Annotated in this window: 104 protein-coding genes, 3 tRNA genes, 3 pseudogenes and 1 riboswitch (2 of these 111 only partly in view); of the genes and pseudogenes, 42 read left to right on the top strand and 68 right to left on the bottom strand. The window is 70.9% G+C overall.

The window, feature by feature from the left end; translation table 11 throughout:
- From CP976_RS25870 to CP976_RS25845, 6 genes are all read right to left on the bottom strand, one after another.
- Nucleotides 1–881, bottom strand: partial view of a UDP-N-acetylmuramate dehydrogenase gene (locus tag CP976_RS25870; RefSeq protein WP_150482508.1) — the 5' portion only. The gene continues 175 nt to the left of window position 1, outside the view; 881 of the gene's 1,056 nt are visible here — the first part of the coding sequence; the start codon lies at nt 879–881; the stop codon falls past the left edge of the window.
- A gap of 120 nt (nt 882–1,001) precedes the next feature.
- Nucleotides 1,002–1,430, bottom strand: a complete 429-nt coding sequence (locus tag CP976_RS25865; RefSeq protein ID WP_150485508.1) for a MaoC family dehydratase — start codon at nt 1,428–1,430, stop codon at nt 1,002–1,004.
- An 8-nt stretch (nt 1,431–1,438) separates the two neighbouring features.
- Nucleotides 1,439–1,891, bottom strand: a complete 453-nt coding sequence (locus tag CP976_RS25860; protein ID WP_150482507.1) for a MaoC family dehydratase N-terminal domain-containing protein — start codon at nt 1,889–1,891, stop codon at nt 1,439–1,441.
- Nucleotides 1,892–1,991: 100 nt separating this feature from the next.
- Nucleotides 1,992–2,156 (bottom strand): 50S ribosomal protein L33, encoded by a 165-nt coding sequence (gene rpmG, locus CP976_RS25855; RefSeq protein ID WP_003948671.1) that lies wholly within the window; start codon nt 2,154–2,156, stop codon nt 1,992–1,994.
- An 88-nt stretch (nt 2,157–2,244) separates the two neighbouring features.
- Nucleotides 2,245–2,317 (bottom strand) — tRNA-Met (locus CP976_RS25850).
- A 46-nt stretch (nt 2,318–2,363) separates the two neighbouring features.
- Nucleotides 2,364–2,436 (bottom strand) — tRNA-Thr (locus CP976_RS25845).
- A gap of 236 nt (nt 2,437–2,672) precedes the next feature.
- Between CP976_RS25845 and CP976_RS25840 the strand changes: the two genes are divergently transcribed.
- Together CP976_RS25840 and CP976_RS25835 are read left to right on the top strand one after the other, a co-directional pair.
- Nucleotides 2,673–3,932, top strand: a complete 1,260-nt coding sequence (locus CP976_RS25840; protein ID WP_150482506.1) for an amidohydrolase family protein — start codon at nt 2,673–2,675, stop codon at nt 3,930–3,932.
- A gap of 78 nt (nt 3,933–4,010) precedes the next feature.
- A complete protein-coding gene (locus CP976_RS25835; RefSeq protein WP_150482505.1) occupies nt 4,011–4,667 on the top strand; it encodes an NAD(P)H-binding protein in 657 nt (218 codons plus the stop codon).
- 19 nt (nt 4,668–4,686) lie between these two features.
- Here CP976_RS25835 and CP976_RS25830 read toward each other — a convergent pair whose 3' ends face one another.
- Nucleotides 4,687–4,899 (bottom strand): hypothetical protein, encoded by a 213-nt coding sequence (locus CP976_RS25830; protein WP_086842698.1) that lies wholly within the window; start codon nt 4,897–4,899, stop codon nt 4,687–4,689.
- 254 nt (nt 4,900–5,153) lie between these two features.
- Here CP976_RS25830 and CP976_RS43860 point away from each other — a divergent pair.
- A pseudogene (locus tag CP976_RS43860) lies at nt 5,154–5,427 on the top strand (MFS transporter); the annotation flags it as partial.
- Nucleotides 5,428–5,585: 158 nt separating this feature from the next.
- On the opposite strand, the gene CP976_RS25820 reads toward CP976_RS43860, so the two are convergent.
- A tRNA-Tyr gene (locus CP976_RS25820) sits at nt 5,586–5,667 on the bottom strand.
- Nucleotides 5,668–5,890: 223 nt separating this feature from the next.
- On the opposite strand from CP976_RS25820, the gene CP976_RS25815 reads away from it, so the two are divergent.
- The gene (locus tag CP976_RS25815) at nt 5,891–6,379 is read left to right on the top strand and encodes a YajQ family cyclic di-GMP-binding protein (protein WP_086842684.1); all 489 of its coding nucleotides are present in this window, start codon (nt 5,891–5,893) and stop codon (nt 6,377–6,379) included.
- A 251-nt stretch (nt 6,380–6,630) separates the two neighbouring features.
- On the opposite strand, the gene CP976_RS25810 is transcribed toward CP976_RS25815, so the two are convergent.
- Complete coding sequence (locus tag CP976_RS25810) at nt 6,631–6,897, bottom strand: GlsB/YeaQ/YmgE family stress response membrane protein (protein WP_150482504.1); 267 nt, start codon at nt 6,895–6,897, stop codon at nt 6,631–6,633.
- Between the two features lie 200 nt (nt 6,898–7,097).
- Between CP976_RS25810 and CP976_RS25805 the strand changes: the two genes are divergently transcribed.
- Nucleotides 7,098–8,354 carry an APC family permease gene (locus CP976_RS25805; protein WP_150482503.1) on the top strand — a complete coding sequence of 419 codons (1,257 nt, stop codon included), beginning with the start codon at nt 7,098–7,100 and terminating at the stop codon, nt 8,352–8,354.
- A 310-nt stretch (nt 8,355–8,664) separates the two neighbouring features.
- Here CP976_RS25805 and CP976_RS25800 read toward each other — a convergent pair whose 3' ends face one another.
- The 12 genes from CP976_RS25800 to CP976_RS25745 all read right to left on the bottom strand — a co-directional run bounded on the left by CP976_RS25800 (nt 8,665) and on the right by CP976_RS25745 (nt 20,409).
- Nucleotides 8,665–9,057 carry a YccF domain-containing protein gene (locus tag CP976_RS25800; protein WP_150482502.1) on the bottom strand — a complete coding sequence of 131 codons (393 nt, stop codon included), beginning with the start codon at nt 9,055–9,057 and terminating at the stop codon, nt 8,665–8,667.
- Nucleotides 9,054–9,917: a zinc metalloprotease HtpX gene (gene htpX / locus CP976_RS25795; RefSeq protein WP_086852918.1), complete on the bottom strand. Its 864-nt coding sequence runs from the start codon at nt 9,915–9,917 to the stop codon at nt 9,054–9,056. Before htpX ends, CP976_RS25800 begins: the two co-directional genes overlap by 4 nt.
- Nucleotides 9,918–10,157: 240 nt before the next feature.
- Nucleotides 10,158–11,681 carry an NADH-quinone oxidoreductase subunit N gene (locus tag CP976_RS25790; protein ID WP_150482501.1) on the bottom strand — a complete coding sequence of 508 codons (1,524 nt, stop codon included), beginning with the start codon at nt 11,679–11,681 and terminating at the stop codon, nt 10,158–10,160.
- Nucleotides 11,678–13,252 carry a complex I subunit 4 family protein gene (locus CP976_RS25785; RefSeq protein WP_150482500.1) on the bottom strand — a complete coding sequence of 525 codons (1,575 nt, stop codon included), beginning with the start codon at nt 13,250–13,252 and terminating at the stop codon, nt 11,678–11,680. The genes CP976_RS25790 and CP976_RS25785 overlap by 4 nt, the downstream gene beginning before the upstream one ends.
- A 6-nt stretch (nt 13,253–13,258) precedes the next feature.
- A complete protein-coding gene (locus CP976_RS25780; protein ID WP_150482499.1) occupies nt 13,259–15,253 on the bottom strand; it encodes an NADH-quinone oxidoreductase subunit 5 family protein in 1,995 nt (664 codons plus the stop codon).
- Entirely contained in the window at nt 15,250–15,648 is a 399-nt protein-coding gene (nuoK, locus tag CP976_RS25775; RefSeq protein ID WP_059424736.1) for an NADH-quinone oxidoreductase subunit NuoK, read from the bottom strand. The genes CP976_RS25780 and nuoK (CP976_RS25775) overlap by 4 nt, the downstream gene beginning before the upstream one ends.
- Nucleotides 15,648–16,307, bottom strand: a complete 660-nt coding sequence (locus tag CP976_RS25770) for an NADH-quinone oxidoreductase subunit J family protein (RefSeq protein ID WP_150482498.1) — start codon at nt 16,305–16,307, stop codon at nt 15,648–15,650. Before CP976_RS25770 ends, nuoK (CP976_RS25775) begins: the two co-directional genes overlap by 1 nt.
- Entirely contained in the window at nt 16,304–16,969 is a 666-nt protein-coding gene (locus CP976_RS25765; protein WP_150482497.1) for a 4Fe-4S binding protein, read from the bottom strand. The genes CP976_RS25770 and CP976_RS25765 overlap by 4 nt, the downstream gene beginning before the upstream one ends.
- Nucleotides 16,970–16,971: 2 nt before the next feature.
- On the bottom strand, nt 16,972–17,940 hold the full coding sequence (locus CP976_RS25760) for a complex I subunit 1/NuoH family protein (protein WP_150482496.1): 969 nt from the start codon (nt 17,938–17,940) through the stop codon (nt 16,972–16,974).
- Entirely contained in the window at nt 17,937–19,388 is a 1,452-nt protein-coding gene (locus tag CP976_RS25755) for an NADH-quinone oxidoreductase subunit C (protein WP_150482495.1), read from the bottom strand. Before CP976_RS25755 ends, CP976_RS25760 begins: the two co-directional genes overlap by 4 nt.
- A complete protein-coding gene (locus CP976_RS25750; RefSeq protein WP_150482494.1) occupies nt 19,385–20,011 on the bottom strand; it encodes an NADH-quinone oxidoreductase subunit B in 627 nt (208 codons plus the stop codon). The genes CP976_RS25755 and CP976_RS25750 overlap by 4 nt, the downstream gene beginning before the upstream one ends.
- Nucleotides 20,002–20,409, bottom strand: coding sequence for an NADH-quinone oxidoreductase subunit A (locus tag CP976_RS25745; protein WP_010041427.1), 408 nt, complete (start codon nt 20,407–20,409; stop codon nt 20,002–20,004). The genes CP976_RS25750 and CP976_RS25745 overlap by 10 nt, the downstream gene beginning before the upstream one ends.
- A gap of 243 nt (nt 20,410–20,652) precedes the next feature.
- On the opposite strand from CP976_RS25745, the gene CP976_RS25740 reads away from it, so the two are divergent.
- The 5 genes from CP976_RS25740 (at nt 20,653) to CP976_RS25720 (ending at nt 28,228) form a co-directional block, all read left to right on the top strand.
- Nucleotides 20,653–21,873 carry a sensor histidine kinase gene (locus CP976_RS25740; protein WP_150482493.1) on the top strand — a complete coding sequence of 407 codons (1,221 nt, stop codon included), beginning with the start codon at nt 20,653–20,655 and terminating at the stop codon, nt 21,871–21,873.
- A 755-nt stretch (nt 21,874–22,628) separates the two neighbouring features.
- Nucleotides 22,629–23,990 (top strand): sensor histidine kinase, encoded by a 1,362-nt coding sequence (locus CP976_RS25735; protein ID WP_150482492.1) that lies wholly within the window; start codon nt 22,629–22,631, stop codon nt 23,988–23,990.
- Between the two features lie 327 nt (nt 23,991–24,317).
- Entirely contained in the window at nt 24,318–24,977 is a 660-nt protein-coding gene (locus tag CP976_RS25730; protein WP_280117576.1) for a response regulator transcription factor, read from the top strand.
- A gap of 250 nt (nt 24,978–25,227) precedes the next feature.
- The gene (locus CP976_RS25725; protein ID WP_150482490.1) at nt 25,228–27,156 is read left to right on the top strand and encodes a 2-oxoacid:acceptor oxidoreductase subunit alpha; all 1,929 of its coding nucleotides are present in this window, start codon (nt 25,228–25,230) and stop codon (nt 27,154–27,156) included.
- Nucleotides 27,149–28,228: a 2-oxoacid:ferredoxin oxidoreductase subunit beta gene (locus CP976_RS25720; RefSeq protein WP_150482489.1), complete on the top strand. Its 1,080-nt coding sequence runs from the start codon at nt 27,149–27,151 to the stop codon at nt 28,226–28,228. The genes CP976_RS25725 and CP976_RS25720 overlap by 8 nt, the downstream gene beginning before the upstream one ends.
- A gap of 18 nt (nt 28,229–28,246) precedes the next feature.
- Here CP976_RS25720 and CP976_RS25715 read toward each other — a convergent pair whose 3' ends face one another.
- Nucleotides 28,247–28,645 (bottom strand): winged helix-turn-helix transcriptional regulator, encoded by a 399-nt coding sequence (locus CP976_RS25715; protein ID WP_150482488.1) that lies wholly within the window; start codon nt 28,643–28,645, stop codon nt 28,247–28,249.
- A 91-nt stretch (nt 28,646–28,736) separates the two neighbouring features.
- Between CP976_RS25715 and CP976_RS25710 the strand changes: the two genes are divergently transcribed.
- Nucleotides 28,737–29,591 (top strand): SDR family oxidoreductase, encoded by an 855-nt coding sequence (locus CP976_RS25710; RefSeq protein ID WP_150482487.1) that lies wholly within the window; start codon nt 28,737–28,739, stop codon nt 29,589–29,591.
- A 193-nt stretch (nt 29,592–29,784) separates the two neighbouring features.
- The gene (gene rarD / locus CP976_RS25705; protein ID WP_150485507.1) at nt 29,785–30,735 is read left to right on the top strand and encodes an EamA family transporter RarD; all 951 of its coding nucleotides are present in this window, start codon (nt 29,785–29,787) and stop codon (nt 30,733–30,735) included.
- An 80-nt stretch (nt 30,736–30,815) separates the two neighbouring features.
- Here rarD and CP976_RS25700 read toward each other — a convergent pair.
- Nucleotides 30,816–31,895 (bottom strand): annotated as a pseudogene (locus CP976_RS25700) (MFS transporter); the annotation flags it as partial.
- Nucleotides 31,896–32,061: 166 nt separating this feature from the next.
- Between CP976_RS25700 and CP976_RS25695 the strand changes: the two are divergent.
- Entirely contained in the window at nt 32,062–32,517 is a 456-nt protein-coding gene (locus CP976_RS25695; protein WP_150482486.1) for a winged helix-turn-helix transcriptional regulator, read from the top strand.
- Nucleotides 32,518–32,557: 40 nt separating this feature from the next.
- On the opposite strand, the gene CP976_RS25690 is transcribed toward CP976_RS25695, so the two are convergent.
- Nucleotides 32,558–33,181 carry a CGNR zinc finger domain-containing protein gene (locus CP976_RS25690; protein WP_150482485.1) on the bottom strand — a complete coding sequence of 208 codons (624 nt, stop codon included), beginning with the start codon at nt 33,179–33,181 and terminating at the stop codon, nt 32,558–32,560.
- A 21-nt stretch (nt 33,182–33,202) separates the two neighbouring features.
- On the opposite strand from CP976_RS25690, the gene CP976_RS25685 reads away from it, so the two are divergent.
- Together CP976_RS25685 and CP976_RS25680 are read left to right on the top strand one after the other, a co-directional pair.
- A complete protein-coding gene (locus CP976_RS25685; protein WP_150482484.1) occupies nt 33,203–33,676 on the top strand; it encodes a VOC family protein in 474 nt (157 codons plus the stop codon).
- Nucleotides 33,677–33,824: 148 nt separating this feature from the next.
- Nucleotides 33,825–34,772, top strand: coding sequence for a M28 family metallopeptidase (locus CP976_RS25680; protein ID WP_150482483.1), 948 nt, complete (start codon nt 33,825–33,827; stop codon nt 34,770–34,772).
- Nucleotides 34,773–34,778: 6 nt separating this feature from the next.
- On the opposite strand, the gene CP976_RS25675 is transcribed toward CP976_RS25680, so the two are convergent.
- Nucleotides 34,779–36,029, bottom strand: coding sequence for a tetratricopeptide repeat protein (locus CP976_RS25675; protein WP_150482482.1), 1,251 nt, complete (start codon nt 36,027–36,029; stop codon nt 34,779–34,781).
- Between the two features lie 160 nt (nt 36,030–36,189).
- Between CP976_RS25675 and CP976_RS25670 the strand changes: the two genes are divergently transcribed.
- The 3 genes from CP976_RS25670 to CP976_RS25660 all read left to right on the top strand — a co-directional run bounded on the left by CP976_RS25670 (nt 36,190) and on the right by CP976_RS25660 (nt 38,576).
- On the top strand, nt 36,190–36,693 hold the full coding sequence (locus CP976_RS25670) for a DUF6668 family protein (RefSeq protein WP_150482481.1): 504 nt from the start codon (nt 36,190–36,192) through the stop codon (nt 36,691–36,693).
- A 5-nt stretch (nt 36,694–36,698) separates the two neighbouring features.
- Nucleotides 36,699–37,853 (top strand): amidase, encoded by a 1,155-nt coding sequence (locus CP976_RS25665; RefSeq protein ID WP_150482480.1) that lies wholly within the window; start codon nt 36,699–36,701, stop codon nt 37,851–37,853.
- A gap of 141 nt (nt 37,854–37,994) precedes the next feature.
- A complete protein-coding gene (locus CP976_RS25660; RefSeq protein ID WP_150482479.1) occupies nt 37,995–38,576 on the top strand; it encodes a flavodoxin family protein in 582 nt (193 codons plus the stop codon).
- 3 nt (nt 38,577–38,579) lie between these two features.
- On the opposite strand, the gene CP976_RS25655 is transcribed toward CP976_RS25660, so the two are convergent.
- The 4 genes from CP976_RS25655 to CP976_RS25640 all read right to left on the bottom strand — a co-directional run bounded on the left by CP976_RS25655 (nt 38,580) and on the right by CP976_RS25640 (nt 42,929).
- Nucleotides 38,580–39,449, bottom strand: a complete 870-nt coding sequence (locus tag CP976_RS25655; RefSeq protein ID WP_150482478.1) for an ABC transporter permease — start codon at nt 39,447–39,449, stop codon at nt 38,580–38,582.
- Nucleotides 39,436–40,422, bottom strand: a complete 987-nt coding sequence (locus CP976_RS25650; protein ID WP_150482477.1) for an ABC transporter ATP-binding protein — start codon at nt 40,420–40,422, stop codon at nt 39,436–39,438. Before CP976_RS25650 ends, CP976_RS25655 begins: the two co-directional genes overlap by 14 nt.
- Before the next feature lie 26 nt (nt 40,423–40,448).
- Nucleotides 40,449–41,687, bottom strand: a complete 1,239-nt coding sequence (locus CP976_RS25645) for a LolA family protein (RefSeq protein WP_150482476.1) — start codon at nt 41,685–41,687, stop codon at nt 40,449–40,451.
- A gap of 231 nt (nt 41,688–41,918) precedes the next feature.
- Nucleotides 41,919–42,929 carry a polyprenyl synthetase family protein gene (locus CP976_RS25640; RefSeq protein WP_086847193.1) on the bottom strand — a complete coding sequence of 337 codons (1,011 nt, stop codon included), beginning with the start codon at nt 42,927–42,929 and terminating at the stop codon, nt 41,919–41,921.
- Between the two features lie 508 nt (nt 42,930–43,437).
- Nucleotides 43,438–43,611, top strand: a riboswitch (cyclic di-AMP (ydaO/yuaA leader).
- Between the two features lie 3 nt (nt 43,612–43,614).
- Between CP976_RS25640 and CP976_RS25635 the strand changes: the two genes are divergently transcribed.
- Entirely contained in the window at nt 43,615–44,382 is a 768-nt protein-coding gene (locus CP976_RS25635) for a transglycosylase SLT domain-containing protein (RefSeq protein WP_150482475.1), read from the top strand.
- Here CP976_RS25635 and CP976_RS25630 read toward each other — a convergent pair.
- Nucleotides 44,346–45,203, bottom strand: coding sequence for a Cof-type HAD-IIB family hydrolase (locus CP976_RS25630; RefSeq protein WP_086847197.1), 858 nt, complete (start codon nt 45,201–45,203; stop codon nt 44,346–44,348). The two genes, CP976_RS25635 and CP976_RS25630, sit on opposite strands and share 37 nt — an antisense overlap.
- Before the next feature lie 192 nt (nt 45,204–45,395).
- On the opposite strand from CP976_RS25630, the gene CP976_RS25625 reads away from it, so the two are divergent.
- From CP976_RS25625 to CP976_RS25615, 3 genes are all read left to right on the top strand, one after another.
- Nucleotides 45,396–46,460 (top strand): GNAT family N-acetyltransferase, encoded by a 1,065-nt coding sequence (locus tag CP976_RS25625; protein WP_229876232.1) that lies wholly within the window; start codon nt 45,396–45,398, stop codon nt 46,458–46,460.
- Between the two features lie 18 nt (nt 46,461–46,478).
- Nucleotides 46,479–47,798 (top strand): glycosyltransferase, encoded by a 1,320-nt coding sequence (locus tag CP976_RS25620; protein ID WP_150482473.1) that lies wholly within the window; start codon nt 46,479–46,481, stop codon nt 47,796–47,798.
- A 143-nt stretch (nt 47,799–47,941) separates the two neighbouring features.
- The gene (locus CP976_RS25615; RefSeq protein ID WP_150482472.1) at nt 47,942–48,697 is read left to right on the top strand and encodes a polysaccharide deacetylase family protein; all 756 of its coding nucleotides are present in this window, start codon (nt 47,942–47,944) and stop codon (nt 48,695–48,697) included.
- 12 nt (nt 48,698–48,709) lie between these two features.
- On the opposite strand, the gene CP976_RS25610 is transcribed toward CP976_RS25615, so the two are convergent.
- From CP976_RS25610 to CP976_RS25590, 5 genes are all read right to left on the bottom strand, one after another.
- Nucleotides 48,710–49,861, bottom strand: a complete 1,152-nt coding sequence (locus CP976_RS25610) for a glycosyl hydrolase (protein ID WP_229876230.1) — start codon at nt 49,859–49,861, stop codon at nt 48,710–48,712.
- Nucleotides 49,858–50,298 (bottom strand): hypothetical protein, encoded by a 441-nt coding sequence (locus CP976_RS25605; RefSeq protein ID WP_150482471.1) that lies wholly within the window; start codon nt 50,296–50,298, stop codon nt 49,858–49,860. Before CP976_RS25605 ends, CP976_RS25610 begins: the two co-directional genes overlap by 4 nt.
- Nucleotides 50,295–52,109 (bottom strand): glycosyltransferase, encoded by a 1,815-nt coding sequence (locus CP976_RS25600; protein WP_150482470.1) that lies wholly within the window; start codon nt 52,107–52,109, stop codon nt 50,295–50,297. Before CP976_RS25600 ends, CP976_RS25605 begins: the two co-directional genes overlap by 4 nt.
- A gap of 186 nt (nt 52,110–52,295) precedes the next feature.
- Nucleotides 52,296–54,686, bottom strand: a complete 2,391-nt coding sequence (locus CP976_RS25595; protein ID WP_150482469.1) for a lipopolysaccharide biosynthesis protein — start codon at nt 54,684–54,686, stop codon at nt 52,296–52,298.
- Complete coding sequence (locus tag CP976_RS25590) at nt 54,679–55,938, bottom strand: DegT/DnrJ/EryC1/StrS family aminotransferase (RefSeq protein WP_150482468.1); 1,260 nt, start codon at nt 55,936–55,938, stop codon at nt 54,679–54,681. Before CP976_RS25590 ends, CP976_RS25595 begins: the two co-directional genes overlap by 8 nt.
- Before the next feature lie 310 nt (nt 55,939–56,248).
- On the opposite strand from CP976_RS25590, the gene fahA reads away from it, so the two are divergent.
- The 8 genes from fahA (at nt 56,249) to CP976_RS25550 (ending at nt 65,799) form a co-directional block, all read left to right on the top strand.
- Nucleotides 56,249–57,460 carry a fumarylacetoacetase gene (gene fahA / locus CP976_RS25585; RefSeq protein ID WP_150482467.1) on the top strand — a complete coding sequence of 404 codons (1,212 nt, stop codon included), beginning with the start codon at nt 56,249–56,251 and terminating at the stop codon, nt 57,458–57,460.
- Between the two features lie 263 nt (nt 57,461–57,723).
- On the top strand, nt 57,724–58,662 hold the full coding sequence (locus CP976_RS25580) for a M56 family metallopeptidase (protein ID WP_150482466.1): 939 nt from the start codon (nt 57,724–57,726) through the stop codon (nt 58,660–58,662).
- A 220-nt stretch (nt 58,663–58,882) separates the two neighbouring features.
- Nucleotides 58,883–59,671 carry a GntR family transcriptional regulator gene (locus CP976_RS25575; RefSeq protein ID WP_190147004.1) on the top strand — a complete coding sequence of 263 codons (789 nt, stop codon included), beginning with the start codon at nt 58,883–58,885 and terminating at the stop codon, nt 59,669–59,671.
- Nucleotides 59,672–59,704: 33 nt separating this feature from the next.
- Nucleotides 59,705–59,932 carry a 4Fe-4S dicluster domain-containing protein gene (locus tag CP976_RS25570; protein ID WP_037669921.1) on the top strand — a complete coding sequence of 76 codons (228 nt, stop codon included), beginning with the start codon at nt 59,705–59,707 and terminating at the stop codon, nt 59,930–59,932.
- Between the two features lie 30 nt (nt 59,933–59,962).
- Complete coding sequence (locus tag CP976_RS25565; RefSeq protein WP_150485504.1) at nt 59,963–61,309, top strand: ABC transporter substrate-binding protein; 1,347 nt, start codon at nt 59,963–59,965, stop codon at nt 61,307–61,309.
- Complete coding sequence (locus CP976_RS25560; protein WP_150482464.1) at nt 61,306–62,184, top strand: ABC transporter permease; 879 nt, start codon at nt 61,306–61,308, stop codon at nt 62,182–62,184. The genes CP976_RS25565 and CP976_RS25560 overlap by 4 nt, the downstream gene beginning before the upstream one ends.
- Nucleotides 62,168–62,965 carry an ABC transporter ATP-binding protein gene (locus CP976_RS25555; protein WP_190147003.1) on the top strand — a complete coding sequence of 266 codons (798 nt, stop codon included), beginning with the start codon at nt 62,168–62,170 and terminating at the stop codon, nt 62,963–62,965. Before CP976_RS25560 ends, CP976_RS25555 begins: the two co-directional genes overlap by 17 nt.
- A gap of 11 nt (nt 62,966–62,976) precedes the next feature.
- Nucleotides 62,977–65,799, top strand: coding sequence for a fumarate reductase/succinate dehydrogenase flavoprotein subunit (locus CP976_RS25550; protein WP_229876227.1), 2,823 nt, complete (start codon nt 62,977–62,979; stop codon nt 65,797–65,799).
- Between the two features lie 43 nt (nt 65,800–65,842).
- Here CP976_RS25550 and recQ read toward each other — a convergent pair whose 3' ends face one another.
- Nucleotides 65,843–67,942 (bottom strand): DNA helicase RecQ, encoded by a 2,100-nt coding sequence (recQ, locus tag CP976_RS25545; RefSeq protein WP_190147006.1) that lies wholly within the window; start codon nt 67,940–67,942, stop codon nt 65,843–65,845.
- A 178-nt stretch (nt 67,943–68,120) separates the two neighbouring features.
- On the opposite strand from recQ, the pseudogene CP976_RS25540 reads away from it, so the two are divergent.
- Nucleotides 68,121–68,372, top strand: a pseudogene (locus CP976_RS25540) (Uma2 family endonuclease); the annotation flags it as partial.
- Between the two features lie 76 nt (nt 68,373–68,448).
- On the opposite strand, the gene nuoN reads toward CP976_RS25540, so the two are convergent.
- The 14 genes from nuoN to CP976_RS25470 are packed head-to-tail and all read right to left on the bottom strand — an operon-like array spanning nt 68,449 to nt 84,481.
- Nucleotides 68,449–70,098 carry an NADH-quinone oxidoreductase subunit NuoN gene (gene nuoN / locus CP976_RS25535; protein WP_150482463.1) on the bottom strand — a complete coding sequence of 550 codons (1,650 nt, stop codon included), beginning with the start codon at nt 70,096–70,098 and terminating at the stop codon, nt 68,449–68,451.
- Entirely contained in the window at nt 70,095–71,666 is a 1,572-nt protein-coding gene (locus CP976_RS25530) for an NADH-quinone oxidoreductase subunit M (RefSeq protein WP_150482462.1), read from the bottom strand. Before CP976_RS25530 ends, nuoN begins: the two co-directional genes overlap by 4 nt.
- Before the next feature lie 5 nt (nt 71,667–71,671).
- Complete coding sequence (gene nuoL, locus CP976_RS25525; RefSeq protein ID WP_150482461.1) at nt 71,672–73,636, bottom strand: NADH-quinone oxidoreductase subunit L; 1,965 nt, start codon at nt 73,634–73,636, stop codon at nt 71,672–71,674.
- A 15-nt stretch (nt 73,637–73,651) separates the two neighbouring features.
- Nucleotides 73,652–73,951 carry an NADH-quinone oxidoreductase subunit NuoK gene (gene nuoK, locus CP976_RS25520; protein WP_003992252.1) on the bottom strand — a complete coding sequence of 100 codons (300 nt, stop codon included), beginning with the start codon at nt 73,949–73,951 and terminating at the stop codon, nt 73,652–73,654.
- Nucleotides 73,948–74,790 (bottom strand): NADH-quinone oxidoreductase subunit J, encoded by an 843-nt coding sequence (locus CP976_RS25515; protein ID WP_150482460.1) that lies wholly within the window; start codon nt 74,788–74,790, stop codon nt 73,948–73,950. Before CP976_RS25515 ends, nuoK (CP976_RS25520) begins: the two co-directional genes overlap by 4 nt.
- Nucleotides 74,787–75,428 (bottom strand): NADH-quinone oxidoreductase subunit NuoI, encoded by a 642-nt coding sequence (gene nuoI / locus CP976_RS25510; RefSeq protein ID WP_150482459.1) that lies wholly within the window; start codon nt 75,426–75,428, stop codon nt 74,787–74,789. The genes CP976_RS25515 and nuoI overlap by 4 nt, the downstream gene beginning before the upstream one ends.
- A complete protein-coding gene (gene nuoH, locus CP976_RS25505) occupies nt 75,421–76,797 on the bottom strand; it encodes an NADH-quinone oxidoreductase subunit NuoH (protein ID WP_150482458.1) in 1,377 nt (458 codons plus the stop codon). The genes nuoI and nuoH overlap by 8 nt, the downstream gene beginning before the upstream one ends.
- Entirely contained in the window at nt 76,794–79,298 is a 2,505-nt protein-coding gene (locus tag CP976_RS25500) for an NADH-quinone oxidoreductase subunit G (protein ID WP_150482457.1), read from the bottom strand. The genes nuoH and CP976_RS25500 overlap by 4 nt, the downstream gene beginning before the upstream one ends.
- Complete coding sequence (gene nuoF, locus CP976_RS25495; protein WP_150482456.1) at nt 79,295–80,641, bottom strand: NADH-quinone oxidoreductase subunit NuoF; 1,347 nt, start codon at nt 80,639–80,641, stop codon at nt 79,295–79,297. The genes CP976_RS25500 and nuoF overlap by 4 nt, the downstream gene beginning before the upstream one ends.
- Nucleotides 80,641–81,501 carry an NADH-quinone oxidoreductase subunit NuoE gene (gene nuoE / locus CP976_RS25490; protein ID WP_150482455.1) on the bottom strand — a complete coding sequence of 287 codons (861 nt, stop codon included), beginning with the start codon at nt 81,499–81,501 and terminating at the stop codon, nt 80,641–80,643. The genes nuoF and nuoE overlap by 1 nt, the downstream gene beginning before the upstream one ends.
- Complete coding sequence (locus tag CP976_RS25485; RefSeq protein WP_150482454.1) at nt 81,498–82,820, bottom strand: NADH-quinone oxidoreductase subunit D; 1,323 nt, start codon at nt 82,818–82,820, stop codon at nt 81,498–81,500. The genes nuoE and CP976_RS25485 overlap by 4 nt, the downstream gene beginning before the upstream one ends.
- The gene (locus CP976_RS25480; RefSeq protein WP_150482453.1) at nt 82,817–83,557 is read right to left on the bottom strand and encodes an NADH-quinone oxidoreductase subunit C; all 741 of its coding nucleotides are present in this window, start codon (nt 83,555–83,557) and stop codon (nt 82,817–82,819) included. The genes CP976_RS25485 and CP976_RS25480 overlap by 4 nt, the downstream gene beginning before the upstream one ends.
- Nucleotides 83,554–84,108, bottom strand: coding sequence for a NuoB/complex I 20 kDa subunit family protein (locus CP976_RS25475; RefSeq protein WP_018528252.1), 555 nt, complete (start codon nt 84,106–84,108; stop codon nt 83,554–83,556). Before CP976_RS25475 ends, CP976_RS25480 begins: the two co-directional genes overlap by 4 nt.
- A 13-nt stretch (nt 84,109–84,121) precedes the next feature.
- Nucleotides 84,122–84,481 carry an NADH-quinone oxidoreductase subunit A gene (locus CP976_RS25470; protein ID WP_003974383.1) on the bottom strand — a complete coding sequence of 120 codons (360 nt, stop codon included), beginning with the start codon at nt 84,479–84,481 and terminating at the stop codon, nt 84,122–84,124.
- 724 nt (nt 84,482–85,205) lie between these two features.
- On the opposite strand from CP976_RS25470, the gene CP976_RS25465 reads away from it, so the two are divergent.
- Entirely contained in the window at nt 85,206–86,054 is an 849-nt protein-coding gene (locus CP976_RS25465) for a C40 family peptidase (RefSeq protein WP_150482452.1), read from the top strand.
- A gap of 128 nt (nt 86,055–86,182) precedes the next feature.
- Here the strand turns inward: CP976_RS25465 and CP976_RS25460 are convergent, their stop codons facing one another.
- Nucleotides 86,183–88,003 (bottom strand): hydroxysqualene dehydroxylase, encoded by a 1,821-nt coding sequence (locus CP976_RS25460; RefSeq protein WP_150482451.1) that lies wholly within the window; start codon nt 88,001–88,003, stop codon nt 86,183–86,185.
- 88 nt (nt 88,004–88,091) lie between these two features.
- On the opposite strand from CP976_RS25460, the gene def reads away from it, so the two are divergent.
- On the top strand, nt 88,092–88,718 hold the full coding sequence (gene def, locus CP976_RS25455; protein ID WP_150482450.1) for a peptide deformylase: 627 nt from the start codon (nt 88,092–88,094) through the stop codon (nt 88,716–88,718).
- 34 nt (nt 88,719–88,752) lie between these two features.
- Here def and CP976_RS25450 read toward each other — a convergent pair whose 3' ends face one another.
- Entirely contained in the window at nt 88,753–90,045 is a 1,293-nt protein-coding gene (locus CP976_RS25450) for a geranylgeranyl reductase family protein (protein WP_086841667.1), read from the bottom strand.
- Nucleotides 90,046–90,142: 97 nt separating this feature from the next.
- Between CP976_RS25450 and CP976_RS25445 the strand changes: the two genes are divergently transcribed.
- Entirely contained in the window at nt 90,143–90,673 is a 531-nt protein-coding gene (locus CP976_RS25445) for a GNAT family N-acetyltransferase (protein ID WP_150482449.1), read from the top strand.
- A 110-nt stretch (nt 90,674–90,783) separates the two neighbouring features.
- Nucleotides 90,784–91,095, top strand: a complete 312-nt coding sequence (locus CP976_RS25440) for a PASTA domain-containing protein (RefSeq protein WP_150482448.1) — start codon at nt 90,784–90,786, stop codon at nt 91,093–91,095.
- Nucleotides 91,096–91,105: 10 nt separating this feature from the next.
- Here the strand turns inward: CP976_RS25440 and CP976_RS25435 are convergent, their stop codons facing one another.
- Complete coding sequence (locus tag CP976_RS25435) at nt 91,106–91,801, bottom strand: demethylmenaquinone methyltransferase (protein WP_150482447.1); 696 nt, start codon at nt 91,799–91,801, stop codon at nt 91,106–91,108.
- Between the two features lie 146 nt (nt 91,802–91,947).
- Between CP976_RS25435 and CP976_RS25430 the strand changes: the two genes are divergently transcribed.
- Nucleotides 91,948–92,985: a chitinase gene (locus CP976_RS25430; protein ID WP_150482446.1), complete on the top strand. Its 1,038-nt coding sequence runs from the start codon at nt 91,948–91,950 to the stop codon at nt 92,983–92,985.
- Between the two features lie 85 nt (nt 92,986–93,070).
- Here the strand turns inward: CP976_RS25430 and CP976_RS25425 are convergent, their stop codons facing one another.
- The 4 genes from CP976_RS25425 to CP976_RS25410 all read right to left on the bottom strand — a co-directional run bounded on the left by CP976_RS25425 (nt 93,071) and on the right by CP976_RS25410 (nt 98,572).
- On the bottom strand, nt 93,071–93,517 hold the full coding sequence (locus tag CP976_RS25425) for a hypothetical protein (RefSeq protein WP_086841657.1): 447 nt from the start codon (nt 93,515–93,517) through the stop codon (nt 93,071–93,073).
- Nucleotides 93,518–93,535: 18 nt separating this feature from the next.
- Nucleotides 93,536–94,735 carry a cyclic dehypoxanthinyl futalosine synthase gene (gene mqnC / locus CP976_RS25420; RefSeq protein WP_150482445.1) on the bottom strand — a complete coding sequence of 400 codons (1,200 nt, stop codon included), beginning with the start codon at nt 94,733–94,735 and terminating at the stop codon, nt 93,536–93,538.
- A gap of 70 nt (nt 94,736–94,805) precedes the next feature.
- The gene (locus tag CP976_RS25415) at nt 94,806–95,579 is read right to left on the bottom strand and encodes a prepilin peptidase (RefSeq protein ID WP_150482444.1); all 774 of its coding nucleotides are present in this window, start codon (nt 95,577–95,579) and stop codon (nt 94,806–94,808) included.
- Nucleotides 95,576–98,572, bottom strand: coding sequence for a BTAD domain-containing putative transcriptional regulator (locus tag CP976_RS25410; protein WP_150482443.1), 2,997 nt, complete (start codon nt 98,570–98,572; stop codon nt 95,576–95,578). Before CP976_RS25410 ends, CP976_RS25415 begins: the two co-directional genes overlap by 4 nt.
- Nucleotides 98,573–98,889: 317 nt before the next feature.
- On the opposite strand from CP976_RS25410, the gene CP976_RS25405 reads away from it, so the two are divergent.
- The 3 genes from CP976_RS25405 to CP976_RS25395 all read left to right on the top strand — a co-directional run bounded on the left by CP976_RS25405 (nt 98,890) and on the right by CP976_RS25395 (nt 101,417).
- The gene (locus tag CP976_RS25405; RefSeq protein ID WP_167537416.1) at nt 98,890–99,549 is read left to right on the top strand and encodes a hypothetical protein; all 660 of its coding nucleotides are present in this window, start codon (nt 98,890–98,892) and stop codon (nt 99,547–99,549) included.
- Nucleotides 99,546–100,616 (top strand): hypothetical protein, encoded by a 1,071-nt coding sequence (locus tag CP976_RS25400; RefSeq protein WP_150482442.1) that lies wholly within the window; start codon nt 99,546–99,548, stop codon nt 100,614–100,616. The genes CP976_RS25405 and CP976_RS25400 overlap by 4 nt, the downstream gene beginning before the upstream one ends.
- A 156-nt stretch (nt 100,617–100,772) precedes the next feature.
- The gene (locus CP976_RS25395) at nt 100,773–101,417 is read left to right on the top strand and encodes a hypothetical protein (RefSeq protein WP_150482441.1); all 645 of its coding nucleotides are present in this window, start codon (nt 100,773–100,775) and stop codon (nt 101,415–101,417) included.
- A gap of 79 nt (nt 101,418–101,496) precedes the next feature.
- On the opposite strand, the gene CP976_RS25390 is transcribed toward CP976_RS25395, so the two are convergent.
- Nucleotides 101,497–101,841 (bottom strand): hypothetical protein, encoded by a 345-nt coding sequence (locus CP976_RS25390; RefSeq protein ID WP_150482440.1) that lies wholly within the window; start codon nt 101,839–101,841, stop codon nt 101,497–101,499.
- Nucleotides 101,842–102,175: 334 nt separating this feature from the next.
- Here CP976_RS25390 and CP976_RS25385 point away from each other — a divergent pair, with 334 nt between their 5' ends.
- Nucleotides 102,176–102,532 (top strand): hypothetical protein, encoded by a 357-nt coding sequence (locus CP976_RS25385; RefSeq protein WP_150485500.1) that lies wholly within the window; start codon nt 102,176–102,178, stop codon nt 102,530–102,532.
- A gap of 64 nt (nt 102,533–102,596) precedes the next feature.
- On the opposite strand, the gene CP976_RS25380 is transcribed toward CP976_RS25385, so the two are convergent.
- The gene (locus tag CP976_RS25380) at nt 102,597–102,824 is read right to left on the bottom strand and encodes a hypothetical protein (RefSeq protein WP_150482439.1); all 228 of its coding nucleotides are present in this window, start codon (nt 102,822–102,824) and stop codon (nt 102,597–102,599) included.
- A gap of 440 nt (nt 102,825–103,264) precedes the next feature.
- Between CP976_RS25380 and CP976_RS43855 the strand changes: the two genes are divergently transcribed.
- Complete coding sequence (locus CP976_RS43855; RefSeq protein ID WP_229876223.1) at nt 103,265–105,094, top strand: serine/threonine-protein kinase; 1,830 nt, start codon at nt 103,265–103,267, stop codon at nt 105,092–105,094.
- Nucleotides 105,095–105,554: 460 nt separating this feature from the next.
- Here the strand turns inward: CP976_RS43855 and CP976_RS25365 are convergent, their stop codons facing one another.
- Genes CP976_RS25365 through CP976_RS25325 form a run of 9 tightly spaced genes read right to left on the bottom strand, consistent with a single transcriptional unit; the run spans nt 105,555 to nt 112,174 of the window.
- The gene (locus tag CP976_RS25365; protein ID WP_150482437.1) at nt 105,555–106,025 is read right to left on the bottom strand and encodes a TadE/TadG family type IV pilus assembly protein; all 471 of its coding nucleotides are present in this window, start codon (nt 106,023–106,025) and stop codon (nt 105,555–105,557) included.
- Nucleotides 106,026–106,036: 11 nt separating this feature from the next.
- The gene (locus tag CP976_RS25360) at nt 106,037–106,462 is read right to left on the bottom strand and encodes a TadE/TadG family type IV pilus assembly protein (protein WP_150485499.1); all 426 of its coding nucleotides are present in this window, start codon (nt 106,460–106,462) and stop codon (nt 106,037–106,039) included.
- A 45-nt stretch (nt 106,463–106,507) separates the two neighbouring features.
- Complete coding sequence (locus CP976_RS25355) at nt 106,508–106,969, bottom strand: TadE family protein (RefSeq protein WP_373304914.1); 462 nt, start codon at nt 106,967–106,969, stop codon at nt 106,508–106,510.
- A 29-nt stretch (nt 106,970–106,998) separates the two neighbouring features.
- Nucleotides 106,999–107,250 carry a hypothetical protein gene (locus CP976_RS25350; RefSeq protein ID WP_086600464.1) on the bottom strand — a complete coding sequence of 84 codons (252 nt, stop codon included), beginning with the start codon at nt 107,248–107,250 and terminating at the stop codon, nt 106,999–107,001.
- Nucleotides 107,251–107,307: 57 nt separating this feature from the next.
- Nucleotides 107,308–108,216, bottom strand: coding sequence for a type II secretion system F family protein (locus tag CP976_RS25345; protein ID WP_150485497.1), 909 nt, complete (start codon nt 108,214–108,216; stop codon nt 107,308–107,310).
- An 11-nt stretch (nt 108,217–108,227) separates the two neighbouring features.
- The gene (locus CP976_RS25340; protein ID WP_167537574.1) at nt 108,228–109,169 is read right to left on the bottom strand and encodes a type II secretion system F family protein; all 942 of its coding nucleotides are present in this window, start codon (nt 109,167–109,169) and stop codon (nt 108,228–108,230) included.
- A gap of 46 nt (nt 109,170–109,215) precedes the next feature.
- Nucleotides 109,216–110,523: a TadA family conjugal transfer-associated ATPase gene (locus CP976_RS25335; protein WP_086841629.1), complete on the bottom strand. Its 1,308-nt coding sequence runs from the start codon at nt 110,521–110,523 to the stop codon at nt 109,216–109,218.
- Nucleotides 110,520–111,422, bottom strand: a complete 903-nt coding sequence (locus CP976_RS25330) for a hypothetical protein (RefSeq protein WP_150482435.1) — start codon at nt 111,420–111,422, stop codon at nt 110,520–110,522. Before CP976_RS25330 ends, CP976_RS25335 begins: the two co-directional genes overlap by 4 nt.
- A gap of 17 nt (nt 111,423–111,439) precedes the next feature.
- Entirely contained in the window at nt 111,440–112,174 is a 735-nt protein-coding gene (locus tag CP976_RS25325) for an SAF domain-containing protein (RefSeq protein WP_150482434.1), read from the bottom strand.
- Nucleotides 112,175–112,625: 451 nt separating this feature from the next.
- Between CP976_RS25325 and CP976_RS25320 the strand changes: the two genes are divergently transcribed.
- Nucleotides 112,626–112,738, top strand: the beginning of a protein-coding gene (locus tag CP976_RS25320) for a hypothetical protein (protein WP_150482433.1). The gene runs 604 nt beyond the window's last position; only the first 113 of its 717 coding nucleotides appear in the window; the start codon lies at nt 112,626–112,628; its stop codon lies off the right edge, out of view.

Below are 112,738 nucleotides of genomic sequence, written 5' to 3'. Positions count from 1 at the left end.
CCCTTCGTGAAGCCGGCCTTGTCGATCAACCAGGCCGCGGACGTCTTCGTACGGCCTTCACCCGCCGGATACGCGGGAGGCTCCACCCCGTCGCCGAGCCGGTCGCCCACACGCGCGCGGAACGTCGCGAAGTCGGCGTCCGTGAGGATCGGGTTGGTGAAGAAGGACCCGGCCGACCAGGTGTCGTGGTCCTCGGGGTCCAGGACCATGCCCTTGCCGGCGCGCAGCTTGAGCACGGTGTCGCGGGCCGATGCGAGCGGGACGCGGTCGCCGGGGCCGACACCGAGGGCGCGGGCCGTCTCGGCGTACCTGAGGGGGGCGGAGAGGCCGTCGGCGTCCTCCAGGGAGAAGCGGACGCGCAGGACCACGTAGCGCTCCGGGTCGGACTTGAAGCGGCTGTGGCGGTAGGAGAAGGCGCAGTCCTCGTTGGCCAGGGTGACCGTCTCGCCGGTCCGGCGGTCGTAGGCGACGACCTCGGTGATCGTCGAGGAGACCTCCTGGCCGTACGCCCCGACGTTCTGGATGGGGGTCGCGCCCGCCGAGCCGGGGATGCCGGCCAGGCACTCGACGCCGGCCAGGCCCGCCTCGACCGTGCGGGCGACGGCGTCGGTCCACACCTCGCCGGCGGCCAGCTCCAGGCTCGTGCCGTCGAGGGAGTAGCCCTTGGTGGCGATGACGAGGGCGGTGCCCTCGAAGCCCTTGTCGCCGATGACCAGGTTCGATCCGCCGCCGATGAGCAGCAGCGGGGTGCCCGCCTCGTCGGCTTCGCGTACGACGGCGATCACCTCGTCGTCCGTCGTCGCGGTGACCAGCCGGGTCGCGGGGCCGCCCAGCCGGAAGGTGGTCAGCGGGGCGAGGGGGGCGTCGTGGAGTTCCTGCACGGGCTCAAGAGTACGAGACGGCACTGACAGGCTTCGGCAGGAGTGGGCGCGCCCTCCGTTCTTACGAGTAAGGGGCGCCCCGCAGTGGAGAACGCCCCTTACCCCCTGGCATCTGCGGCCTCAGGCCAGCCGCACGACCGCACGCGACATGCCCAGCACCTTCTGCCCGGCGCTCGTCGCCGTGAGGTCCACGCGGACCGTGTTGTCGTCGAGCTTGGCCGCGACCTTGCCGCCGACCTCGATCAGGGCGCCCTGGTCGTCGTTCGGGACGACGACGGGCTTGGTGAAGCGGACGCCGTACTCGACGACCGCGCCCGGGTCGCCGGCCCAGTCGGTGACCACGCGGATCGCCTCGGCCATGGTGAACATGCCGTGCGCGATGACGTCCGGCAGGCCGACCTCCTTGGCGAACTTCTCGTTCCAGTGGATCGGGTTGAAGTCGCCGGAGGCGCCCGCGTACTGGACGAGGGTCGCGCGGGTCACGGGGAAGGTCTGCGCGGGCAGTTCCGTGCCGACCTCGACGTCGGAGTAGGAGATCTTCGCCGTCATGGGATCGCTCACGCCTCCTCGGCCGCGCGGGCCACGAGCTTGGTCCAGGCGGTCACGACGTGCTCGCCGGCCTCGTCGTGGACCTCGCCGCGGATGTCCAGGATGTCGTTGCCCGCGAGGGACTTGATCGCCTCGATGGTGGAGGTGACCGTGAGCCGGTCGCCGGCGCGGACCGGGCGGCGGTAGGCGAACTTCTGGTCCCCGTGCACCACGCGGCTGTAGTCCAGGCCGAGCTGGGGGTCCTGGACGACCTGCCCGGCGGCCTTGAAGGTGATCGAGAAGACGAAGGTCGGCGGCGCGATCACCTCGGGGTGGCCGAGCGCCTTGGCGGCATCCGCGTCCGTGTACGCCGGGTTGGCGTCCCCGACCGCCTCGGCGAACTCACGGATCTTCTCCCGGCCCACCTCGTAGGGCTCGGTGGGCGGGTACGTCCGCCCCACGAAGGACTGGTCGAGCGCCATGGCCCGGCACCTCCTGGTTGCACTACTGAACGATAGGGGTCATTCAACGACGCGAGGCCGCCCCCGATCACTCGGGAACGGCCTCGCGTACGAGCCTGATTTATCGCGTTTCGCGGTGCGCGGTGTGCGCGTTGCAACGCGGGCAGTGCTTCTTCATCTCAAGACGGTCCGGGTTGTTACGCCGGTTCTTCTTGGTGATGTAGTTCCGCTCCTTGCACTCCACGCAGGCCAGCGTGATCTTCGGGCGGACGTCGGTGGCAGCCACGTGAGTGCTCCTAAGACGAACGGATGGACTGTTTAACGCAAGAAGAGTAGCCGATCGAAGGACCGACCCCGCAATCGGCTACTGAGAGTAGCGGTGACCGGACTTGAACCGGTGACACAGCGATTATGAGCCGCTTGCTCTACCGACTGAGCTACACCGCTTTGATGTGGTCGGGCCCCGCCTCGCGACGGGAACCGTTCACACCAGAGCCCCAAAACGGAATCGAACCGTTGACCTTCTCCTTACCATGGAGACGCTCTGCCGACTGAGCTATTGGGGCGAGCGATGAAGACATTACACGCTCCGCCGCCGTTCGCCCAAATCCGTTTCGGGTACCCGCCCCGGACGCGTGCACCGTCCTCCCGGCAGCCTCGTGCGCGCCTCTCGTTCCGCACGGCGGGCCACGCCGGTACGACTATTGCGCTCCTCCCCGTGACGGGCGGGAGGCCGTCCTAGGCTCGACTCACTCTGAGTGATCATGCGTCCTCGCGTGCGCAGCCGAGCCCCAGGAGCGCGATGCCCGACAGCCAGCCGCAGCCACCGCCACCCCCGTCGTCCTCGCCGGGTCCGGCCGACCCGTCGTCGCTGCTGCTGTGCGGGGCGCGGCTCACCGACGGCCGGACCGTGGACGTACGGCTGAGCGGCGGGCGTATCGAGGCGGTCGGCACGGCCGGCAGCCTGGCGGCGGGCGGCACGCGCGCGTGCGGGGCGCGAGTGGATCTCGGCGGCTATCTGCTGCTGCCCGCCCCGGCCGAGCCGCACGCCCATGCGGACACGGCGTTGTCGGCCGATGCCGAGGGCCCGGTCTCGTACGAGCCCCAGGACGTCCAGCGCCGGGCGACCGAGGCCGCGCTGCTCCAGCTCGGGCACGGGGCGACGGCGGTGCGGGCCCATGTGCGAGTGGGGGACGTCCAGGGGCTGGGCGCGCTGGCGGCCGTGTTGCAGGCGCGGCGGGCGCTGCGGGGGCTGGCCGAGCTGACGACGGTGGCGATGCCCCGGGTGCTGACCGGGGTGGCCGGGGCGGACGGGCTGGCGGTGCTGCGGGACGCGGTGAAGATGGGCGCCTCGGTGGTGGGCGGCCGGCCGGACCTCGACCCGGATCCGATGGGGTACGTGGAGGCGGTCCTGGAGGTGGCCTCCGAGCACGGCTGTCCCGTCGATCTGCACACGGACGCCGGAGATCCGGCGCGGCTGGCCCGGCTCGCGGCGATGGCGGGCGGGCTGCGGCCCGGGGTGACCCTCAGCCCGTGCGGCGATCTCGGACGGCTCCCCTCCGAGGTGGCCTCGCGGACCGCGGACCAACTCGCGGCGGCCGGAGTGGCGGTGGTGTGCCTGCCGCAGGGCGGCTGCGGCGGCGTGGACCGGCGGGGGGCGGCTCCGGTGCGGCTGCTGCGCGCGGCGGGGGTGCGGGTGGCCGCCGGGAGCGGGGCGCTGCGGGACGTGTCGAACCCCGTGGGGCGCGGCGACCCGCTGGAGGCGGCGTTCCTGCTGGCGTCACGCTACGGCCTCTCGCCCGAGGAGGCGTACGACACGGTGAGCGGGTCGGCGCGGGCGGTGCTGGGGCTGCCGGAGGTGCGGGTGGAGGCGGGCTTCCCCGCGGAGTTGCTCGCGGTGCGCGGGGACCGGCTGGCGGGGGCGCTCTCGCTGGCGTACAGCCGGGTGGTGGTGCACCAGGGGCGCGTGATGGCACGGACCAGCGCGGTGCGGGAGTTCTGCAGTTCGGCGGCTTCGGTGGAGCTGGGGCTGCCGCGGCAGGGGCGGGGGCAGTTGTCATAGGGCCCGTGGCGGTTGGGGCGCCGGGGTGTGGCTGGAGTCGTGCGGCAGACGGTGCCGTCCGGGCGTACGGTCGAAGGCATGCGTACTGTCATCGCTGGTGGTCATGGTCAGATCGCGTTGCGGCTCGAGCGGCTGCTCGCCGCGCGCGGAGACGAGGTCGCGGGGCTCATCCGCAAGGCCGAACAAGCCGACGATCTGCGGGAGGCCGGTGCCGAACCGGTCGTGCTCGACCTGGAGTCGGCGTCCGTGGACGAGGTCGCGGAGCGGCTCAGGGGCGCCGACGCGGCGGTGTTCGCGGCGGGCGCGGGCCCGGGCAGCGGGGCGGCCCGCAAGGACACCGTGGACAAGGCCGCGGCGGTCCTCTTCGCGGACGCGGCGGTGAAGGCGGGCGTGCGGCGCTTCGTGATCGTGTCGTCCATGGGCGCCGACCCGGAGCACCGGGGCGACGAGATCTTCGACGTGTACCTGCGCGCCAAGGGCGAGGCGGACGCGTACGTGCGCGGTCTGGACGCCCTGGACTGGACGATCCTTCGCCCCGGTCAGCTCACCGACGACGCCGGCACCGGCCTCGTACGCCTGGAGGCGCGCACGGGCCGCGGTCCGATTCCGCGCGACGACGTGGCCGCCGTACTGGCGGAGCTGGTGGACACCCCCGCGACGGCCGGCCTCACGCTGGAGCTGATCAGCGGGCCGGCTCCGGTGTCCGTGGCGGTGAAGTCGGTGGCGGGGAACTGACGACGCCGGGGAACCGTTCCTAGAACAGGGGCAGTTGGCCCGGGAAGTCGGGGAGCGCGTAGCCGTCCAGGGAGGGCTGTTCCGGGCCGAGCCGGGCCTGGCGGCGGGAGCCCGGGCACGAGGTGAGTTCGCCGTGTTCCCGGGCGCCGGGCGGGTCGTGGCGCGCGTACCGCCCGGCGACGACGGCGATCTCGCGACGGCACTCGGGGCAGGTTCTGCGACGGGAGGACATGGGGCCAGTGTGCCGCGCGTGCGGCTTGCGTATGCCTGTCCCCCGGCCCGTGGTCTTCGGCCGTGGTCTTCTCGCTCCCCCGCCCCGTGGTCTCCTCCGGGAGCTCACCGCGCCTCCACCCCATCAGATTGCTTACGTCCATCAATTGGGCTTGGCTTTGACCGGTCGCGCTGCGCCTGACGCCTCTTGGGAGGCCCGGTCATGCCCCATGTCCTTCCCCGACCCGCCGACGACGGGCCGACGACGGGAGGCCCGTGGCACCGCGGGCGAACGCCGTGGTGGCGGTTCTGGCCTTCGGCGGGATCGTGGTCTCGCTGAGGCAGACCCTGGTGATCCCGATCGTCCCCGAGCTCCCCCGGCTGCTGAACGTCCCGGCGTCGGACACCGCTTGGGCCGTCACCGTGACGCGACATGTACGGCAAGCGGCGGATGCTGCTGATCCGCCTGGTCCTGCTGGTGGCCGGCTCGGTGACCGCCGCGCTCAGCGACTCGCCCGCCCCGATGATCAGCGGCCGACGTTCCAGGGGCCCGGACACGACCGTCACGCGGGCGTTGCACTGGGCCGTGTTCCACATCACTCTGCCCGAGGCAGTCGGCTCCCGGACCGGCATCAGGTACGGACCACCCATACGAAAAGACCCCCTCTCAACTGCGCTTCCGCAGTTGAGAGGGGGTCTTCCCCAGTGTGGCGGCGCCAGGATTCGAACCTGGGAAGGCTGAGCCGGCAGATTTACAGTCTGCTCCCTTTGGCCGCTCGGGCACACCGCCGGGGTTTGCTGCCCGTCGAACCGCCTTCTTCGGCGGCGCTCCGTGGCAACGACGTAAACAATACCTGATGTGGAGGGGTGCTTCGCCACCCGATTGATCGGCGCTCGGAGGGCGGGGGGTGGCTAGGCTTGTCCGGATGCGGCCCGGGATCTGAACAGGCCCGGCGGCCGCCCACGTACGCCGGTACGCACGATTCGCACCCCGATACAAGGAGCCACAGGACATGGCCGACTCCAGTTTCGACATCGTCTCGAAGGTCGAGCGGCAGGAGGTCGACAACGCACTGAACCAGGCCGCCAAGGAGATCTCGCAGCGCTACGACTTCAAGGGCGTGGGTGCCTCGATCTCGTGGTCCGGTGAGCAGATCCTCATGGAGGCGAACTCCGAGGACCGGGTGAAGGCCATCCTCGACGTCTTCCAGTCCAAGCTGATCAAGCGCGGCATCTCGCTGAAGGCTCTGGACGCGGGCGAGCCCCAGCTCTCCGGCAAGGAGTACAAGATCTTCGCGTCGATCAAGGAGGGCATCTCCCAGGAGAACGCGAAGAAGGTGGCGAAGACCATCCGCGACGAGGGCCCCAAGGGCGTGAAGGCTCAAGTACAGGGCGAGGAACTGCGGGTCAGCTCCAAGAGCCGTGACGATCTGCAGGCCGTCATCACCCTGCTGAAGGGCAAGGACTTCGACTTCGCCATGCAGTTCGTGAACTACCGGTAGGTCCGGTCGGGTCCTCGGGGCTCCCGGGCTGCATGGTTACGAGGAAGGGTGGGCACCTGCTGGGTGCCCACCCTTCTCGCCTGCCGGCTGCGGTCGATGGGTGCGTGCCGAGCACGGGCGATACGTGTGTCGGTCGCGCGGCACTGGCCGGGGGCGCCGGCCCGTCCTGGGGCGTGCGCACGGGCGGTGGGCGCCGACTGGTCATGGAGCTGTGCGGGGCGGTGGAGAGATGCCGGCCGCGCGTCGCGCAGTCAGCTGCGTGAGTTGCCGAACAGGAGGCGGTAGGTGATCAGGAGGACGAGCGATCCACCGATCGCCGCGGCCCAGGTCGCGCCGTCGTAGAAGTTCTGGGTGATCGGGTGGTCCATCCAGCGGGCCGATATCCAGCCGCCGATGAACGCTCCCGCGATGCCTATCAGAGTCGTGCCGATGAGGCCGCCCGGGTCGCGCCCCGGTAGCAGGAACTTCGCGATGGCTCCGGCCAACAGTCCCAGGAGGATCCAGCTGAGGATGGTCATGCCGTGAACCTGCCCTTTCACGCTGTGCCCGCACTGCCCCGGCCATGTGATCTTGCTCCCGGCAGGCCGTGCTCGTGCGTCGTGCGTCGTACGCCGGGTGTTCCGCATGCGACGTCCTTGCCGCGCGCGTTCACACCGTCTTGGTGGGGAGGACGCCCTGGCAGCACCCGCCGGTTGCACTGATCAGTAGGGTGCGGTGCATGACAGCCTCTGCTTCCGGACTGCGCCGCACCCTCGGCGTCGGGGACGCCGTCGTCGTCGGACTCGGCGCGATGGTGGGAGCCGGGATCTTCGCCGCCCTCGCGCCCGCTGCGCACGCGGCCGGCTCCGGGCTGCTCCTCGGGCTCGCCGTCGCCGCCTTGGTCGCGTACTGCAACGCCATGTCGTCTGCTCGCCTCGCCGCCCTGTATCCGGCCTCGGGCGGTACGTACGTGTACGGGCGCGAGCGGCTCGGGGAGTTCTGGGGGTATCTCGCGGGCTGGTCGTTCGTGGTCGGGAAGACGGCCTCCTGTGCGGCGATGGCGCTCACCGTGGGCACGTACGTCTGGCCGGGGCAGGCGCACGCGGTGGCGGTCGCGGCCGTGGTGGCGCTGACGGCGGTGAACTACGGCGGTGTCCAGAAGTCCGCGTGGCTGACGCGGGTGATCGTGGCGGTGGTCCTGGCTGTCCTCGCTGCTGTGGTCGTCGGGTGTCTGGTGTCCGGCGAGGCGGATGCCGGGCGGCTGGACATCGGGGCCTCGAACGGTGCGGGTGGCGTGCTTCAGGCGGCCGGTCTGCTGTTCTTCGCGTTCGCCGGGTACGCCCGGATCGCGACGCTCGGTGAGGAGGTGCGGGACCCGGCGCGCACCATTCCGCGCGCGATCCCGCTGGCGCTGGGCATCGCTCTGGTGGTGTACGCGGGTGTGGCGGTGGCTGTCCTTTCGGTGCTGGGATCGGAGGGGCTCGGGGACGCGACGGCGCCGCTGGCCGACGCTGTGCGGGCGGCCGGCATGCCCTGGCTCGTGCCGGTGGTGCGGATCGGTGCGGCCGTGGCCGCGCTGGGGTCGCTGCTCGCCCTGATCCTGGGCGTCTCGCGGACGACGCTGGCCATGGCCCGGGACCGGCATCTGCCGGGTGCGCTGGCGGCCGTGCATCCGCGTTTCCAGGTGCCGCACCGGGCGGAGCTGGCCGTGGGTGCGGTGGTCGCGGTCCTGGCCGCCACGGTGGACGTCCGGGGCGCGATCGGGTTCTCCTCCTTCGGGGTGCTGGCGTACTACGCCGTGGCCAACGCGTCGGCCTGGACGCTGGATTCGGCGCCGACGGCACGGGTGGTGCCGGTGGTCGGGCTGGTCGGGTGCGCGGTGCTGGCGTTCTCGCTGCCGGGGGTTTCGGTGGTCGTCGGCGCGGGTGTGCTGGTGGTGGGGGCCGTTGCGTACGGAGTGCGGCGGGCGGTGCGGGCGAGGGCCGGTAGGGCGTAGGACTGCCCTGTTGGCTGTGGCCGGGGCTGCGTGACTGTGGTCGGTCGGGGTTTCTTCAGCGGCGGTCCGGGGCCTCTTGGCTGCTGTCCGGGCCCGCTTCGGTTGCTGCCGGTCAGGGGCCTCTGTCCGGGGCGGGCGGGCTCTTGACGTGAAGTCCGACTGTCCGGGCAGGTGTTGTGGGCCTTGCCCCTCGCTCGTGTCTCCAACTGCTCGATCGCGGTCATGGGTCCATGATGCAGACCGCCACTGACAGGCGGGCGGGCCTGTGGATAACCCGTGGCCTGTGGAAACGGGTGTCGTCGCCCCGCCGTCAGCGCACCGCGAACGGCTCGTCCGTCCGCACGATGTCGCGGCCCAGCGGGAGCAGCGAGACCGGGATGAGCTTGAAGTTGGCTACGCCGAGCGGGATGCCGACGATCGTGACGCACAGCGCGATGCCGGTGACGATGTGGCCGAGGGTCAGCCACCAGCCCGCGAGCACCAGCCACAGCACGTTTCCTACGCAGGACGGCGCGCCCGCGTCACGGCGCTCGACCGTCGTGTACCCGAAGGGCCACAGCGCGTAGACGCCGATGCGGAAGGCCGCGACGCCGAACGGGATGCCGATGATGGTGATGCAGAGGAGCAGGCCCGCGAGCATGTAGGCGAGGAACAGCCAGAAGCCGCTGAAGACGAGCCATATGACGTTCAGGATGGTCCTCATTGATTCCCACCTGCCATCTTCTCGAGCCGGGCGATGCGGTCCGCCATCGGCGGGTGCGTGGAGAACATCTTCGAAAGGCCCTGGCCGGGCCGGAACGGGTTCGCGATCATCATGTGGCTGGCGGTCTCGATGCGCGGCTCGGGCGGCAGCGGGAGCTGCTTGGTGCCGAGTTCGAGCTTGCGCAGGGCGCTGGCCAAGGCGAGCGGGTCGCCGGTGAGCTGGGCGCCGGAGGCGTCCGCCTGGTACTCCCGGGAGCGGCTGACGGCCAGTTGGATGAGAGAAGCGGCCAGCGGGCCCAAGATCATGATCAGCAGCATGCCGAGCAGGCCGGGGCCGTCGTCGTCGTCCGAGCGCCCGATCGGGATCAGCCAGGCGAAGTTGACCAGGAACATGATCACGGAGGCGAGGGCACCGGCGACCGACGAGATGAGGATGTCGCGGTTGTAGACATGGCTGAGCTCGTGGCCGATGACGCCGCGCAGCTCGCGCTCGTCCAAGAGGCGCAGGATGCCGTCGGTGCAGCACACGGCGGCGTTGCGCGGGTTGCGGCCCGTGGCGAAGGCGTTGGGCGCCTCCGTCGGGGAGATGTACAGGCGCGGCATGGGCTGGCGGGCCTGTGTGGAGAGCTCGCGGACCATGCGGTAGAGCCCCGGGGCCTCGAACTCGCTCACCGGGCGGGCGCGCATCGCGCGGAGGGCCAGCTTGTCGCTGTTCCAGTACGCGTACGCGTTGGTGGCCAGCGCTACCAGGACGGCGATGACGAGCCCCATGCGGCCGAAGAAGCTGCCGATGACGATGATGAGTGCGGACAGTCCTCCGAGGAGGACTGCTGTCCTGAGCCCGTTGTGCCGGCGGTGCACGGTACGCCCTCCAAGTGGTGCGGCAGGGGGACCCTTGCTTGCTGGTCTGCGGTGCCACTGGTGCCGTGATGTTCACGTCCAGTGGACCTTCCCGTACTGGTCAACGCCAGGCGGGAGGCACTAGTTCCCTTGTGCGCGCGGCGGGGGGTGTGGACCGTCCGGGTGAACGGCGCCGGGAAAGCGCCACGCGCGCGTGGAGGGCCGGGTGCCCCACGCGCGCGTGGCGAATGCCCCTGTTGTTCAGAAGAGGGCCGTGTCGGTGAAGCGCAGGACCAACTGGGGTGCGCCGGACAGGGCGATGCCGAGGACGCCGGTCAGCGCGATCGCGGCGGTGAGCGGGGCGGGGACGCGGTGCTTCTCGGGTTCGCCCTCGGGGGCGCGGAAGAGCAGGGCCGTCCACTGGAGGTAGTAGAACAGCGCGATGACGACGTTGACGGCCATGATCACGGCCAGCCAGCCGAGGCCGGCGTCGACGGCCGCCGAGAAGACGGTGACCTTGGCGAAGAGGCCGATGATGCCCGGCGGCAGCCCGGCGAGGCAGAGCAGGAAGAACGCCAGGAGCAGCGCGGACAGGGGGCTCGACGCGTACAGGCCGCGGTAGTCGGAGACGCGGTTGAGGGACTTCGTCCGGCCGACGAGGGCGGCCACGGCGAAGGCGCCGAGATTCACCGCGCCGTACATCAGGGCGTAGGCGACGGTGGAGCCGATCGACTTCTCGGCGTCCCCGGAGTACGCGGCGGCCGCGATCGGCACCAGGAGATAGCCGGCCTGGCCGACGGACGACCAGGCGAGCAGGCGTACCGCGCTGTACGCGCGCGTGGCCTGCTGTCGCAGGGCGCCGACGTTGCCCACGGTCATGGTGAGCGCGGCCAGGACGGCCAGGGCCGGGCCCCAGACGTCGGCGTACGACGGGAGGGCGACGACCGTGACCAGGATCAGCCCGCTGAAACCGACCGCCTTGCCGATGACCGACAGGTAGGCGGCGATCGGCAGGGGCGCCCCCACGTAGGTGTCGGGCACCCAGAAGTGGAAGGGCACGGCGGCCGTCTTGAAGGCGAAGCCGACGAGGGTGAGGACGACGCCGGTCTGGGCGAGCGTGTGGAGCTGCCCGTCGACGTTCTGGATGCGGTCGGCGACCTGGGTGAGGTAGAGGGTTCCGGTGGAGGCGTACAGGAAGCTGATGCCCATGAGGCTGACCGCGGTGGCGGTGACCGAGGACAGGAAGAACTTCAGGGCCGCTTCGGAGGACTTCCGGTCGCCGTACCTGAGGCCGACCAGCGCGAAGGCGGGCAGGGAGGCGACCTCGAGGGCGACGATCAGGGTCGCGAGGTCGCGGGAGGCGGGCAGGAGGGCGGCGCCGGCCGCGGAGGACAGCAGGAGGAACCAGTACTCCCCTTCGGGGAGCTCCTTGCGGGCGTCCTTCAGAGCGGTGACCGACAGGAGGGCGGCGAGGAGGGCGCCGCCGAGGACCAGGAACTGGATGACCAGGGTGAAGCGGTCGGCCGTGTAGCTGCATACGGTGGCGTCGCCGGTCAGGCAGAAGGTACTGCGGTCGCCGTCCAGGAGGGGCAGCAGCATCAGCGTGGCGGCGGCCAGGCCCGCAACGGACGTCCAGCCGAGCAGCGTCTTCCGGTTCTCGGCGACGAACAGGTCGGCGACCAGGACGACGAGGCCGACGACCGCCGCGATGGTGGGCGGTGCGATCGCGAGCCAGTCGACGGACTGGACCAGCGACGCGGCCAGGGGCTGGGCCGGGGAGCTCATCGGGTGCCTCCTGCGAGGAGCTGCTGGACGGCCGGGTCGCTCAGGCCGAGGAGGGCCCTGGGCCACAGGCCCGCGACGACGGTGAGGACGACGAGCGGGGTCCAGGCCGCGAACTCGTAACTGCGGACGTCGGTGAGCTTGGGGGCGTCCTGGGGCAGGGCACCCATGCAGACGCGGCGGACCACGATCAGCAGGTACGCGGCCGTCAGCAGCGTGCCGAACGCGCCGATCGCCATGAAGGTGAGGAACGCGGGACGGCTGAGGCCTGCTCCCGGCTGGAACGCGCCGAACAGGGCCAGCATCTCGCCCCAGAAGCCGGCCAGGCCCGGCAGGCCGAGCGAGGCGACCGCGGCGAAGGCGAGCAGGCCGCCGAGGCGCGGAGCCTTGCCGTAGAGCGCGGCTCCGGTCTCCTCGGCCAAGGTGTCGAGGTCGGTGGTGCCGGTGCGGTCCTTCAGCGCGCCGACCAGGAAGAAGAGCAGGCCGGTGATGAGGCCGTGGGCGATGTTGGCGAACAGGGCGCCGTTCACGCCGGTCGGGGTCATCGTGGCGATGCCGAGCAGGACGAAGCCCATGTGGCCGACGGACGAGTAGGCGATGAGGCGCTTGAGGTCGCCCTTCGCGCCCTGCTTGGCGAGGGCCAGGCAGGCCAGGGACCCGTAGATGATGCCGACGACGGCGAGCGCTGCGAGATAGGGCGCGAAAGTGCGGAAGCCGTCCGGTGCGATGGGGAGGATGATCCGGACGAAGCCGTACGTACCCATCTTCAGCAGGACACCGGCCAGCAGGACCGAGCCGACGGTCGGCGCGGCGGTGTGGGCATCGGGCAGCCAGCTGTGCAGCGGCCACATCGGCGTCTTGACGGCGAGGCCGATCCCGATCGCCAGAACGGCGATGACCTGCACGGATGTGGTCAGCGACCGGCCGTTGTCAGTGGCGAGTGCCATCATGTCGAACGTGCCCGCCTTGATCCCGATCAGGAGCAGGCCGAGCAGCATGACCACGGAGCCGAGCAGCGTGTAGAGGATGAACCGCCAAGCGGCCTGGCTCCTGCCCTCGCCGCCCCAGCGGGCGATGAGGAAGTACATCGGGATGAGCACCATCTCGAAGGCGAGGAAGAACAGCAGCAGGTCGAGGACGGCGAAGGTCGCGAGCGTGCCGGACTCGAGGACGAGCAGCAGCGCGACGAAGGCCTTCGGCGTCGGGCCCGCGGGCATCTTGAAGTACGAGTAGAGCGCGCAGAGGAAGGTCAGCAGCGCGGTCAGGACCAGAAGGGGGAGGGAGATGCCGTCGATGCCGAGGTGGATGCGTACGTCGAGTGCGGGGATCCAGCTGATGTCCGTGCTGGCCTGCATCCTCGACGGCTGGTCGTGGTCGAAACCGAGCGCGAGGACGATCGCCGCGATGAGGACCGCGCCGGTGACGGTGACGCCGTGCCGGAGCACGGCCTGCTCGGGTGACTTCCCCTTCAGCCCGGGCGGGGCCGGCAGGAGAGCCGCGGCGGCGCCCAGGAGCGGCCCGACGACGACGAACGCCAGAAGGAACTGCATCACGGACTCGTTGATATCGATCACGCCTGCTCACGCTCCCGTGGCGACGAGGACGACGGCGACCGCGAGGACGACGGTGCCGGCGAGCAGCGCGCTCACATAGGTCTGGACGTTGCCGGTCTGGGCGCGCCGTACGGCGGCGCCGAGCCAGCGGGGCAGCGCACCCGCTCCGCGCACGTAGGTCTCGACGACCTCCCGGTCGAGGAACCGGACGAGGCTCGCCCCGGCCTGGACCGGCCGGACGAAGAGGGCCCTGTACACGGCGTCCAGGTGGAAGCCGGCGGCCGCGTGGCGGTGCAGCGGGCCGAGCAGGAGCCGTCCGGGGTCGGCGGGGTCGGGCGCGTAGGCGATGTCGCCGTAGGCCGGCTCGTGGGTGGCGATGGCCTCCGCCTCGACCTGGGCGGCGTCGCCCTCGGGATGGGCCGCGACCGCGCCCAGCGGGACGCGTGCGGTGAGCGCGGTGGTGTGCCGCCAGGCGCCGTAGGTGACGATGCCGCCGACCAGGGCCACGCCCGTGCCGAGCACGGAGGTGGTGAGGGTGGGGCCGAGGTCACGGCCGTCGAACCAGTCGGGCAGCAGGCGGAACGCGAATCCGCCGAGGGCCAGGGACGGGGCGGCGAGTACCCACAGCACGACGGTCATCGTCAGCGGCTGCCTGCCGTGGTCGGGGGCTTCGGTGCCCCGGCCGCGGAAGGCCAGCAGCCACAGGCGCATCGCGTAGGCGGCGGTGAGCACGGCCGTGAGCAGGCCGGCGACGAGGACGATCCAGCCCGCGGCGGCGGGGGCGTGCTCGGTGTGTCCGGTGACGACGTGTTCGGCGACGCCGAGGACGGCCTCCTTGGAGAAGAAGCCGCTGAACGGCGGGATCGCGGCGAGCGCGAGCAGCGCCACGGTCATCGTCCAGTAGGCGTCGGGGACGCGGTCGCGCAGGTTCCGCGTGCGGGACATCGCGGCGAGCGAGTTGGTGCCGGCGGCGTGGATGATCACGCCGGCCGCGAGGAACAGCAGCGCCTTGAAGGCGCCGTGGGACAGGAGGTGGAAGACGGCGGCACCGCGGTCGCCTACGGCGAGGGCGCCGGACATGTAACCGAGCTGACCGATCGTCGAGTAGGCGAGGACGCGCTTGATGTCGTCCTGGGCGAGCGCGGCGAGCGCCGAGCCGGCCATCGTGACGGCGGCCATGACGGCCAGGACGACCATCGCGGCCTGGGAGGCCTCGAACAACGGCAGGAGACGGGCGATGAAGTAGACACCGGCGGCGACCATCGTCGCGGCGTGGATCAGCGCGGAGACGGGGGTCGGGCCCGCCATCGCGTCGGGAAGCCAGGTGTGCAGCGGGAACTGCGCGGACTTGCCCGCCACGCCGGCGAGGAGGAGCAGGGCGATCAGCGTCGGGTGGTCGAGCGAGCCGCTCGCGACGGCGCCGAGGACCTGAGTGATGCGGAACGAACCGGCGTCGGTGGCCAGGGCGAACAGGCCGATGAGGAAGGGGACGTCGCCGAGTTTGGTGACCAGGAAGGCCTTGAGGGAGGCGGCGCGGGCCTCCGGGGTCTCCCAGTAGTGGCCGACCAGGAAGTAGGAGCAGATGCCCATGACTTCCCAGCCGACCAGCAGCACGATCAGGTCGCCCGAGTAGACGACCAGAAGCATCGCGGAGGTGAACAGGGAGACGAGAGCGGCGTACGAGGCGTAGCGCGGGTCGTCGCGCAGGTAGCCCGTCGAGTAGACCTGCACGCAGGAGGCGACCAGGCCGACGAGCACGGCGACGAGGGCGGCGAAGCCGTCGATGTGCAGGGCGAGTTCGATCGGGACGGAGCCGGTGGGGGTGAGTTCCGTGGCCGCGTTGACGGCCGCGTCACCGCCCTGACGCACGGCGACCAGCGCGGCGAGTACCAGGGAGGTGAGCGTCGGCAGGACGGCGAGCGGGCGGACGAAGCCGGGTGCCGTGCGGCCCAGGAGCAGGCCGGCGACGGCGCCGAGGAACGGAAGGAGGGGGACGAGGACGGCGAGGGTGGTCGTGGTCACGCGGTGGCCTCAGCCTTCTGGGCCTCGCCGGACTGCTCGGCCGTAAGGGCGTCGTGGTCGGTGCCGTCGGGGTCGTGCCGTTCGGCGGTGTCGCGGAGCTTGTCGATGTCCGCGGTGCCGCGGTTGCGGTGGACGGCGAGGACGATGGCCAGGCCGATGCCGATCTCGGCGGCGGCGATGGCGATGGTGAACAGGGTCAGGGCCTGGCCGGAGTGCAGGGTCTCCTCGGCGGTCTTGCTGAGCCAGACGTCGAAGGCGACCAGGTTGAGGTTGACGGCGTTGAGCATCAGCTCGACCGACATCAGGACCAGGATCGCGTTGCGGCGGGCGAGGACGCCGTACAGGCCCGTGCAGAAGAGGAGGGCGGAGAGGACGGCGGGATAGGCGAGGTGCATCAGCGGGTCCCTTCCTTCTCGCTCCGGTCCTGCTCGCTCGGGGCGGCCGGGGTGTTCTCGGCCGCGGTCGCCGTGGCGGCCTTCGCCTTGCGGGACAGGACGATCGCGCCGACCAGGGCGGCGAGCAGGAGGACGGAGAGGGCCTCGAAGGGGAGGACCCAGTTCTGGAAGAGGCTCGCGCCGGTGGCCTCGGTGGAACCGGCGGCGGGGCCGTCCAGGTCGATCCAGGTCGTGCGGAAGGCGTCGACGACGACCCAGATCAGGGCGGCAGCGGCGGCGACGGCGACGGTGAGGGCGGCCCAGCGGTTGCCGGAGTCGGCGTCCGGGGAGCGGCCGATGGGGGCCCGGGTGAGCATCAGACCGAACAGGAGGAGGACGACGACGGAACCGACGTAGATGAGGACCTGCACCCAGGCGATGAACTCGGCGGTGAGCAGGAGGTACTCGACGGCCAGGCCGCCGAGGGTGACTACGAGCCACAGGGCGGCGTGCACGAGCTGCCGGGTGGTGACGGTGACGAGCGCGGCGCCGAAGGTGACCAGGCCGACGAGGAGGAAGGCGATCTCGACGCCGGTCGGGGAGAGGAAGCCGTGGGTCTCGGCGGCGGCCCTGGTGGCCGGGCCCGTCGTGAGGAGGCCTGCGGTTGCGGCGAGGGTCATTCCCGGCCCTCCTGCCCCGGCGTCGGCTGATCTGGCTTCGGCTGGTCGGTCTGCTGCTTGGAGTCGCCCTGCGGGCGGGTCGGTCGCTCGGCTGCCCGGGCCTGCTCGTCGGCGTGCGGCTCGGTGGCGGGCGGGGCCTGCTGGGCGGCCAGCTTGTCGGCGGTCTTGCGGGCGGTGGCGAGTTCCTTCGGATCCTCCGCGCCGGGGTCGAGGGCCGGCGGGGCCGGGACGGTCCACATCCACTCGCGGAGCTTGTCGCGCTCGTGGGTGAGGTCGCGGATGTCGGTCTCGGCGTACTCGAACTCCGGGGACCAGAACAGGGCGTCGAAAGGACAGACCTCGATGCAGATACCGCAGTACATGCACAGGGAGAAGTCGATGGCGAAGCGGTCGAGGACGTTGCGGCTGCGTTCGCGACCGCCCGGGGCCGCCGCCGGGACCGTCTCCTTGTGGGAGTCGATGTAGATGCACCAGTCCGGGCACTCGCGGGCGCACAGCATGCAGACCGTGCAGTTCTCCTCGAACAGGCCGATCACGCCACGGGTGCGGGGCGGAAGGTCGGGCTGGGCGTCGGGGTACTGCGCGGTGACGGACTTCTTCGTCATCGTGCGGAGGGTGACGGCCAGGCCCTTGGCCAGGCCGCTGCCGGGGATGGGGGCCATGGTTACTGGATCACCACCTTGACGACGCCGGTGAGGGCGATCTGGGCGAGGGAGAGGGGGACGAGGAGGGTCCAGGCGAGCTTCTGGAGCTGGTCCTCGCGCAGGCGGGGGTAGGTGACGCGCAGCCAGATGACGACGAAGGCGAGGACGGCGGTCTTCAGCAGGGTCCAGACCCAGCCGAGTCCGTCGGCGCCCCAGGGGCCGTGCCAGCCGCCCAGGAAGAGGACGGTGGTCAGGCCGCACAGGACGACGATTCCGGCGTACTCGGCGAGGAGGAACAGGGCGAAGCGGAGGCCGGTGTATTCGGTGTACGCGCCGAAGATGATCTCCGAGTCGGCGACGGGCATGTCGAAGGGCGGGCGCTGGAGTTCGGCGAGGCCGGCCACGAAGAAGACGATCGCGCCGACGATCTGCCAGGGCAGCCACCACCACTCGAAGGCGTCGAGGATGCCGGGGATCGAGACGGTGCCGGCCGCCATCGCCACCGAGGCGGCGGTCAGGAGCATCGGCAGTTCGTAGGCGAGGAGCTGGGCGGCGGTGCGGAGGCCGCCGAGGAGGGAGAACTTGTTCGCGGACGCCCAGCCGGCCATGAGCGAACCGAGGACGCCGACGCCCATGACGGCCAGGACGAAGAAGACGCCGGCGTCGATGACCTGGCCGACGGCTCCCTCGTCCGGGCCGATGGGGATGGCGAGCAGGACGAGGAGGTAGGGCAGGAGGGCGACGGCGGGGGCCAGTTGGAAGATGCGGCGGTCCGCGCCCGCGGGGACGACGTCCTCCTTCTGCGCGAACTTCACGCCGTCGGCGATCAGCTGGGCCCAGCCGTGGAAGCCGCCGGCGTACATGGGGCCGAGGCGGCCCTGCATGTGGGCCATCACCTTGTGTTCGGTCTGCCCGATGATCAGGGGGAAGGTGAGGAAGACGACGAACACGATCAGGAGTCGCAGGATGACGTCGAGCACGTCGTTCACCGCGGGCCTCCTGCGGGGTCTTCGGTGTTGTCGGGGGTGTCGGGGGTGTCGGTGGGCTGCCGGTTGTTCGCCGGTTTCGGGGTGTCGGGGGTGGGCGAGGGCTCGGGGCCGTCCGCGGGGCCGGGGGCATCCGAGAGCTCGGGACTGTCCGTCGACTTCGGGGTGTCCGGGGACTCCGAGGTGTTGTTCGGCGTCTTCGAGTCACCCGGTGGCTCGGGAGTCGGCAACGGTCCGGCCTCGGGCGACGGCTCGGGAGCCGGTTCCTCGAAGGCCGGGCGGGCGTGGTGCCAGGGAGCGTCCGTGCTGCGCGGGGGTCGTGAAGCCGTGGATTCGGGGTCGGTGGGCGTCCGGCTTGCCGAGTCCTCCGCCGCTGTGTCGGTACGGCGCGGTTCGGTCGGCGGCTCGGAGGGCGTGTCGCCCGTCGTGGCCTGACTGGCCGAGCCCTCCGCGGCCGAGCGGTCGCGACGCGGACTCCCAGAAGCCGGAGCAGCCGACTCCCCCGGCACGGTCTGGCTCGCCGAGCCCTCCGCGGCCGTCCGCGCACGGCGTGGGGCGGCCGGGGACGGAGTGCCCAGGTCGCCGGAAGGGGCCGGGCCGGCCGAGCCCTCTTCCGTCGAGCGGTCGCGGGCCGAGGCAGACGGAGACGGAGTGTCCGCGTCGCCCGCGGCGGACTGGCTCGCCGAGCCCGCCGCCGCTGAGCGGTTGCGGCGCGGGGCCGCCGGGGACGGAGTGCCCGCGTCACCGGCAGCGGACTGGCTGGCCGAGCCCTCCGACACCGAACGGGTCCGCCGTACCGGGCGTTCGCCTGCGGGGCGGGCGGTGCCTCGGGCGGGGCGTTCGCCTGCCGCGCGGCCGGCGCCGCGGGCCGGGGCCGGGGGGAGTTGGCCCTTCAGGGGGCCCCACTCGTTCGGGTCGGGGACGCCGGGGGGAAGCATCTGGCGGCGCTTGGGGCCGCCGTGTTCCGACTCGCCGGGTTCCTTCGCGCCGGGCCAGGCCTTGGCGACGCGTGCGGCCAGGACGAAGTCCTTGCGCAGGGGGTGGCCTTCGAAGTTCTCGGGCAGGAGCAGGTGGTCGAGCGCCGGGTGGCCTTCGAAGGTGATGCCGAACATCTCGTGCGTCTCGCGTTCGTGCCAGGCGGCACCCGCGTAGACGTCGACGGCCGAGGGCAGGGCGGGGGCCTCGTGCGGGACCGTCGTACGCAGGAGGAGGCGCCGGAGCGGGGACAGCGCCGCGACGTGGGCCGTGACGCGGAAGCCCGTGCCCGGTTCGTCGACCGCGCTCAGCCAGTCGAAGTAGGTGCAGCCCAGCCGGTCGCGGGCGGTCTCCAGGGCGGGGATCCAGGCGGCCGGAGGCACGTCGACCGTCAGGACCTCGTACGACTCCTCGGCGGTGGCGTCCGTGCCAAAGAGTTCCTCGGCGCCGGCGGGGAGCCAGCCGACCGCGGTCATCGTCCCTCCCCCGGCGTGGAGTCGGAGCCCGGGACGGGGGCCGGCGGCTGCACCAGACCGCTCTGCAACGCCGCTGCCGAAGGACGGGCGGCGCCGCTGCCGTACCGCTCCCCCAGTGACTCGCGGGCGATCTTCTCCTGGAGCTTGAGGATGCCCTGGAGCAGCGCCTCGGGCCGGGGCGGGCAGCCGGGGACGTAGACGTCGACGGGGATGATCTGGTCGACGCCCTTGGTGACGGAGTACGAGTCCCAGTAGGGGCCGCCGCAGTTGCTGCACGCGCCGAAGGAGATGACGTACTTGGGTTCCGGCATCTGCTCGTAGAGGCGCTTCACCGCCGGCGCCATCTTGTCCGTGACCGTGCCGGACACCACCATCAGGTCGGCCTGGCGCGGGCCCGGCGCGAACGGGATGACGCCGAGCCGGATGAAGTCGTGGCGGGCCATCGACGCGGCGATGAACTCGATCGCGCAGCAGGCGAGACCGAAGTTGAAGACCCAGAGCGAGTAGCGGCGGCCCCAGTTGAGGATCACCTTCATCGGCTCGGGCGCGAGACGCGCGAGGGCGCCGAGCCGCTTCGGCTCCGGAAGCAGCACGGGCTCGGGGCTGGAGGGGGTCACGTCCATGCCAGCACGCCCTTCTTGTATGCGTAGAGCAGGCCCACGGCCAGGAAGCCGAGGAAGATGAACATCTCCACCAGGGTCGTCGCGCCGTAGCCGGGGGCTGCGAACACGGTCGCCCAGGGGAACAGGAAGATCGAGTCGACGGCGAAGATCACGTACAGGAAGGCGTAGACGTAGTAGCGGACCTGGGTGTGGGCCCAGCCCTCGCCGACGGGGTCGACGCCGCACTCGTACGTCAGGAGCTTCTCGGGTGTGGGGACCACGGGCCGCAGCAGCCGGCCCGCCCCGAAGGCGACGGCGACGAACAGCACGCCGACGACTGCGAGCAGCCCGACGACCGAATAGGACTGGAAGTAGTCCGCCGCGACGACGGTCGTGGTGACGACGGTCGGTTCCGGCACGTCCGTCCCTCGCTCCCTGATACTCGGACTGGAATCTGCGACGATCGATCCCGCGACTCCGGAGTACGGCCGGGAACCACGGACGACGCCGTTCGACGATCTGTACGCACGGGAGTCTAGGCCCTGATAAAGGCAGGGTAAGCAGCCCGTCACGCCCTGGCATGCGGGGGTGGGGTTTACCTCAGTTGATCCTGGCGGTCTACCTCATGGCGCGGTTGCCCGCCGCCGGGCACGCTAACGCATATGACCGAACGCATTCCGTCCTCCGGCACGAGCACGGCCACCGCGGCGGCCGGGCAGGACGACCGTCCGCCGCCGCCCCGTCTCGCCTACGACTGGCACACCTGGAAGGAGATCGCGCACCTTCTGGCGAACCTTCCGGTCGCGCTGCTCGGATTCACTTACGTCGTGACGGCGCTGTTCACGAGCTTGGGGCTGACGATCACGGTGATCGGGTTCCCGCTGCTCGCGGCCGCACTCATGGGCGCGCGGCTGCTGGGCCGGTTGGAGCGGGCGAGGGCCAGGGCGCTGCTCGGGGTGCGGGTGGACGAACCGAGCCGGCTGCCGCTGCGGGGCTCGGGCGGTTTCCTTCCGCAGCTGTGGATGTTGCTGAAGGACCCGGTGGGCTGGCGCACGGTGCTGTACGAGTTCATCCGGCTGCCGTGGGGCGTCCTCACCTTCACCATCACGCTGACCTCGCTGTTCGTGCTGTGGCCCGTGCTGCCGTTCGTCGCGCGGGGCCTGGCCAATGCCGACCGGGCCATGGTGCGCGCGTTGCTGTGCCCCTCCGACGAGCTGGAGCGGCGCATCGCCGAGCTGGAGTCGGACCGGGGGGTCGTGGTCGACACGGCCGCCGCGGACCTGCGGCGCATCGAGCGGGATCTGCACGACGGGGCGCAGGCCCGGCTGGTCAACCTGGCCATGGGGCTGGGTCTGGCGAAGGAGAAGGTGCTGGAGGACCCCGACGCGGCGGCGGCGATGGTCGAGGAGGCGCACGGCGAGGTGAAGCTGGCGCTCCAGGAGCTGCGCGACCTGGCCCGCGGCATCCACCCGGCGGTGCTGACCGACCGTGGTCTGGACGCGGCCCTGTCCGCGGTCTCGTCGCGCTGCACGGTCCCGGTCAAGGTGACGGTCGACCTGCCGGCGCGGCCGGCCGCGGCCATCGAGGGCATCGCCTACTTCACCGTCTCGGAGCTGCTCCAGAACGTCAGCAAGCACAGCGCGGCGAGGTCGGCCTCGGTGGATGTGTGGCGGACGAAGGACCGGCTGCTCATCCAGGTCTGGGACGACGGTCGCGGGGGCGCCAGCCTCGACGGCGGTACGGGGATGAAGGGCTTGGCCGAGCGGCTGGACGCCGTCGACGGGCTGTTCGTCCTGGAGTCCCCCGAGGGCGGCCCGACGACGGTCATGGCCGAACTTCCCTGGCGCGACCGCACGGACGCCTCCGGCGCGGACAGCCGCTAGGTTCGGCCACCGACCAGGTCCTGTCGCGCCAGGCGCGGGGCCGGTGGCCGGAAGCGGGAATGGCCGGAAGCAGGGGGCCGGTGGCCGGAGTCGCGGGGCCGGTGGCCGCACACGCGGGTCGAGGGCGGCAGGCACGGGCCGGGTGACCACAAGCGCGGGTGAAGACCGGAGACGCGGGGATGGTGGCCACACGCGCACGGGGTGAGACAGCGGCAGGCACGGGACCGTGGCCGCAGCGCGGTGTGCAGGCCGCAGACGCCGGGCGAAGGCCGGGCCGGTACCCAGGGACTCGGGGCCGGTAGCCGCACACAGGGACCGAGGACCGCAGGCACCAGCCTGGTGACCAGACGCGCGGGGCGAAGACCGGAGACGCGGGCCCGGTGGCCATACACGCGGGCCGAAGGCGGCGAGCACGTGCCCGGTGGCCACACACTCGCGGGGCCAAGGCCGGAGACGCGGGCCCGGTGGCACACGCGGGCCGAAGGCCGCAGGCACGCGGCGAAGCCCGCAGGCACGAGACGGAAGCCGCAGGCACAGGCCGAAGGCCTGGAGAGGCGGGCCGAAGGCAGGAGACGCCGTGGTCGGTGGCCGCGGACGCTGGACGCAGCCACAACCGCAACGTCGGTAGCCGCACGCGCGAGGTAGGGAAAACCCCCCGTCCAAGACGCCGACGGACTCCATGGTCCGCCGACCTGCGGCGGAGCAGGGTGGAGGTACGAGGGAACAGCCGCAGGACGAGGAGAAGGACGGCGCCGATGGCCACGGAGTACGGACAGGGGTACGGGCTCGACGGCAGGCCCGGGTTCCCCGGGAGCACCGAGCGGCGGCACCGGATGCCCGCCGCGCTGCGGGCACCGGTCGAGGGCCGCACCTGGCGCGAGCTCGGCTATGTGCTGCTCAGCCTGCCGATCAGCATCCTGCTGTTCACCTACGCGGTCACGATGGTGTCGCTGGGGGCGGGACTGCTCGTGACGTTCCTCGGCATCCCGGTGCTGGCGGCGGCGCTCGCCGGGTGCCGTGGCCTCGGGGCGCTGGAGCGGCTGCGGGCGCGGGCGCTGCTGGGCATGGACGTGGCCGAGCCGGATCCGCTGCGGATGAAGAAGCCCGGCGCCATGGCCTGGATGGGGGCCGTCCTCAAGAGCGGCGCCTCCTGGCGGGCCCTGCTGTACGCGGTGCTGCATCTGCCGTGGGCGGTGTTCTCTTTCGTCGTCGCCGTGAACGTCTGGGTGCTGGGCTGGGCGCTGCTGACGTACCCGGTGTGGTTCTGGGTGTTCCCCATGTACGCCGGGCAGGACGGGATGCAGCTGTACGGCGACGAGACGCACCGGGTCTACCTGGACAACCCCTTCGAGATCACGGTGACAGCGCTGGTGGGTCTGCTGTTCACGATCGCCACGCCGTGGATCGTACGGGCGCTGACGATGGTGGACCGGCTGCTGGTGCACGGGCTGCTCGGGCCGTCGCGGCTGGCCTCGCGGGTGGTGGAGCTGGAGTCGGACCGGGGCGTCGTGGTCGACACTGCGGCGGCCGACCTGCGGCGCATCGAGCGGGATCTGCACGACGGGGCGCAGGCGCGGCTGGTGGCCCTGGCCATGGATCTGGGGCTGGCGAAGGAGAAGCTGCAGGAGGATCCGGAGGAGGCCGTGCGGATGGTGGACGAGGCGCACGGCGAGGTGAAGACGGCGTTGCAGGAGCTGCGGGACCTGGCCCGGGGGATCCACCCGGCGGTGCTGACGGACCGGGGGCTGGACGCGGCGCTGTCGGCGGTGGCGTCGCGGTGCACGGTGCCGGTGCAGGTCGAGGTCGACCTGGCGGAGCGTCCGGCGCCGGCGATCGAGGGGATCGCGTACTTCACCGTGTCGGAGCTGCTCCAGAACGTCAGCAAGCACGCGCGGGCGACCTGGGCCGGCGTGGAGGTGTGGCGGACGGAGAACCGGCTGATGCTCCAGGTCGTGGACAACGGCGTGGGCGGGGCCGACACATCCCAGGGGTCGGGGCTGGCGGGGCTGGCGGAGCGGCTCGACGCGGTGGACGGGATCCTGGTGGTGGACTCGCCGACGGGCGGGCCGACCCGGGTGACCGCGGAGTTGCCGTGGCGGGGCGCGCACGTGAGGTGACCTGACCTTCGGCCGGGGCGAGGGGGTGGCGGGGGCTGAGCCCTGCCACCCCCTGACGGTTGTTCCCGGCCTGGGTCTCTCCCCGGACTGACGGTTGTTCCCGGCCTCGGTCTCTCCCCCGGACCCTCGGCCTTGATCCTTCCCGCTCCCGCGAGCTCGCCCCACCACCCGAATCAGCCGGATCGGCCGGACAACAAGCCTGTCCCACCCCCATCCGGCGCCCGATCCTGAAATGCTGGACCCGTCGTACGGGTGCGCGCGGAGCCGTTGTGGGCTGCGGACGGGCGACGTCGGGCTGTGGGGGGCCGGAACATCGTGGAGGACAGGGTGCGGGTGGTCATCGCCGAGGATTCAGTGCTGCTCAGGGAGGGCCTGACCCGGTTGCTGACCGACCGGGGGCACGACGTCGTCGCAGGGGTCGGTGACGGCGAGGCGCTGATCAAGACCATCACGGAGCTGGACGCGCAGGGCGAGCTGCCGGATGTCGTGGTCGCCGATGTCCGGATGCCGCCCACGCACACCGACGAGGGGGTGCGAGCCGCGGTGCAGTTGCGCAAGGCGCACCCGGGGCTCGGCGTGCTGGTGCTGTCCCAGTACGTGGAGGAGCGCTACGCCACGGAGCTGATCGCGGGGTCCAGCCGGGGCGTCGGCTATCTGCTGAAGGACCGGGTGGCCGAGGTGCGTGAGTTCGTGGACGCGGTGGTGCGGGTGGCCGAGGGCGGGACGGCCCTCGACCCGGAGGTCGTCGCGCAGCTGCTGGGCCGCAGCCGTAAGCAGGACGTGCTCGCGAGGCTGACCCCGCGGGAGCGTGAGGTGCTGGGGCTGATGGCCGAGGGGCGGACGAACTCGGCGATCGCCCGGCAGCTCGTGGTCAGCGACGGGGCGGTCGAGAAGCACGTCAGCAACATCTTCCTGAAGCTGGGGCTCTCCCAGAGCGAGGGGGACCACCGCCGGGTGCTGGCCGTGCTGACGTACCTGAATTCCTGACCGGCCGACCAGTCCCCGGCCGAACACCGGCCGACCAGTCCCCGGCCGAACCAAGAGGCGGGCGCGGAGCGTCTTGAAGGGCAGCACCGGAGATCGGAAAGCAGGACGAGTCAGGCCGCGCGATCGTCTCAAAGTCGTGTTCAACATGCGAATAACCCGAAGAAGGCGACCCTTGCGGTCGTAGTGTTGATCCTGGGAATGCCTGCGGGAAGGCCTTCCCGGACAGCCGCCTCGAGGGAGGTCCAGTTCAGTGACCAGCCAGGTCAGTAGCCCAGCGGAGCAGGCCGACGAAGCAGTCCTAGGAGAGCAGCGCAAAACGGCGGGCGCGAAGGACGTTCGTCGCCTCGACCGGGTGATCATCAGGTTCGCGGGGGACTCGGGTGACGGTATGCAGCTCACCGGTGACCGTTTCACCTCGGAGACCGCGTCGTTCGGCAACGACCTGTCGACACTGCCGAACTTCCCGGCCGAGATCCGCGCGCCCGCCGGGACCCTGCCGGGCGTGTCGTCCTTCCAGCTGCACTTCGCCGACCACGACATCCTCACGCCCGGTGACGCGCCGAACGTGCTGGTGGCGATGAACCCGGCCGCACTGAAGGCGAACATCGGCGACCTGCCGCGCGGTGCGGAGGTGATCGTCAACACGGACGAGTTCACCAAACGCGCGATGCAGAAGGTCGGCTACGACACCAGTCCGCTGGAGGACGGGTCCCTCGATGGCTACCACCTGCATCCGGTGCCGCTGACCACGCTCACCGTGGAGGCGCTGAAGGAGTTCGACCTGTCCCGCAAGGAGGCCGAGCGCAGCAAGAACATGTTCGCGCTGGGCCTGCTGAGCTGGATGTACCACCGGCCCACCGAGGGCACGGAGAGATTCCTCAAGACCAAGTTCGCCAAGAAACCCGACATCGCCGCGGCGAACATCGCCGCGTTCCGGGCCGGCTGGAACTTCGGCGAGACGACCGAGGACTTCGCCGTCTCCTACGAGGTCGCCCCGGCGGCCACGGCGTTCCCACCGGGCATCTACCGCAACATCTCCGGCAACCTCGCCCTGTCCTACGGCCTGATCGCCGCGTCCCGGCAGGCGGACCTGCCGCTCTACCTGGGCTCGTATCCGATCACGCCGGCGTCGGACATCCTGCACGAGCTGAGCAAGCACAAGAACTTCGGGGTGCGGACCTTCCAGGCCGAGGACGAGATCGCCGGCATCGGAGCCGCCCTGGGTGCGGCCTTCGGCGGGTCGCTGGCGGTGACGACGACCTCCGGCCCGGGTGTGGCGCTGAAGTCGGAGACCATCGGTCTGGCCGTCTCGCTGGAGCTGCCGTTGCTGGTGGTGGACATCCAGCGCGGTGGTCCGTCGACCGGGCTGCCCACCAAGACCGAGCAGGCCGATCTGCTCCAGGCGATGTTCGGGCGTAACGGCGAGGCGCCGGTTCCGATCGTCGCGCCCCGCACGCCGGCGGACTGTTTCGACGCCGCTCTGGAGGCGGCGCGGATCGCGCTGACTTACCGGACGCCGGTGTTCCTGCTGTCCGACGGTTATCTGGCCAACGGCTCCGAGCCGTGGCGCATCCCGGATCTGGAGGAGCTGCCGGACCTGCGGGTGCAGTTCGCGCAGGGCCCCAACCACACACTCGACGACGGCACCGAGGTGTTCTGGCCGTACAAGCGTGATCCGCAGACGCTGGCGCGGCCGTGGGCGATCCCGGGCACGCCGGGTCTGGAGCACCGGATCGGCGGCATCGAGAAGGAGGACGGCACGGGCAACATCTCCTACGCCCCGGCCAACCACGACTTCATGGTGCGTACCCGGCAGGCGAAGGTGGACGGCATCGAGGTCCCGGACCTCGACGTGGACGACCCGCACGAGGCCAGGACCCTCGTCCTCGGGTGGGGCTCGACGTACGGGCCGATCACGGCCGCGGTGCGGCGGCTGCGCCGGGCCGGGGAATCGATCGCGCAGGCCCACCTGCGCCACCTCAACCCCTTCCCGAAGAACCTGGGCGCGGTCCTCGAGCGTTACGACAAGGTGGTGATCCCCGAGATGAACCTCGGGCAGCTCGCCACGCTCATCCGGGCGAAGTACCTGGTGGACGCCCGCTCCTACACCCAGGTCAACGGTATGCCGTTCAAGGCGGAGCAGCTCGCCACGGCTCTGAAGGAGGCCATCGATGGCTGAGACGTCCACACAAGGCACGGGCACCATCGAGGCGCTTTCCCTCGTCCCCAAGGCCGAGGGCAGGCAGTCGATGAAGGACTTCAAGTCCGATCAGGAGGTGCGCTGGTGCCCCGGCTGCGGCGACTACGCCATCCTCGCCGCGGTGCAGGGCTTCATGCCCGAACTGGGGCTGGCGAAGGAGAACATCGTCTTCGTCTCGGGCATCGGCTGCTCCTCCCGCTTCCCGTACTACATGAACACGTACGGGATGCACTCGATCCACGGCCGCGCCCCGGCCATCGCCACCGGCCTCGCCTCCTCGCGCCGCGACCTGTCGGTGTGGGTCGTCACGGGTGACGGTGACGCGCTGTCCATCGGCGGCAATCACCTGATCCACGCCCTGCGCCGCAACGTCAACCTCAAGATCCTGCTGTTCAACAACCGGATCTACGGTCTGACCAAGGGCCAGTACTCCCCGACCTCCGAGGTCGGCAAGATCACCAAGTCGACGCCGATGGGCTCGCTGGACGCGCCCTTCAACCCCGTGTCGCTGGCGATCGGCGCCGAGGCGTCCTTCGTGGCGCGGACGGTCGACTCCGACCGCAAGCACCTGACGGAGGTGCTGCGGCAGGCCTCCGCCCACCAGGGCACGGCCCTGATCGAGATCTACCAGAACTGCAACATCTTCAACGACGGCGCCTTCGACGCCCTGAAGGACAAGCAGCAGGCCGAGGAGGCCGTGATCCGGCTGGAGCACGGCAAGCCGATCCGCTTCGGCAGCGACCTGGCCAAGGGTGTCGTACGGGACCCGGTGACCGGTGATCTGAAGGTGGTGGCGGTGACGCCGGACAACGAGGACCAAGTGCTCGTCCACGACGCGCACGCCGAGTCCCCGACCACGGCGTTCGCGCTGTCCCGCCTCGCCGACCCGGACACCCTGCACCACACGCCGATCGGTGTGCTGCGCTCCGTCGACCGGCCCGTCTACGACACACAGATGGCCGACCAGCTGGACAACGCGATCGAGCAGCACGGCAAGGGCGACCTGGCCGCGCTGCTGGCGGGCGGCGACACCTGGACGGTCGTCGGCTGAGCACCACCCGCCGTACGGCTACGAGGCCCGGGACTGCTGGGAAGCGGCCCGGGCCTCGTCGTACGCCCGGCGGGCCTTCTCCACGTCGTCCATGCGCCGGTCCGTCCACTGCGAGAGGGCCCGCACCTGTTCGGCGGCCTCGCGGCCCAGGTCGGTGAGGGAGTAGTCGACGCGGGGCGGGATCACGGGCTTGGCGTCGCGGTGGACGAGGCCGTCGCGCTCCAGGGTCTGGAGCGTCTGCGTGAGCATCTTCTCGCTGACACCCCGGCCTCCGTAACCGCTGATCGCCCGGCGCAGCTCGCTGAACCGGTACGGGCGGTCCAGAAGCTCGATCAGCACGAGCACGCCCCAGCGGCTGGTGACGTGCTCCAGCACCAGCCGGTTCGGACACAGGGCCTCATCATCACTTACTGCCATACCAGTACCTTACTTCAAAGTGGGTACTTTCCAAGAGTTAGCGCTTCTCCTAAGGTTAGTGCCATCGCACCCCACAAGGAGAGCCATCACCATGAGCATCGTCGTTACCGGAGCCACCGGACATCTCGGCCGCCACGTCGTGGAGCAGCTGCTGGAGAAGGTCCCCGCCGAGCAGATCACCGCGGTCGTCCGCAACGCGGAGAAGGCCGCCGACTTCGCGGAGCGCGGTGTGAAGATCGCGCTGGCCGACTACAACGCGCCCGCGTCCTTCGACGGCCTCTTCTCCGCCGGCGACAAGGTGCTGCTGGTCTCCGGCAACGAGTTCGACAAGGGCCGTGTGCAGCAGCACAAGGTCGTCATCGACGCCGCCAAGGCGGCCGGTGTGGCCTTGCTCGCCTACACCAGCGCCCCGGGCACGCTGACCGCCGCACTCGCCGACGACCACCGCGGCACCGAGGAGCTGCTGCTGGACTCCGGCGTGCCCTACGCCCTGCTGCGCAACGGCTGGTACCACGAGAACTACACCGAGAACCTCGCGCCGGTGCTGGAGCACAACGCGGTCGTGGCCGCGGCCGGTGAGGGCAAGGTCTCTTCCGCCGCCCGCGCCGACTACGCCGCTGCCGCCGTCGCCGTGCTGACCGGCGAGGGGCACGAGAACAAGACGTACGAGCTGGGTGGCGACACCGCGTGGAGCTTCGCCGAGTACGCGGCCGAGCTGAGCCGCCGGACCGGCAAGGAGATCACCTACAACCCGGTCTCGACCGACGTGCTCACCGGGATCCTGACCGGCGCCGGCCTGCCCGAGCCGCTGGCGCAGACGCTCGCGGGCGTGGACGCCTCCATCGAGAAGGGTGAGCTGGTCGTCTCCACCGGCGATCTCTCCCGGCTGACCGGCCGTCCGACCACCCCGTTCTCCGAGGCCATCGCCGCGGCGCTCAAGGGCTGAACTCCCCCCGGCGGGCCCTTGAACCGCCCCACCCCCGACTGTCATGACCGTATACCGATACGGGCATGACAGCCGGGGGTGCTCGGCGTTACCGTCGTGAACGCGGAACACACGTACGGAGGAGGGGCCCGTGAGCGGCAAGCCGAGGGGCGAGCGGCACATAGGACTGCTGAACGGCTTCGCGGCCTACGGGATGTGGGGCCTCGTCCCGCTGTTCTGGCCCCTGCTGAAACCCTCCGGGGCGCTGGAGATCCTGGCCCACCGGATGGTGTGGTCGCTGGTCTTCGTGGGCGCCGCCCTGCTCGTGCTGCGCCGCTGGGCCTGGGCCGGAGAGCTGCTGCGGCAGCCGCGCAGGCTGGGCCTGGTCGCGGTCGCCGCGACGTTCATCACCCTCAACTGGGGCCTGTACATCTGGTCCGTGAACTCCGGGCACGTCGTCGAGGCCTCGCTCGGGTACTTCATCAACCCGCTGGTCACCATCGCGATGGGCGTGCTGCTGCTGAAGGAGCGGCTGCGGCCGGTGCAGTGGCTGGCGGTCGGGACCGGCGGCGCGGCGGTCGTCGTGCTGACCGTCGGCTACGGCCGGCCCCCGTGGATCTCCCTCGGCCTCGCCTTCTCGTTCGCCACGTACGGGCTGGTGAAGAAGAAGCTGAACCTCGGCGGCGTGGAGTCGCTGGCCGCCGAGACCGTGGTCCAGTTCCTGCCCGCGCTCGGCTTCCTGGTGTGGCTGACCGCGCGGGGCGATTCCACGTTCACCACCGAGGGCGCGGGGCACGCGGCGCTGCTCGCCTCGGCCGGGATCGTCACCGCGCTGCCCCTGGTCTGCTTCGGCGCGGCCGCCATCCGCGTGCCCCTGTCCACGATCGGCCTGTTGCAGTACCTGACGCCGGTCTTCCAGTTCCTGCTCGGCGTCTTCTACTTCGGCGAGGCGATGCCGCCGGAGCGCTGGGCCGGGTTCGCGTTGGTGTGGCTGGCACTGACACTGCTCACCTGGGAAGCCCTGCGTACCGCCCGCCGGTCCTCCCGCGCGCTCACCAGCGAGATCAGTGTGCCCAGCACCACCAGGACCACCGGCACGATCAGCGCCACCCGGAACGCCGACAGCGTGGCCTCGGGGTCGGACCCGGTGGACGCCAGGCCGTAGACCGCTGTCACCGCCGCGATGCCGATGGCGGAGCCGAACTGGGTGGCGGTGGTCAGCAGCCCGCCGGCCAGGCCCTGCTCCGACCCGGTGACCCCGTCCGTGGCCGCGATCGTCAGCGGCCCGTAGGCCAGGGCGAAGGCGAGGCCCGCGAGGAACAGGGTGGGGAACATCGCGGCGTAGGACCAGTCCATGCCGACCGGCAGGAACAGCGCGTACGCGATCACTGCCAGGACGAAGCCGCCGACGATCACCTGGGCGTGGCCGAAGCGGGCGACCAGCCTCGGGGTGAGCGTCGGAGCGAGGACGGCGTCGACGCCCATGACGATCAGGGCCACCGCCGTCATGAGGGGCGACCAGCCGCGCAGCTCCTGGAGATAGAGCGTGACGACGAACTGGAAGCCGAAGAAGGCGCCGAGGAAGAGCAGCGCTCCCAGGTCGGCGCGTACGACCGGGCCCTGGCGCAGGATGCCGAGGCGGACGAGCGGATCCGGGCTGCGGCGTTCGACCACGACGAAGGCACCGGCCAGGGCGAGCGCCGCGAGACCGGAGACCACGGTGAGCGGCCAGTCGCGCAGGCCGTGTTCGAGGCGTATGACGGTGTAGGCGGCCAGCAGCATGGCGCCGGCGGCGGTGATCACGCCGGGCAGGTCGAACCCGCGCCGGCGCGCGGGCGGGCCGTCCTGCCGGGGCACCAGGCGTACGGCCGCGACGAGCAGCGCCGCGGCCAGCAGCACCGGCGCGAAGAACACCCAGCGCCAGCCGAGTTGGGTGAGCAGACCGCCGATGACCAGGCCGAGGGAGAAGCCGGCCGCGCCCGTGCCGGCGAAGACCAGCAGGGCCTTGTTGCGTTTCGGGCCTTCCTCGTACGAGGTCGTGATCAGGGAGAGCGCGGCCGGGGTCATGAACGCGGCGGCGACACCCGTGACGAAGCGGGCGACGACCAGCATCCAGCCCTCGGTCGCGAAGCCGCCGACGCCCGAGAAGGCGAGGAAGACGGCCAGCCAGAAAAGGAACATCCGCCGCCGTCCGAGCAGGTCGGCCGCCCGGCCGCCCAGCAGCGTGAAGCCGGCGTAACCGAGCACGTAGCCGCTCATCACCCAGGCCGCGGTGTCGGTGGCCAGCCCGAGGTCGGCGCGGATGGCAGGGATCGCGACCGCCATCATCGCGACGTCGGCGCCCTCAAGGAAGATCGTCCCGCACAGGACGAGCAGCAACGCCCAGGCACGCGTGCCCATGAATCAACACTCCTCTGGTGAAGGTCGGTTACGCAAGCGAGGGTCGGTTCCCTCTTGTAACCACGACCACCCTGCGGCAGCATCGACAGACATGGAAGTAGGCACTTCGAAGTCACCGAGTAACTGCGAGAGCACCGTGGACCACGGCGACGCCGACCCGTTCCAGTGGGACACCCGCGAGGACTGCCAGGTCCGGCAGATCCTCGACCGGATCGCCGACAAGTGGTCGCTGCTCGTCATCGCGCTGCTGGAGAACCGGCGGCTGCGCTTCACCGAGCTGCGCCGGGAGATCGACGGCGTCAGCCAGCGGATGCTGACGGTGACCCTGCGGTCGCTGGAGCGGGACGGCCTGGTGAAGCGGACGGTGCACCCGGTGGTGCCGCCGCGGGTCGAGTACGAACTGACCTCGCTCGGCAGGACGCTGCACACCACCATCCAGTCCCTGGTGACCTGGACGGAGCGGCACCAGGAGGAGATCGCGGCGGCCCGCAGCGCGTACGACGCCCGCGAGGCGAAGGCGCGGGGCGCGGAGGTTACGGCGTCCTAGCAGGCCGCGGAGGGCGGGCCGTACCAGCAGGCCGCGGAGGCTACGGCGTCCCGGGAGCCCGGCGGGACCGGTGTGCCCGGGCCTTCTCGCGGTTGCCGCAGTGCTCCATCGCGCACCAGCGGCGGCGGCCCGGGCGGGAGGTGTCGACGAAGAGCAGATAGCAGTTGTGGGCGCCGCACTCGCGGACGCGGTGCGCGTAGGGACCGGTGAACAGGTCGATCGCGTCCCGGGCGATCGTGGAGAGCAGCTGGCCTCCGGTGGCGCCCGGGGCCCAGGCGCGGGTGCTGTCCGGCTCGATGCGGGCGACGAGCGGGGGCCCGGCCGCGGCGGCGTTGACGACGTCCAGGTGGGCGGCCCGCAGCGGGCGGCCGTGGGCGCGGTCGGCGGCGAGCGGGAACACGGCGTCGCGCAGCGTGCGGACGCGCTCCAGCTCGTCCTCGGTGACGGTGATGTCCAAGCCGTCCGGGAGGCGGCTGCGCGCGGTCCAGGCGACGAGGTCGGCGGGCTCGTGCAGCACCTCGTACCGCGCGAACTCCCCGGGGCCGCCCGTCGTCAGAAGCTCCAGGCACAGGGCGCCGGGGTCGAAGCGGTAGGCCTTCCCCTGGTGCGAGACCAATGTCAGGCCGGGTGTCCGGTCCGGCGTTTCCCCTGCGCGCCCACTCATGTAACCAGTATAACTGGTTACATGACACAGACCCCGGCATCACCCGTTCCCCTGCACTGGAAGATCGTCATCGACGCGAACGACCCGCACGCGCAGGCCGGCTTCTGGGCCGCCGCCCTCCGCTACGAGGTCGAGGACAACAGCGCCCTCATCGAGAAGCTGCTCGGCTTCGGCGCCCTGCCCGAAGAGGCCACGGTCGAGTTCCGCGGCCGCCGCGCCTTCCGGGACCTGATCGCCGTGCGGCACCCCGAGGACCCGTTCGAGGAGGAGAGCGGGACCGGGCTGGGGCGGCGGCTGCTGTTCCAGCGGGTGCCGGAGGTCAAGACGGTCAAGAACCGGCTCCACCTCGATCTGCACCCGGGCGAGGGGCGGCGCGAGGAGGAGGTCGCACGGCTGGAGGGACTCGGTGCGCGTGCGCTGCGGCGGGTGGCCGAGCAGGGCGGCGAGTGGGTCGTGATGGCGGACCCGGAGGGGAACGAGTTCTGCGTGCAGTGAGCCCCAGCGGCCCGCTTCACCTCAATGCCGTGGCCTGATAGGCCTCTTGACGGAGAGTCAGTACCAGCTTCACCATCCAGGCACCCCATTCACCGTGGGCTGCCTGTGGCCACCCCACGGGCTTCCCGAAGGAAGTCGGAGCCCCCACATGAAGCTCTCCGTTTCCGCGCGTGCCGTGGCGGCCGGTGCCGTGGCCACCGCCATGCTCCTGACCGGCGGGGCCGTGGCGGACGCCGCGTCCGCTCCCCCGAGACCGGCCGCCGCGCCCGACATACCCCTGGCGGGCGTCAAGGCCCACCTGTCCCAGCTCCAGTCCATAGCCACCGCCAACGGCGGCAACCGCGCGCACGGCCGCCCCGGCTACAAGGCCTCCCTCGACCACATCAAGGCCAAGCTGGACGCGGCCGGATACACCACCGCGGTCCAGCAGTTCACCGCCTCCGGCCGCACCGGCTACAACCTGATCGCCGACTGGCCCGGCGGCGACGCGAACCAGGTCGTGATGGCCGGCTCGCACCTCGACAGCGTCTCCTCCGGACCCGGCATCAACGACAACGGGTCCGGCTCGGCCGCCGTCCTGGAGACCGCGCTCGCCGTGTCCCGGGCGCAGTACAAGCCCGCCAAGCACCTGCGCTTCGCCTGGTGGGGCGCGGAGGAAGTCGGCCTGGTCGGCTCCCGCCACTACGTCAGCCGGCTGGCCACCGGGGACCGTTCGAGGATCAGCGCCTACCTGAACTTCGACATGATCGGCTCCCCGAACCCCGGCTACTTCGTCTACGACGACGACCCGGCGATCGAGAAGACCTTCAAGGAGTACTTCGCCGGCCTCGGCGTCCCGACCGAGATCGAGACCGAGGGCGACGGCCGCTCCGACCACGCGCCCTTCAAGAGCGCGGGTGTGCCGGTGGGCGGCCTGTTCACCGGGGCGAGCCGGACGAAGACGGCGGCGCAGGCGGCCAAGTGGGGCGGCACGGCCGGGCGGGCCTTCGACCGCTGCTACCACTCCTCCTGCGACACCACCGCCAACATCGACGACACCGCCCTCGACCGCAACAGCGACGCCGTGGCGCACGCGGTGTGGGAGCTGTCGGGGTAACGGCTCCTACTGGCTGCGGGCGCGTTCGGTCAGGCGGCCCATGCGGGCGCGGGCCGACTCCAGTTGCTCGATCTCCTCGGCGGCGGGGCCTTCCTCGGCGGCGAGTTCGGTCCACAGCCCGATCAGGTCCCGGCCCAGCTCCAGCCCCACCGCCGGGTCACGCACCGCGCGCCAGGCGGTGGCCGCGCTCTGCACGTTGCCGTAGGCGGCCTCCGCGTCGCCCGTGCGGCGGTGGGCACCGGCCAGGTCGAGGGACAGCCGGAAGGCACGGAGCGGGTCGCCCGCCAAGTAGGCGACGTATGCGGTGAGTTCGCGCAGCCGGAGCACCTCGGGGTGCTCCGGCCCGAGCGTCCCCGACGCGTCCGCGACGGTCTGCTCCGCCAGCCCGGCCGCCGCGTCGATCCGGCCTTCCTTGACGGCCTCGTTGATCCGCGCGATCGGCTCCGCGAGGAGGACGGGGGCGCCCGGGGCGCCGATGGGCTCGTCGCCGAGCATGGCCTCCGCGACGGCGTCGAAGCCCCGGACGGGAGTCGGCTTGGCGTCGGCTTCGGCCGCGAGCAGCTCCGCTTCGGACATCGGCAGCGGTTCGCGTGTGCGGTTCGGACCCGGGCCGGTTCCGGGGACGGGGAGCGGCCTGACGTCCATGAGCGGAGGCGGCCCGAACTCGCCGGTCGGGGGTGCGACGGTGCCGGGGGGCGTGGCCGGGCCCGGGGGTGTGTCCTCCGGCTCGGGGACCGCCCGCAGCGGGAACGTCGGGGCCGTGCCACGGCCGGGCTCCGGTACGGGGCGCAGGACGTGCGTGGCCCTGTCGTCCTGTGGGTCCTGCCGCTCCGGTGCGGACGGCGGCGGGGCGGGCGGCTCCGTCGCGGCACCCGCCGCGGGCGTTTCCGCGGCGACGGCGTCCTCCGGCGGGGCGGTGCGGACCGGCTCGGCGGTGAAGCGGCTGGAGCCGTCCGGGTCGACCTGCAGCGGCACGACGTAGCCGATGCGCTCGTCGTGGACCGTGGCGAGGATGGGATGGCCGGTGGCCTGGGCGATGTGGTGAAGGCGGTTCAGGACGGCCTGCTGGATCTCCTCGCCGGGGGCCGCGAAGACGGGGACACCGCCGACCGACGCACCGTCGGAGACACCCTTCGCGCCGGCTCCCGCCGGGTCCGTTCCGGCCCCGGGGACACGGACGTCGATCGGCGCCGCCGGGGTCGCCGCGTGTGCGGCCTGTTTCTGTTCCCGCTTCTTCTCGCGGCTGAGTCGAGCCATCGTCCCCTCATTCGGCGTCGTACACCTAGTGTCGAGTGTGTCCGCTCGCTCCGGTTTCTCACGTCACCGCGGTGTCACAGGCTCGTCCCAAGGGTTCCTGGGCCCGGCATGGATCGTTCCGGATGGCATGAGGATCGAGAGTACGAGGGAGGAGAGGGGCATGCAGACAGGCATGCGACAGGGGCCGGAGATCTGGATCCGCGGCCCGGTGACCAGCCAGGAGCCGGGGGCGCCGGGGCACGCTCACGCCCATGCCGCGGCGCGGCGTTTCTCCTGGGTCGGCACACACGGCGGCGCGGGCGTCTCCACCCTCGCCGCGGTCTACGGCGGTCATGACAGCGGCCGCTCCTGGCCCGGGCCGGGCGACCCGGCGTCGGTGCTGCTGGTCGCGCGGACGCACGCGGCCGGGCTGGACACGGTCGCCGGGGCGGTGGAGATCTTCCGGCGCGGTCAGGCCCCGCCCGGGCTGGACCTCGACGCCGTCGTCCTCGTGGCGGACGCTCCGGGCCGGCTGCCGCGTCCGCTCGCCCAGCGGGTCAGGTCCCTGGAGTCGGTCATCGACGTGTACCGCGTGCCGTGGGTGGCGGCCTGGCGGCTGGGCGAGCTGGGGCATCCGCCGCGTGAGACCTCGGCCCTGGTCCGGCTGACGGGAGCGGCGCGCTGACGGCGGTGCCCCTGTCGGCCGGGGAGATCGCGGCGGGCGTACGGGCCCGGGAGCTGCGCGTGGTCGACGTGGTCGCCGCGGCATTGGAGCGGATCGAGCGGGCCGATCCGGAGCTGTGCGCGTTCGTCGAGGTGTGGCACGAGGAGGCGCTGCGGCGGGCGGGCGAGCTGGACGCGCTCCTCGGCCGGCGGTCCGTGGATGTCCCCCGAAAGGAGGACGCGCTGCCGCTCGCCGGGGTGCCGATCGCCGTGAAGGGGCGGCACGGGCTGCGTGCGGCGGGGCCGCTGCTCGCGGCCGGTTGTGTCGCCGTGGGAGCGACCTCCGTGCCGGGGCCGGGAACGCCCTGGCAGACCTGGGGGCTCGGCGCCCGTGGCCGGACGGTCAATCCGTGGCGGGCGGACCGTACGCCCGGCGGCTCGTCGGCCGGGGCCGCGGTGGCGGTGGCGGCCGGGCTGGTGCCGCTGGCGACGGGCAGCGACGGGGCCGGTTCGGTGCGGATCCCGGCGGCGTGGTGCGGGGTCACCGGCCTCAAGACCACGGCCGGACGGCTGCCCTCCGCCGACCGTACGGGGCTCGCCGTGCAAGGCGTGCTCGCCCGCTCGGCGTCGGACGCGGCGAGCTGGTGGCGGGTGGTGTCACAGGAGCCTGTGCCGGTCGGCACGCCTCTGCCCGTCACCGCCGTCTGGTCGTCCGACCTGGGTTTCGCCGGGCCCGACCCGGAACCCGTAGCGCTCGCCCGGGCGGCGGTCGAACGGCTCGAGGCGGCGGGAGTCGTACGGCTCGTACGGCCGCGGGCGCCGCTGCGGCTGCTGGACCCCGGGCCCGCCTGGCTCGCCCTGCGCACGCGCGGTGCCGATCCGGGCGAAGCCCACCGCGTCCGGGCGGAGAACGACCGGCGGCTGGCCGGAGTGTTCGCCGAAGCGGAGCTGCTGCTGACTCCGACCACGCCCACCGCACCGCACGGACACGACGGCCCGGGCGATCGCTACTCCACCTCTCTCACCTGGGCGTTCAACCTCAGTGGGCATCCGGCGCTGAGCCTCCCGGCGGGCTTCGGCGGTGACGGCTGCCCGGCCGGGCTGCACCTGGTGGCGCCGCACGGCCGGGAGGCGCTGCTGCTGGCCGTGGCACGGGAGGCGGAGGTGCGCATCAGGAGCTGACAGGCGGCCCTGGCGGATGACGGGTGACCCTGGCGACGGGTGACCCTGGCGGATGACGGGTGACCCTGGCGGTTTTGAATGCACACGCATATGATGCATGCGCGTGCAATTGCTGTGCGCCCACTTTCTGGGGGGATACCCATGACCCGTCGCTTCCTCTTCGTCCTCGGCAGCGCCCGTGCCGACGGCAACACCGAGCTGCTCGCCCGCCGGGCCGCCGAGCAGTTGCCCCCGGACGTCGAACAGCAGTGGATCGACCTCGCCGAGCATCCGGTGCCCGACTTCGAGGACCTGCGGCACGACAGCGACCACGTCCGCCCGACCGAGGGCAACCTGGCGCTGCTGCTCGACGCCACCCTCGCGGCGACGGACATCGTGATCGCCTCGCCCCTGTACTGGTACTCGCTCTCCGCACAGACCAAGCGCTACCTGGACTACTGGTCGGGCTGGCTGCGCACCCCCGGCCTCGACTTCAAGGCGACCCTGGCCGGCCGCACCCTGTGGGGCGTCACCGCGCTCGCGCACAGTCAGCCGGAGGTGGCCGACCCGCTGGTCGGGACGCTCAACAACTCGGCCGCGTACATGGGGATGCGGTTCGGCGGGGTGCTGCTCGGCAACGGCAGCAAGCCGGGTGACGTGCTCAACGACACCGAGGCGCTGGCCCGCGCGAAGACGTTCTTCGCGCAGGAGGCGCCACTGGCCCGGTTCGTGTACGAGGACTGAGCGCTACGCGGTGATGTCCTTCGTCGTGAAGCGCGCCCAGGCCGCCGAGCCGAACACCACCGCGTACAGGGCCTGGAGGCCGAGGTTCTTCGTCAGGTCGTCCCAGTAGACGGGCTCGCGCATGAGGTCGGCGAAGGACAGCCAGTAGTGCGAGAAGAAGTACGGCTGGAGGGCGTGCAGTTGCGGGATCTGGTCGAGGATCTGGACCGTGATCAGCAGGCCTACGGTGGTCGCCATCGCCGCGATGCCGCTGCCCGTGAGCGTCGAGACGAACAGTCCGAGCGCGGCGACGCCGATCAGTGACGCGGCGACGGCCAGGGCGATCAGCAGGGCTCTGCCCAGGCCCTCGGCGAAGCTGATCTGCGTGCCGGAGATGGTCGTCAGGTCGCCGAGCGGGAACAGCAGCGCGCCGACCGTCAGCGCCGAGACGGCCACGACAAGGGTGGCGGCCAGGCAGAAGATGACGACGGTCGCGTACTTGGTGAGCAGCAGGCGGCTGCGGCCGGCCGGGGCGACCAGCAGATAGCGCAGCGTTCCGGCGTTCGCCTCGCCGGCGATCGCGTCGCCCGCGACGACACCGATCGCCATCGGCAGGAAGAACGGGAGGGTGGCGGCCAGCGCGGTGAAGACGAGGAACAGGCCGTTGTTGGTGATCTGCGAGATGAAGGCCGGTCCCCCGCCGCCGGGCGACGAACCGTCGCTCGTCTCCATCTTGACGGCGATGCCGACCAGGACGGGAACGGCCGCCAGCACGGCGAGCAGCGCGAGGGTGCGCCAGCGCCGGAAGGTGGTGGTGAGTTCGCTGCGCAGCAGCCCGAAGGTCCACAGCGGGCTCACCGGCCGTACGCTCTCCACGACTTCAGCCCGCGACATCGAAGCCCTCCCCGGTCAGTGCCACGAACGCGTCCTCCAGCGAGGCGCGTTCGACCGTGAAGCCGCGTACGCGCACACCGGCCGTCACCAGCGCGGTGTTCACGTCGGCGAGGTCGCTCTCCGGTGGTTCGCCGGTCACCCGGTCGTCCGTGACGACGACGTCGCCGACGCCCTGCTCCTTCAGCACCCGGGCCGCCTCCGCCGGATCCGGCGTGGTCACCACCAGCCGGCCGCGCGCCCCGGCGGACAGCTCGGCGACCGGGCCCTGGGTGATCAGACGGCCCTGCGTCATCACGGCCGCGTGCGTGCAGACCTGCTCGATCTCGTCGAGCAGGTGGGAGGAGAGGAAGACGGTCGTGCCGTCCGAGGCCAGTTCCCGTATCAGGGTGCGGATCTCGCGCATGCCCTGCGGGTCGAGGCCGTTGGTCGGCTCGTCGAGCACGAGCAGCCGGCGCGGCTGGAGCAGTGCGGCCGCGAGGCCCAGGCGCTGCTTCATGCCCAGCGAGTACGCCTTGGCCTTCTTGCCCGCGGCGGCCGTCAGACCCACCCGGTCCAGCGCGGCGGCGACCCGGGCCTTCCGGGTGCGCGGATCGGCGGCCGGGTCGGCGGAGTCGTACCGGATCAGGTTGTCGCGGCCGGAGAGGAAGCCGTACAGGGCCGGGCCCTCGATGAGGGCGCCGACGTGCGGCAGCACGGCGCGGGTGGCGCGGGGCATGGGCTGTCCGAGCACCCGTGCCGTGCCGGCGGTGGGCTCGATGAGGCCCATCAGCATGCGGATGGTGGTGGTCTTGCCGGAGCCGTTGGGGCCGAGGAAGCCGAAGACGCTGCCGGCCGGGACGGTGAGGTCGAGGCCGTCGACGGCGAGCTGTCCGCCGCGGTAGCGCTTAGTGAGCGCGCGGGTGGCGATGACCGGTTCCCCGGCCTCGGCCCGCACCTCGCTGTGCTCCGGCTCCGCGGCGGACAGTTCGCCCATCGGCTTCCTCGTTCCCTTGAACGGACTTACTTCCCGGCGTCGGCCGCCTTCACGAGCGCGTCCTTGGTGACCAGGCCCACGTAGACCTTGCCGTCGTCCGTGATCAGGGCGTTGACCAGGCGGGTGGAGAAGACCGTGCCCGAGCCGAACTTGCCGGTCACCTTGTCACCGAGCGAGTCCACGAAGCCGCCGAGGTCGCCGCCGGCCTCGCCGGAGGGCATGCCCTCGCCGCCGGTGTCGAAGGTGGCGATGGAGTTCCAGCCCTCGCCGATGGTCTTCATGCCGTCGAGGCGCTTGCCGAGGTCGTCCCCGGACTTGGGGGCGTGCTCGCGCGGCCCGCCCTTCTCGAAGCCCTTGCCGAAGTCCTTGTCGGAGCCCTTGCCGGCGTCCTTCTCCTCGGTGACCTTCGCGCCCTTGGGCGGGGTGAAGTCGAAGGTGGACGCGGCCGGCTTGGCGAAGCTGACCTGGGTGAAGCCCGCGTCGACGACGGCGGCGCCGCCGCTCGCCGGGGTCAGCGTGAACTTCAGCGGCATGCCGGTCTCGGCGTCCACGGCCACGCTGACCGCGCCGACCGTCGAGCCGGACTGCTTGGGCTCGATGAGCAGCTTGTAGGCGTCCCGGCCGGCGACCTGGGCGGTGCCGTCCACGGTCACGGAGGTCGTGTCGTCGACGGCCTTCAGGGCCTCCTCGGCGAAGTCCTTCGGCGTGGCCGGCGGCTGCTCCTTCTCGTGCTGCGGGCTCTCGGAGGCGGTGCCGTGGTAGACCTCGTTCGACTTGCTGTCGTAGCCCCAGACGTCCTTGCCGTTGTGGACGAGGCTGTACTCGGCGGCGTTCTCCAGCAGGGACAGCTTCTGCTTGTCCGGGCCGTCGGCCGCGACGCGCAGGGTGTGCGTGCCGGAGGCCAGTTCCGTGAGCTTGGCCGTCGGGTCGGCGGAGGAGCCGCCCTCGCCCTGGCCCGCGGCGCCGGACATCAGGCTGCTCTCCAGCCCGCCGAGGTCCGGCAGGCCGAGGTCCGTGCTGATCTTCACCGTGCCGGACAGCTGCTGGACGTCCGACGTGGCTATCTTCTCGATGAGCTGCTGGGCGGTGATCTTCGGGAGGTCGGGGTCACCGGAGTCGGCGAGTGCGGGGACCAGACCGATCGTCGCGGCCGCCACCCCCATCACCGTGACCGGGACGACGTACCGCGCGGCTTTGCGCCGCCCGGAGCGCCGCTCGTCGGCCTCCCCGCCGGTCGTGCTGTCGTCGGATGCGTACGGTGCCATGTGTGCCCTACCTCCGTGGTCGGCGGCGGCTGTCCGTGTCGTCCACGCACTCGTCCCTGAGCCGCCATTCTCACCCGAACTGGTGAGGAGTGGTGTTTTCCGTGGTGTCCATCTGACCAAATCGGCCAGGGAGATACGTCAGACCCCGGGCTCAACTCCACGTACTGCTGCGGTATGACACGAGAGGGCTGCTTCTCCCCCGACCCGTAGGGGTCGTACGGGGAAGAGTCGCTAGCCGGCCCGGTGCACCACCGCGTCGGACAGCTCCACCAGCGCCGTCTTCGCGGTGCACTCGGGCAGCGGCGCCAGCGCCGAGCGGGCGTCCTGGGCGTAGCGGATCGTGTCCTGCCGGGCCTGTTCCAGCGCCGGGTGGGCGCGCAGCAGGCGCAGGGCCTCGGCGTGCCGGTCGTCGTCGGTGAGGTCGGAGTCCAGCAGCTCGCACAGGGCGACGTCGTCCGCGAGTCCGAGCCGGGCGGCGCGCTCGCGCAGCCGCAGCACCGGCAGCGTGGGGATGCCCTCGCGCAGGTCGGTGCCGGGGGTCTTGCCGGACTCGTGGGAGTCGGAGGCGATGTCCAGGACGTCGTCGGCGAGCTGGAAGGCGACGCCGAGCCGCTCGCCGTACTGGGTGAGCACGTCCACGACCGTCTCGTCGGCGCCGGACATCATCGCGCCGAACCGGCACGACACCGCCACCAGGGAACCGGTCTTGCCGCCCAGCACGTCCAGGTAGTGCTCGACGGGGTCGCGGCCGTCCTGGGGGCCGGCCGTCTCCAGGATCTGCCCGGTCACCAGCCGCTCGAACGCCTCGGCCTGCACCCGCACCGCCTCCGGGCCGAGGTCGGCCAGGATGTGCGAGGCGCGGGCGAAGAGGAAGTCGCCGGTGAGGACCGCGACGGAGTTGCCCCAGCGGGCGTTCGCACTCGCCACTCCACGGCGCACGGCGGCCTCGTCCATCACGTCGTCGTGGTACAGCGTGGCGAGGTGGGTCAGCTCCACGACGACGGCCGACGGCACGATCCCGGGCGCGTACCGGTCGCCGAACTGGGCGGAGAGCATCACGAGCAGCGGACGGAACCGCTTTCCGCCGGCCCGGACCAGATGCTGGGCGGCCTCCGTGATGAAGGGCACCTCACTCTTGGTGGCCTCGAGCAAGCCTTCCTCGACAGCCGCCATTCCGGCCTGGACATCGGCTTCCAGAGCCTGGTCCCGCACGCTCAGCCCGAACGGCCCGACGTCGGTCACGAGGGGTCTCCTGTCTGCTGGTGTCTGCCGGTGATTACGCGGTTTGTCGATAGGTCGCTGCCATCACTCGAGTCAGCGTATCCGGTCACGTTTCGATCACCGCCAGCGCCCATGGTTACAGGCCGGGCGGTATCCGATCACGACCGCAATATTTTCGATCAGCTCATAAGAGCAGACATTTATCTACTTTCCAGGAAGTAGTGGGCTATGTGCGATTTGCCGGTTTGACTAAGCAAATTCCCCTTGGCACGTTTTGCCCCATGGACTTGTGATCAGTGAGTTGAATCACGTTATCCCCTGTGACGCCCCACTCCGGCACCAGCCCGTACCTCCTTCCGCCGAACAGCAGTTGAGCCTTGGCTCCCGCAAAGGATCAAGCGGTTCATATACCCCCGATCAAGGTCGACCGGCGCGCTGTGTGACTCAGGTGCTTGTTCCCGGCATGTGCTCTCGCATACGTTCCGGGCCTGTCCGGCGGACGCCGAATCCTGCCACCGCCCGGACTCCCCACACGAACCCACTCACTCACGCATGGCAGGAGCGGGGGACCCAGGTAAGTCGCCGGTCCGCTCAGCGGAACGGCTCGGGGTGAAGCCGCCCACGGCATACAGCACCGTGGGCGGCCGGGCACCTCCCGGCCCGAACCCGACAGCTCACCTCGCAGGCGTCGGAGAGGAATATCGCCATGCCCCGAGGCAAGCACCGTCGCCCCAGAAGCAACCAGCTCACCCGCCGTGTCGTGGCCGCCGGCACCGGCGGAGCGGCACTCACCCTCCCGCTGCTCGGCGCGACGCAGGCCAGCGCCGCCCAGCCGAGCCAGAGCGCACCCGCCGCCGCACAGTCCGTGCCGCAGGCGGCCCAGCCCGCCAAGTCCCTCACGTACACCGTGGCCAAGGGCGACTCGCTCTACCGCATCGCGGACAAGTACGACGTGTCGGGCGGCTGGAAGCAGCTCTACAAGGACAACCGCGCCGCCGTCGGCGACGACCCGAAGCTGATCCGCCCGGGTCTGAAGCTGAAGGTGAAGACGGCCAAGACGGACGCCGCGAAGAAGACGGCGACCAAGTCCTCCGCACCCGCCAAGCCCGCCGGTGGCATCGCCCAGGCCACCCAGGCCTCCGCGAAGACCTACGCCGACAACCTGGACGGCTGGATCCGCGAGGCGCTGGACATCATGGCGCAGAAGGGGATCCCGGGTTCGTACGACGGCATCTACCGCAACGTCATGCGCGAGTCGTCGGGCAACCCCCAGGCGATCAACAACTGGGACTCGAACGCCGCCAAGGGCACCCCGTCCAAGGGCCTGCTCCAGACCATCGACCCGACCTTCCAGGCCTACCACGTGGACGGCACGTCGTGGGACCCGTACGACCCGGTCGCCAACATCACCGCGGCCTGCAACTACGCGGCCGACCGCTACGGCTCGATCGACAACGTCAACGGCCCGTACTGAGCCGTCCGAGCCGTCCCGCCCAGCAGTCGTTCGAGGACGACGGCGATGCCGTCGTCCTCGTTCGACAGGGTGACCTCGTCGGCCACGGCCTTGAGTTCGGGATGGGCGTTGGCCATGGCGACGCCGTGGGCGGCCCAGTCGAACATCGGGATGTCGTTGGGCATGTCGCCGAAGGCCACGGTGTCCGCCGGGCGCAGCCCCAGGTGCTCGGCCGCCAGCGCCAGGCCCGTCGCCTTGGTGACGCCGCACGGCTGGAGCTCGACCGTGCCGGGCCCCGACATCGTCACCGTCGCGAGTGAACCGACCACCGAGCGGGCCGTCGCCGCCAACTCGTCGTCGGTCAGGTAGGGGTGGCGCAGCAGCACCTTGCTGATGGGCTCGCCCCACAGCTCGTCGCGCCGGTCGACCCGTACCGCGGGCAGGGTCGGGTGCGGCATCAGATAGCCCGGCTCGATGAGCGTGAGCCCGTCGACCCCGTCCTGGTCGACCGCGGCGTACACCTGCCCCACCTCGGCCTCGATCTTGCCGAGGGCGGTCTCGGCCAGTTCCCGGTCCAGGGTGATGGACCACAGCAGCCGGTCCGCGCCGGCGTCGTACACCTGCGCGCCCTGCCCGCACACCGCGAGCCCCGTACAGCCGAGGTCGTCCAGGAGCGGCCGCACTCTCGGCGCCGGCCGGCCCGTCACCACAAGGTGCTGGGCACCGGCGTCCGCCACCCGCGCGAGCGCGGCGAGGGACCGGTCGGACAGGGTGTCGTCGCCGCGCAGCAGCGTCCCGTCCAGGTCGGTGGCGATGAGTGAATATGCGATGGGTGCGGCCATGATCAGAGAATACGGACAGCGCGCCCCTTCGTTTCATCGCGCGTCGGACACCGATTGCCCGGTTGAAGGCCTCTGCACCAGTTGGCAACAACATGGTCCGCTACCTACCGTCAGGGCCGTCTCGGGCGGTACCTTCCAAGTGTCCAGGGGGGACTTGATCGGGGGGTCAGGTTGAGCAGTGGGCGCATACGTGTGGCTCGGCCCGGGGAGCTCGGCGAGGGGGAGAGGGAGCGCTGGCGCGCGCTGCGCGCTGCGTCGGAAGCGCCGCGCAACCCCTTCATGGAACCGGAGTTCACCGAAGCCGTCGGTTTGGTGAGGCCGCGGGCGCGGGTCGCGGTGGTGTACGAGGGGCTGGAGCCGGCCGGCTTCCTGCCCCATGAGCGGGGCCCGTTGGGGCAGGGGCGGGCGATCGGACTCGGGGTCTCGGACGCGCAGGGCGCGATCCTGCGGCCCGGGCTGGACCTGGACACGGGTCAACTGCTGCGGGGCTGCGCGCTGTCGAGCTTCGCCTTCGACAACCTGGAGGCCGAACAGCGGCTGTTCGTCCGGTACGCGGCCGAGGAGCACGCCACCTACGTCATCGACGTGGAGAAGGGCTACGAGACGTACGAGTCGGTGCTGCGCGCCCAGTCGCCGAAGTTCCTGAAGACGACCCTGGCCAAGGAGCGCAGGCTGGGCCGGCAGGTCGGCGACCTGCGGTTCGTCTTCGACGAGCGCGAGCCGGCCGCGCTGCGCACGCTCATGGAGTGGAAGTCGGCGCAGTACCGCAGGACGGGCCGCCGGGACCGGTTCGCCCGGGAGTGGATCACCCGGCTCGTGGGGCGGCTGGCCCGGACCCGGGCGCCGGAGTGCAGCGGCACGCTGTCCGTGCTGTACGCCGGGGACCGGCCGCTGGCCGCGCACTTCGGGCTGCGCTCGGCCTCGGTCCTGGCCTGCTGGTTCCCGGCCTACGACCCGGAGTTCGCGAAGTACTCCCCGGGTCTGGTGCTGCACCTGCGCATGGCCGAGGCGGCGGCCGCCGAGGGCATCGGCATGCTCGATCTGGGGCGGGGCCCGGCCGAGTACAAGGACGCGCTGAAGACGGGCGAACTGCCCGTGTACGAGGGCGCGGTGACGCGTCCGGGGGCGGGCGCGGCGCTGCACTGGCTGAGCCGCGAGCCGGCACGCCGCGTGCACGGTTTCGTCCGCGGCAGGCCACGGCTCGCGTCGCTGGCCGCGCGGACCCTGAAGGGCGCGGCTCGGCTGCGCCGTACCTGACGACGAGGGGGTGGGCGCATGGCGCGTTCGGCACGTGTGCAGGAGGAGATACGGCGGTTCCTGGACATCGGGGCGGTGCAGGTCGCCGAGCTGGACCTCGACGGCGACGAGGCGGTGCTCAGACCGGGCCCGGGGAGTCCACCGGTGACGCACGGCGAGGTGTTCGTGCTGGTCAGGCGGGGTGGGCGGCCCGTGGGGACGTTGCTCGCGCGAGTGCCGGAGGGGGCGGACGCGAAGTCCGTGCTCGCGGCGCGGGCGCGGGTGGAGTGTGCGCCGGCGCCCGCGCCCGCTCGTGGACCCGGGGCAGCCGGTGACCCCGGGGAAGCCGGCGAGTCCGGGGAGCCGCCGTACACGAGTGCCGTCATCGCGACCCGGGAGCGTGCCGGGCAGCTGGCCCGGGCGCTGGACTCGCTGCTGGCGCAGGACCATCCGCGGTTCGAGATCGTGGTCGTGGACAACGCTCCCGTGACGAGCGAGACGCGGGAGCTGGTCGAGCGGAAGTACGCCGAGCGCGTGCGGTACGTCCGCGAGCCGGTGCCCGGCCTCGCGGTCGCGCACAACACGGGGCTCGCGGCCGCGCGGGGCGAGGTGGTCGCCTTCACGGACGACGACGTGGTCGCCGATCCGCGCTGGCTGACCGAGCTGACCGCGCCCTTCGCCGCCGACCCCGCACTGGGGTGCAGCACCGGGCTGATCCTGCCCGCGCGGCTGACCACCCCGGCCCAGGTGCTGCTGGAGAGCCACGGCGGCTTCGCGAAAGGCTTCACTCCAAGGACGTACGACCCGGCGCGTCCCCCGGGCGACGAGCCGCTGTTCCCGTTCACGGCGGGGCGGTTCGGCTCGGGCGCCAACATGGCGTTCCGTACGGCCGTGCTGCGTGAGGTCGGCGGTTTTGACCCGGCCACCGGTGCCGGGACGGCCGCCCGGGGCGGCGACGACCTCTACGGCTTCGTCCGCGTCCTCGCCCAGGGCCACCGCCTGCGCTACACCCCGCACGCCCTGGTCTGGCACCACCACCGGGAGACCTGGCGGGACCTGGAGACGCAGGCGTACGGCTACGGCGCCGGACTCACCGCCTATCTCACCGCAGTGCTCGTGAACCGCCCGGCGCTGCTGCCGGCGTTCCTCGCGCGGCTGCCCCGGGGCCTCGCCCACGCCCGCGCGCTGACCGCCGTACGCGAGACGCAGGGCGGCGGGGCGCCGGGCGACCACGACGTGCGGACGCATCCGTGGCCGCGGCGGCTGTCGCGGTTGCAGCGCAGGGGGATGGTGTACGGGCCTGTCGGCTATCTGCGCGCGCGGCGGGCGCTGCGCGCGCGTGTTGAGGGGGCGAGATGAGGACGTCTGCACGCACGCACGGGGAGGGGCAAGGGGACGGCAGAGGCCGGGCGGAGCGGGGTGCGCAGGACGGTGAGGGGCCGATATCGCCACCGGGTGCGGCCGGTTCCCCGGCCATCCCGGTCTTCCTGTACCACTCCGTGATGGACGACCCGCCCGACTGGATCGCCGAGTTCACGGTCACGCCGAAGCAGTTCGCCGCGCATCTCGACGCCGTGGTCCGCAGCGGCCGTACGCCCGTCACGATCAGCACGATCGCCGACCACCTGGCCGGGCGCGCACCCCTGCCGCCCCGGCCCGTGCTGCTCACCTTCGACGACGGCTTCGCCGATCTGCCCGGCCCCACCGCCGAGGCGCTGGCCGAGCGTGCGCTGCCCGCCACCGCCTATCTCACCACCGGCGCCATCGCCCCGGGCGGCCGCAGTCTGCTGCCGCCCGCGCCGATGATGACCCTGGACCGGGCGGCGGAGCTGGAACGTTACGGCATGGAGATCGGCAGCCACACGGTCACGCACGCACAGCTCGACACCCTTTCCGGCAAGGAGCTGGCGTACGAACTGCGCTCGTCGAAGGCCGTGCTGGAGGACGCCCTCGGGCACGAGGTCCGCCATCTCGCCTATCCGCACGGCTACAACAGCCCGCGCGTGCGGGCGATGTCGGCCCGGGCCGGCTACGAGACGGCGACCGCCGTGCGGCACGCGCTCAGCTCCGACCGTGACGAGCGCTACCGCATCGCCCGGCTCATCGTCCGGCGCACCCACACCGTCGCCGACGTCGAGGGCTGGCTGGCGGGTGCGGGCGCCCGGGTCGCGCCGTACCGGGACGGGCCGAAGACGATCGGGTGGCGCTGGTACCGGCGGGCCCGCGCGGTGGTGCGCGGGCCCGAGTTCGCGGGCTGATCCCTGCCTGAGCTACGTGAGCGGCTGGTTGAAGTAGGGGTCGGCGACGGCCTTGCGCAGGCTGTCCCAGGCCGCGTCGTTCGCCAGGGCCAGGTTGCAGTGCGGTCCGGGGTCGCGGTAGTTCCACTGGAGGGCGGCCTTGACGCCCTCCAGGCCCTTCAGCACCCCGGGCACCTGCGCGTACCACTCGGCCTGCCGCTGCGGGCGGGCCGAGTCCGCGGCGGTGCCGAACTCCGAGAGCATCAGCGGCTTGTCGTCGGAGATGTTCTTACGGATCCACTCGTGCGCGGCGTGCTGCGTCTGCGCGAAGCTGAGCCAGCCGGTCTTGTGGCAGCGGTAGTAGTTGTACTGGTTGTAGCCGACCCAGTCGACGTACTGGTCGCCGGGATACATGGCCTTCATCTCGTCGGCGTTCTCGAGGTAGCCGGTGGTGATCCACGTCCACACCACGTTGTCGACGCCCAGTTCGCGGAACCGGTCGTGGATGTGCCGGTACGCCTTCACGTACTCGGCGGGGGTGCCGTTGTCCGGGGTGCGGGTGTCCATCTCCAGGTCGAAGGAGAGGAACACCTTCTTGCCGTAGTCCTTGATGCGCTCGGCCTGGACGTCGATGACGGTTCTGTCCAGCTCGCCGGAGGCGATCTGCTTCCAGGTCGGCTGCTGCTTCTTCGTGCCGCCCCACCACTTGCTCTCCCAGGACAGCAGCAGCAGGTGGTCCTCGCCGACGCGCTGTTCCTCCGGGGTGAGCAGCTGGCCCTCCCGGCGGGTGCCCTCGGGCAGGGACATGTCGTGGTACGTGTACACGATGTCGAGCTCCCGGCCGACGCGCTTCTCGTAGGCGCGGACCTTCTCCGGCAGGTCGTTCCTCTCGTGCGGCACGAACGCCCCGAACCAGGCGCCGCAGGGCGGCTCCAGGAGCGCCGTGGGGCGGCAGTCCGCCTTGGAACCGGCGGCTCCCGGGTCCGGCCCGGAGGCGTTCCGGAGGGCGAGTACGCCGACCAGGACCGTGCTGACGATCGTGGCGGACGTGATCAGCAGACGGCGCCGGCTCGATGTGAACGGGCCGGCGGACGGCTGCTCCTCGTGCGGCTGGGGCCTCCTGCGGTGCTGTCCGGTCGTGGTCGGCTTGCGGCGAAAGGGACGGTGGGGACGGTTGAACCTCACGGAGCAGAACCTTTCGGTGTCCTCGGTGTCGTCCTCGGCGGCGGGGAGGCGCGCAGCGGCGGACAGAACGCGGCGAGTGTGGTCAGCAGCGTCAGCGTCAGCAGCAGCCGTTGCGCGCTGAAGGTGTGCGTGGCGATCAGCACGGTCGCGACGAGCATCACGGCGCCGATGCTCAGGAACACCACCAGCATCAGCCGCTCCAGCAGGTCGGAGTGGCGGGCGAAGTCCGGGGCCCGGCGCTCGACGGGCCCTTCGGCCGGCCGCGCCCCCAGCGCGGGGGCGCAGACTCTGACCACGGCCGCGCCCGGGCCTGCTGCCAGGAAGAGGACGACGGCGGCGCCCCGCAGCGGCGATCCGCCGGGCAGCGCGAGCGCGGCTAGCGCGAGCCAGCCGCCGAACGGCGGCAGCATCCGGACCACGAGTTCCTGCGGTGTCATCGCTCCGCTCCCCCGCCCTGCTTCAGTACGTAGAGCCATCCGGCGCCGTTCTCCGCCACGAGCTGGAACCGTGGTGAGGCGGCGACGGACTTCTGTATCCGGTCCAGCTGCGCCTCGTCGAGCTGTCCGTTCATCTCGGAGTTGGCCAGCTGTCCCTGGGTGAGCAGGAAGTAGGCCCGGGCCGGCCGCTCGACCCCGGCCATGTCACTGGCGAGGGTGGCGGCCGGATCCTTGACGATCCGGTCGACGTGGCTGCGGGCGTCGTCGAGGAACCAGTAGTGGTCGACGCTCCAGTAGGAGGCGTACGCGAGGGGGTAGTTGCGGTTGGCGGCCACGACGAGCGAGCCGTCGGGCGCCTGGTCGAAGAGCTGCCGTACGAGGGCCACTTCCTGCGGCGGGAAGTAGTTGATCCGGTCCTTGCCCGAGTAGGCCGGGACGAAGGCCAGGGTTCCGCCGAGCAGTGCGGCCAGCCCCACCCATGTGCCGATCCCCCGGCCGCGGCCCTTCACGGGCGCGGCCTGCCGGCCGGCGGCCTCCTTCGCCGCGGCGTCGGCGGCCAGCGTACGGACCTTGGGCAGCAGCGCGGCCGCGGCGAAGAACGCGGCGCCGGGCAGCATGAACAGCAGCACCCGGAAGATCATCTCGCTGCCGTAGCTGCTCGCCGCGAACATCGGCAGCGGGGCAGCGGCGATCAGCAGCAGGGGCCGGGCCCGGTGCCGCAGCACCCGCTGGCGCAGGACTCCGAGGGCCGCGAGCAGCAGGACGGATCCGGACAGCAGCCGGGCCGCCCAGGAGGTCGCGATCGCTCCGGTGCCGGTGGGCGTGGCGCCGTACCCCGTCTCCACGTTGGCGCCGACGTCGCCGACGGAGCGGATCATGTCCGGCATCGCCGCGGACAGGAAGGGCAGCGCGGCCGTGAGACACCAGGCCAGGAAGATCACGACGGTCGTGACCACCGGGACCCAGTCGCGGTAGCGGCGGCTGAGGCACAGGGCGAGCAGGCAGACGACCAGCATGCCCGGCGTGAGCTGGTGGGAGATGACGATCGCCGTGATCATGACGGTGAGCACCACCGTCCACACGGCCTGCCGGGGCCGTCCGCGCTGCCCGGCGGACCGGCCGAAGCGGCGCAGGACCACGGCCAGGACGCCGACGTGCAGCGCGTAGGCCACGGACTGGGGGGAGAAGTAGTCCTGCCCGACCCAGTTGGCGACGTAGAAGAGCCAGACCGCCGTCCAGATCAGCCGCCGGTCCTCCGTGAAGGTGCGGTAGATCAGCAGCAGCGGGATCAGCAGCAGCAGGCTGGAGACCAGGGGCCACCAGGCCATGAACATCGCCGCCGAGTCCACGCCCAGCAGCCGCATCAGGGCGGCCTGCGCGGCGAAGAAGCCGGGCCACTGGTCGTACACCGCCATGTCGCCGACCTGGTCGGCCGTTTGCAGACCGCCCGCCGTCAGCAGATGGTCGATGACCGCCTCGTGCTTCCACGCCCAGGCGTACAGCGGGGTCGGGTAGACCACGGCCTGCGTCACCCGCTCCATCACCAGCAGCCCGAGGACGTACGCCGCCGCCCAGGCGCCCGGCCGGCGCGGGTCGCGGACCGTGAACCAGAACCCGGTCGTGAGCACTGCCAGACCGGCCCAGAAGGTGGGGTGCAGCGCGGTGACCAGCCCGTAGTCGTCGAGCCGCGAGACGTCGGTGTGCCGCACGGCGTACGCCCACAGGGCGAGCGCGAGGAGCAGCGGAACGCCGGGCCAGGCCGGAGCGCGCCGCCCGGACCGGGCAGGGGGCAGGTCGGACAGGTCCGTCACGGGCTCATGGGCGGGGCTCGACGACTCCGAGGAGGAGGGGCTGGAGGACTGGCTGGAGGCTTCGGGGCTGCTGCCGGGGGTGCTCTCGCCGTCCCGTGCGGGTGTGGGTTCCGGCGTGGATCTCTCCCTCGGAGTTACTGGCGGACGCACGGTGGTTCCCCCTGGCGGTTCGGCTCTGGAGCTTGATCAGTCGCTGGATCGGCCGTTCGGCCTTCTGCGGTGCGGTAGGGCCGTGGCCGACTCGGCGTGGCGGCGGACCGGCAGGAGCAGGACGAGTACGGCGAGAACGGCAAGTACGGCGAGCAGGGGCGGCGCGACCGGTGCGAGCGCCTCACGCCACACCCAGCCGCCGACCGCGACCAGATACAGAACCCCCCAGCGCCCCGGCCACGGCAGCCGTCCGCCCGCGCTCGCGAGCAGCAGCCACAGCGGTACGAGGCACAGCAGCTGGCAGACCGGCGGCGCCCAGCGAAGCAGCGGCTCGGGCCCGTCGAGCCCCACCGCGTCCGCGAGGAAGCCGGCCGTCTTCACATACAACGCCCCGTCCACCGGCCGCGGTTCCCGTCCGAGCGCGACCGGTGCGGCGTACAGGGCGAGCAGGGCGGCGTACAGCGCCGTGCCGGGCAGCCACGGGTCGCGCCGGGTGCACAGCGTGATGGCGGCGACGAACACCACGAGCAGCAGGCCTCCCGCGGTGAGCGACGGCAGCGGCAGGCCCTCCAGCAGCTGACGTCCCGTCAGTGCCGCTTCGGTGGCACCGTCGAGCCAGGGCAGGTCGCGCAACGGCGCCCAGAAGAAGACGGTGGCGACGCCGAGCAGGCTCCAGAGGGCACCTCTCAGCCGCCGCTCCCGGGTGTCGTCCTCGGCACCGGCGGTTCCCTCGTACCCGTCGGTCTCCTCGTAGGCGGCGGGTCCCTCGCGCTGGGGTGCTCTCGGCTCCCCGAGGCCGTCGCGGTCCTCGCCCGCATCCACCGTCTCGACGGCGTGGGCCTCGTCGGCGCTCGTGCCCTTCTCCGCGGCATCCGGACGATGCGGCCCGTCCGGATGGTGCGGCCGTACGATCAGCGCCAGCGTGTCCGCCTGGAGCGCCTCGCGTTCGTATCCGGGACGCCCTATGAACAACGTGACCGTGTCCTCGTCGCCCTCCTTGGGCTGGTACGCGGCCCGGCGGGCCCAGGTCGTGCCGTACCCGGCGGTGGCGTTCAGTTTCGCCCAGCGGGTGCCGTAGGAGGGATCGGCGGGCGTACGGGCCGCGGGGGCGCTGTCGTTGCGCCGCAGTGCCGCGCGCAGCCCGGCCGTGGAGACGACGGCGATCAGCGTCATGCTCAGCAGCACCGCCCAGCCGGCGCCCGCGATCCCGGCCGGAGTGAACAGCACGGCCGCGCTGCCCAGCACCAGGACGCACATGGCGCCTTGGAGCGCGGCGAGCACACCCGTGCGCCCCTGCACGCGCAGTACGCCGATGTACAGCTCCACCACCACCCGCGGCAGCGCGCCGAGGGCGAGCAGCCGCAGCACGGTCGAGCCGTGCTCGGCGTAGTCCGGACTGAAGGGCGTGAGGATGTAGGGGGCGAAGAGGACCAGCACCAGCACGACCGGGACCAGCAGCAGCGTCATGCGCCGCAGGGCGCCCCGGACTCCGTCGGCGAGCTGTCGCGGGTCGTGGGAGGCGTGCGCGGTGAGGGACGAGGCCATGTTGATGGCCATGAACTCCATCGTGCCGCCGACGGTGTACGCCACGTAGAAGTAGCCGTTCTCCGCGGCGCTGAAGCGGACGGCGACCATCACCGGCAGCAGGTTGATCATCGCCAGGCTGAACAGCGCGCCCAGCGAGTCCCCGGCCAGGAAGCGGCCCATGTCGCGGAATTTCGGGGGCTCCTTGTCGCGCTCGAGTTCGGCCTGGCGGGGGATGAGCCGACGGAAGATCAGCCAGCCCAGCGGCAGCGTGGAGAAGGCGATCGCGACGGCCCAGGAGACGAAGATGCCGAGGACGGGCAGCGTGCCGGCGAAGACGGCCAGCAGGACCAGCTTCCCGACCGAGAACACCGCGTTCCCGGCCGGCACCCACTCCGCCTTGCGCAGCCCGGTGAGCACCCCGTCCTGGAGCGTGAGCAGCGCCCAGGCCACGCACGCCGCGACGAACACCGCGCCCGCCATGGGCGTGCCCAGGGGGGCGTACGACGCACCCCACGCGTCGAGCGTGAGCAGGAAGACGGCGGCGGCGAGCGCCACGATCAGCGAGCTGGCCGCGTACGTGCCCCACACCAGACGCCCGGTCTCCCGTCCCGCGCGCGGGACGAACCGGACCACGGCGCCGATCATCGTCGTCGCCGTGATGCTGGCGAGCAGCCGCATCGCGGCGATGGCGGCGGAACCCTGGCCGACGGCCTCCTCGGAGTAGTAGCGGGCGGCCACCAGCCAGAACCCCAGGCCCAGTACGGCGGACACGCCGGTGCTGAGCATGAGGAAGTACGCGTTCTTGAACAGCGAGTCGTGCGTGTGCTCGTCGACGGCGGGTTTCGGTCCCCCGCCGTCGGCGCGCGTGGTGGCGGGCTCGTGCACCTGGATCTCAGCCACGGGACTGATCCAGCCTCCCCGATGCCGGCCCGCCGCGGGGTGGTTCACCCGGCGCCTCGACCGGCCGTGCCCCGGACCGCTCCAGCACCTCGACGACCGTCCGGGCCCGCAGCGGGTCCACGGGCAGCGCGTGCCGCGCGAACCAGCGGGCCGCCTCGGGGGCCGGTGAGGGGTCGGTGAACTCCGCGCCGGCGTAGTCGTCCAGGGGCGGGTCGTAGAGGTAGCCGACGACGACCCCCTGCCGTGCCAGCGCGGCGATCGCCGCGTCCCGGTCAGCCACGAACAGCGGGACGCGGAACAACGGCTGGGTGCCGTACGCGTCACGCGGCTTGGCCCAGGGCGTGGACAGCAGCAGCTCCGTGCCCGCCCGGCAGGCGTCCAGCACGTCGTCCAGCCGGTCGAGTTTGTGCCCGATGCGCCGCAGCCGCAGCCGGCCGGACTCCTGGCGGTAGTCGTGCATGTCGACGCGCACCCAGGGATGGTGGGCGTCGAGCCCGGGCGCCCGGCGGGCGGCGCGCGTGAGTTCGTCCGGGCGCAGCGGCATCCGGATCTCCTCGCGGTCCGCCAGTCCCAGCAGCCGGATCGCGGCCCAGGCGGCACGCCGCAGCCGCAGCCCGCGCACCGCCGCCTCCGCGTACGGCCGGATCGCGTAGGCGAGTTCGGAGCTCGGACGGCGCGGTGCGAGCAGTCCCGCGCAGGTCTTCTCCACCGCCTCCCGCAGCCCCGGGTCGGCGAGGGAGAGCATGCCTCCGGCCTTGGCCCCGACATGCTTGGACAGGCTGAATACGGAGGCGTCCCCCCACGCCCCGACCGGCCGGTCCCCCACCCGGCTGCCGATGGCGTGCGCCGCGTCCTCGAACAGCGGGATCCCCAGCGCGTCGCACTTCTGCCTGAGGCGCGGCGCCGGATCCGGGTTCCCGTACAGGTTCGTCGTGAGCACGGCCGACACCGATCTCCACGTCCCGTCCGGCACGGCATCGATGTCGATGGACGCGTCGAGCGGGTTCAACGGCGCCTGCACCGGGCGCAGTCCGGCCGCGAGCACGACGAAGAAGATGACGTCGTCGTTGACCGGCGACATCAGCACCCGCCCGCCGGGCGGGCACCAGTGGCGCAGCGCCACGTAGAGCCCCAACCGGCATGACGGTACATACACACATTCCCGGCCGAGCCGCACGCGCATGGTCTCTTCCAGCCGTTTGAGCTGCGAACCATGCCGTACCGAGCCCGGACCGGCCTCCCCAATGGCCATCCGCCCCCCTGGTGTGCCGTCGGAACGCCCCCTCCCCGAGGCCTTCCGGCACCCGCCCAGAGTCGCCCCGTTCGCACCGCTCCGTCAAGATTGCGTCGCGTCCTGTGGATAACTTCCGGCACGTACGAATGGGGCGTCCCGTCCGCCGCGCCGGAGTCGCACCGTCCGGTCCCACCGCGGCCCACCTGCCCCGTTCGCCCGTATCCGCCTCCTCGGACACTGCCCAGGACCGGTGTGCCACCCGTAACGTGTGGCACGACCACGAACACGTGGCGACGACATGGCACACCCGAAAGCGAGGCAGCACCCGATGCCCCCCTTCGATGTCCCCGAGGGCGACCCCTTCGGTCCGCACAACCTGCCGTACGGCGTGTTCTCCCTCCCCGGTTCCTCCCACCGGACCGTGGGCGTCCGGCTCGGCGACCACGTGCTGGACGCCGGCGCGGCGGCCCACGCCCTCGGCTCCCCGTACGCCTCCCTGCTCGCGCGGCCGACCCTCAACCCGCTGCTGGCCGCCGGCCGCACCGCCTGGTCGGACGTACGCCGGGCGCTGACGGCCTGGGTGTCCGTGCCGTCCCACCGCGAGACCGTCGAACCGATGTTCCACCCCCTGTCCTCGGTGACACTGCACCTCCCCTTCGAGGTCGCGGACTACGTCGACTTCTACGCCTCCGAGAACCACGCCCGGAACGTCGGCCGGATCTTCCGCCCCGACGCCGAGGACTCCTTGACCCCCAACTGGAAGCACCTGCCGATCGGCTACCACGGCCGCTCCGGCACGGTCGTCGTCTCGGGCACGGACGTCGTACGCCCCTCCGGCCAGCGCAAGGCGCCCGCGGACCCGGCCCCCGTCTTCGGCCCGTCCGTCCGCCTGGACATCGAGGCGGAGGTCGGCTTCGTGGTCGGCGTGCCGTCCCGGATGGGCCAGCCGGTGTCTCTCGACGACTTCCGCGAGCACGTCTTCGGTCTCTGCCTCCTCAACGACTGGTCCGCGCGCGACATCCAGGCCTGGGAGTACGTCCCGCTCGGCCCCTTCCTCGGCAAGTCCTTCGCCACGTCGGTGTCGGCATGGATCACCCCGCTGGACGCCCTGGAGGAGGCCCGGGTGGCCCCGCCGGCCCGCACTCACGAGCTGCTGCCCTACCTGGACGACAGCGGCGAGGAACCCGGCGGCTACGACCTGCGGATCACCGTCGCCGTGAACGGCCACGTCGTCTCCGAGCCGCCGTTCTCCACCATGTACTGGACGGCCGCCCAGCAACTGGCCCACATGACCGTCAACGGCGCCTCCCTGCGCACCGGCGACCTGTACGGCTCGGGCACGGTCAGCGGCCCGGCGGACCGTGAGCGCGGCTCCCTCCTCGAACTGACCTGGAACGGCCGCGACCCGCTCGAACTCCCCGACGGCAAGCGGACGTTCCTGGAGGACGGCGACGTGGTGACCCTGTCGGCCTGGGCGCCGGGGCCGGACGGTGTGCGGGTGGGGCTGGGCGAGGTGACGGGGCGGGTGGTGCCGGCCTGACGGCGCTCCGGACTCCCCATAGGGCCCCGGTTCTGGCCGACAGTCGCCCCTCCCGGCGCTTCTGATGCCGCTCGGCTCCTGACTCACACCGCCCGGCACCGTCATACTGGGCATCGGGCGGTGTGCCCGCACGCGCGCGGTGCACGGCACGTTCGGGGCGCTCGCCGGTGTGCACTTCAGCCGCGTCACCGGTGCGCTCGGCAGCCGCCCTCCCCCGCACGACCCGTAGCCGCCCCTCTTCCGACCGACCGGAGCCCGTGGCCATGACTGTCTGCCTGCTCCTGCTGAGCGTTGTCGCCGTGACGGCCGCCGTACCCGTTCCCCGTGCGCTGACCCGGGCCGACTGGCCCGAGCGGGAACCGGTGGTCGCGCTGTGGGTGTGGCAGTGCCTGGTCGCCACCGTCCTGCTGTGCTGCGTGACGGCACTCGCCCTGGGCGCCGCCGCCGTCTTCGGCACCGTCCGCGCCCAGCTCTTCGCCCCGGCGCCGCCCGCGGTGACGGCGGCGTACGACCTGTCCACCGCCCCGCCCGGGGCGGCCGCCCTCACCCTGCTGCTGGCCTGCGGTGCCGCCTGGACGACCGCGATGCTCGCGCGTGAACTCGTCGAGGCGCGCCGGCGCCGCGCCCAGGCCCGTGCCCACCTCCGCGAACGCGCCCCCGACCTGCCCGCCGGACTGCCCGCCGCCCGCGGCCCCCTCCTGGTCCTGGAGGACGAATACCCCGACGCCTGGTGGATGCCCGGCAGTCCGCCCCAGCTGATCGTCACCACGGGCGCCCTGCACCGCCTCACGGACCACCAGCTCGACGCCGTCCTCACCCACGAGCGCGGCCACGCCCGCGCCCGCCACGACTGGCTGCTGCACCTGTCCACCGCCCTGGCCACCGGTTTCCCCCGCGTCCCGCTGTTCGCCCACTTCTGCGACCAGACGCACCGCCTGGTCGAACTGGCCGCCGACGACACGGCGTCCCGCCGCTGCGGCCACCTGACCACGGCCCTGGCCCTGATCGAGCTCAACCAGCACCGCGGCGTCCTGTCCTGCGCCTCCAGCCACCGCCTGCTGGGCGAGCGGGTCGACCGGCTCCTGGAACCGCCGCCCCGGCTCGGCCGCCGGCACCGGGCCCTGACGACCACCACGGCCGCACTCGTACCGCTGCTGCCCCTGCTGATCGTGTTCGCGCCGGGTCTGACTGCCCTGTCGTAGCCGGACGGCACCGGTTGCCGGTGGCGGATCTCTGACACAGCCGTACCGGACCGGCGGTCGGTGGCGGATCTCTGACACAGCCGTACCGGACCGGCGGTCGGTGGCGGATCTCATCACCGATCCGCCGAAAGCCCAGCTCACCGACCGAACCGGTCACACTCCCGATGGCGCAACATTCCCGCAACACCACTTTTCCTATCGGATAGGTATGGTCCGAGCCATGCCCAGTGACCGCATCCGAGACCACGCCGGACAGGGAGCCGCGACCACCGTCGCCGCCCACCGCGCGCGGCGCCGGCTGCGCGCCGACCGGGCCCGGCAACTGGCCGACCTGCTCCGCCGGCAGTTGCTCGCCGGGGCCTTCCCCGAGGGCACGCTCCCTCACGAGTCGACCCTCGCCGCCGACTACGGCACCAGCCGCAACACGGTCCGCGAGGCTCTCGACCTGCTGCGGGCCGAGGGCCTGGTGGAGCGCCAGCCCGGCGTCGGAACCGTGGTCGTGGCCCACAAGTACCCCCACGGCCTCGACCGCCTGATGGGCCTCGCGGAGACCCTCCGCGAACACGGCCGGGTCACCAACGAGGTCCGCACGATGGGCCCCGCCCCGGCACCCGCGCCGGTCGCCGAACGTCTTCACCTCGCGCCCGGCACCGACGTCCTCTGCATCGAGCGCCTGCGCCGCCTCAACGGCCTGCCCCTGTCCCTCGACCTCACCTACATCCCCCTCGACATCGGCACCGGACTGCTCGGCGCCGACCTGGAGAACACCGACGTCTTCCGCCTTCTGGAAGCCGTCACCGGACAAGCCCTCGGCCACGCCGAGATCACCCTGGAAGCGGTCAGCGCGGATCCCCACTCGGCAACCGTGCTCGAGGCCCCGCGCGGCGCCGCCGTCCTCATGCTGGAACGCCTCACCCACCTCGCGGACGGCCGGCCGGTCGACCTGGAGTTCATCCGCTTCCGCGGCGACCGCATCACCATGAGCGGCCTGCTGCACCGGTCCCAGTAACCAACCCGCTCGCGCAGATTCCTGGAGACAGCCATGACCTTGGCGCCCCAGCGGGCCGACGTGCCCGTGACCATCGACGAGTCGAAGTGCATCGACGGCTGCACGCTCTGCGTGGACATGTGCCCGCTGGACTCCCTCGCCATCGACGAGCGGAACGGCAAGGCCTACATGCATGTCGACGAGTGCTGGTACTGCGGCCCGTGCGCGGCCCGCTGCCCCACCGGAGCCGTCACGGTCAACATGCCCTATCTGCTCCGGTGAGAGGCCCGAACTCCCATGTCCCGAACCTCCCTGAAACGCACAGCGGTCGCCGTCTCCGCGATCGTCCTCCTGCTCCCGCTGAGCGCCTGCGGCGGTGACGCCGAGGCCGGCAGCGGCTCCACGGTCACCGTCACCGTCGGCTACCAGTCCCGGACGATCAACACCGTCACGGCGGGCACCCTCCTCCGCTCCCTCGGCTCCTTCGAGAAGCAGCTCAACGCCCTGCACGACGGCGTCCGCTACAAGGTGGACTGGCAGGACTACGCCACCGGCGCGCCCATCACCGCCCAGATGACCGCGGGGAAGATCGACATCGGCTCGATGGGCGACTTCCCGCTGCTCATCAACGCCGCCCGCGGCAAGCAGCTGAACAGCCCGACCCGGCTGGTCTCGGTCACCGGCTACAACCTGCGCGGTGGCCTCAACACCATCGTCACCGCGCCCGGTTCGAAGCTGGGCTCGCTGAAGGACCTGAAGGGCCAGAAGGTCTCCACGAGCGTCGGCTCGGCCGCCGACGGCACCCTCGTACGGGCTCTCCAGCGTGCCGGCATCGACCCGGACAGCGGCATCGAGAAGCTCAACCAGCAGCCTTCGGTCGGCGCGTCCGCCCTGGCGGCGGGCAGCACGGACGCGCTGTCGCAGTTCGTCGCCTGGCCCGGCCTGCTCGCCTACCAGGGCAAGGCGAAGGCGATCTACGACGGCGCCCGGCTGAACCTGCCTACCTTCCACGGCGTCACCGCCCGCGAGGACTTCGCGCAGGAACGCCCGGCCGTGCTGCAGGCGTTCCTGAAGGCCCAGGCGGAGGCGACCGACTACCTGAACGAGCACCCGGTGGACGCAGCCGAGAAGGTCGCGAAGGCGACCGGCCTGCCCGCCGAGGTCGTCTACCTCTACAACGGCGCTCACGGCATCGCCACCTTCGACCCGGCGATCAAGCCGCAGCTCGTCTCCGCGCTGAAGCAGGACGTCTCGGTCCTCAAGTCGGCGAAACTCACCGGCGACGTGGACGTGGACTCCTTCGTCGACGACCAGTACGTGAAGAAGGCCCTCGGAGCGAAGGCGTACGCCGAGCGTCTCGCCACGAAGCCGGCACCGGCCGCGAGCGAGGCCTGGCCCAAGGGCGCCTCGAAGACCGTCACCTTCACATCCCCCTCCGAACTGCTGCGTTACGTCGCCGGGCACCGCGACGGTCTCCGGGCCGCCTACGTCCCCGACACCACCACCGGCACCCTCTGGTTCGCCGACAAGGCCGTGTGGGTGGCCGACGGCGGCAAACTGCTGCCCTTCGTCGCCCCCGACACCGCGCAGGCGTACGTCGCCGGGCACGGCGGGGCGCGTGTCGTCTCCTACGCCGACGCTCTGGAGCGGGCCTCGTGAAGCGGTATGTGCTCCGGGTGATCTCGCTGGCCGCCGCCCTCGCCCTGTGGCAGGCACTGACCAGCCTGAATGTCGACCTGTGGCTGCGCTTCTCGCAGTTCCCGACGGTCACCGAGGTGGCCCGGGCCTTCGCCGCCCGGCTGTCCGGGCCGGACTACTGGACGGACCTCACCGACAGCCTCATCCGGATCCTCACCGGATTCCTGCTGGCCGCCGTCCTGGGCGTGGCCACGGGCGTGCTCGTGGCCCGCTCGCGTCTCGCCGAGGACCTGCTCGGCCCGGTGCTGGAGGTGATCCGCCCGGTCCCGGCCATCGCGCTCGTCCCCGTCGCGATCCTGCTCTTCCCGTCCAACGAACAGGGCATCGTCTTCATCACCTGCACCGCCGCCTTCTTCCCGGTCCTGGTCTCCACCCGGCACGCGGTGCGCGCCCTGACCCCCATGTGGGAGGAGGCGGTGCGCACCATGGGCGGCGGCCGATGGCGGATCCTCGGCTCCGTCGTCCTGCCGGGCGCGCTGCCCGGCGTGTTCGGCGGCCTGTCCGTCGGCATCGGCGTGTCGTGGATCTGTGTGATCTCCGCCGAGATGATCTCCGGCCAGTACGGGGTCGGCTACCGGACCTGGCAGGACTACACCGTCGTCGACTACCCGGGGGTGTTCGTCGGCATGGTCACCATCGGCGTGCTCGGCTGGGTCACCTCCACGGCCGTGGAACTGCTGGGCCGCCGCCTCACCCGCTGGCTGCCCCGCACCGCGTACGCCCCGGGCGCCCGGCCGCCCGGGCCCGCCCGGTCCGTGAAGCCCGCGCCGACCGCCCCCGCCGCCGTACCCGGCGGTCCCGCATCCGAGGAGGCACGCGATGAGCACCTCGTCTGAGACCGTCCTGAGCACCTCGCCCGACGCCATCGCCGCGGGCGGCGCGGTCCACGGCACCCGGCTCGCCCTGTCCGGCGCCTCCCTCGGCCGCCCCGGCGCGCCCGCCCTGGACGGCGTCGACCTGGACATCGCCCCCGGCGAGATCCTCACGGTCGTCGGCCCCTCCGGCTGCGGCAAGTCGACCCTCCTGCGCACCCTGGCCGGCCTGCTGCCGCTGCTCGCCGGGGAGATCACCCAGGACGGGAGCCCGCTGACCGGTCCCTCGGCCGACCGCGCCCTGGTCTTCCAGGAGGACGCCCTGCTCCCCTGGCGCACCCTGCGCGCCAACGTCGAACTCCCCCTCGCCATCCGCGGCGTGCCCCGCGCCGAGCGCCGGGAACAGGCCCAGGCCTGGCTGGAGCGGGTCGGACTCGGCACGCAGGCACGGCAGTTGCCGCACCGGGTCTCCGGCGGCCAGCGCCAGCGCGTCCAGCTGGCCCGCGCCCTGGCCGCAGGCCCCCGCGCCGTCCTGATGGACGAGCCGTTCGGCGCGCTCGACGCGCAGACCCGCGCGGGCATGCAGGGACTGCTGGTCGAGGTGCTGCACGGCACCGGCGCGACCGTCGTCTTCGTCACCCACGACGTGGACGAGGCGCTCTTCCTCGGCGACCGCGTCGCCCTGCTCGGCGCGGGCGGCCTCGTCGCCGTACGGGACGTGCCCCGCCCGCGCGACCGGGGCGCGCACGACGACCCTGCGCGCCTGGCCCTGCGGCGCGACGTCCTCACCTCGCTCGGTACGTGAAAGGCACCCCGGTGACCACCTCCGTGAACCGCCCTGCGGACACCCCCCTGGCCGTCCCGTCCCTCACCGACGCCGAGGAACTGACCTGCGACGTCCTCGTCATCGGCGGCGGCACCGCCGGCACCATGGCGGCCCTGACCGCCGCCGAGCACGGCGCGAACGTGCTGCTCCTGGAGAAAGCCCACGTCCGCCACTCCGGCGCGCTCGCCATGGGCATGGACGGCGTCAACAACGCGGTCATCCCGGGCCGCGCCGAACCCGACGACTACGTCGCCGAGATCACCCGCGCCAACGACGGCATCGTCGACCAGTCCACCGTCCGCCAGACCGCCACCCGCGGCTTCGCCATGGTGCAGCGGCTCGAGTCGTACGGCGTGAAGTTCGAGAAGGACGAGCACGGTGACTACGCGGTCCGCCAGGTCCACCGCTCCGGCTCCTACGTCCTGCCGATGCCGGAGGGCAAGGACGTCAAGAAGGTCCTCTACCGGCAACTGCGGCGGCGCGAGATGCGGGAGAGGATCCGCATCGAGAACCGGGTGATGCCGGTGCGCGTGCTCAGGTCCGGGGGCCGGGCCGTGGGGGCGGCCGGCTTCAACACGCGCACAGGGCGGTTCGTCCAGGTCCGCGCCGGTGCGGTGATCCTCGCGACGGGCGCCTGCGGCCGCCTCGGCCTGCCCGCCTCCGGCTACCTCTACGGCACCTACGAGAACCCCACCAACGCGGGCGACGGCTACGCCATGGCCTACCACGCGGGCGCCGAGCTCACCGGCATCGAGTGCTTCCAGATCAACCCGCTGATCAAGGACTACAACGGCCCGGCCTGCGCCTATGTCGCCAACCCCTTCGGCGGTTACCAGGTCAACCGGCACGGTGAACGCTTCGTCGACTCCGACTACTGGTCCGGCCAGATGATGGCCGAGTTCGCGGCGGAGGTGGCGTCCGACCGGGGTCCGGTCTACCTGAAGCTGAGCCATCTCCCCGAGGAGTCCGTCTCCGCCCTGGAGACGATCCTCCACTCGACCGAACGCCCGACCCGCGGCACCTTCCACTCCGGCCGCGGCCACGACTACCGCACCCACGACGTCGAGATGCACATCTCCGAGATCGGCCTGTGCGGCGGCCACTCCGCTTCCGGCGTCCGAGTGGACGACCATGCCCGCACGACCGTCCCCCGCCTGTACGCGGCCGGCGACCTGGCCTGCGTCCCGCACAACTACATGATCGGCGCGTTCGTCTTCGGCGACCTGGCCGGCGCGGACGCGTCCCAGTACTCGGCGTACGAAGGGGAGTTGCCCGGTGAGCAGCTCCGGGAGGCGCACGAGTTGATCTACCGTCCGCTGCGCAACCCCGACGGCCCGCCGCAGCCCCAGGTCGAGTACAAGCTGCGCCGCTTCGTGAACGACTACGTGGCTCCGCCGAAGTCCGGTGCCCGCCTGTCGCTGGCCCTGGAGGCGTTCGAGCGGATGCGCGCCGACATCGCCGCGATGGGCGCCCGCACCGCGCACGAGCTGATGCGCTGCGCGGAGGTGACCTTCATCCGCGACTGCGCGGAGATGGCCGCGCGGTCCTCCCTGGCCCGGACGGAGTCCCGCTGGGGCCTCTACCACGACCGTCTCGACCATCCCGCGCGCGACGACGCGTCCTGGTTCCACCATCTCGATCTGCACAAGTCCCCCTCTGGTGCGATGGAGTTCACGGCCCGTCCCGTGGCTCCCTATCTCGTTCCGGTCGACGGCTTCACGCCCGTCGGCGGGCTGTCCCGTTCCCTCGGCGAGGTCCACGCCGAGGACGTGGCGACGGCGGGGTCGCGGGTTGTGGCGCCGGTGGCGGCCGGGGCCGGAGCGGACGACTCCGAGCAGGGGCGAACTGCGGATGAGCGGTACGAGCCCTCCGCTCCCGCCCCGGAGCAGTCCTCCGCCCGCCTGCTCGAACTCGTCGCGCTCGCCGATGAGGAGCCCGAACTCGCCGCCCTGCAGCCGTACCTGAGCGACCCCGTGCCCGCGGTCCGGCGGGAGGCGGTCGCCGTGCTCACCGAGACGCTGCCGCCGGGAACCGGCTCCGCCCTCGCCGCCGCCCTGCGCGACACCGCCGCCGAGGTCCGTGCCACCGCGGCCGCCTCACTGCGCGAGCTCGTCGAGACACTCCCGCCGGAGCCCGAGCTGCGCGACGGCCTCGCCGCCGCCCTGGCCGAGCCCGACCCGGTCGTCCGCACCGCCGCGCTGGACGTCCTGCGTGCCCTGCGCCTCGGCGACGTCGACCTGTTCGCGGACGCCCTGGCCGACTCCGACACAGCCGTCCGTATCGAGGCCGTGCGCGCGCTTGTGTCGGTCGACGCCGCCGGCGAACTGGCCCGGGCGGCGGTCACCGACCCGTCTCGCGAGGTCCGGGTGACGATCGCCAAGGGGCTGGCCACCGTGGGTGCGGAGCGGCTTGCGGATGACCTTCCGCCGAACTCCGACCCTGGCGCCGACCTGATCGCCGCGGCCCTCACCGCCCTGCTCGACGACCCCGACGCCCTGGTACGCGCGGCGGCCTACGGAGCACTGGGCACCACCGGCTGCCCTGCGTCCCTCACCGAGCGCGCCGTGGCCGCCCTGTCCGAGCAGGCCTGGCAGGTGCGGGCCGGAGCCGCCACGGCCCTGTCCGTCATCGACCCCGAGGTGGCCGTCCCCGCCCTCGCCAAGGCCCTCGCGGACGCCAACGCCGATGTCCGCAAGGCCGCCGTCCTGGCACTGACCCGGCACCGCGCCACCGAGGAGGCCCGCGCGGCCCTCGCGACGGCGACGTCGGACTCCGACGCGGATGTCAGGGCGTACGCGGCACGGGCGTTGTGACCGGCCCGGCTCGCCACTCCCCGTGACTGGCCGGAGCCCGGCTCTATATCCAGTCGTCGGGCTCCGGCTCCGCGTCCATCTCCGGCCAGTGGTCCGGCTCCCCCGCGTCCTGACCGGCGGCGGAGGGAGCCGGAGCCTGGCCGGACGCCTGGGCCGAGGGTGAGCCGCCCGCAGGAGCAGAGCCTGAGGGCCCACCCAGCGACGCGAGGACCTCCAGCACGCCTTCCCCGTACGTCGTGAGCTTCTTCTCCCCCACCCCGCTGATCCCGCCGAGCTCGGCCACGGAGCTCGGCCACACCGTGGCGATCTCCCGCAGCGTGGCGTCGTGGAAGATGACGTACGCCGGTACGCCCTGCTCGCGAGCCTGCTCGGCCCGCCAGGCGCGCAGTGCCTCGAAGGCCGGCAGCAGTTCCTCGGGCAGCTCGGCGGCGGCCGTCCTGCTCTTGCGCTCGCCCCGCCCGGAGCCCGAGGACCCCGACGCTCCCGACCGGGAGGTCACCGGCTTCTTCGGCTCCTTCCGCAGCGGCACTTCCCGCTCCCGCCGCAGCACCTCGCCGCTGGCCTCGGTCAGCACCAGCGTGCCGTACTCACCCTCCACCGCGAGCAGCCCCTGGGCCAGCAACTGCCGGATCACACCGCGCCATTCGACCTCGGTCAGCTCCTCGCCGATGCCGAACACCGACAGCTGGTCGTGGTCGAACTGGATCACCTTGGCGGTCCGCTTGCCCAGCAGGATGTCGACGATCTGCACCGCGCCGAACTTCTGCCCGCGCTCCCGCTGGAGCCGCACCACCGTCGAGAGCACCTTCTGCGCCGCGACCGTGCCGTCCCAGGTCTCCGGCGGGGTCAGGCAGGTATCGCAGTTGCCGCAGGCAGGCTGGTCCGGGTCCTGGCCGAAGTAGGCGAGGAGCTGGCCCCGGCGGCACTGGGCCGTCTCGCACAGCGCCAGCATCGAGTCCAGGTGGGCCTGGGCCCGCCGCCGGAACGCCTCGTCGCCCTCGCCCGACTGGATCAGCTTGCGCTGCTGTATGACGTCGTTCAGCCCGTAGGCCATCCAGGCCGTCGACGGCAGCCCGTCACGCCCCGCCCGGCCCGTCTCCTGGTAGTAGCCCTCGACCGACTTGGGCAGGTCGAGGTGGGCGACGAAACGTACGTCCGGCTTGTCGATGCCCATTCCGAAGGCGATGGTCGCCACCACAACCAGACCGTCCTCCCGCAGGAAGCGGGACTGGTGGGCCGCGCGCGTACCCGCGTCCAGCCCCGCGTGGTACGGCACCGCCTCGATGCCGTTGCGGCTGAGGAACTCGGCGGTCTTCTCGACCGAGTTGCGCGAAAGGCAGTAGACGATGCCCGCGTCGCCCGCGTGCTCCTCGCGCAGGAAGCTCAGCAACTGCTTCTTCGGGTCGGCCTTCGGCACGATCCGGTACTGGATGTTGGGCCGGTCGAAGCTCGCCACGAAGTGCCGGGCCGACGGCATGTTCAGCCGCTCGGTGATCTCCTGGTGCGTCGCGTGCGTGGCCGTCGCCGTGAGCGCGATCCGCGGTACGTCCGGCCAGCGCTCGCCGAGCAGCGACAGCGACAGGTAGTCCGGCCGGAAGTCGTGGCCCCACTGGGAGACGCAGTGCGCCTCGTCGATCGCGAAGACGGAGATCTTCCCACGGGAGAGCAGGTCGAGCGTGTTCTCCAGCCGCAGCCGCTCCGGCGCCAGGTAGACCAGGTCCAGCTCGCCGGCGAGGAACTCGGCCTCCACCATCCGCCGCTCGTCGAAGTCCTGCGTGGAGTTCATGAACCCGGCCCGCACGCCCAGCGCCCGCAGCGCGTTCACCTGGTCCTGCATCAAGGCGATGAGCGGGGAGACGACCACACCCGTACCGGGCCTGACCAGGGACGGGACCTGATAGCAGAGGGACTTGCCGGCGCCGGTCGGCATGAGCACGACCGCGTCGCCGCCCGCGACCACGTGCTCGATGACCGCTTCCTGCTCGCCGCGGAAGGCCTCGTATCCGAAGACCCGGTGCAGCGTGGCCAGCGCCTCGCTCGCCTCGGCACCGAGGGGCCCGGCGGGGCCCCTGCCCGCACCGGTCCCGCTGCCGGTCACCGCGTCCAGTTCCGTCATCACACCCGTCCCGCCCGTAGCGCCCATCGTTCCGTCCCCCGTGCGTCCCGCCTCGACCACTGCGTCCACCATAGGCGCCCGCACCGACAGCCCCGGAGTTATCCACAGGCCGCCCCGAACGCCTGCGTCAAGGACACGATCGTCGTTCACACGTTCGCGGGAGACCCTGCCCGTTTCCGCCCGATAGTCTGAAAGACCCAGCGACATCGAGGTCGTCTCGGCGGAGTCCGTCTCCCGGGACCGCGAGACCAAGCCGCTGAAGTACGCCCGGGCCCCCCACTACTGGCGTGTGGAGAACGAGAAGGGCCTCGCCGCCGTGCACGCCTTCGAGCTGGAGCCCAGCACCGGCGCGTACACCGGCACCGGGATCTTCCGTGAGCGGATGAAGGTCAGCGCCCCGTTCCCCGTGGATCTGGATCTCACCGGCATCAAACCGCGTCGCCAGAGCGGCGAGTAACCGCCACGACGCACAGGACAGCGGCCCGGCACCCCCTGAGGGGAAGCCGGGCCGCTGTCTCGTGGCAAGCGGAGCGTCAGCGCACGAACACCCCCGCCTGCCCTGCCAGATCCAGGAAGTACTGCGGCGCCACGCCGAGCACCAGCGTGACCGCCACGCCGACTCCGATCGCCGTGATCGTCAGCGGCGACGGCACGGCCACCGTCGGGCCCTCCGGCCGCGGCTCGCTGAAGAACATCAGCACGATGACGCGGATGTAGAAGAACGCCGCGATCGCCGACGAGATCACACCGATCACGACGAGCGGAGCGGCCCCGCCCTCCGCCGCCGCCTTGAACACGGCGAACTTCCCGGCGAAGCCGGAGGTCAGCGGGATGCCCGCGAAGGCCAGCAGAAACACCGCGAACACGGCCGCGACCAGCGGCGAACGCCGGCCGAGCCCCGCCCACTTCGACAGGTGCGTCGCCTCGCCCCCCGCGTCGCGCACGAGCGTGACCACCGCGAAGGCGCCGATCGTCACGAACGAGTACGCGGCCAGGTAGAACAGCACCGACGAGACGCCGTCGGGCGTGGTCGCGATGACGCCCGCGAGGATGAACCCGGCGTGCGCGATCGACGAGTACGCCAGCAGCCGCTTGATGTCGGTCTGCGTGATCGCGACGATCGCTCCGCCCAGCATGGTGACGATGGCGACGGCCCACATCACCGGCCGCCAGTCCCAGCGCAGGCCCGGCAGGACGACGTACAGCAACCGCAGCAGCGCACCGAACGCCGCCACCTTCGTCGCCGCAGCCATGAAACCGGTCACCGGCGTCGGCGCGCCCTGGTACACGTCCGGCGTCCACATGTGGAACGGCACCGCGCCCACCTTGAACAGCAGGCCCATCACCACCAGCGCGGCACCGATCAGCAGCAGCGCGTCGTTGCCCATGGTGTCCGCGAGCGCCGGGTTGACGTCCGCGACCGTGCCGTCGACGACCTGCGCGATCGTCGCGTACGACATGGAGCCCGCGTAGCCGTACAGCAGGGCGATGCCGAACAGGGTGAACGCGGAGGCGAACGCGCCGAGCAGGAAGTACTTGACCGCCGCCTCCTGCGACAGCAGCCGCTTGCGGCGGGCCAGCGCGCACAGCAGGTACAGCGGGAGCGAGAAGACCTCCAGCGCCACGAAGAGCGTCAGCAGATCGTTGGCCGCCGGGAAGATCAGCATGCCGGCGACGGCGAACAGCAGCAGCGGGAACACCTCGGTGGTGGTGAACCCGGCCTTGACCGCCGCCTTCTCACTCTCGCTGCCCGGCACGGACGCGGCCTGCGCGGCGAAGGAGTCGACGCGGTTGCCGTGCACCAGCGGGTCGAGCCGCCGCTCGGCGAAGGTGAACAGGCCGACCAGGGCCGCCAGCAGGATCGTGCCCTGGAGGAAGAGGGCCGGTCCGTCGACGGCGATCGCGCCCATCGCCGCGATGCGCGCCTTGGTCGTGCCGTAGCCGTCGGCCGCGAGCGCGACGACCGCGGCGAAGGCGGCCGCGAGCGCGACGACGGACACGAACATTTGGACGTAATAACGCGATTTGCGCGGTACGAATGCCTCGACGAGGATCCCGACGATCGCCGCTCCGACGACGATCAGGGTGGGCGCCAACTGTCCGTACTCGAACTTCGGCGCGTCGATCTTGGTGATCGGTTCGGCCGCGGTTGTCCACAGGCTGTGGACGGCTGTTGCGCTCACTTGGCCGCCTCCACCTCGGGCTGGGGGTCCTTCTTCTGTACGTCGGACATGGTCTGTTTGACCGCCGGGTTGACGATGTCCGTGACGGGCTTCGGGTACACGCCCAGGAAGATCAGCAGTACGACCAGCGGGGCGACGACCACCACTTCACGCACCCTGAGGTCCGGCATCGCGCTGACCTCGGGTTTCACCGGCCCGGTCATCGTCCGCTGGTACAGGACGAGGGTGTAGAGCGCGGCGAGGACGATGCCGAAGGTGGCGATGATGCCGATCACCGGGTATCGCGTGAAGGTGCCGACCAGGACCAGGAACTCGCTCACGAACGGCGCCAGCCCCGGCAGGGAGAGGGTCGCCAGGCTGCCGATCAGGAACGTGCCGGCGAGCACCGGGGCGACCTTCTGCACTCCGCCGTAGTCGGCGATGAGCCGCGAGCCGCGCCGGGAGATCAGGAAGCCCGCCACCAGCATCAGCGCGGCGGTCGAGATGCCGTGGTTGATCATGTAGAGCGTCGCGCCGGACTGGCCCTGGCTGGTCATCGCGAAGATGCCCATGATGATGAAGCCGAAGTGGGAGATCGACGCGTAGGCGATCAGCCGCTTGATGTCCCGCTGGCCGACCGCGAGCAGCGCCCCGTAGATGATGCTGATCAGGGCCAGGACAAGGATGGCGGGTGTCGCCCACTTGCTCGCCTCCGGGAACAACTGGAGGCAGAAGCGGAGCATCGCGAAGGTGCCCACCTTGTCGACGACCGCCGTGATCAGTACGGCGACCGGGGCGGTGGACTCCTGCATCGCGTTGGGCAGCCAGGTGTGCAGCGGCCACAGCGGCGCCTTCACCGCGAAGGCGAAGAAGAAACCGAGGAACAGCCAGCGCTCGGTGCTGGTCGCCATGTCGAGCGAGCCGTTGGCGCGGGCCTCGGCGATCTCCGTGAGCGAGAAGTTCCCGGCGACCACGTACAGGCCGATCACCGCGGCCAGCATGATCAGACCGCCGGCCAGGTTGTAGAGGAGGAACTTCACCGCCGCGTACGACCGCTGCGTCGCCGCCGTCTTCTCGCCGTGCTCGTGGGCACGGTCCCCGAAGCCGCCGATGAGGAAGTACATCGGGATCAGCATGGCTTCGAAGAAGATGTAGAACAGGAAGACGTCGGTGGCCTCGAAGGAGAGGATCACCATCGCCTCGACGGCCAGGATCAGGGCGAAGAAGCCCTGCGTCGGCCGCCACCGGGTGCTGCCGGTCTCCAGCGGGTCGGCGTCGTGCCAGCCCGCGAGGATGATGAACGGGATCAGCAGCGCCGTGAGCGCGATCAGCGCCACCGCGATGCCGTCCACGCCCAGTTCGTAACGGACGCCGAAGTCCGCGATCCAGGAGTGGGACTCGGTGAGCTGGTAGCGCTCGCCGTCCGGGTCGAAGCGCACCAGGACGGTGATCGCCAGGACGAGCGTGGCGAGCGAGAAGAGCAGCGCCAGCCACTTGGCGGCAGTGCGCTGCGCGGCCGGTACGGCGGCCGTGGCGATCGCCCCGACGGCCGGGAGCGCCGCTGTCACTGTCAGCAGAGGAAAGGACATCGGTATCAGACCGCCCTCATCAGCAGGGTCGCGGCGACGATGACCGCCGCGCCGCCGAACATCGAGACCGCGTAGGAGCGGGCGAAGCCGTTCTGCAGCTTGCGCATCCGCCCGGAGAGGCCGCCGACCGAGGCCGCCGTGCCGTTGACGACGCCGTCGACCAGGGTGTGGTCGACGTAGACCAGGGACCGCGTGAGGTGCTCGCCGCCGCGGACCAGGACGACGTGGTTGAAGTCGTCCTGGAGCAGGTCGCGCCGGGCGGCCCGGGTGAGCAGCGAGCCGCGCGGGGCGACGGCCGGGACGGGGCGGCGGCCGTACTGCGCCCAGGCGACGGCGACGCCGAGGACCATCACGGCGACCGTGGCCAGCGTGACCGTGAGAGCGCTGATGGGCGGGTTGCCGTGGTCGTGTCCGGTGATCGGCTCCAGCCAGTGCATGAAGCGGTCACCGATGCTGAAGAACGCACCGCCGCCCACCGACCCGACGGCCAGCACGATCATCGGGATGGTCATGACCTTGGGCGACTCGTGCGGGTGCGGCGGGGTGTATTCGCCGCGGGTCTCGGCGGCGGGCTCCACGTCCGGTTCGGCCGGGGACGGCGTCGGGGCGTTGCGCCAGCGCTCCTCGCCGAAGAACGTCATCAGCATCACGCGCGTCATGTAGTACGCGGTGATGGCCGCGCCGAGCAGGGCGCAGGCGCCGAGGATCCAGCCCTCGGTGCCGCCCTTGGCGAACGCCGCCTCGATGATCTTGTCCTTGGAGAAGAAGCCGGACAGGCCCGGGAAGCCGATGATGGCGAGGTAGCCGAGGCCGAAGGTGACGAAGGTGACCGGCATGTACTTCCGCAGGCCGCCGTACCTCCTCATGTCCACCTCGTCGTTCATGCCGTGCATGACCGAACCGGCGCCGAGGAAGAGCCCGGCCTTGAAGAAGCCGTGCGTCACCAGGTGCATGATCGCGAAGACGTAGCCGATGGGGCCGAGGCCCGCGGCGAGGATCATGTAGCCGATCTGCGACATGGTCGAGCCGGCCAGGGCCTTCTTGATGTCGTCCTTCGCGCAACCGACGATCGCACCGAACAGGAGCGTGACGGCACCGACGATGGTGACGACGAGCTGCGCGTCGGGAGCACCGTTGAAGACGGCCCCGGAGCGGACGATCAGGTAGACGCCCGCCGTCACCATGGTCGCGGCGTGGATGAGGGCCGAGACCGGGGTCGGGCCCTCCATCGCGTCCCCGAGCCAGGACTGGAGCGGCACCTGGGCGGACTTGCCGCAGGCGGCGAGCAGCAGCATCAGCGCGATCGCCGTGAGCTTGTCCTCACCGGCGGCTCCGGCGAGCCCGGCCTCCTCGTGGCTGCCGAGCACCGGCCCGAAGGCGAAGGTGCCGAACCAGAGGAACATCAGCATGATCGCGATGGACAGGCCCATGTCGCCGACGCGGTTGACCAGGAAGGCCTTCTTCGCGGCCGTGGCGGCGCTGGGCTTGTGCTGCCAGAAGCCGATCAGCAGGTAGGAGGCGAGACCGACACCCTCCCAGCCGACGTACAGCAGCAGGTAGTTGTCGGCGAGGACGAGGATCAGCATCGCCGCGAGGAACAGGTTCAGGTAGCCGAAGAAGCGGCGGCGCCGCTCGTCGTGCTCCATGTACCCGACCGAGTAGAGGTGGATCAGCGATCCGACGCCCGTGATCAGCAGCACGAACGTCATGGACAGCTGGTCGAGCTGGAAGGCGACGTCCGCCTGGAAGCCCTCCACCGGGATCCAGCTGAACAGGTGCTGGGCCATGACCCGGTGTTCGACGTCTTGGCCGAGCATGTCGGTGAACAGCACCAGGCCGAGCACGAAGGAGGCGGCCGCGAGCAGCGTGCCGATCCAGTGGCCCACGGCGTCCAGCCGGCGTCCGCCGCACAGCAGGACCGCCGCTCCGAGCAGGGGCGCCGCCACCAGCAGCGCAATGAGGTTCTCCACGATTCTTCCGACCCCTTACAGCTTCATCAGGCTGGCGTCGTCGACCGAGGCCGAGTGGCGGGCGCGGAACAGGGACACGATGATCGCGAGCCCGACCACGACCTCCGCGGCGGCGACGACCATCGTGAAGAAGGCGATGATCTGGCCGTCGAGGTTGCCGTGCATCCGGGAGAAGGCGACGAACGCGAGGTTGCAGGCGTTGAGCATGAGCTCGATGCACATGAACACGACGATCGCGTTGCGCCTGATCAGCACGCCGGTGGCACCGATCGTGAACAACAGGGCCGCGAGGTACAGATAGTTGACCGGGTTCACTTCGACGCCTCCTCGGGCCGCTTGAACGTGGTCGGCTCGATGGCCTTCCGCTCCAGGCGCTCCTCGGCACGCTGCTCCAGGGCCCGCAGGTCGTTGAGCGCCTCCTGCGACACGTCCCGGATCTGGCCGCGCTCCCGCAGCGTCTTGCTGACCGTGAGGTCGGAGGGCGTGCCGTCGGGCAGCAGGCCCGCGATGTCGACCGCGTTGTGCCGGGCGTACACACCAGGGGCAGGCAGGGGCGGCAGCTGCTTGCCTTCGCGGACCCGCTCCTCCGAGAGCTCCCGCTGCGTCTTGGCGCGTTCGGTGCGCTCGCGGTGGGTGAGCACCATGGCGCCGACGGCGGCCGTGATGAGCAGGGCGCCGGTGATCTCGAACGCGAAGACGTACCTGGTGAACAGGAGGGCGGCGATGCCCTCCACGTTGCCGCCGGCGTTCGCCTGGCCGATGCCGTTGAACTCGCTGAGGGAGGCGTTGCCGATGCCGGCGATCAGCAGGACGCCGAAGCCGAGCCCGCACAGCAGGGCCAGCCAGCGCTGGCCCTTGATGGTCTCCTTCAGGGAGTCCGCCGCGGTGACGCCGACGAGCATCACCACGAACAGGAACAGCATCATGATCGCGCCGGTGTAGACGACGATCTGGACGACGCCCAGGAAGTAGGCGCCGTTGGCGAGGTAGAACACCGCCAGGATGATCATGGTCCCCGCGAGGCAGAGCGCGCTGTGCACGGCCCTCTTCATGAGGATGGTGCACAGGGCGCCGATCACCGCGATCGTGCCGAGGATCCAGAACTGGACGGCCTCTCCGGTGGAGGTGGAGTAGGCGGCGAGCTGGGCGGTCATCGGCCGATCACCTTCTCCGACGCCGGTTCCGTCCCGCCGAAGGTCGAGTCGGACTCCTGCACGACCTCGCCCTTGGAGTGGGCTACCTGAGGCTCCGTACCGGGTGCGGCCTCGGTGACCAGGCCCCGGTAGTAGTCCTGTTCGTCCGTGCCCGGGTAGATGGCATGGGGCGCGTCGACCATGCCCTCCTCCAGACCGGCGAGCAGCTGCTCCTTGGTGTAGATGAGGTTGGCCCGGCTGGAGTCGGCGAGCTCGAACTCGTTCGTCATCGTGAGCGCGCGCGTGGGGCACGCCTCGATGCACAGGCCGCACAGGATGCAGCGGGCGTAGTTGATCTGGTAGACGCGGCCGTACCGCTCGCCCGGCGAGTAGCGCTCCTCGTCGGTGTTGTCCGCGCCCTCCACGTAGATGGCGTCGGCGGGGCAGGCCCACGCGCACAGTTCGCAGCCGACGCACTTCTCCAGGCCGTCCGGATGGCGGTTGAGCTGGTGCCGTCCGTGGAAGCGCGGAGCCGTGGTCTTCTGCTGCTCCGGGTACTGCTCGGTCAGCCGCTTCTTGAACATGGCCTTGAAGGTCACGCCGAAGCCGGCCACCGGGTTCTGGAACCCGGGCTTGGTGTCCTTCGGTTCCTCAGCCATCGGACGCCTCCTTTCCATCCGTAGTTCCGCCCAGAGATCCGTCACTCTGAGTATCGGGCCCACCACTGACAATCAGCTCCCGCTCACTGCGTGAACGGCGTCGCGGGACCGGTGGCAGCTCCTGTCCCGGCAGTGGCGGTACGGGGAATCCGCCCGCCATCGGGTCGAAGGCGGCCGGGGTCTCGGCCGGCTGCTCGGCCTCCTTCGCCTTCTCGCGGAACATGTCGACGACGAAGGAGAGCACCAGCAGGGCCAGCACGCCGCCGCCGACGTAGAGGGCGATGTCGGCGAAGTCGTAGCCCTCGTTCCTGAAGGCACGCACGGTCGCGACGAGCATCAGCCACACCAGCGAGACCGGGATGAGGACCTTCCAGCCGAGCTTCATCAGCTGGTCGTAGCGGACGCGTGGAAGCGTGCCGCGGATCCAGATGAACATGAACAGCAGCAACTGGACCTTGACCGTGAACCAGAGCATCGGCCACCAGCCGTGGTTCGCGCCCTCCCAGAAGGTGCTGACCGGCCAGGGGGCCCGCCAGCCGCCGAGGAACAGCGTCGTGGCGACGGCCGAGACGGTCACCATGTTGACGTACTCGGCGAGCATGAACATCGCGAACTTGATCGACGAGTACTCGGTGTTGAAGCCGCCGACCAGGTCGCCCTCGGACTCCGGCATGTCGAAGGGGGCGCGGTTGGTCTCGCCGACCATCGTCACGATGTAGAGGACGAAGGAGAGCGGCAGCAGCAGGATGTACCAGCGGTCGGTCTGCTGCTCCACGATCGTGGAGGTCGACATCGACCCGGAGTAGAGGAAGACGGATGCGAAGGCGGCGCCCATCGCGATCTCGTACGAGATCATCTGCGCGCAGGAGCGCAGACCGCCCAGCAGCGGGTACGTCGATCCGGAGCTCCAGCCCGCCAGCACGATGCCGTAGATGCCGACGGACGCGACCGCGAGGATGTAGAGCATCGCGATCGGCAGGTCGGTGAGCTGCATCGTGGTGCGCTGGCCGAAGATCGAGACCTCGTTGCCGGCCGGGCCGAAGGGGATCACGGCGATCGCCATGAAGGCCGGGATGGCCGCGATGACCGGCGCGAGGACGTACACCGCCTTGTCCGCGCGCTTGACGATGACGTCTTCCTTGAGCATCAGCTTGATGCCGTCGGCGAGCGACTGGAGCATGCCCCAGGGGCCGTGCCGGTTGGGGCCGATGCGCAGCTGCATCCAGGCGACGACCTTGCGCTCCATGACGATGGAGATCAGCACGGTCACCATCAGGAAGGCGAAGCAGAACACCGCCTTGATGACGACCAGCCACCAGGGGTCGTGGCCGAACATCGAGAGGTCTTCAGCGGCGAGGTACGGGCTCATGCCTCCACCTCCTTGGGGGCCTCGCCGGCGAGGGTCGCCGGGCCGATGCGGACGAGGGAGCCGGGCCGAGCCCCAGTGTCGGAGGCGACGCCGCCGCCGGTGGAGTTCAGCGGGAGCCACACCACCCGGTCGGGCATCTCACTGATCTGGAGGGGGAGTTCGACGACTCCCTGGGGGCCGGTCACCGCGAGGAGGTCGCCCTCCTTGACGCCCGCCTCGGCGGCCGTCGCGGGCGACACACGCGCGTGTGCGGCGTGCCGGGTGCCGGCGAGTGCCTCGTCGCCCTGCTGGAGCACGCCCTGGTCGAGCAGCAGCCGGTGTCCGGCGAGCACCGCCTCACCGGCGGCCGGACGGGGCAGGACGCCCGCCGTCTCCAGGGGTTCGGTGGCCCGCGGGCCGTCCCAGGCGCCGAGCCGGTCGATCTCCGCGCGTACGGTGCGCAGATCGGGCAGTCCGAGGTGGACGTCCATGGCGTCGGCCACCATCTGGAGCACGCGCGCGTCGGTGGGCGCGAGGCGGCGGGTCATGTGGTCGGGCTTGAGCGCGGCCTCGAAGAAGCGGACCCGGCCTTCCCAGTTGAGGAAGGTGCCGGCCTTCTCGGCGACCGCGGCGACGGGTAGGACGACATCCGCCTTGCGGCTGATCTCGCTGGGCCGCAGTTCGAGCGAGACCAGGAAGCCGACCTCGTCGAGTGCCGCACGCGCGCGTGCCGGGTCGGGAAGGTCGGCGATCTCGACACCCGCCACCAGCAGCGCCTGGAGTTCGCCGGTCGCGGCGGCCTCCACGATCTGGCCGGTGTCGCGGCCGTAGCGGTGCGGGAGACCGGCGACGCCCCAGACGCCGGCGACCTCGTCCCGCGCGCGTGGGTCGGTTGCCGGACGTCCGCCCGGCAGCAGCGACGGCAGCGCGCCCGCCTCGACGGCGCCACGCTCCCCGGCCCGGCGCGGGATCCACGCCAGCCGAGCCCCGGTCGCGGAGGCGGTGCGTACGGCGGCGGTCAGGCCGCCGGCCACCGCGGCCAGCCGCTCACCGACGACGATCACGGCCCCCTCGGCGCGCAGCGCCTCGGCGGCGAGAGCGCCGTCGTCCTCCAGGCCGACGTTCCTCGCGAGCGCGTCCAGCCACTCGGTCTCGGTGCCGGGGGCCGCCGGCAGCAGCGTCCCGCCGGCCTTCTCCAGACCGCGCGTGGAGTGCGTGGCCAGGGAGAAGACCTTCTGCCCGTGCTTGCGCCAGGCCTTGCGCAGCCGCAGGAAGACGCCGGGCGCCTCCTCCTCCGCCTCGAAACCGACCAGCAGGACGGCGGGTGCCTTCTCCAGTGCGGCGTACGTGACGCCCGTACCGTCGAGGTCCCGGCCGCGCCCGGCGACCTGGGCGGCGAGGAAGTCGGCCTCCTCGCCACTGTGCACGCGCGCGCGGAAGTCGATGTCGTTGGTGTCGAGCGCCACGCGCGCGAACTTGCTGTACGCGTAGGCGTCCTCGATGGTGAGCCGGCCGCCGGTCAGCACGCCGGTGCGGCCCCGTGAGGCCAGCAGCCCCTGGGCCGCGATCTGGAGCGCCTCGGGCCAGGAGGCCGGTTCCAGCTCGCCCTCGGCGTTGCGCACGAGCGGCGTCTCCAGCCGGTCCCGCTGCTGCGCGTACCGGAACGCGAACCGCCCCTTGTCGCAGATCCACTCCTCGTTGACCTCGGGGTCGTTGGCGGCGAGCCGCCGCATGACCTTGCCGCGCCGGTGGTCGGTGCGCGTGGCGCAACCGCCGGAGCAGTGCTCGCAGACCGACGGGGACGAGACGAGGTCGAAGGGGCGGGAGCGGAATCGGTACGCCGCCGAGGTCAGCGCTCCCACGGGGCAGATCTGGATGGTGTTGCCGGAGAAGTACGACTCGAACGGGTCGCCCTCGCCGGTGCCGACCTGCTGGAGCGCGCCGCGCTCGATCAGCTCGATCATCGGGTCGCCCGCGACCTGGTTGGAGAACCGGGTGCAGCGGGCGCACAGCACGCACCGCTCGCGGTCGAGCAGCACCTGCGTGGAGATGGGGAGGGGCTTCTCGTACGTGCGCTTGCGGCCCTCGAAGCGGGACTCGGCGTCGCCGTGCGACATGGCCTGGTTCTGCAGCGGGCACTCGCCGCCCTTGTCGCAGACCGGGCAGTCCAGCGGGTGGTTGATGAGCAGGAGCTCCATCACACCCTTCTGGGCCTTCTCGGCGACCGGCGAGGTGAGGTGGGTCTTGACCACCATCCCGTCGGTGCACGTGATGGTGCAGGACGCCATGGGCTTGCGCTGGCCCTCGACTTCGACGATGCACTGGCGGCAGGCGCCGGCCGGGTCGAGGAGGGGGTGGTCGCAGAACCGGGGGATCTCGATGCCGAGCTGTTCGGCGGCCCGGATGACCAGGGTGCCCTTCGGCACGCTGATCTCGACGCCGTCGATCGTCAGCGACACGAGGTCCTCCGGCGGGACCGCCGCCTCTCCCCCGCCTGAGGGAGCGTTGGTGGTCACGGTCATGCGTTCACCTCCGTGCGGTCGGCCCAGGCCGTCGACTTGGCAGGGTCGAAGGGACAGCCCCGGCCCGTGATGTGCTGCTCGTACTCCTCGCGGAAGTACTTGAGCGAGGAGAAGATCGGCGAGGCGGCGCCGTCGCCGAGGGCGCAGAACGACTTGCCGTTGATGTTGTCGGCGATGTCGTTCAGCTTGTCGAGGTCGGACATCTGTCCCTTGCCGGCCTCGATGTCGCGCAGCAGCTGCACGAGCCAGTACGTCCCTTCGCGGCAGGGCGTGCACTTGCCGCAGGACTCGTGGGCGTAGAACTCGGTCCAGCGCGTCACGGCCCGCACCACGCAGGTCGTCTCGTCGAAGCACTGGAGGGCTTTCGTGCCGAGCATGGAACCCGCGGCGCCCACTCCTTCGTAATCAAGAGGGACGTCGAGATGCTCGTCGGTGAACATCGGGGTCGAGGAGCCGCCCGGCGTCCAGAACTTGAGGCGGTGCCCGGGGCGCATCCCGCCGCTCATGTCGAGGAGCTGGCGGAGGGTGATCCCGAGCGGCGCCTCGTACTGGCCGGGGCTGGCGACGTGGCCGGACAGGGAGTAGAGCGTGAAGCCGGGCGACTTCTCACTCCCCATCGACCGGAACCATTCCTTGCCCCGGTTCATGATCGCGGGAACCGACGCGATCGATTCGACGTTGTTCACCACAGTCGGGCACGCGTAGAGGCCCGCGACGGCAGGGAAGGGGGGACGAAGCCGCGGTTGACCCCGGCGGCCTTCGAGCGAGTCCAGCAGTGCGGTCTCCTCACCGCAGATGTACGCGCCCGCCCCCGCGTGCACGGTGATGTCGAGGTCCAGTCCGCTGTCCAGGATGTTCTCGCCGAGGAAGCCGGCCTCGTAGGCCTCGCGGACGGCCGAGTGCAACCGCCGCAGCACCGGGACGACTTCACCACGCAGATAGACGAAGGCGTGCGAAGACCTGATGGCGTAGCACGCGATGATCATGCCCTCGATGAGGCTGTGCGGGTTCGCGAAGAGGAGCGGGATGTCCTTGCACGTCCCCGGCTCCGACTCGTCGGCGTTGACAACAAGATAGTGCGGCTTTCCATCCCCCTGGGGAATGAACTGCCACTTCATGCCCGTGGGGAATCCCGCGCCGCCGCGCCCGCGCAGACCCGATTCCTTGACGTACGCGATCACGTCGTCCGGCGACATGGCGAGCGCCTTGCGAAGCCCTTCGTACCCGTCGTGCCGCCGGTAGACGTCCAGCGTCCAGGCCCTGTCCTCGTCCCAGAAGGCCGACAGCACCGGTGCGAGCAGCTTCTCGGGGCTCATGTCTTTCAGCTCGGGTGCCAAGGTCATCACTCCCCCTCCTCGGCGGTGGGCCCGGCCGGGTGGGCCGGGTCGGAGGCCGACGTGTCCTGCGGCGCGTCGTGCGAGCTCAAGTGCTCCGTCGGTGACGGCTCGTGCGGCTTGTCGTCCCGGGGCGCCTCGCCGCGCGGATGCACCACGCGCGCGGGAGCGGACTCGCCCTTGGCGAGCTTCAGGCCGACCAGGGAGGCGGGTCCCGCGCTTCCCCCGGACTCGACGGCTCCGTCCCGCTCGTCGGGGAAACCGGCCAGGACCCGGGCGGTCTCCTTGAAGGTGCACATCGGTGCCCCGCGCGTGGGGGTGACCGGCCGTCCCGCGCGCAGGTCGTCGACGAGGCGTTTGGCGCTCGCCGGGGTCTGGTTGTCGAAGAACTCCCAGTTGACCATCACGACCGGCGCGAAGTCGCAGGCCGCGTTGCACTCGATGTGCTCCAGGGTGACCTTGCCGTCGCCGGTGGTCTCGCCGTTGCCGACGCCCAGGTGCTCCTGGAGCTCCTCGAAGATCGCGTCCCCGCCCATGACGGCGCACAGGGTGTTGGTGCACACCCCCACCTGGTAGTCACCGCTCGGCCGGCGGCGGTACATGGTGTAGAAGGTGGCGACCGCGGTGACCTCCGCCGTGGTCAGGCCGAGCATGTCCGCGCAGAACCGCATCCCGGTGCGCGTGACGTGGCCTTCCTCGGCCTGCACGAGGTGCAGCAGCGGCAGGAGGGCGGACCGGGAGTCCGGGTAGCGGGCGATGACCTCGCGCGCGTCGGTCTCCAGGCGGGCCCGGACCTCGTCCGGGTAGGCGGGTGCGGGCAGTTCGGGCATGCCCAGGCTGACGCCCCGCTCGGAAGAAGAGGTGGTCACCGGTCGACGCCTCCCATCACGGGGTCGATGGACGCGACGGCGACGATGACGTCGGCGACCTGGCCGCCCTCGCACATCGCCGCCATGGCCTGAAGGTTGGTGAAGGACGGGTCGCGGAAGTGGACCCGGTAGGGGCGGGTGCCGCCGTCGGACACGACGTGCACCCCGAGTTCGCCCTTGGGCGACTCGACCGCCGCGTACGTCTGTCCCGGCGGGACGCGGAAGCCCTCGGTGACCAGCTTGAAGTGGTGGATCAGGGCCTCCATGGAGGTGCCCATGATCTTCTTGATGTGGTCGAGGGAGTTGCCGAGGCCGTCGGGCCCCAGGGCGAGCTGGGCAGGCCAGGCGATCTTCTTGTCGGCGACCATGACCGGGCCGGGCTGGAGCCGGTCCAGGCACTGCTCGATGATTTTGAGCGACTGGCGCATCTCCTCCAGCCGGATCAGGAAGCGGCCGTAGGAATCGCAGGTGTCGGCGGTCGGGATCTCGAAGTCGTAGGTCTCGTAGCCGCAGTACGGCTGGGCCTTGCGCAGGTCGTGCGGCAGGCCGGTGGAGCGCAGGATCGGTCCCGTCGCGCCGAGGGCCATGCAGCCGGCCAGGTCGAGGTAGCCGACGTCCTGCATACGGGCCTTGAAGATGGGGTTCCCGGTGGCGAGCTTGTCGTACTCCGGGAGGTTCTTCTTCATCTTCTTCACGAACTCGCGGATCTGGTCCACCGCGCCGGGCGGCAGGTCCTGGGCGAGTCCGCCGGGCCGGATGTACGCGTGGTTCATCCGCAGGCCGGTGATCAGCTCGTAGATATCGAGAATGAGTTCACGATCACGGAAGCCGTAGATCATGATCGTGGTGGCGCCGAGCTCCATGCCGCCGGTGGCGATGCACACCAGGTGCGAGGAGAGCCGGTTCAGCTCCATCAGGAGCACGCGGATGATCGAGGCGCGGTCCGGGATCTGGTCCTCGATGCCGAGGAGCTTCTCGACCCCGAGGCAGTACGCCGTCTCGTTGAAGAACGGCGTCAGGTAGTCCATGCGCGTCACGAACGTGGTGCCCTGCGTCCACGTCCGGTACTCGAGGTTCTTCTCGATGCCGGTGTGCAGGTAGCCGATGCCGCAGCGGGCCTCGGTGACGGTCTCGCCGTCGATCTCCAGGATCAGGCGGAGCACGCCGTGCGTGGACGGGTGCTGCGGGCCCATGTTGACGACGATGCGCTCGTCGTCGGCGCGGGCCGCGGACTGGACGACCTCGTCCCAGTCGCCGCCGGTGACCGTGTAGACGGTGCCCTCTGTGGTCTCCCGAGGGGAGGCGTGCGAAGTGCTCATGAGTACGACCTCCGCTGGTCCGGAGCCGGGATCTGGGCGCCCTTGTACTCGACGGGGATGCCGCCGAGGGGGTAGTCCTTGCGCTGCGGAAAGCCCTGCCAGTCGTCCGGCATCATGATCCGCGTCAGGGCGGGGTGGCCGTCGAAGACGATGCCGAAGAAGTCGTACGTCTCGCGCTCGTGCCAGTCGTTCGTCGGATAGACCGAGAACAGCGACGGGATGTGCCGGTCGCTGTCGGGGCAGCTGACCTCCAGGCGGATCACCCGGTTGTGGGTGATCGAGCGCAGGTGGTAGACGGCGTGCAGCTCGCGGCCCTTGTCGTTCGGGTAGTGGACGCCGCTGACGCCGGTGCACAGCTCGAAGCGCAGGGCCGGGTCGTCGCGCAGGGTCCTGGCGACACTCACCAAGTGCTCGCGCTCGATGTGGAAGGTCAGCTCGTCGCGGTCGACGACCGTCTTCTCGATGGCGTTGCCGGGGAGCAGCCCCTGTTCTTCCAGGGCGCCCTCCAGCTCGTCGGCGACCTCGTCGAACCAGCCGCCGTAGGGCCTGCTCGCCGGTCCCGGGAGCCGGACCGAGCGGACCAGGCCGCCGTAGCCGGAGGTGTCGCCGCCGTTGCTCGCGCCGAACATGCCGCGCTGGACGCGGATCTCCTCACCGCCCTGGCCGCGCTGGCCCGGGAGGTTCGACGCGCTGAGGTCCTTCTCGGGGTTGACCCCGTTGTCGCTGACGTCGCTCACCGCAGCAGCCCCTTCATCTCGATCGTGGGCAGGGCCTTGAGCGCCGCCTCCTCCGCCTCGCGGGCCGCCTCCTCGGCGTTCACGCCGAGCTTGGAGCTCTGGATCTTCTGGTGGAGCTTGAGGATGGCGTCCATCAGCATCTCCGGCCGTGGCGGGCAGCCGGGGAGATAGATGTCGACCGGCACGATGTGGTCGACGCCCTGGACGATGGCGTAGTTGTTGAACATGCCGCCGGAGGAGGCGCAGACCCCCATGGAGATCACCCACTTGGGGTTCGGCATCTGGTCGTAGACCTGCCGCAGCACCGGCGCCATCTTCTGGCTCACCCGGCCGGCGACGATCATCAGGTCCGCCTGGCGCGGCGAGCCCCGGAAGACCTCCATGCCGAAGCGCGCCAGGTCGTAGCGGCCGGCGCCGGTGGTCATCATCTCGATGGCACAACAGGCGAGGCCGAACGTGGCGGGGAAGACGGACGACTTGCGCACCCAGCCCGCGGCCTGCTCGACGGTGGTCAGCAGGAAGCCGCTCGGCAGCTTTTCTTCGAGTCCCATGACTTGTGGCCCCTCAGTCCCATTCCAGGCCGCCGCGCCGCCATACGTACGCGTACGCGACGAAGACGGTGAGCACGAAGAGCAGCATCTCCACGAGCCCGAAGATCCCCAGGGCGTCGAAGGTGACGGCCCAGGGGTAGAGGAAGACGATCTCGATATCGAAAATGATGAAGAGCATCGCCGTCAGGTAGTACTTGATCGGGAAGCGCCCGCCGCCGGCCGGCGTGGGGGTCGGCTCGATACCGCACTCGTAGGCCTCGAGCTTGGCGCGGTTGTACCGCTTCGGCCCGATCAACGTGGCCATGACCACGGAGAAGATCGCAAAGCCTGCCCCGAGGGCTCCCAGTACGAGGATGGGCGCATAAGCGTTCACCGCTCCTCGCTCCTCTCAGTCGGCACTGACTGCTGGCGGTTTGCGTCGGGCTCACTTCCGCCCCACCTGTCCCTCGAACCCCGCCCGCCCCGGCGAAGATCGGGAACATGTGAAGCAGGTCACAAGCCCAACCGCGTGCATCTTATGCCCGACCCTCTGTGATCTGCGACACGGGGTATTGCACAAGCTTTGTGATCTCCACCACCTGACGATCGATCATGAAGTCGGATGAGCGGTGATCTTCACACTCGAAGCGTCCGAGTGATCACCAGAGGTGACATTTTGCCTCGTCAGCGCAGGCCGGAGGGGGCGTCTCAATATCAAGAAGGTTCCCTTGCATGCAAATTGGCGATGAAGTCGATCTCTTGATAGAGGCGCGTTCACACAGCAGAGGGCGCGTGAAGCGGGGTGTGGACGCGTGCATTCGTTCACGATCTTCGCGAGGCCGTGATCCGGTCGTGATCTGCGGCGCCGGACGCGCCCGCCTCGGCAACCGTTCCGTGACCTCCGTCACACAGATGAGAGGCCCATGAGAACGGGGCTTGGCCAATCAACCCAACCGATGGTAGGTGCGGGGCAATTCGGGCGTATTGATCAAAGACCGTGATCACAGGCTGGTCACGGGGAGCCCGCAATGTCCGTTACGGCGTCAATAAAGGGCCTCGAGCGGGGTTTTTGGGGGCCCGATTGAACAACTGTGGCGCAGCACACGTTTCTTGAAGATATGAAGGAGCCCCTGGTACCGGTTGTTCCCATGTCCCACACCGCTCACATACGCAGCCACCGGAAGCCCCGCCGCAGCGCGACCTCTTCGATCGCCCTGCGTGCCGGAGTTGCCGGTGGCGTTCTCAGCATGGCAGCGGCGGGTGCGTCGGCCTCGGCGAGCGCCGCCGAGCCGGTCACCCAGACCATCGAACTGCCCACCCTGACGGCCGACATGTCCGCCCAGGTCGCCCAGTCCGCTGCCGCCACCCAGCAGGCGGCCGCGAACTACGAACTGCGCGCCGAGCGTGACGCCGCCGCCGCCAAGGCCGCCGCCGAGGCCAAGAAGGACCTCGCCGAGGCGAAGAAGAAGGCGGAGGCCAAGAAGAAGGCCGCCGAGGCCGCCCGCAAGGCCGCCGCCGAGCGCGCCGCGCGCAGCGCCGAGCGCGCCACGCTGTCCACCGCCTCCGCGTCCGCGTCGGCGTCCGCCTCCACGTCGGTGTCGGCGCCCTCCAGCGGCAGCGTCGCGACCGTCATCGCCTTCCTGAAGGCCCAGGTGGGCGACGCCTACGTCATGGGCGCCACCGGTCCCAACGCCTGGGACTGCTCCTCCCTCGTGCAGGCCGCGTACAAGCAGGTTGGTGTGGACCTGCCGCGCGTCTCGCAGGACCAGTCGATGGCCGGCACGGACGTCTCGCTTTCCAACCTCCAGGTCGGCGACATCCTCTACTGGGGTGGCAAGGGCTCCGCGTACCACGTGGGTGTCTACATCGGAGACGGCCAGTACCTGGACGCGGCCAACCCGTCCAAGGGCGTCGTCATCCAGGACCTGTCGGGTTACCCGGCGGATGGCGCGGTGCGCGTCCTCTGAGGCCGCGCCCGCACCGAATTCACGCATAACGGGTCAGAGGGCCGTTGCCGAACGAGGCAACGGCCCTCCCGGACTGTCCGGAACACCCCTCGTGGGCCCTCAAGGCCCTCCAGGGCCTCTCAGGGCGCCTAACCGAGGTCGAAGGTGTTCGGCAGTCCCAGCCGGTACCGCAGTTCGTCCACGCGCTTCAGGGGCTCCAGCTCCGGCGGCCGGTACAGCTCCCAGACTTGGCAGCGCTCGGCGTCCGAATTGTCCGCCTCCAGCAGGGCGTTGACGGCGTGCCGCGCGGACTCGTTGGCGCCCTCCATGGAGGCGAGGTCGACGTCGGTACGGACATAGTCGCCCGCGAGGAAGAAGTTCGGCACCTTCGTGCGGGCGGTCGGGCGGTTGCCGAGCGTGCCCGTGGGGTGGACGAGGAGCTGCTCGCGGTTCTGCGGGTCGGGGCCGCCCAGGCCCGTCACCGCCGGGTCCATGAACCAGCCCAGCCGGTCCTCGTCCCGCAGGGTCGTCCTGCCGGCGTCGTTCAGCCCGTCCTTCAGCTGCGCCCAGAGCTCGGCGACGACCTCTTCCCTCGTGCACTCCTTGGCCGTCTTGCCGTACAGGATGCCGGGCTTGTCCCACTCCGAGATGATCGCGGAGAGACAGTCGCGGGCCCGGCCGTCGCCGTAGTCGCGCGAGAAGTCCCGTACGTCCCAGAACTGGGCCTGGCCGACGGCCGTCACCGACCAGGGCGAGTCGAGGCAGTTGACGTGGCCGTGCACGACCGGGGTCGGGGTGCGCAGGTAGAACATCACGCCGGTCATCCAGTCCGTCTGCAGCGCGTCGCACCGGGCGAGCTGCGGGTCGGCGGCGCGCAGGGCCCGGCCCCAGGTGAGGCGGGCGTGTTCGACGGGCAGCGCGCTGACGTAGTGGTCGGCGGTGACCGTGCGCTCCCCGCCGCCGTCGCGGTCGGAGACGCGGACGCCGGTCACCCGGCCGCCGTCGTGGAGGACCTCGTGGACCTGCGTGCCGAGGACGAACTCCACGCCGAGTGAGCGCAGGTGGGTCTCCCAGGGGTCGATCCAGGCGTCGCTCGTCGGGGCGTTCAGGACGCGGTCGACGTCGGCGTCGGGGCCGTCCATGCCGCGGCCGAGCAGGCCCCACAGCAGCAGGGCCTCGATGATGACGCGGCCGACGGTCCTGGTGGACGCCACCTCCGCGCGCGTGGCGACGAGGTTGCGGGTCTGGCCGATGCCCAGGAGCGTGCGGTACTCCTGGCTCATCTCCTCGGCACGGATGAAGTCCCACCAGGCGACCTGCTCCCACTGGCCCTCGCGGCGGGCCTCGCAGCTGGTGAGGTGGACGAGGAGCCGGTTGGCGAAGTAGGCGGCCTCGTGGGCGGGCAGGCGGGTGCCGAGGTCGAGAACGGACAGGATCTGGTCGCGGATCCAGGACGGGGTGAGGTCGCCGGGGCGCGGCGGGGTGGTGGCGCGGCGGAGCGGGAAGTGCAGGTCCGGCCGGCCCGAGCCGCGGGCGAACAGCGCCTCGGTGCCGGAGCGGAGATTGCCGCGGACGCCGTCGGCGTTGCCGGCGAAGGGGATGCGGCGCATGGTGTCCGGCAGGTTCCGGTAGAAGCCGGGGAAGAAGCGGAAGCCGTGCTCGCCGGGGAGCGGCCGGCGGCCGCCGGTACCCGTGCCCGGGACGTCCATCGAGCGGGCCTTGCCGCCGAGGGCGTCGTAGTACTCGTAGACGGTGACGGCGTAGCCGCGCTCGGCGAGTTCCTGAGCGGCGCTGAGGCCGGAGACGCCACCGCCGAGGACGGCCACGCGTCTGCCGCCGGAGGCGGGTGCGGCACCGGCGATGCCGGGCCCTAAGGCGATGGCCCCGGCGGCTCCCCCGGTGGCCGTGAGGAAGCGTCTGCGGGTGTGGCCGGACTGCTCCTGGGACTGCTGCGCGTGTTCTGTTGTCATGATTCCCGGAGGGTAGGGAGGGGCGTCCGGTGCCGGAAGCCCGGTTCCCGCCACTCACAGCATGCTCACCATCACAGGGAGACAGCAGATGCCCAGCGTTTTCGTGCAGGGACGGCCCGTCGACTCCTACCCGCGGCTCGCGCCCGAGGCCAGGAACGGGAGGGTACGGCGGATCACCGAGGTCGGTGAGGAGGTTCTGCACAAGCCGTGCCGGGACGTCACCGAGTTCGGTCCGGACCTCGCCGCGTTGATCGACGACATGTTCCTGACCATGTACATCGCGGACGGGGCCGGACTCGCGGCGAACCAGGTCGGGGTCGATCTGCGGCTGTTCGTCTACGACTGCCCGGACGACGACGGGGTGCGGCACGTGGGGCACATCGTCAATCCGGTGCTGGAACCGCTCGACCCGGCGGGCCGGCGGCTGCTCGACGACGGCGAGGGATGCCTGTCGGTGCCGGGCGCCGCGATGGACGTACCTCGTCCGGACCGGGCCGTGGTGCACGGGTACGACCGGGACGGCGGACCGCTCGTCATCGAGGGCACGGGCTACTTCGCCCGCTGCCTGGCGCACGAGACCGACCATGTGAACGGGCAGGTGTACCTCGACCGGCTCTCCCGGCGGGAGCGGAAGGACGCGTTGCGGCAGATGGCGGACCGGCGCGAGGCGGTGTTCGCGCGCCGGGCCGCCAACGTCGCGGCTCTGAGCGGCTGACCGGGCCTTCGGTGCCGAAGGCCCGCGTGCCTGGTCAGGCCTTCGGCGCCACCTTGCTCAGACCGTTGATGATGCGGTCCATCGCGTCGCCCCCGGTCGGGTCGGTGAGGTTCGCGAGGAGCTTCAGCGTGAACTTCATCAGCAGCGGGTGCGTGAGGCCGCGCTGGGCCGCGATCTGCATGACCTTCGGGTTGCCGATGAGCTTCACGAAGGCCCGGCCGAGCGTGTAGTAGCCGCCGTAGGTGTCCTTCAGGACGCGCGGGTAGCGCTGGAGGGCCAGTTCACGCCCCGCGGGGGTCGAGCGGGCGTGGGCCTGGACGATGACGTCGGCGGCGATCTGGCCGGACTCCATGGCGTAGGCGATGCCCTCGCCGTTGAAGGGGTTCACCAGGCCGCCGGCGTCGCCCACCAGCAACAGCCCCTTGGTGTAGTGGGGCTGGCGGTTGAAGGCCATGGGGAGGGCGGCGCCGCGGATGGGTCCGGTCATGTTGTCGGGGGTGTAGCCCCAGTCCTCCGGCATGGACGCGCACCAGGCCTTCAGGACCTCGCGCCAGTCCAGTTCCTTGAAGGAGTCGGAGGTGTTCAGCACGCCCAGGCCGACGTTCGAGGTGCCGTCGCCCATGCCGAAGATCCAGCCGTAGCCGGGCAGGAGACGGTCCTGCGCGCCGCGGCGGTCCCACAGCTCCAGCCAGGACTCCAGGTAGTCGTCCTCGTGGCGCGGGCTCGTGAAGTACGTCCGCACGGCCACGCCCATCGGGCGGTCCTCGCGGCGGTGCAGGCCCATCGCGAGGGACAGGCGGGTGGAGTTGCCGTCGGCGGCCACGACCAGCGGGGCGCGGAAGGTGACCTCGCGCTTCTCCTCCCCCAGCTTGGCGTGCACGCCGGTGATACGGCCCGTGCGCTCGTCCAGGATCGGCGCGCCGACGTTGCAGCGCTCGAACAGCCGGGCGCCCGCCTTCTGGGCCTGCCGGGCGAGCTGCTCGTCGAAGTCGTCACGCTTTCGGACGAGGCCGTAGTCGGGGAAGGAGGCGAGATCCGGCCAGTCGAGCTGGAGCCGCACCCCGCCGCCGATGATCCTCAGGCCCTTGTTGCGCAGCCAGCCGGCCTCTTCCGAGATGTCGATGCCCATGGCCACCAGCTGTTTGACGGCGCGTGGGGTGAGGCCGTCGCCGCAGACCTTCTCGCGCGGGAACTCGGTCTTCTCCAGCAGAAGGACGTCGAGTCCCGCCTTGGCGAGGTGGTAGGCGGTCGTGGAGCCGGCCGGCCCCGCGCCCACGACGATCACATCGGCGGTGTTCTCGGAGAGCGGCTCGGTCACGACGGTCACGGCGGGATCTCCCCAAGTTCGAAATCTGCGTGCCGACCGGCACAGGACATGGGCAGTCTATGCAGCGGCGATCGTCACCTGCTGAAGGGCTGCCTCCATGAACCGAGCTCTCCCCGCCGTGCGGCTGCGCGTCCCCACCCACGAGGACGCGTTCGTCTGGCACCGGCTCTTCGACGACCCGGACGTCATGGAGTTCCACGGCGGCAGGGCCGCCGAGCTGTCGGTCTACGAGGAGCTCACCGCGCGCCAGCGCCGGCACGACGCCGAGCTCGGTTTCTGCCTGTGGAGCATGCTCGACGAGTCCGGGCACGTCATCGGCTTCACGGGCGCCCAGCCCTGGGAGCGGGGCTGGGGGCCGGCGGGCCAGATCGAGATCGGCTGGCGGCTGGGCCGGGAGCACTGGGGCAAGGGCTATGTCACCGCGGCCGCCCGGCAGACGCTGGAGCGGACGCGGGCGGCCGGCGTCCCGGGCGTGGTGGCGATGGTCGACGCCCGCAACATCCGGTCCATCGCGGTCGCGCGGCGGCTGGGCATGCGCCTCGCCGAGACGTTCACGACACCGGCCTCGGAGCGGTCGGGACACTGCTACCGGCTCGACCTCCGGCCACCGTCCGCTGACGCTGCGTAGTCGACTGTCACAGAAAGACATCTGTCGCTTCCGGCCACTGTGGAGCGGGAGTTACCCTGCCTGTACCGCTGGGGGTGACATCTGTGCGCATATCCCGCAAAACACCCGAAGTGCGTGTACCGCGTCTGGTGGGCCTGATGGCCGTGGACGCGCGGGAGACGGCCCGGACACAGGGCCTGCTCCTCAACGCACCGGACCGGCCCGACTTCCATCTCGCCGTCGTCGACTACGTCGTACGCCAGTATCCGCGGCCCGGTGCCGAGGTGCCGCGGGAGTCGATGGTCTACGTGTGGTTCGACTTCGGCCCCGGCGAGGGCGGCGGGGGCGTGCACGAGCCGCGGATCCCGAAACCGCCCAGGGGTGGTCTCCAGCGGGAGCTGGACGAGCCCGGCGACCCGTACATGGTCCTCAGCTCCCCATAGCGCTGTGCGGTCAGCTCTTCTTGAAGCCCCGGTGCAGGGCGACGATCCCGCCGCTCAGGTTGCGCCAGGCCACCCGCGACCAGCCGGCCTCGCCCAGCCGCCCGGCCAGCGCGGGCTGGTCGGGCCAGGCCCGGATGGACTCGGCGAGGTAGACGTAGGCGTCGGGGTTGGAGGACACGGCCCGCGCCACCGGCGGCAGGGCGCGCATCAGGTACTCGGTGTAGACCGTGCGGAACGGCGCCCAGGTGGGGTGCGAGAACTCGCAGATCACGACCCGTCCGCCGGGCCGGGTCACCCGGTACAGCTCCCGCAGGGCGGCGTCCGTGTCCTGCACGTTGCGCAGCCCGAAGGAGATGGTGACGGCGTCGAAGGTGTCGTCCTTGAAGGGGAGCCGCGTCGCGTCACCGGCGGTGTAGGGCAGCCAGGGCTGCCGCTGCTTGCCGACCCGGAGCATGCCCTGGGAGAAGTCGCACGGGACGACGTACGCGCCGGTCCGGGCGAAGGGCAGCGAGGACGTGCCCGTGCCCGCCGCCAGGTCGAGGACCTTCTGCGCGGGGCGCGCGTCGACCGCCTTGGCGACCTCCTTGCGCCATCGCCGGTCCTGGCCGAGGGACAGCACGTCGTTGGTCAGGTCGTACCGATCCGCCACGTCGTCGAACATCGAGGCGACTTCGTGCGGCTGCTTGTCCAGGGATGCGCGGGTCACGGGCCCATTGTTGCAGTACGCCCGCCCGGGAGAAGCCGCGGCTTCCGCCGTGACACGGCGTTCCCCGCCGCCTTGGGAGACGTTCGCGGCCGGGAAACGTACTCGGTGTGTACCCCTGAGGTCTCACGAGAACGGGAGCACGTGTCATGAGGAGTTACCGGAAGCCGGCGGCGGTCGCACTGGGCTGCCTGGTCGCCCTGGTCACCACGGCGTGCTCCGAACAGGGCGAGGCGGCCCGCCCGGCGCCCTCACTGCCGGCCGCGCCCGGCACCTCGCCCCCTGCGTCCTCCTCGCCCCCGGCCGGGGCCGGCACCGCGTACGCCCCGTACGTGAGCGCCACGGAGGCCGCCGGCACCGAGTCCGCCGGCTCCCCGACGACGTACAACCTCGCCTTCGTGCTGGCCGACGGCGACGACTGCACCCCGCGCTGGGACGGCACCCAAGCCATCGGCGACCCTGCGGTGAAGTCCCGTATCGCCCGGCTGGTGAAGAACGGCGGCCAGGTCCGGGTCTCCTTCGGCGGCGCCTCCGGCAAGGAGCTCGCGGCGGCCTGCGACAACGCGACGGAACTGGCGGCGGCGTACGGCAAGGCCCTCGACGCGGCCGGTGCCACCCGGGCCGACTTCGACGTCGAGGGCGACGAACTGGCCGACTCCGGCTCCGTCGCCCTGCGTTCGAAGGCGATCGCGCTGCTCCAGAAGGAGCGTACGGATCTGGAGGTCTCCTTCACGCTCCCGGTCATGCCCTCCGGCCTCGGCAAGGACAGCCTGGCGCTGCTCGGCTCCGCCAACGACAACGACGTCCAGGTCGCCACGGTCAACCTGATGACGATGAACTACGGCACGTCGTACGACGGTGACATGGGCGGCTACGCGCTCATGGCCGCCAAGGCCGCGCACACCCAGCTCAAGAAGGTCTTCGGCACATCGGACGCGGCCGCCTGGAAGGGCATGGCGCTCACCTCGATGATCGGCGTCAACGACGTCGACGGCGAGACCTTCACGCTCGCCGACGCGGCCGAGGTCCGGGCCTTCGCCGAGGAGAAGGGCATCGGGTGGGTGTCGATGTGGTCGGCCGCGCGGGACCGGCAGTGCGCGAACGGCTCCACGTCGGACCAGCCGGCGACCGATTGCAGTGGGGTCAGGCAGAGTCCGGGGGCGTTCGGGGAGGCGTTCGCGGGCTGACGGATCAAAAGGGCACTTCAGAAGGCTCGCTTCGGAAGACCGGCTTCGGAAGACCGGCTTCGGAGGGCCCTTCAGAAAGACGCTGTCAGCGCCGCCTGTGCACCAGCCGCCCCGCGCACACCGTCGCGACGCACTCCCCCGCCTCGTCGAAGACGGCGAGGTCGGCGCGGCCGGTCGGGACGATCGCGGTGCGGCGCGCACTCGGCAGGACGACGACGTCGTTGCGGTCGGCCGCGGACCGGAGTTCCGGCGAGTCGACGTACTCCTCCAGGACCGCGACCGCGCCGAGCTTCAGCACCTCGTGGACGCGTTCGCGCGGGCTCGGGGCGTCCGGGAGCGGGCCCTCGTGGACCCGGGCGGGACCGAGTGTCCCGGGCCACCTGCGGACCCGGGCCCGAGGGAACGCCTCTCGGACGTCGTCGAGCTTTCCGACGGCACCGATCCGGTCCCGTCCGACGGCCACGGCACCGCCCTTGACGGGCTCGGAGTCCCAGGTGACGCGGACGGCGTCAGCCGTGTGAATGGTTTCCAACTGCCTCTCCGCGCCGGCTCAGTTGGAGGCGAGCAGCTTCAGCTCGGGGTGAGCCGTGCCGCCCTCGATGGCCGTGGAGGAGATGTGCGAGACCACGCGGTCGTCGACGGGGTCGTTCGCCGGGTCGTCGTGCACGACGAGGTGCTCGTACGTGGTCGCCCGCTGCGCGGGCACCCGCCCGGCCTTCCGGATCAGGTCGATGATCTCCATCCGGTTGGACCGGTGCTTGGCGCCCGCGGAGGAGACGACGTTCTCCTCCAGCATGATCGAGCCGAGGTCGTCGGCGCCGTAGTGCAGGGAGAGCTGCCCGACCTCCTTGCCCGTGGTCAGCCACGAGCCCTGGATGTGGGCGATGTTGTCCATGAACAGCCGGGCGACCGCGATCATCCGCAGGTACTCGAAGAGGGTCGCCTGCGTCCGGCCCTTCAGGTGGTTGTTCTCGGGCTGGTAGGTATAGGGGATGAAGGCGCGGAAGCCGCCCGTGCGGTCCTGGACGTCCCGGATCATCCGCAGGTGCTCGATGCGCTCGGCGTTGGTCTCGCCGGTGCCCATGAGCATGGTCGACGTGGACTCCACGCCCAGCCCGTGCGCGATCTCCATGATCTCCAGCCAGCGCTCGCCGGACTCCTTCAGCGGGGCGATGGCCTTGCGGGGCCGCTCGGGCAGCAGCTCGGCACCGGCACCGGCGAAGGAGTCGAGCCCGGCGGCGTGGATGCGCTGGATCGCCTCCTCGACGCCGACCTTGGAGATGCGGGCCATGTGCTCGACCTCGGACGCCCCCAGGCTGTGGATGACCAGCTGCGGGAAGGCCTGCTTGATGGCGGAGAAGTGCTTCTCGTAGTACTCGACGCCGTAGTCCGGGTGGTGTCCGCCCTGGAACATGATCTGGGTGCCGCCCAGCTCGACCGTCTCGGCGCACCGGCGCAGGATGTCGTCCAGGTCGCGGGTCCAGCCCTTGGCGGTGTCCTTGGGAGCGGCGTAGAAGGCGCAGAAGCGGCACGCCGTGACGCAGACGTTCGTGTAGTTGATGTTGCGCTCGATGATGTACGTCGCGATGTGCTCGGTGCCGGCGTACCTGCGGCGGCGTACGGCGTCGGCGGCGGCGCCCAGCGCGTGCAGCGGGGCGTCCCGGTACAGCAGGAGCGCCTCGTCGGGGGTGATCCGCCCACCGGCGGCAGCACGGTCGAGGATGGGCTGAAGGTCGGCCTTCTCGGTCACCGGGCGTCCCTTTCGTAAGGGTTGTGGACGGACCAGCCCAGCGTACGCCAGCCGTTCGGGCCGCTGGACGTCAGGCCGCGTAGGCCCCGAGCAGGAGCCCCAGGAAGGCGCCGGAGATCAGGAACGGCCCGAAGGGGATGGCCGTCTTGCGCCCGGCCCGCCGCGCGACGACGAGGGCACCGCCGTACAGCGCCCCGAGCAGGAACCCGGCGAACGTGCCGAGCATCACCGTCGGCCAGCCGTACCAGCCGAGTACCGCCCCCGCGCCCAGGGCGAGCTTGACGTCGCCGAAGCCCATCCCCGCGGGGTTGATGAGGAACAGCACGAAGTAGCCGCCGCCCAGCGCGAGCGAGCCGAGCAGGGCGGTCGTCCACTCCCCCGCGTGCTCGGGCACGAGCGCGGTGAGGCCGAGCAGGACGAGCGCGGCCGCGGCGAACGGGAGCGTGAGCGGGTCGGGCAGCCTCCGCACCCGGAAGTCGACGGCCGTCAGCAGCACCCCGACGGGGGCGAGCAGCAGCCAGACGCCGAGCTCGGGCCGGGTGCCGGTGGCGGCGGCGAGGGCGGCGCAGACGAGGGCGGTGGCGATCACCAGTGGTGCCGTACGGGGCCCGTATCCGGCCTCTTCGCGCTCCGCTCCCTCCGCACCCGCCGCGCCCTCTGGGCCCTGCGCGCACTCCGGGCAGGAGGCCCGTCCCAGCCAGCCCTTGAGGGCGTGCCCGCCGGGGCACCGCTCCCGCCAGGGTTCCCCCGAGGGGGCCGAGAACCGGTAGGCCGCACGCGGCAGAAACACACCCGCCGCCGCGCCCCACAGCGCGGCGGCGATGACCAGCGTCCCGGTGTTCATCCCACCGCGGCGATCGCGTCGCGCCACGTCGGCAGCAGCTCGTCGAGCAGTGCCTCGGTGCGCGGCGGCAGGCCTCGGGCCCCGCTGCGGCCGATGAGATCGGTGGCGAGCGCGGTCAGCCGGGACGTGTCGCCGGTGGCGTGGGTGGCGCGCAGCAGCTCGTGCCACAGGCGCTCGTCGGCCGGGGCGGTGCGCAGGGCCGCGTTGAGGGCCTCGATGGCCTTCTCGGCGCGGTTCTTCTCCATGTGGAACTCGCACAGCGCGAGCCCGGTGTCCGCGACGAGCAGCGGCAACTGGGCGTCGACGATCTCGTGGGTGAGCCACCGGTAGCGGCCCTCGGGCCGGTCGGCTAGCAGCGGACCGCGCACCAGCACGAGCGCGTCGGTGAGCAGCCGCCCGCGCACGGCCCGGCTGTCGACGCCCTTGCCCTGCGTGGCCTCGTGGTAGAGCGACCGCAGGACGTCCAGGTCGGAGACGACGGACTTGGCGAGCGTGAGCCGGCCGCTGCCGTCGGTGCCGAGGCGGGGCGTGCCGTCGGGGTCGGCGCCGAGCCAGTCGCGCAGCCGGTCCAGCAGCGCGTTGCGTACGTCGTCGGTGACGCCGCGCGGCCACAGTGCCGAGGACAGCACGCGCGGGTGCACACCCTCGCGGTGCAGGAGCAGCAGGGCGAGCGCCTCGTGGAGGAGGGCGCTGCGGTCCCCGTCCGGGGTGTCGAGGCCGATGATCTCGTACGGCCCGACGAGCCGGGCGTAGACGGCCGGACGCCCCTGCTCGCTGATGTCGACGAGGAACGGCGGCCTGTTGGCCGGGCCGCCCTCGGGCCGGTTCTCGGGGTCGGCGTCCACGAACAGTTCGACCACGGCCCGCTGCTGGGCGGCGGGCAGCAGCTGGGCGTCGAGTTCGAGTCCGAGGAGGGGTGCGAGCAGCTTGCCCTGGCCGGTGATCTCCATCTCCCAGGCGGCGCCCGGCAGGTCGCCGGTCTCGGTGCCGACGAGGTAGCCGATGCCGAGACGGCCGGCGTCGGCGGCGAGTTCGGCGAGCTTGACGGCGTCCTCGGCGGACGGCTGGGCGGCGAGCAGGACGAGGTGCGGGGCCCAGCGGGTGTGCTGGGCGGGCCCGGTGCGCCCGGTGAGGACGGAGTCGTGTCCGGCTGCGCCCAGGGCGCCCCGCCGCTGCCGCGTCTCGGCCTCCATGGTCTCGACGAGCGCCTCGACGTCCTCGAGGTGCCGGATCCGGTTCGGGGCGAGAGGCGTGAGGTCCTGCCCGAAGCCGACGAGCGTGATGGTCATGCGGTCGGACCACCCGTTGGTCGCCAACTCGGCGGCGACGGAAGCGAAGACGGCGGCCCGGTCGGCCTCCCGGCCGCTCAGCGACACGATGCCGGGGACAGCCTCGAGGTTGAGCAGCAGCCGCGAGTCGTCCATGGTGCCGAGGCTGACGAGCCCCGGGTAGGGCGCGGCCGTGTCGACGTCCTCGTAGCGCTCGGCGTCCGTGCGGGCCAGCATCCAGAAGGTCTGGTCCTGTCCCTGCTGCCAGGGGGCGGGCGGCTTCCCGGCGGGCTGGGCGAGCTGGAGGTGCAGGTCGCCGTTGCTGAGCCAGGCGGCGTACACGACCGGCAGGGCCCGCGACTCCTCGGCGAGGGAGGCGGCGAGGCCGCGCAGGCTCCGGTCGAGCAGCCGCACGCCCTCGGGGTCGGCGCCGACGAGCAGGGCGTCCTGGACGTCCTGCGCGTCCCCGCTCGGCGTGGGCGGCTCCATACCGCGCCGCCCGCCGACGGCCCCGAACGCCGACTGCCACAACGCCTGCCGACGCCGCCGCCCCAGGGCACCGAGGAGACCGGCGGCGAGGAGGGGTGCGGCGAGGAGGGCTTCGGGAAGACCGAAGGCGCTGTCGGACTCGGCGCCGACGCCGGTGGCCTGCTGGTGGCCGGTGTCGGGAGCGGGCCGCTGCTCGGGCAGGGAGACCTGGGAGGTGGAAGGACCACCACCGGCGTGCTCGTGCCCGCCGCCCTGGGCACCACTGCCTCCGCCTTGGGCGTGGTCCCCTGTCCGGGCGTAGTCGGCGATCTGCTGCTGTACGTCCGGCGACACGTTGGGAGCCTCGTCGGGCATCTCGACGAGCTCGCCGCCGCGCGCGTCGCCCGGCATCTCCATGATCCATCCGGGCCGGATGAGACTGGCCTCGGAGAGCTTGGACCCGTCCGGCTGGACGCGGTCCTTGTTGAGCTCGAAGATCTCCTTGTAGCGACGCCCGTCACCGAGGTGCCGTTCCGCTATCTCCCACAGGGAGTCGTGGTGGCGCCCCTCGGGCGGCTGGATCCGGTAGTACTTCGTGTCGCCCTGCTTGGCGGTGCTGCCACCGGCGTCGGCGTGCGAGGCGGCGTGCGAGGCCTGTTCGGCGAGGGCGGCCGCGGTGTCGGCGGCCTGCTCCTGCTGCTGGGCGAAGAGACCCGGGGTCTGCTGGGCCGCGGCGGAGGCGGGCTTCTGGTTGGCGTCGTAGCCGCTCTGCCCGAGCTGCGACAGCCCGGGCGCGAAGCTGGCCGCGGTGGCGCCGACGAGCAGCAGCGCGGCGACGAGCTGCCGGGCGAGCAACTGACTGGGCCCGGCACCCGGCACCCGCCCCGGCACACCGACACCGGACAGCGCGGCCTTCATCTCCACCAGCACGCAGGCGGTGAACTGGGCCCACGCGAGCCACACCACGACGGTGAGGATGTTCAGAAACGTGTCGACGGTGATCTCTTGCTGAAGCCAGTCGAGGCTCGGCACCCCGTTCGGCAACGGCCACCCGATCTGCGTGGCCAGCGCGCCGGGCACACCGACGAGCAGAACGGCCAGGGCGACGAACGCGAAGAACGCCTTGACGAAGTCCCCGAACGACCGCCGCCGGATCCTCACCGGCTGCGGCGTCCGATTCCTCGGAGCCGTCGTTCCCGTCGTTCCCGACGTACTTCCCGTCGAGCTTGACGAGCTTGAGGTGCGGCGTCGCGGCATGGCGGGTGTCCTGGGGTCGTGTGTGGAGTGCGGTGAGGCGAACTGTGGGCCGAGAGGTGTGCTGAGCCTACAGAGATCTTATGGACTCTTATTGAGGTCGTCGAAGGGCGTAGGAGGCGAAGGTCGTTGACGCCCGATTTGCCCTTGAAGTTGTCTGCGTTCGCGCCTACGGCCGGGCAGCCGGAAGCATCCCTTCGCAACTGCCACGCACACTCCTCACGCACCACACACAATCCGCCATGGCCATCCATGGAGGCATGAACAGCCCCTGATAGCTTCGTTCTCTGTCGCACACGCCGAACCTCGGGGGAGAAACCGTGGCCCGCCGCGCCCTGACCACCACAGCCGCCGCGTTCGCCGCAACGGCGGCGCTTCTGCTCACCGCATGCGGCGGAGGCGCAGACGACAAGTCGCCGGACGACATCAAGGGGGCTGACTCGGGCACGAGGAGCCCGTCGGCATCCGCATCCGGCTCGGCGGGAGCCGACCGCCCGGACGTCAGCGTGCCGAAGGACCTCAAGCTCGTCTTCGACTTCGACGAGCCGTCGGACGCGAAGCATGCGGCGGCGCTTGCCGACGCGGAGAACTACGTCAAGGCGATGTACCACGGCATCGCCGCGCAGGACCCGGACGACCCGGCCTACCAGTTCTACTCGGACGGCCAAGCCGAGCAGTACGTCAAGTCGCAAATCCAGACTTGGGTGAAGGGCGGCTGGACACCCACCGGGACGGACCAGTATTACGACGCCGAGACGACCACTCTGACCGGCGGTAAACGCGTCCTCGTTACGTTCTGCGAGAACCAAGGCAAGGCCTACAGCAAGGACATCAAAACCGGCAAGATTCTCCGCAGTGAGGAGAATCTCGACAGCTACCTGAACCATCGGCTACTCATGGTCCCCTCGTCCGGCTCTTCCCAGGTGTGGAAGGTCCAGGTCATCGAGGTCATCGGCAAGGCGAAGGAGTGCCGAGCATGAGGACGCCAGCTCCCGCTTGGTGCTGGGCTTCGATCGCTGCCGTCACCATTGTGTCCTGCACCGGCGGCAACGCATACGCCAACTACACCCCTGGCAAAACAACTACGCCGCCCGTCACTTCCGGCGGAAACAACGGCAAGGACATCTACGCCTCCGCCGGCACATCCCGAATCAGGGTCACCCAAGTCGGCGGTGCCACCGGCGGCAAGCACGGTTCCCTCTCCTCCGCGGACGTCAACTGGAAGCCGCCGGCCTGCTGGTACGAGCCCGTCTTCACGCCCGAGCAGTTGAAGAAATTCTCGGAGACCATCGGCCAGGGCGACGTCAGCGTCCACGAGTCATGGTGGGGCGTGGAACTCTGGACCGATCACTACCGGGACAAGCAGGACTCCGAGAACTGGGACGACACCCTGTCGACCGCACCGGGTTACAAGGATTACAACATCGGCAAGGACGGCTACTTCTGGCGCAGCGTCGCTCCGGACAAGACCGACCCCGACTCCTGGGACTGCGGCCGCATCATGTTCTGGCAGGACGCCGCAGAGATCCCCAAGGTCCCGAACGCCCCCACGTCCGAGACGCTTGCGGACTACGCGTACAACAAGATCGAGGTTCCCGGCACCCAGGTCGAACTCAAGCCGCAGGCCAAGTCCACCGTGAACCTCCCCACCTGGGTCTGGCTGGACAAGGGCACCTTCAAGGAGGTCAAGGTCCGCGCCGAGCTCCCGAACACGGGCCTGTGGGCCGAGACGACGGCCAAGCCGATCGCTCTCCACCTGGACCCGGGCACCGAGGACGCCGAGGTCTTCCCCGCTTCCGGCGACTGCGAGATCAACGAGGACGGTTCGATCGGCACCCCGTACACAAAGGGCGACGCCGAGAAGACCCCGCCCTGCGGCATCCGCTACCTCCGCGCCACCAACGGCACCCCGTACGAACTCTCCGCCAGCGTCACTTGGCAGATCACCTGGGAAGGCTCCGACGGCACCGGCGGCGACCTCCCCGACGGCACCTTCGAGACCACTCAGGACATGAACGTCCAGGAGATCCAGTCGATCAACCGCTGAGAGGCTGGTCCTCGGCGACTCGGAGACCGTTTGCAGCCGCCACGCCGCACTCCTCACCTTCCCCATATGATCCCCCACTGTCTCTCAAAGGCCCATGACCGGCCCCTGATAGCTTCGTTCCCTGCCGCATACACCGAACATCGGGGGAGACAAACCGTGGCACGCCGCGCTGCGAGCACCACCGCCGCCATGCTGACCGCAACGGCGGCACTGCTGCTCACCGCCTGCGGTGGAGGTGGTGACGAAAAGTCGTCGGACGGCATCAAGGGCAGGGATTCAGGGCCGATCCCGTCGGCATCGGCATCGTCACCGCCCAGCCCCGAGCGCCCTGAGATCACCATCCCGAACAGCTTCCGGTTGACCTTCGAGAACTGGACAAGCAGCGATCCCGTCGAGCAGGCGGTGCTCAACGACGGCAAGGAGGAAGTCCGGGCCGGGTACGCGGCGATCATCGAGAACGACCCCGACAGCGAGGCCGTCGCCTTCTACGACACAGAAGGGGTTCGCGGGCTGACCAAGGAGTGGATCAAGTCCTACACGGACAAGAACGTCACCGTCATCGGCAAGCTGCCCGCCTTCAACCCCAAGGTCAACCTGGCCGGGAACGGCAGAGGAGCATCGCTCAGTTACTGCACGGACGAAAGCGCGGCGAAGACCAGGAACCGCAAGACCAGCGAGGTCGAGGGGAACCCGGCAGGCACGGACCCCTACGTCCTCTACTCGGTCTCCCTGGCGAGGAACGAGCAGGGCGTGTGGCAGAACGCGTCGGTGCACTCCGAGCGAGGGGCATGCTCCAGGTGAGGACGCCCCTCCCGGACGGCACCTTCGAGGCCATCCGGACATGAACGTCCAGGAGATACGGCGAGTGGCCACCATGCGGTCAGACGGACGGGTTCTCGTTCGAGACCAGGGCCGCCGTGAAATACAGCGGCAGACCGTCTTCGGGGTCCACGGGGACCTCCTGGGATGTCCAGCGGTTGAAGGCGATCGTCAGATCGAGCACGACGGGTTCCTCGGGGTTGGAGTCGTCGATTCGGTATCCCGCCTCGGAGAATGCCTGGAGCAACTGACGAGCAGGAGTCCGGAAGACGTCGAATCCGCGCCACATGACACGCAGGTCTGAGTCCTCCTCCTCGGGAGCCGAGACATCGACGGCATTGACCGTTTTCTGGTCCCTGAGGATGACGACGGCGTCGAAGTCGTCCCCCATGGCCTGAATCTGCACCGTGGGATCATGATCGAAGGGCCCCATCACTCGGAGGGTCCAGGATGATTTCCATTGCCTTGCCTCACAACTGCTTCGCAAGCGTGCGCACCCGCTGCGGATCACCAGGTGTCGGATCCTTGTCCAAGTCCAGGACATGCCAGTTCGCAAGCCTGTGCCCCGCCATACCGCAACCCCCGTCACCCGCACTTCAACGCCAACACCCGTATGCACACGTGAACTTACAAGGCGGCGGCGCGTGTTCGCGATCCCCGGAGCACAACCGTTCGACGGAAAGATCAGCTCGGGGTACGGTTCAGATGAGATCAGGGCGTTGGACGTTGGGGGCTGCCACATGGGCAACGGCAAGAGCGACCTCGCACTCCCGCTGAGCGAGCTGGAGGGCTACGGGCGCCGGCTGCGTTCCATCAAGACCCGTCTGAATCACACCAAGAAGCTCTTCGAGTCCTACAAGGACGACATCGGCGACGGCAGCGTCAATGACGCGCTCGGTGATTTCGAGTCCAATTGGGAGGACGGGCGCGAGGACATCACGCAGCAGCTCGATGCGCTGGCGAGTATGTCCGATGCCGTTGTCCGTGAGTTCAAGAAGCTTGATGACGAGCTCGCCAAGCAGATCAACGATGCCATGAAGACCGAGGACAAGCGGGGCGGGAAGGGCGGCAAGGGGAACGCTGACGGCGGCAAGTAAAGCCGCGCCCCTGACGTGAAAAGGCCCCGGATACGGAGATCCGGGGCCTTTCGCGCGCCTGGAGTCAGGAAGCGACCGCGGCGTTGAGGTGCAGGTCCGCGCCGACGCCCTGGGGCGAAACGGCGAGGCCCAGGCCGCCGCCAACACCGGCGGTGACGCCAGCGGCCGTGGTCTCGACGTAGAGACCGGCCGCGGCGCCGGCACCCGCGGTGCCGCCCGCCTGGCCGCCGGCGATGGTGTCCAGCTCGGCGTCGGACATGTGGGCGGTCTGGATCTGCGGGGTGAAGGCCATGGAAGGCGGTTCCCTTCGTTCAATAATTCGAAGTGCTCGAGCGCGACCGATCAAAGCACGTCGGGAGAAGGGTCGGCCAGTCAGTGGTTATGGGGGTGCGACGGATTCCGGTGACCGAATTCATGTGTGTGACCATTTAGTCACGGAAAGGCTCGTCGCCTTCACATGTTCCACCACTGCGCGATATCAGAGTGCAATGCAGGGTGGGGTAAGTGAGTGGTGCTCAGTTCATGCCCTGATTTGTCACGGCCTCGCCGTGAACAGTGTGCAGATCCGTCGAATATTCGGGATCACGGGTTCACCGGCTGGATCTTCTGCACCGTCACGTCCTGCCGCGGTCCGGAGGCAGGTGCGGCGGTCATGCTCCGACCGCACCACCGACCGCTCCCACCCCTTCCGTAACATGACGTAGCCCCCACAAGATCCGGAAGGACTCCCCCATGGACGCACTGTCGCCCGACGACGCCCAAGAGATAGCCGGTTACCGTCTCAGGGCACGGCTGGGCGAGGGCGGCATGGGCATGGTCTACCTGTCGCACACCCGGGGCGGACAGCCGGTCGCACTCAAGGTCGTCCGGCGGGAGTACGCGCAGGATCCGGAGTTCCGCAAGCGTTTCGCCCAGGAGGTCACAGCAGCACGGCGGGTGCAGGGGCCGTACACCGCACCCGTCCTCGACAGCTTCACCGACGGTCCCGAGCCGTGGCTCGCGATCGGATACGTTCCCGGTCCCTCTCTCGCGTCCGCCGTGTACCAGCACGGGACGCTGCCGCTGCGTACGGTGTTGCAGTTGACCGCCGGTATCGCGGAGGCACTTCAGACGATCCACGCGGCCGGCGTCATTCATCGGGATCTCAAGCCCTCCAATGTTTTGTTGGCCTCCGACGGGCCACGTGTCATCGATTTCGGCATCGCCCGCGCCGCCGACACGACTGCGTTGACTGGTACGGACGTACGGCTCGGTACGCCTGCGTACATGGCGCCGGAGCAGGCCATGGGCGGTGACGTCACGCCTGCTCTGGACGTCTTCGCGCTCGGTCTGGTCGCATACTTCGCGGCGACCGGTCGGCATCCCTTCGGCGAGGGTGCCTCGCACGCGCTGCTGTACCGGATCGTCTCCAACGAACCTGATCTCCATGCTTGTCCGGAAGAACTGCGTGGCGTCGTCGCCGGCTGCCTGGCCAAGGATCCGGGCGTCCGGCCCACCCCTGGGCAGATCATCGAGGCGTGCAACACCCTGGCCGGTACAGGCGGGTTGATCCGGCATGAGGGCTGGTGGCTGCCACCGGCCGTGCAGGAGCAGATCAGCCGGCAGGAGGAGACACTTCGCCTGCATTCCTCTCCCGCGCCGACCGCAACGAGTTCCTCGCCGACACCACCGGTCCCCACCCAGCCGGGGCTGCCTCCTCAGGCCGCCTTCGCAGCCGCCGCGCCGACACGGCCGGCACACTCCCCGGGGGATGCGTTCGTGGCCGCGGCTCCCACCGCTCCCTCGTACCCTCCGCAGTCGGCACCGGCCGCTGGAGCCGAAGCGCCGGACCGTCCCGCCAAATCCCGTCCCAAGGCACTGATCACCGTGATCGCCGTCGTTGCGGCGCTGGCGGTGGGTGGGGGTTCCGTCGCCGCTTACCAGGTGATGACGGACGACTCGAGGGAGACCACCGTTTCCGGCGACGCCCAGGACCTTTCCCAAGGAGCCGACCCCGCTGCCGGCACGGCCGCCTCCCCCGGCGCCTCGCCCACGATCACGGACGCCCCGAAGTCGGAAGCCGGCTGGCAGATCAGCGCACGGGACAAGAACCTCGTGCTGCGGGCGCCGAAGTACATCCCCACCGCCGAGGACATCGGGTCGGGGACGATGTGCAGGCCCTCCGACGCGACGATCCTCGACATCAACGACCTGAGCGTGGAGACCGGAGCCGGCTACATACCGTCCTCCGGCGGCTGGCTCACCTATACGGACTGCCCTGACCCCATCAAGACGAACGGGATCCGGCTCGCCGACGACGAAGGCTCCTACGGCACCACCAGCGAGCGGCGCCCCACGCCCACCGCCTGCCGCGACTCAGCCCTCGAGGGCTCGCTCCCCAACCCCATCCCGCTCAGCCGGATCAGGGACGACTCGCTTCTCAAGGCAGGCACCGGTCTCTGCGTCGTGTCCGGAGAGGGCGCCGTCACTCACCTTTGGATCACCAAGGTCAACGCGGGGACCGCCGACAACGACCAGCTTCGCACCTACGTGGCCACTGCCACCCAGTGGAAGCCCGAGTAGCCGTCGGATGCGAGGCACACACCTCCCGCGCCGGCAGGGTCAGTTCACGCGTACGCACGTCGTGGGGATCTGACCGCCCCGGACGACGTACCAGTCCCTCCCGTACCGCCCGCAGGCGCGGTACTGCGGGCCCCCGCGGTTGAACGTCATGACGCAGCTGCGAAGTCGGTCCCCTCGGTGGACGTAATGGTTCACCGGGCTGTTCGGCCGGGCTGAGAACTCGTCCTTCGCCGGTCGGCGTACGGCGACCTTCTTCCCCGTCACCGTCAGCCACACGCACTTGCCCCGCGGTTCAGCCGAGCTGGCCACCGCGTCGGCGGCAGACACAGCCGTCAGCATCAGTGATCCCGCGAACGCGGTCACAAGGGCAGAGTTGATCCACCGTTTCATGCCCGAACCAACGGCGAGCGACGTTGACAGCAACGGCACCGGCTGGGGGTTCACCCGCAGTGGTGACCGCTCACCCGACCTCGTTCTCCGCCACCGCCTGCCCGTGGACGACCACGTCACCGCCGTAGAACATCCCCGTGAAAACCGGGGAGTAGGTGAGCTGCACCTCGACCTGTACCTCCTCGGCGTTCGCCGCCACGCAGTGGGTCGCCGCGATGTCCGGGCCCGTCATGTCCATCTCGCGGGCGAAGGTCTTCACGCGGGCGTTGCAGTTCTCGAAGTTGATCGGGGCCGGGCCGCCCTCGTTCTCGTAGAGGGCCTCGCGGTCGATGTCCTGGGCGGCATAGCGGGCGGCCTGTTCGGCGATGTCCGCGGCGCGTTCCCGCTTGGAGATGGACAGGCCGCCGTCGATGACGAAGGCCGAGAGCGAGATGAAGACGAGCGCGAAGATGATGACCGCGCCGGCGCCGGAGCCTCGGTCGTCCAGCCGCTCTCGGCGGGACGACAGCCAGGTGCGGAGGGCGGTGGTCTGGAAGGGCATGTTCAACTCCCTCAGCCCGCCTTCCTCTTGAACGGGTCCAGCGGTGCCGTGAAGGATCCGGACATCCGGGTCTTGATGTCCAGGCCGACCATCGCGAGACCACGGACCTGACAGCTCACCTCGACGGTGAACAGGTCGGCGTCGGCGAAGCCCGCGCTGGTCTTGGTGACGGTCACCGGGCCCGTGCAGACGTCCGTGAGGTTGGCCTGGGCCGCCTTGCGCGCTTCCGCCATGGCGTTGCCGACATCCCACTGGAGCGATCCGGCCCGGGCCGCGTCCCGTGCGGCACCGTCGATCGCTCCGCGTCCCTCGACCATCTGGCCGAAGGCCACCAGGACGAGGATGAAGAGGATCATCACCGGCGCGAGGATCACGACCTCGACCGTGGACAGGCCTCGGTCGTCCCGGGCCGCGGACAGGCCCTCCTCGCCCCGCAAGGCCTCGACCGCGGACCGGCGGTCCCGCAGGGAAGAGACGTTCACCTAGTTCCCCTCATCCCGCACGAACCGCTCCACCGGTCCGACCGACTGGGCGTGCACGGTCATGTCGAGCCCGGGGAACACCGTCGGGACCCGTGCCGTGATCTCCACGCCCACGGTGTTCTGCTCCGGCTGGAGCAGCTCCACGTCGGGTGAGAGCACCAGCTTGGGGCCCAGTTGTCTGATGTAGCTGTCCACCACGTCCCGTGCCTCGCCCCGCCAGGCACCCGGCTGTTCGTCGGCCGTGGCGCGGGCCTTGCGGGCGCCTGCCTGGGCCGCCGCCTGGGCCACGTGGTCGGCGAAGAAATACAGCGCGAACTGCACCGTGGCGAAGATCATGAAGAAGAGGACCGGGGTGAGCAGCACGAACTCGATCGCGGTCATGCCGGAGTCGCCGCGGGTGGCCGCCGACTTCCGTACGGCTTCCGCCCTGCGGCGCACCCATCTGCCCACGCTCACGTGCAACCCCGTCAACCCCGTTGTCCGTACGACGCTCAGCAGGTGCCGCTCTGGTTGGCGCCGTTGATGCAGTTCTCGACCTTCTCGGCACCACCCTCCAGCGCGCGGTTGATGATCGCGGCGACGACGCCGACGATCGCCACCACCACGGCGGAGATGATGACCCACTCGACGGCGGAGGCACCGCGGTCGAGTTCACCGGACCGGGCACGCTCCACGCGGCCCTGCAGGAAGACGACCAGGAAGTCCACCGCCGGGATGCCCGTGTGGAAGTTGCGTCCGTTCATGGGGGTTGTCCTCTCAACTCAGCTGATTCTGTGGGCAGTCGGATGGGCGAGCAGCTTTCACACCTGGAACACCCGCATCGCCGCCGGGTAGATCAGGAACACCAGGAAGCCGGCGCACAGCAGCAGCTGGGCGACGAGCATCGACTGGGACTTCTCGCCCGCGCTGCCCTCGATCTCGGCGAGTTCGCGGTGCCGCATGGTCTCGGCCCGGGAGGCGAGGGACTCGCGCACCTTGGCACCGTCGTCCGCGACCAGGGCCAGGGAGGCGGAGAGGTCCTTGAGCTCCTCGACGCCCAGTTCCTCGCCGAGCTGGCCGAGTGCCTGCCACTGGCTGACGCCGGTGATACGGGCGTCGGACAGGGCGTTGCGGATGCGCTGGTTGGCCCAGCCTTCGGAGATCTCGGCCGCCGCCATCAGGGCCTCGGGCAGGCCGCGTCCGCCGGCGAGGCTCATCGACACCAGGTCGAGGTACGCGCCGATCACACGCCGCAGGTCGCGCCGCTTCTTGGCCGCGTCCCGCCGGATCTCCAGGTCGGGCAGGAAGAAGAAGACCGCCGCGCACAGCAGCGCCAGCCACACCGGGATGATCGGGCTGTCGGCGATGGCCAGCGTCCAGACGATGGCGAAGAGGAACGGGCCGAAGAACAGGCCCGCCACCCCCAGCAGCACCTTCGTCGCCAGGAACTTCTCCCAGCTGCGGTCCAGGACCGCCAGGTCCGCGCGCAGCGAGCGCTGCTCCCAGCCCTGCTGGAGGTAGAACTCGGCGACCCGCTGCCCGACTTCGGCCCGCAGCGAGCCGAACCGGCTGGTGTCCGCCTGCCGCCGCGAGGACTCGTAGGCCGAGCCGCGCGCCCGCATCGCGTCGATCCGCGCGACCTGGGAGATCGCGCTGCGCTTCGACGGCATCAGGGCACGCACGAGGACGTAGAAGCCCAGGCCGATGACCGCGCCGACCGTGATCGGCATCGTCAGGTCGTTCACCGTCGTACCCCCTCTTCCTGCTGGAGCGGCTGCTGCGCGGGCGTGCGGGGCCGGACGAACTGGATCGACGACTCGTCCCGGACGAGGAAGCGCTCGGGCGTCTCGATGGCCGACAGCTTGCGCAGCCACCAGAAGCCCATGGCGAACAGGGCGCAGACGCCGGCGAGCACGACCTGGCCGAGGGGGGAGCCGTACGGCTCGACGAACTCACGGTTGAAGATCGACAGGCCGAGGACGAAGGCCACCGAGACGGCGACCACGATCTGCACCGATCGCCGCGTGGACGCCCGCTGCGCCATCACCCGCTGCCGCATGTCCACTTCCTCGCGCGCCGACTTCGCCAGCGCGCCCAGCACCTGGCGCAGACCGGGTCCGCGCAGGCGGGCGTTGAGGATCAGGGCCGCGACGATGATGTCGGCGGAGGCGTCGTCGATCTCGTCGGCGAGGTGCTGGAGCGCCTCCGGCAGCGGGGTGCGGGCGCGCAGGCGGTCGACGAGGGCGTCGAGGTGGGGGCGCAGGACCGGGGCGGCGGCGCGGGCCGAGGCCGGGATGGCCTGCTCCAGGCCCACCGCGCCGGCGATGGTGTCGCGCAGCGACTCGGTCCAGGACGCCAGGGCCTCCACGCGCCGCATGGCGGCCCGCTCCTCGCCGGCGCCGCCGAACAGGCGGTCCCAGAAGAAGACGAGGACGCCGGCCGCGATGCCCGCCACCGCCCAGCGGGTGAGGAGGAGGACGACCAGGCCGACGATGGCGGCGAGCGAGCCGCGCTGGCCGGCGAAGCGGATGAGTTCGCTCGCCCGCTCGGCGGCCTTCTGCTTCTCGTGGTCGGGCTTGGCGGGAAGTCCGCGCACGGCGACGAGGAGGAGGGCGAGGCCGCCGCCGACGGCGACGCCGCTTCCTATCGAGTACAGGACGGTGGTGGAGAACAGGCCGCCCATGGAGCCGAGCGAGCCGATTGCTGCGAGAGTCGTGTTCATCCCCGGCTCACCCCCAGGTCCCGGACGGCCGGTAGCCGTGTGCCATCAGTTCCTCCAGGCAGGCTAGGGGGGCGTGCGGCACGATCCGGCCGTCGGGGGCCTCCGCGAACACCTCGCTGGACAGGACGCGTCCGTCGACGCCGTTGACCTCGCGGACGGAGGTGACCATGCGCTGGAGGCGGCCGCCGTTGCCGAAGTCGTTGCGCCGCTGGATGAAGACGACGAAGTTCACCGCGCCCGCGATCAGCAACTGGCTGGCCTCGATGGGCAGCCGCTCGGAGGCCTGCAACGCGTAGGTGGAAATACGGTTGAAGACCTCGCTGGAGCTGTTGGCGTGGATCGTGGACAGCGAGCCGTCGTTGCCCTGCGACATCGCGTTGAGCATGGTGACGATCTCGTCGCCGAGGACCTCACCGACGATGACGCGGGAGGGGTTCATACGGAGCGAGCGTCGCACCAGTTCCGCCATCGAGATGGCGCCCTGGCCCTCGGAGTTGGGCAGGCGCTCCTCGAAGGCGACGACGTTGGGGTGCAGGTCGGGGAAGGTGTCGAGCCCGAGCTCCAGGGCCCGCTCGACGGTGATGAGGCGCTCGTGCGGCGGGATCTCGTTGGCGAGGGCGCGCAGGAGCGTCGTCTTACCGGCGTTGGTGGCGCCGGCGATCATGATGTTCTTGCGGGCGCGGACCGCGCAGGCCAGGAAGTGGGCGACCTCGGGGGTCAGCGTGCCGTTGCCGACGAGGTCGGAGATGAACACCTTGCCCATGCGCGCGCGGCGGATGGACAGCGCGGGGCGCCGGGCGACGTCCATGACGGCGGACAGCCGCGAACCGTCCGGAAGCCGCAGGTCGAGCTGCGGGTTGGCCGAGTCGAAGGGGCGGGAGGACAGGCCCGAGTAGGCGCCGAGGACCTGGATGAGCTCGATGAGCTCCTCGTCGGTCTCGGCGACGGGATCGCCCTTCACCTCGCGCCCGTCGGCGTAGCCGACGAACACCTGGTCGCACCCGTTGATGTCGATGTTCTCGACCTCGGGGTTGTCGAGCAGCGGCTGGAGCCGGCCGACGCCGAACAGGGCCGCGTGCACGGCGGCCGCGTACTGCTCCTCGGTCTCGGCGTCCAGCGGCGTACGGCCCGCGTTGATCTCGGCGCGGGCGTACTCCTCCAGGATCTGGGCTATGACGGCACGGGCGTACTGCCGTTCGTCCTCCGTGGACATCGGAGTGACGTTGTTGATCTGGTCCTGTCGGCGCTGTTCGGCGATGCGGTCGCCGGCGTCCTGGCGGAACCGCTTGACCAACTGGTGGTCGACAGCGGTCATGTGCCGGCCCCCGCGTGGCCCTGCATCTGGCCCGGGTGGTTGTGCTGGACGTGGTGGGCCTGCTGAACCTGGTGGGCCTGGTTCGCCTGGGCGGAGGCGGCCCAGGCGGCGCCGTACTGCTGGTACAGGTCGGCGGCGACCTTGCGGGCCGTGCGGATCAGCAGCGACTTGTCGAGACGGCCGCGCCTGCGGCCGGCGAGCTGGTCGGCACCGGCCGGGTCGTCGGCGATGGTGCCGACCACGCGGGCGCCGGTCTGGGCGTGCACGAGCATGTCGTTGACCTGCGAGGCGAGCTTGCCGGCGTTGCCCGTGTCGGCGATCAGGACGACACCGATCACCGGGTTGGCCAGGCTCGCGGCGCCCCGCGGACCGCCGTGCAGCTTGCCGGCCAGGGCGGCAGCACGGTCACGCACCCGTGCGATCGCCTCCGGCTCGGTGCGGGAGAGCAGCAGCACGAGCGAGGCGTGCGGGAACAGCTCGACGGCAGGGGTGTCCCCGCTGATGCGTCCGCAGTCGGCGATGACGTCGGCGGCGGCGTTCGGGGAGTCGGCGAGGGAGGCGAAGGCGTGTCCGAGGGTGGGCCAGAGCCCCGCGAGGCCTGCGGCCTGCTCGGCGATACCGAGCCCGACGAGCACCTCCAGTCCCCCGCTCAACGGCTGTACGTGGTCCCAGAGCTGGTCCGGCACCAGGCCGCGGCGCGCGGTCGCGGCGATGGACAGCATGCCGGTGTTGGGGTTGAGCGGTCCGCCGTGCGCGGCGGCACTGCGGTAGACGAGGTCACCGCCCGCCGGGTCCGTCTCGGCGAGCAGGACGCGCCGCGGCCAGACCGCCGCGAGGGCGACGGCCGCGGTGGTGACGCCGGGGGAACCCTTGTCGGCGGCGAGAGCGATGAGCGCCATGGGTTGGGTGCCGCCTTCTAGTTGCCGGACTTACCGGAGACGAGAACGAGAGCGACCTCGCCGTTGGAGGCGGCCTGGGCCAGGTCGGCGGCCTTGTCGCTGTCGACGGTCAGGGTGACCGCCAGGTTGGTGCTGCTGACGAGTTCGTCGCCGGAGCTCTTCGCGTCCGGGACGTAGGTGACCTGGGCCTGGTCGACGATGACGGAGTTACCGGCAGCCGACGAGGACGAGCCGCTGTTGCTGTTGCCGGCCCCCGAGTCGGCGCTGACGCGGTAGGCGGCGACGGTGTCGCCCCGCTGGAGCCCGGTCGGGTACTGCCCCGCCTTGAGCGAGAGTCCGACGGTGGACTTGCCGGCGGCGACGCCGCCCTCCTCGCCGAACATCTGGCCCATGACGACGGTGTCCTTGTAGATCGTCGTCCGTGCCTTGAGGTTCTTGAGGGCGCTCAGCTGGTTCCACTTGACGTAGTTGATGCTGTCGTCGGCCGCCACGAGCGCGGAAGTCACGTCGTCACTGGTGACGGATTCGCCCTGCTGGATGTCCCGCGTCACCTTGACGACCTCGACCCGGTCCCCGACCTGGAGCACGAGCATCGTCGCCCCCAGCGCCCCCACCAGGATGAGCAGCACGGCGAGCGCGGCCAGTGCCGGTTTGCGCTCGCGAGGTGGTGTGGGAAGCCGGTCACCGACCGACGGCTGAGCCGGAGCGGCGGAACGACCGGCGCCCGCCCCCGTACGCTCTTGGATCTTCACGCAACCGCTCCCCGTACACCCAAGATTATGTCTGTCAATTTGCCTTCAAAAGTGGACACTTCACCCGCACCTTCCCGCACGAAAAAATGCGGGACGGGCCGGACGTACCCGCCCCACCTGGGCGAATAGCCAGCACTGGGGGTGAGTGTCAAGCCATCGCACCGTATCAGCCGCACATAAGCCCCTCAAGGCGCGTCCGGCGTCACACACCTCACCACGCGCACCGTTACTCATCTGCAACTTCAAGGCTGGACAAACCCGTTGATGGCGGCACGCGGACAGGCCCTTTGCTGTGCGGGAGCGAATTAGGCACGGGGGGACGCCTGGTGGGCGGGCGTACGGCCGCCGGGGTCTTCGTCACATACCGGCCATGAGGCCCACACGATTCACTCACGTGATACCGGCGTGGCCGTGCCATGATCTTCGCTTTGTCCCCCACGAGGAGTGCCCCATGAAGCGAGCCGCGCTCGCCGTCTCCACCCTGTCCCTGCTGTCCCTCACGGCGTGCGGCGGGAGCGCCGACTCGGACACGGCGACCGGGGAGCCCCGGCCCACCGCGACCCG

The sequence above is a fragment of the Streptomyces coeruleorubidus genome, assembly GCF_008705135.1.
Classification (GTDB): Bacteria; Actinomycetota; Actinomycetes; order Streptomycetales; family Streptomycetaceae; genus Streptomyces; species Streptomyces coeruleofuscus.
This window is presented reverse-complemented; position numbering and strand designations above follow the sequence as displayed.

Excerpts from the sequence above, each read along its gene's own strand:
- CP976_RS25865 (WP_150485508.1), bottom strand. The coding sequence starts at position 1,430 with ATGACGGCGAAGATCTCCTACTCCGACGTCGAGGTCGGCACGGAACTG.
- CP976_RS25860 (WP_150482507.1), bottom strand. The coding sequence starts at position 1,891 with ATGGCGCTCGACCAGTCCTTCGTGGGGCGGACGTACCCGCCCACCGAG.
- CP976_RS25840 (WP_150482506.1), top strand. The coding sequence starts at position 2,673 with ATGCCCGACAGCCAGCCGCAGCCACCGCCACCCCCGTCGTCCTCGCCG.
- CP976_RS25835 (WP_150482505.1), top strand. The coding sequence starts at position 4,011 with ATGCGTACTGTCATCGCTGGTGGTCATGGTCAGATCGCGTTGCGGCTC.
- CP976_RS25830 (WP_086842698.1), bottom strand. The coding sequence starts at position 4,899 with ATGTCCTCCCGTCGCAGAACCTGCCCCGAGTGCCGTCGCGAGATCGCC.
- CP976_RS25815 (WP_086842684.1), top strand. The coding sequence starts at position 5,891 with ATGGCCGACTCCAGTTTCGACATCGTCTCGAAGGTCGAGCGGCAGGAG.
- CP976_RS25810 (WP_150482504.1), bottom strand. The coding sequence starts at position 6,897 with ATGACCATCCTCAGCTGGATCCTCCTGGGACTGTTGGCCGGAGCCATC.
- CP976_RS25805 (WP_150482503.1), top strand. The coding sequence starts at position 7,098 with ATGACAGCCTCTGCTTCCGGACTGCGCCGCACCCTCGGCGTCGGGGAC.
- CP976_RS25800 (WP_150482502.1), bottom strand. The coding sequence starts at position 9,057 with ATGAGGACCATCCTGAACGTCATATGGCTCGTCTTCAGCGGCTTCTGG.
- CP976_RS25790 (WP_150482501.1), bottom strand. The coding sequence starts at position 11,681 with ATGAGCTCCCCGGCCCAGCCCCTGGCCGCGTCGCTGGTCCAGTCCGTC.
- nuoK (WP_059424736.1), bottom strand. The coding sequence starts at position 15,648 with ATGCACCTCGCCTATCCCGCCGTCCTCTCCGCCCTCCTCTTCTGCACG.
- CP976_RS25770 (WP_150482498.1), bottom strand. The coding sequence starts at position 16,307 with ATGACCCTCGCCGCAACCGCAGGCCTCCTCACGACGGGCCCGGCCACC.
- CP976_RS25765 (WP_150482497.1), bottom strand. The coding sequence starts at position 16,969 with ATGGCCCCCATCCCCGGCAGCGGCCTGGCCAAGGGCCTGGCCGTCACC.
- CP976_RS25755 (WP_150482495.1), bottom strand. The coding sequence starts at position 19,388 with ATGACCGCGGTCGGCTGGCTCCCCGCCGGCGCCGAGGAACTCTTTGGC.
- CP976_RS25750 (WP_150482494.1), bottom strand. The coding sequence starts at position 20,011 with ATGGACGTGACCCCCTCCAGCCCCGAGCCCGTGCTGCTTCCGGAGCCG.
- CP976_RS25740 (WP_150482493.1), top strand. The coding sequence starts at position 20,653 with ATGACCGAACGCATTCCGTCCTCCGGCACGAGCACGGCCACCGCGGCG.
- CP976_RS25735 (WP_150482492.1), top strand. The coding sequence starts at position 22,629 with ATGGCCACGGAGTACGGACAGGGGTACGGGCTCGACGGCAGGCCCGGG.
- CP976_RS25720 (WP_150482489.1), top strand. The coding sequence starts at position 27,149 with ATGGCTGAGACGTCCACACAAGGCACGGGCACCATCGAGGCGCTTTCC.
- CP976_RS25715 (WP_150482488.1), bottom strand. The coding sequence starts at position 28,645 with ATGGCAGTAAGTGATGATGAGGCCCTGTGTCCGAACCGGCTGGTGCTG.
- CP976_RS25710 (WP_150482487.1), top strand. The coding sequence starts at position 28,737 with ATGAGCATCGTCGTTACCGGAGCCACCGGACATCTCGGCCGCCACGTC.
- rarD (WP_150485507.1), top strand. The coding sequence starts at position 29,785 with ATGTGGGGCCTCGTCCCGCTGTTCTGGCCCCTGCTGAAACCCTCCGGG.
- CP976_RS25695 (WP_150482486.1), top strand. The coding sequence starts at position 32,062 with ATGGAAGTAGGCACTTCGAAGTCACCGAGTAACTGCGAGAGCACCGTG.
- CP976_RS25690 (WP_150482485.1), bottom strand. The coding sequence starts at position 33,181 with ATGAGTGGGCGCGCAGGGGAAACGCCGGACCGGACACCCGGCCTGACA.
- CP976_RS25685 (WP_150482484.1), top strand. The coding sequence starts at position 33,203 with ATGACACAGACCCCGGCATCACCCGTTCCCCTGCACTGGAAGATCGTC.
- CP976_RS25680 (WP_150482483.1), top strand. The coding sequence starts at position 33,825 with ATGAAGCTCTCCGTTTCCGCGCGTGCCGTGGCGGCCGGTGCCGTGGCC.
- CP976_RS25675 (WP_150482482.1), bottom strand. The coding sequence starts at position 36,029 with ATGGCTCGACTCAGCCGCGAGAAGAAGCGGGAACAGAAACAGGCCGCA.
- CP976_RS25670 (WP_150482481.1), top strand. The coding sequence starts at position 36,190 with ATGCAGACAGGCATGCGACAGGGGCCGGAGATCTGGATCCGCGGCCCG.
- CP976_RS25660 (WP_150482479.1), top strand. The coding sequence starts at position 37,995 with ATGACCCGTCGCTTCCTCTTCGTCCTCGGCAGCGCCCGTGCCGACGGC.
- CP976_RS25655 (WP_150482478.1), bottom strand. The coding sequence starts at position 39,449 with ATGTCGCGGGCTGAAGTCGTGGAGAGCGTACGGCCGGTGAGCCCGCTG.
- CP976_RS25650 (WP_150482477.1), bottom strand. The coding sequence starts at position 40,422 with ATGGGCGAACTGTCCGCCGCGGAGCCGGAGCACAGCGAGGTGCGGGCC.
- CP976_RS25645 (WP_150482476.1), bottom strand. The coding sequence starts at position 41,687 with ATGGCACCGTACGCATCCGACGACAGCACGACCGGCGGGGAGGCCGAC.
- CP976_RS25635 (WP_150482475.1), top strand. The coding sequence starts at position 43,615 with ATGCCCCGAGGCAAGCACCGTCGCCCCAGAAGCAACCAGCTCACCCGC.
- CP976_RS25630 (WP_086847197.1), bottom strand. The coding sequence starts at position 45,203 with ATGGCCGCACCCATCGCATATTCACTCATCGCCACCGACCTGGACGGG.
- CP976_RS25620 (WP_150482473.1), top strand. The coding sequence starts at position 46,479 with ATGGCGCGTTCGGCACGTGTGCAGGAGGAGATACGGCGGTTCCTGGAC.
- CP976_RS25615 (WP_150482472.1), top strand. The coding sequence starts at position 47,942 with ATGGACGACCCGCCCGACTGGATCGCCGAGTTCACGGTCACGCCGAAG.
- CP976_RS25605 (WP_150482471.1), bottom strand. The coding sequence starts at position 50,298 with ATGACACCGCAGGAACTCGTGGTCCGGATGCTGCCGCCGTTCGGCGGC.
- CP976_RS25590 (WP_150482468.1), bottom strand. The coding sequence starts at position 55,938 with ATGGCCATTGGGGAGGCCGGTCCGGGCTCGGTACGGCATGGTTCGCAG.
- fahA (WP_150482467.1), top strand. The coding sequence starts at position 56,249 with ATGCCCCCCTTCGATGTCCCCGAGGGCGACCCCTTCGGTCCGCACAAC.
- CP976_RS25580 (WP_150482466.1), top strand. The coding sequence starts at position 57,724 with ATGACTGTCTGCCTGCTCCTGCTGAGCGTTGTCGCCGTGACGGCCGCC.
- CP976_RS25575 (WP_190147004.1), top strand. The coding sequence starts at position 58,883 with ATGCCCAGTGACCGCATCCGAGACCACGCCGGACAGGGAGCCGCGACC.
- CP976_RS25570 (WP_037669921.1), top strand. The coding sequence starts at position 59,705 with ATGACCTTGGCGCCCCAGCGGGCCGACGTGCCCGTGACCATCGACGAG.
- CP976_RS25555 (WP_190147003.1), top strand. The coding sequence starts at position 62,168 with ATGAGCACCTCGTCTGAGACCGTCCTGAGCACCTCGCCCGACGCCATC.
- recQ (WP_190147006.1), bottom strand. The coding sequence starts at position 67,942 with ATGGGCGCTACGGGCGGGACGGGTGTGATGACGGAACTGGACGCGGTG.
- CP976_RS25530 (WP_150482462.1), bottom strand. The coding sequence starts at position 71,666 with ATGTCCTTTCCTCTGCTGACAGTGACAGCGGCGCTCCCGGCCGTCGGG.
- CP976_RS25515 (WP_150482460.1), bottom strand. The coding sequence starts at position 74,790 with ATGACCGCCCAGCTCGCCGCCTACTCCACCTCCACCGGAGAGGCCGTC.
- nuoI (WP_150482459.1), bottom strand. The coding sequence starts at position 75,428 with ATGGCTGAGGAACCGAAGGACACCAAGCCCGGGTTCCAGAACCCGGTG.
- nuoH (WP_150482458.1), bottom strand. The coding sequence starts at position 76,797 with ATGAGCCCGTACCTCGCCGCTGAAGACCTCTCGATGTTCGGCCACGAC.
- CP976_RS25500 (WP_150482457.1), bottom strand. The coding sequence starts at position 79,298 with ATGACCGTGACCACCAACGCTCCCTCAGGCGGGGGAGAGGCGGCGGTC.
- nuoF (WP_150482456.1), bottom strand. The coding sequence starts at position 80,641 with ATGACCTTGGCACCCGAGCTGAAAGACATGAGCCCCGAGAAGCTGCTC.
- CP976_RS25485 (WP_150482454.1), bottom strand. The coding sequence starts at position 82,820 with ATGAGCACTTCGCACGCCTCCCCTCGGGAGACCACAGAGGGCACCGTC.
- CP976_RS25475 (WP_018528252.1), bottom strand. The coding sequence starts at position 84,108 with ATGGGACTCGAAGAAAAGCTGCCGAGCGGCTTCCTGCTGACCACCGTC.
- CP976_RS25465 (WP_150482452.1), top strand. The coding sequence starts at position 85,206 with ATGAAGGAGCCCCTGGTACCGGTTGTTCCCATGTCCCACACCGCTCAC.
- CP976_RS25460 (WP_150482451.1), bottom strand. The coding sequence starts at position 88,003 with ATGACAACAGAACACGCGCAGCAGTCCCAGGAGCAGTCCGGCCACACC.
- def (WP_150482450.1), top strand. The coding sequence starts at position 88,092 with ATGCCCAGCGTTTTCGTGCAGGGACGGCCCGTCGACTCCTACCCGCGG.
- CP976_RS25445 (WP_150482449.1), top strand. The coding sequence starts at position 90,143 with ATGAACCGAGCTCTCCCCGCCGTGCGGCTGCGCGTCCCCACCCACGAG.
- CP976_RS25430 (WP_150482446.1), top strand. The coding sequence starts at position 91,948 with ATGAGGAGTTACCGGAAGCCGGCGGCGGTCGCACTGGGCTGCCTGGTC.
- CP976_RS25415 (WP_150482444.1), bottom strand. The coding sequence starts at position 95,579 with ATGAACACCGGGACGCTGGTCATCGCCGCCGCGCTGTGGGGCGCGGCG.
- CP976_RS25410 (WP_150482443.1), bottom strand. The coding sequence starts at position 98,572 with ATGCCGCGACGCCGCACCTCAAGCTCGTCAAGCTCGACGGGAAGTACG.
- CP976_RS25400 (WP_150482442.1), top strand. The coding sequence starts at position 99,546 with ATGAGGACGCCAGCTCCCGCTTGGTGCTGGGCTTCGATCGCTGCCGTC.
- CP976_RS25385 (WP_150485500.1), top strand. The coding sequence starts at position 102,176 with ATGGGCAACGGCAAGAGCGACCTCGCACTCCCGCTGAGCGAGCTGGAG.
- CP976_RS25380 (WP_150482439.1), bottom strand. The coding sequence starts at position 102,824 with ATGGCCTTCACCCCGCAGATCCAGACCGCCCACATGTCCGACGCCGAG.
- CP976_RS43855 (WP_229876223.1), top strand. The coding sequence starts at position 103,265 with ATGGACGCACTGTCGCCCGACGACGCCCAAGAGATAGCCGGTTACCGT.
- CP976_RS25365 (WP_150482437.1), bottom strand. The coding sequence starts at position 106,025 with ATGCCCTTCCAGACCACCGCCCTCCGCACCTGGCTGTCGTCCCGCCGA.
- CP976_RS25350 (WP_086600464.1), bottom strand. The coding sequence starts at position 107,250 with ATGAACGGACGCAACTTCCACACGGGCATCCCGGCGGTGGACTTCCTG.
- CP976_RS25345 (WP_150485497.1), bottom strand. The coding sequence starts at position 108,216 with ATGCCGATCACGGTCGGCGCGGTCATCGGCCTGGGCTTCTACGTCCTC.
- CP976_RS25340 (WP_167537574.1), bottom strand. The coding sequence starts at position 109,169 with ATGGGCGGCCTGTTCTCCACCACCGTCCTGTACTCGATAGGAAGCGGC.
- CP976_RS25335 (WP_086841629.1), bottom strand. The coding sequence starts at position 110,523 with ATGACCGCTGTCGACCACCAGTTGGTCAAGCGGTTCCGCCAGGACGCC.
- CP976_RS25330 (WP_150482435.1), bottom strand. The coding sequence starts at position 111,422 with ATGGCGCTCATCGCTCTCGCCGCCGACAAGGGTTCCCCCGGCGTCACC.